Source organism: Amycolatopsis alba DSM 44262, assembly GCF_000384215.1.
GTDB classification, from domain to species: Bacteria; Actinomycetota; Actinomycetes; order Mycobacteriales; family Pseudonocardiaceae; genus Amycolatopsis; species Amycolatopsis alba.
In genome coordinates this window covers 690,527-802,696 of sequence record NZ_KB913032.1, presented here as the reverse complement: position 1 = coordinate 802,696, position 112,170 = coordinate 690,527, and the positions used below count along the sequence as shown (strand labels likewise).

Genomic DNA, 112,170 nt, shown 5'->3' with positions numbered 1-112,170 from the left:
GTTCACCGAACTCGACGCCCTGCCTTCGACGCGGAACGGGAAGATCGACCGGGCGAAGCTGCGGGCGATGTTCTGAAAGTCCGTGAAGGCCTCCTTCCCTACCCTGAGAGTAGGGAAGGAGGCCTTCACGGACTTCGGTCTACGCGGTGACGAGGGACAGGCCGTAGCGCTGCAGGATCTCGTTCACCGGCTGGAACCAGGTCTCGCCGCCGGAACCGCAGTTCCCCCAGCCGCCGGAGGTGACCCCCTGCGCCTGGTCACCGGTGATGAAGGAACCCCCGGAGTCGCCGGGTTCCGCGCAGACGTTGGTGCGGGTCATCTGGTGCACCGCGCCCTGCGAGTAGTTGATCGTCTCGTTCTGCCCCAGCACGGTGCCGCAGTGCCAGTGCGTCGTCGAACCGGACCGGCACACCGAGGTGCCGACGGGCGCGACCCACGATCCCCGGACCAGCGCGTCGCTCACCGTGCCCCAGCCGAGGACGACCGGCGCGGTCCACCAGCCGTTGCCGATCCGGATGAACGAGTAGTCGTTGTCGGGGAAGGAAGAACCGGCGAAGCTGCCCATGGCCGAGCCGTCCCAGCCGACGACGGAGCTGCCCGTGCCGCCGCAGTGCCCCGCGCTGACGAAGCCGCCCTGCACGGAGAACCCGATCGAACAGCGGGTGTTCCCGTTGATGTAGTACGGGTCGCCGCCGACGGTGCCCGCCGCGAACGGTTCGGCCTTCGGCGCGGTGACCACGGTGACCGGACCGGCTTTCCGTGCCGTGGCGAGGAAGGCGTCGACATCGGCGCCCTGGGCGCCGGGCCGCAAGGCGACCTCGACACTGCCGCTGCGCGGGTCGGCACGCCAGCCGCTGACGGCGGCGGGTGCGGGGTGGCGCTTGGCCGACAAGTCGATTTCGGCCTTCGCCGCGTCGAGCGCGGCGGAGCTGATCGTGGCCGAGGTGGGCTCGGCACCGGCCTGGCGGACGGCGGAAGCCGCGGCGGGATCGGTGACGCCGACGACGAGTTTGCCGCGCGCCGGATCGAACCAGGCACCGCCGAACGCCGCACCGGCGGCCTGCTGCGCCGCGGGCAGCACGCGAGAGGCGGTCATTTCCTGGGCGAGCCTGGTCGAGGCCTGTGCGGCGGTGAGCCCCAGGTCCCGCTGCAGGGCGGCGAGCAGTCCGGGGGAAGCCTGCGCGACCGGGGCGAGGGCGGCGGAAGCGAGACTCGCGGTCAGGACGGCGGCTCCGCCGAGTGCCAGGGCGATTCTTCGACGCATGGTGACTCCTCCAAGGCCGGGGGAAAGAAACACACTGCCCGTCGAGTGTGCGGCCAAAGGTTCGGAGATGGCGAGAATTGTCCGGTCTTCTGTCCGAAATTAACAAGAGTAAACGACTTCGAACGATGTGGCCGGGCGGGCAGGGCTCCGCTCTCACGGCCGCCGCTTCCGATCAGGGTGCCCGGCGACACCGACGGCGCCGGGCGCGGCCACACTCGATTCCTGGACCTGGTAATAACGGGATCGTGAAATCGTCTCCGAATGACAAGAAAAATGGGGGCAAGAACGCCTGAATCGATACGAGCGCGTTGGTGTGTTGTTGACCGGTTCCGGGCGTCGTAACGTTTTCCCGGATTTCGTCATTCTTTCTCCCCGAATTCCCGACCGGAGGATTTCCATGACGCGTTTCTCTTCCCTGAGACCCCTTGCCCGGATCGCGACCGCGCTCGTCCTCGCCGGAGCCGCCGTCACCCTGCCCTCGGGTGTCGCCTCCGCCGCCCCCGCCGCCGGGCCGGTGACCAAGAACCTGACTTTCACCTGCGAAATGCCGCTCATCGGCGCACGTCAGGTCACCGCCGCGGTGACCGCGACCTTTCCCGAGGCGGTGGCCGTCGGTACCCCGATCGACGTCACCGGCTTTTCCGTGGCCGTCTCCCTCGACGGGGACATCGTCTCCGCACTGAACCTGATCGGCGCCGCGACGATCGACGGGACCGCGTCGGCGAACGTCGGCGTCGATTACAACGGCACCGAACTCGGTGTCACGCTCAACGGCCTGGGTTTCCCGGTGACCGCCGTACCGCAGGACGGGCCGCTGGGGATCGTCATCACCGGTCCGATCCCAGGGCTCACCGTGAAGAAACCGGGGTCGATCGTGTTCACCGTTGGCGGCGGTTTCACCGGGAAGGTCACGCCGAAGCGGGCGGACGGGACGCCGACGGATCTCGGCACCTTCGACCTGCCGTGCGGCATGGACCCCGGCCAGGACGCTTCCCTCGCCACCGTCACCGTGAACTGACCCCTCCCTCCCGAGCGCAAGTCCGTGAAGGCCTCCTTGAGGGCGGCGGCGGGGGCATGGATGGACCTTCGAGGAGGCCTTCACGGACCCCCGAACGCACCGGCGGCCGAGCACGCTTCCCGGTCGGGCAAGCGCCCCGACGTTCCAGTAGGTTGCGGGACATGACCGCGTCGCCGGTGGATGTTCCGGAGCAGGTGCTGCGCACCTCGATCGTCGAGCGGTTGTTCGCTCGCGAGACCGACCAGCGACCGCTGTTCACGCATCAGGATCACAGCGCCGGGGTGGACGACACGGTCACCTGGGCGGACTTCGCCTCGAGGGTGCGGGTGGTCGCGGGAGCGCTGCGAGAGGTCACGCGACCGGGTGATCGTGCCGCCGTGCTCACCGGCCAGGACCTGAACTACCCCCTGGCGTTCTTCGGCGCGCTCGCCGCCGGGCTCGTGGCCGTGCCGTTGATGGCGCCGGGCAGCGCCGCCCAGCGAGCCAGGCTCACCGGAGTGCTGGCGGACTGCGGCGCGCGGGTCTGGCTGACCTCCTCGGCCGCCGCCGCGAAAGTCCGTGAAGCCGGGGCGCCCGAACACCTGATCCTGGTCGACGAACTCTCCGGGCCGGGCGCCGAGCCGCTCCCCGTCACCCCCGAGAGCCCCGCGTACCTCCAGTACACGTCCGGGTCGACGCGGGAGCCCGCCGGTGCGGTGATCCCGCACCGGGCGGTCGCCGCCGCCTGCTGGCAGGCGAGCCGGGCCTACGCCGTCGACGAGGGCACCACCTGTGCCGGCTGGATCCCGTTCTTCCACGACATGGGCCTGATCCAGCTTCTCTGCCTGCCGGTCCACGCCGGCGCGCGGTCGGTGTTCATGTCGCCCGCCGAGTTCGTCCGGCGGCCCGCGAGGTGGCTGCGTCAGCTCGCCGATCACCCGGCCGTGTTCACTGCCGCGCCGAACTTCGCGTTCGACCTGGCCGCGGACGCCGCCGACGAGGTGGGGGACGACCTCGATCTCTCCGACGTGCGGGTCGCGCTCAATGGCGCCGAACCGGTCCAGCCGCGCACGGTCGCGCGGTTCCATGAGGCTTTCGGCCCGCGCGGCTTCCGGCCCGAAGCCCACCGCCCGTCCTACGGCCTGGCCGAGGCCACCGTGTACGTCGCGAGCGCCGGGGAAGAAGGACCGCGAGGCGCGGTGTTCGACCGGGAAGCCCTCGCGCAGGGCCGCGCGATCGAAGTCCCCGATGGTCAGGGGCTCGTCTCGGTCGGCCGTCCCCTCGGGCAGCGGGTCCGGATCGTCCGCGACGGGGTCGCGCGACCCGACGGCCTGACCGGGGAGATCTGGATCCACGGACCGAACGTCGCCGACGGCTACTGGGGTCGCGGCGACGCCACCGCGTTCGAAGGAGAACTCGACGGTGTCGGCGGCTGGCTCCGCACCGGCGACCTCGGCGTGTTCCATCGCGGTGACCTTTACATCACCGGCAGGCTCAAGGATCTCATCGTCATCGACGGCCGCAACTTCCATCCGCAGGACATCGAGGCGGTGGCGGGCGAAGCGCATCCGGCGATCCGCCGCGATCGCGTCGCCGCATTCGGCGTGTCGGACGAAATGGGTGAAGGGGCGATGTTGGTAGCCGAATGGGCAAAGAATGCCGAAGCGGATGTCAAAGAAGTCACCAGAGTGGTATTGCGGGCGGTGTCACGTGAACATGATCTGACGTTGCGATCGGTCCGTCTGGTTCCCTCTGGTGACCTTCCGCGCACTTCCAGTGGCAAGGTGGCGCGAGCGGCCGCGAAGGCGCGTTATAGTCGGCCCCGTGGGTGATCACCGCGCGCAGGTCGTGAAGGTCGTCAGTGAGATTTTCCGGCTTGATCCCGCCGAAATCGAGTTCGACGCACCGCTCGAAGAGCTGGGCATCGACTCCAAAGGACGCATAAAACTCCTGTCGGCGCTGGAGATCTACCACGATGTGAGGATTGATCTGGACCAGCTGGACCGGTTCATCGACATCGGGTCGGTGGCGGAAGTGCTCGAAGAGGCACTCGACGGTAAGGCCGACGGATCCGACGAAAGGCGCTGAGAAGAATGAGCGGGGGCTTCACCGCGGCGACCGATGCGCTTTCATCGGCGTCGAAGGACATCGGAAAGCTGACGGAGCAGTTGCTCGAAGACAATCCCGATCTGTCGAGCACTCCCGTGAACGCTGCGGGCTTCGGCCAGGCGCACGGCGACCACTCGAAGAAATACACCGACGGTGTCGCCGCGTTGTGGGCCTCGGTCCAGGGGTACAGCACCACGCTCGGCTCGTTCGGCACGAACCTCGCCACCGCGGGTTCCGCCTACGGCGCCAATGAGAACGAGCAGAAGAACAAGATCACCAAGACGGGGATGCGCTAGTGGCCGACGAACTCACCTGGACCGACGTCAAGGCCCTCCTCGACAACCCGAGCGTGCCGCCCGCCAACAAGACCGCGCTCATCGGCTCGTGGATCAAGACCCATCCGGCGCCCCCTCCTTGGAGCGGGATCGACGAGCCGGAGGACATCAAAGCGAAGCGCAAGGAAGCCGCGAAGTACGCGGAGACCTACAACGCTCTTCCCTTCCTGCCCTACGGCGACGACACCAAGAAGATCTACGAGGGCGCGAAGAACGCCGGCGATCAGGCCAGCTTCACCCAGAAGGAAGAGACGAAGGCCGTCAACGACGGCGACAAGAAGCTGGACGGCACGAAGGAACCCACGCCGGAAGGCGGCGGGACCAAGACGTCGGACGAGATCTTCGACGCCGCCATGCCCGCGCTCAAGGTCTTCCAGACCTTCGGTTCGCTGCTGGCGAAGCTCCCGGAGGACTGCCGGGGGACCAGCCGCGCGCTCGACTTCGAGAAGGACATCAAGAAGCCGTTCGACGAGCAGCGCGGCATCAGCTTCAAGAACTTCGTCGACGACGCCGCGCACTTCAAGACGGGGTCGAAGACGGTCGAGAAGGCCATCGACGACACCGGGTCCCAGCTGAACACCCTTTACGGGACCTGGACCGGGCAAGCCGCGGACGCGTCGTCGACCAACTACAACGAGAAGATCCTTCCCAAGGCCAAGAAACTCTCCCAGACGCTGAACACCGCGAGCGAAGCGACGCTGCACACCACCACCGCGGTGTTCAAGCTCTGCAAGGAGAAGGCCGACCAGGTCGTCAAGGGGTACAAGGAGATCGTCGGCAAGGCCGACTATCCGATGGCGCAGAAGGTCGTCGCCATCGCCGCCGGTGAGAAGAGCGGCAAGGAGGACCTCGGCGCGATCGCGGGCTGGATGGACGCCAACTTCGGCTCCAACCTCGTCCAGCAGCTGAACAACGACGGCTGCTGCGACGACGACGAGTTCAAGAAGGCGGGCCAGAACCTCGCCAAGCAGTGGATCCAGCGGCAGTTCATCCCCGAGATGTGGACCGTCATCTACCTGGGCTTCGAGAAGAACTGCAAGGAAACCAAGGACTTCGTCAACCAGGCCTACGACGAGCTCGACAAGGTCATGGGCAAGGTCAAGAACGAGTTCCAGGGCGCGGGCGCGGGCGGAAACGGCGGGGCAGGCGGCACGGGCGGTGGACCCGGCGGCTCGGGTACCGGCGGTGGCCCCGGTGGCCAGGGGCCTGGCGGCCAAGGCACCGGCGGTCAGGGCACCGGCGGGCAAGGTGGCGGCCAGGGCGGCGGGTACGGCGGCGGCTCGGGTACCGGCGGCCCTGGTGGCGGTTCGGGTGATGGCACCGGTCCGTCGGGCCAGCAGAAGCCCCCGCCGGTCCCGGACGTGAACATTCCCGAGGGCGGCACGGGTGGCGGCTCGGGCGCTGGTGGCTCCGGTACGGGCGGCGGCTCCGGTACGGGGGGCTCCGGCTCCGGCGGTGGCACCGGTTCGTCGGGTGACTACAAGCCCGCGCCGGTCCCGGTCCCGGACGTGAAGATCCCCGAGGGCGGCTCCGGTGGCGGCCCGGACCCGAGCAAGGACCAGACCTCGCCTTCGGGCTCGGCTCCGCCGCCGTCGTCTTCCGGCGACGAGCAGAAGGCCGCGGCCGAAGAGGCGAAGAAGCAGGCCGCGGCGGCTGCCGAGAACGCGAAGAAGCAGGCGTCGGAAGCGCTGAACAAGATGGGTGACGTTCCCACCGGCGGCGATCTCGGTGGTGGCGGCTCGGGTGGTTCGGGTTCCGGTCCGGGCGGCGGAACCGGTGGCAGCACGGATGCCGCCGCCGAAGCCAAGGCAGCGGCCGAAAAGGCCGCTGAAGACGCGAAGAAGCAGGCGTCCGAAGCGCTGGACAAGATGGGCGACGCCCCCGGCGGTGGCACGGGCGACACCGATTCCAAGGACTCCGACTCCAAGGAAGCCGCGGAAGAGGCCAAGAAGAAGGCCTCGGAGGCACTGGACAAGCTCGACGACGAGCTGCCCGGTGAGGGCGGCGACAAGCTGACCGGTGACAAACCCGGTGAAGACGGTGACAAGGACAAGACCGAGGACGGCGAGCGCGAAACCCTCAAGGTCAAGCAGGGTGACAAGACCTTCGAGATGACCGAGCCGAACAAAGACGGCGAAATGGAGATCAAGGTCGGCGACGGTTCCGGGCCTGCCAAGGACTTCAAACTCGACTGGACCGACGACGAGTCCAAGATGGGCTCGATTCCCGGCGCGGACGACGGGAAACCGGGCGATGACGTCCACCGCCCCGGCCCGGACGGCAAGATCCACTTCCAGGACGGCGATACGAAGATCACCGCCGAACGTCCCGACGGCCCGTCCGGGCCGACGGTCGTCACCGTCGACGACGGCACCGGAAAGCCGACCACGTACACCCTCGGCGAGGACAAGGATCCCTCGGACACACACAAGCCCTTGCACGAGGCCAAGCCCGTCACCGGGACGACGCAGCCCGAACCCCGTCCGGCGTTCACCCCACATCACGGTGGCGGCGGAACCGTTCCCGACGGTCTCAGCGGAAGCCCCATCAGCGGCGGCGACATCAGCGGCGGTGACGTCGGCGGTGGCGGTGGCGGCGCCCACGGCGTCGGCGGTTCGGCGATTCCGGCCCCGTTCGAAACCGCGACCCCGTCGACGGGCCAGCCGCTGACCGAAGGCGTGCACACCGGCGGCGGGACACATCAGCCGCAGCCCGTGGCCGCGGGTGCCCCGTCCGCCCCGATGAGCGGATCGACCGGTCAGTCGTTCGGTGGCGGCGCGATGCCGCCGATGGGCGGCATGGGCGGCGGTGGCCAGGGCGGCGGCGGTGGTGACCAGGAACGGACCAACCGCGCGTACCGGATCGAGGGCGAGGTGTTCGACCAGATCAACGAACCCACCGGGCGTATCACCGGCTCGCTGCTGGACGATGAGGATCAGTCGTCCATCCGCAGGCGGTAATCCGAGGCAGGGGAGAAACAGATGAGCGCCGATGAAACCTCCGCGATGAAGGCGACCCTGGACGGTCTGGTCCGCGAGCAGTCGGAGCGCCGGGTCCTGCGGGACCAGAAGGCCGACGAAATCAAGGCAAGCTCGCAGGAGTTCATGACCAAGCAGGTCCAGACCGCCCAGCGCTATGTCGAGCATCGGCGTGAACTGGGGGAGCGGAAGACGAAGTCCGGCTGGAGCACCGACCGGTCGCACGCGCAGCCGGGGAACGCGTCGGCGTTCGACGACGCCCCCGCTTTCGAGGACCCGGCGGCTCCGTTCGCTTCGGAGCCGCCGGCCCGTGCGGGCCGGGACACCCCCCGGCGCGCTCCTCGCCGTCCGGTACCGGCGGACGACGAGGACGACGCCTTCCTCAACAACCGTTGGCGTGAGTGACTTCGCGGTCAGACGACGAGGCCGAGCAGCAGCACGATCGGGAGCGAGATCACCGAAGCCAGCGACATGGCGACGGTGTGGGTCTTGAACGTGCCCCGCGTGCTCAGCCCGAGCAGTGACTGGAACATCCAGAAGAAGTTGCTGCTGACGTGCGGGAGGAACAGCGCGCCCGAGCAGGCGGCGAGGGCGACCAGCACCACCGGGACACCGAGCGATCCCGCGATCGGCGCGAGGATGCCCGCCGCGGTGATCGCGGAGATCGAGATGGACCCCATCGCGATGTGCAGGACGGCGGCGATCAGCCAGACGAGCACCAGCGGCGGCAGGAAACCCGTGCCGAACGAGCTCGCCAGCACGTCGCGCAGTCCCGATCTGCCGATCACCTCGGCGACCGAGCCGGAAAGCCCGGACAGCACGAGAATGGGCCCGGCCAGCGCCAGTGCCTTGCCGACGGCCGCGTCGACCTCGTGCCGGGGCAGGACGCGCCGGGCCAGCAGATGCGCGAGCCCGGCGCCGATCGCCATGGCGATCGGCGGCTCGGTCGGCAGCGAGACCGGCCCCAGCGGGAAACGGAAGGCGACGGCGAGCGCGCCGAGGGCGATCAGCGCGAGCGTCAGCAGCACCGGGGAGATCGACAGCGACAGTGGCAGCCGCCGCGCGCCAGTTGCGGTGGAGACGGTCTCGGCGGCGCGTCCGGTCTCCAGTTCGTCGGTGGCCGGATCCCAGCGGAGCGTCCGCCGCAAGAGGACGGTGAAGACCAGCGTGGTCAGCACGGCGGTGGGGAGACCGACCGCGAGCCCGAACAGGAACATCTCGCCGAGCGGCACGCGAAGCAGGCCCGCGACGGCGAGAGCGGCCACCCCCGGCACGACGAACACCAGCCCGACCTCGATCCCCGCGGTCAGCGCGCCGCCCATTAGCGCGACACCCCGCGGGCCCAGCCGGACGCCGAGACGCCGGGCCAGCGGCGCGGTGAGCACCAGGACCACGTCCGAATAGATCGACGTGAACAAGGTGGACAGGGAGACCGCGAACACCATCGGCACGCGCTTCTCCCCGAAGACGCCCAGCAGCCGTTCCAGGACACGGTGCAGGGTGTCCGTGGCGGTGAGCAGCGAGCCGATGACGACGCCGAAGGTGATGAGCAGGCCGATCTCGGCCATCACGTCGCCGAATCCGGCGGCGAGCGCTTCGGTCGTGCCGCCCGCTCCGAGGCCGGTGGCCAGCCCCAGATAGGTGGCGCCGATCAGCAGGCCGAAGATCGGGGGCGTCTTGAGCCGGGTGATCAGCACGACGACGCCCACGATGGCGATACCGGTGTGGGCAAGGAGCCAGGCATCGGACACGGTGCCCTCCTCGGGCTCGCGGCGGGCCGGCGCCGCTGCCGTCCCTCGTAGCGACCCAGTAAGCCCTTCGGGCGGGTCGCCGGTCCAAGACCGGGTTGCTGGCAAGGTGATAGGCCCCGGCTATCGACCATGAGGAGGTGCGGTGTGGATGCTCGTCAGCTGAGGTACTTCCTGGCCGTCGTCGACGCCGGAAGCGTCCACAAGGCCGCGGAGCTGCTTTTCGTCGCCCAGCCGTCGGTCTCCCAGTCCTTGCGGGCGCTCGAGCGGGACCTGGGGAGCCTTCTGTTCCACCGGACCGGCCGCCGTCTGGTGCTGACGGCGGCCGGTCACGCTCTCGTGGCGCCCGCGCGGGAGGTCCTGCGCGGGCTGGACCTCGCCCGTGCGACGGTGGAGTCGGTCGACGGTCTCCTCGGCGGGGAGCTGGTCATCGCCTCGATGCCGTCGCAGTCGGTCAGCCCGCTCACGGACCTGATCGCCGCCTTCGCCGCCGCCAACCCGCTCGTGCGGATCTCCGTCCGCGCGGCGAGCACCCCCGCCGACGTGGGGAGGACGCTCACGACCGGTGACGCCGAGCTCGGCATCGTGGCGGCCTCCCCGACGGCCCCGCCGCTGCCCGGCTTGGACGCCCTGCACCTGGAGACGCAGCGTTTCGCCGTACTGGGCCGCGACGAGGCGGCGCTGCCCGCCGCGGATCCGGTGCGCCCCGCCGATCTCGCCGGTGCCGCGCTCATCGTCGGCCAGCAGGGCACGGGAATGCGTGCCGTGGCCGACGCCGTACTCGGTCAAGCACCCGGCAGCCGGTTCGCGGTCGAGGTCGAACATCGGGAAGCCGTCCTGCCACTCGTTCTCGCCGGGGTCGGTATCGCGGTGGTCAGCGACTCCTGGCGAGCACTGGCGAAAGCCGCGGGTGCCGCCGTGCGGGCGCTCGACTGTCCCGATTCCCTGGTGGTGTCCCTGGTGTCCAGGCCGGGACGGCTGAGCCCCGCCGCGGCGGCCTTCCGCGGTTTGGCGGAGCAGGACTGATTCAGGCGTCTCGTTTGCCGATGGCGGTGAGCCCGGCGTAGATCGCCGCGATCACCCAGACGGCCATCGCGATGAGCGCGCCGAGCGGGGACAGGACGATTTCGGTCGCCCCGCCGCCGAGCTGGCCTGCCAGTTCCGAGGGCAGCACCGAGGCGATCCGGCCGCCCCACGGTTCGGGCAGCAGCATCCGCGGGGCCATCGGGAGGGCGAACAGCAGGACCGCCATCGTGACCAGTGTCCCGGCGGTCGACTTGATCATCGTCGCGAGGCCCAGCGCGATCAGCGCGACGACCATCATGAGCAGGCCCTCGGCGAGGATCGCGGGAAGCCCGGTGTCCACAGTGGTCAGCGAGCCGATCGGCCGGTCGCCGATCAGCAGCCTGCTCACGGAAAACGTCGCCACGGCGATCGTTTCACCCGCGATCAGTGTGCTCGCCGCGACGAGGACGACCTTGCCCAGCAAGAGTTTCCGTCGGACGGGAACGGCGACGAGGCTGGTGCGGATCATCCCGGTGGAGTACTCGGCCGTCGCGGTGAGGATGCCGAACGTCATCAGGCACAGCCGCACGACGGTGAGGACGGACGTCCCGTCGCCGAGGCCGCCGAAATGGGAGCGTTCGTCCGGGGAAGTCCGACCAGGGGTTGATAGGCGCAGCCTTTCAGTGCGGCAAGAACTGGGTCTTGGACGTACCGGCCCGGCTCGACGTCCACTGGACCCATGACCAGCTACCGCATCGCGCTCATCCCCGGCGACGGCATCGGCACCGAGGTGCTGCCCCCGGCCCAGGCCGTGCTCGCCGCCGTCGGCAGGCGGCACGGGATCGCCTTCACCTACGACTCCTTCGACTGGTCCTGCGAGCGCTACCTCGCCGAGGGCGCGATGATGCCGTCCGACGGTCTCGACCGGATCCGGCGGCACGACGCCGTGCTGCTGGGCGCGGTCGGCTGGCCGGGCGTGCCGGACCACGTTTCGCTGTGGGGGCTGCTGATCCCGATCCGGCGCGGCTTCCGGCAGTACGTCAACCTGCGGCCGGTCAAAGTGCTCGACGGGGTGCCGAGCCCGCTGCGTGCCGCCGGGGACGTCGACCTCGTCGTGGTCCGGGAGAACGTCGAGGGCGAGTACTCCGAGATCGGCGGGCGGCTCGGCCGGGGCACCGAAGACGAACTGGCCGTGCAGGAGGCGGTGTTCACCCGCAAGGGAGTGAGCCGCGTCGTCGAGTACGCCTACACGCTGGCCGGGACCCGCGGCAAACACGTGACTTCGGCGACGAAGAGCAACGGTATCGTCCACACGATGCCGTTCTGGGACGAACTGGTGGAAGAGGTCGCGGCACGGCACCAGAACGTGCGCACCGACAAGGAGCACATCGACGCGCTCGCCGCCAAACTCGTCCTGGCGCCGGAACGGTTCGACGTGATCGTCGGCTCCAACCTCTTCGGCGACATTCTCAGCGACCTGGCCGCCGCGGTGGCCGGGAGCATCGGTGTCGCCCCGGCGGCGAACCTCAACCCCGAGCGCGAATTCCCCTCGATGTTCGAGCCGGTGCACGGCTCCGCCCCCGACATCGCCGGGCAGGGCAAGGCCAACCCGCTGGGCGCGCTGTGGTCCGCGGCCATGATGCTCGACCACTTGGGACATCCCGAGGCGAGCGAGGATCTGCTGGCCGCCGCTTTCGGCGCGCTGGCCGACGGCATCAGTACTGTCGATCTCGGCGGAACGGCCGACACCGCCCGGTACACGCACGCGGTGCTGGACCGGGTGGGCCGCTGACGCGACAGAAGGAGCACGACCGTGATCACCACCATCGCCCTGCTCAAGGCCCGCGAGGGGCTCAGCCGGGACGAGTTCGTCGACTACTACGAGAACCGGCACGTGCCGCTCATCCTCGGCCTCGCACCGTCGCCCGCGCTCTACACCCGCAACTATCTGCCGGAGATCGGGGCACGCGGTTTCCCGGCCGACTTCGACGTGATCACGCACATGAAGTTCGCCGACGAGGGCACCCGCGGCGCCTGGCTCGCGCTCGTGCTCGCCGAGGGTTCCGGGGTCGCCGAGGACGAAGCCCGGTTCCTCGACCGCTCCCGGACCCGGTCGTGGACGGTCGAGGAACACTCGGGCTCACGCTGATCACGAGCGGTGCCAAGCGATCCCGCGATAAGTGGAGCTGTCCTTGTCGAAGCCGTAGCCGATGATGACGGCGCCGCTCGCGGTGATGTGCTGGGCCATGATCGCGGTGAGACCGCGTGGCGACGGCAGCGGGAACGGCGTCGCGTCCGCGTCCCAGCGGACCGGCCGCACCGCTCCCCGGCTCACGGACTCGCCGACGACCGTCCCGGCTTCGTCGATGTCGTAACACGTACTGCCGATGTCCGAAGGCAGCGGCGGGAGCACGGTGTGCCGCCCGTCGCGATCCCAGCGGGCGCAGGTGCCGAGCCGGTCCGGGGTCACGCCCCAGCCGATCGTGACCCCGTGTTCGGTGATCCGGACGACCTGCCCGGCGGAGAACTCCTGGTCGCCGGTGAGCAGGACGGTGCCCCCGTCACGGTTCCACACGACCCCGTCGCCGAGGATGGCGCCGGAGTCGGTGATCCCGCAGGCCGTCGCGCGGCGGGGCGGGGGCAGTTTGCTGATCTTGCCCGACGGGCTCCAGCGCACCGCTGTCCGGCCACCCGTGCCGTTCTTGGCCGAGCCGACGACCTCGTCCAGTCCGTTCAGGTCGTGGCCCTGGGTCTCGCCGCCGGACAGGGCGCCGAGTTCCACCGCCTCGCCGCCGGGCTCCCAGCGCAGCGCCCGCCAGCGGTAACCCGGCCGCATCGCGTTCCCCAGCACCGAGCCACGTTCGTTCACCCGGCACGTCGTGCCCGAGATCATGCCGAGCGGGAGTTCGAGCGCGTGCACCCGGCCGTCGGGCCGCCAGCAGACGGGCCGGAGATGCTCGCCGGTGTAGAGCGCGCCCGCGATGACGCCGTCGGCGTTGGCGCTGACGGCGCGGCCGCCGGAACAGCCGTCGAGGACCGGCAAGGGAGCGGGACTCCCGTCGGGATCCCAGCGCACCGGCCGTGAACCCGACTCGCCGACGATCATCCCGGCGTCGTTCACGCAGTAGGCGCTGGTTCCCTCCCCGGCGGCGAGCGGTCGCAGGTCGACCGCCGTGAAACCGGGTCCCTCGGGCATCGGCGCCGCCTTCGGTCTGGACGGTTCAGGCACGAGTGGGCAGCCTAGTGCGCGGGCGCACGCAATGGGGGAAAGTGCACTGACCGGGTGACGCGACCTCCACAAAGGACCTGGCTACGGGGTCAGCACGATCCGGCCGAACACCTCGCCGTCGTCCATCTTCCGGTGCGCCGACACGGCTTTCTCCAACGGCAGCAGTTCGTGCACCACCGCACGCAGTTCGCCGTGTGCCGCCGCGTCGAATTGCGCCGCGGTCACTGCCCGCCGATCCGGTTCGGGGATCGAGTCCGCGCTGAAGGCCGCGACCGACAGCGATTCGCGGAACCTCGCCAGCAGCTTCGCGCCGAAGTCCGCCGGTGGCATGCCCGCGATCACGCCGACGGTCACCAGTCGGCCGTTCGGTGCGAGCCTGTCGAAGAAGGAGGGCATGTCCACACCGGACACGATGTCGATGATCACGTCATACCCGGCGGGACCGTCCCCTTCGCCGGAGCGGTCGAGGACGTGGGTCGCGCCCAGTCCGCGCAGGCGTTCGCCACGTTCGGCCGAGGACGTCGTGACCGCCACCGCGCTCGCGCCGCCTGCCGCCGCGAGCTGCACCGTCATGATCCCGATACTGCCCGCCGCTCCGCGCACGAGCACCGACTCGCCTGCCGCGAAACGGGCGCGGGCGAGCGCGAAATGGGCAACCATGCCGGAAGTCCCGAGCGCGACCGCCGCGTCGGCGGGCAGATTTTCGGGCAGGGGAACGACCTTATCGACCGGGAGGGCCGTCTGCTCGACGTAACCGCCGCCCTCACCGGTGAACGCCCAGACGCGCCGCCCGACCCAGGACGGATCGACGTCGTCACCGACCGCGGTGACGGTGCCCGCCACCTCGTTGCCGGGGATGAACCCTTCCTGGAAACCGAAGCCGGCGAGGACCCCGCTCCGGACCACGGTGTCGACACCGCCGACGCCGATCGCTTCCACGCCGATCAGCACCTCGCCCGCGGCGGGAACGGGGGAAGGGAGGTCGATGACGGCCAGGCCCTCGGGGGCCCCGAACTTCCGGATCTCGACTGCTCGCATGCTCTGTCTCCTCGGTCTTCGATCACTGGCAGGCGGACGCTAACGGACGCCCCCGTCCGTTTTGGCTAAAGTGAGAGTGGTGACCGACCGTTTGACTCGGATCCCGCGTTCCGACGCCCAGGACAACCGCGAGCGCATCCTCGAAGCGGCTCGCGCGCTGTTCGCCACCGAAGGCCTGAACGTGCCGCTGCGGGAAGTCGCGCGCCGCGCCGACGTCGGCCCCGCCACGCTGTACCGCCATTTCCCGACCAAGGAGATCCTGGCGACGGAGGCCTTCGCCGACCAGATGTGCCTGTGCCACGTCATCGTCGACGAGGGACTGGCCGACCCGGATCCGTGGCGTGGGTTCTGTTCCGTGATCGAGAAGATCTGCGAACTGCACTCGCACGACCGGGGCTTCACCGCGGCTTTCGTGTCGGCCTTCCCCAAAGCGGTCGACTTCACCACGGGCCGCGACCACGCGCTCAAGGCGATCGCGGAGCTCGCGGGCCGGGCGAAGGCCGCCGGGAAACTGCGTCCCGACTTCGTCCTCGAAGACCTGATCCTCATGCTCATGGCCAACAACGGGATCCAAGCCGCTTCGCCCGCCGCGGAGGTCGCGGCGTCCCGGCGGTTCGCCGCGCTCGTCATCCAGGCCTTCCAGGCCGTGCCGGAACAGGCATCGCTGCCGCCGGCGGCGCGGTTGGCCCTCGTGATGCCGGGAATGATCGTGTAAGGGCTGAACCCTGAGAAGGCCCCGCCACGGCTAGCACTGCGGGGGTAGGCGGTTTCCGCCTCGATGCCGATGCCGGTCGGGCCGATGCTTCGTAGTTTTGCCGGTATGAAACGAACTTCAGTGGTCATCGCCGCGGTGTGCGCGGCAACGCTCGTTTCCCCGGCCTTCGCGTCCGCGGCATCGCAGTCGCAGCGGACCTTGCAGCATGACGCCGACGTGCTCGTGGCGAACGGCTCACCGGGCGTGCTCGTGGAACTGAGCACGGCCCAGGGCAGCGTCAAGGTGCGCAGCGGTCACGGTGATCTGCGGACCAGGACCCCGATGCCGTGGAACGCGCATTTCCGGATCGCCAGTTTCAGCAAGACGTTCCTGTCCGCGACGATGCTCCAGCTCGTCGGCGAGGGCAGGCTTTCCCTGGAGGACACCGTGGACCGGTGGCTGCCAGGGGTGGTGAGCGGCAACGGCAACGACGGCCGCGCGATCACCGTCCGGCAGCTCTTGCAGCACACCAGCGGCCTGCACGACTACATGGCGGAACTCGACCTCTTCACCGAGAAAGGCTTTCTGCGTCACCGGTTCGACAGGCTCAGCGCGTCCGAGGCGGTGAAGCTCGCGGTCGGGAAGCCGCCGGAGTTCGCGCCGGGAACGAGCTGGCAATACTCCAACACCAACTACGTGCTCGCCGGGATGGTGACCGAGAAGGTGACCGGCCGGGACTGGCGGCAGGCGATCACCGACCGCATCGTCCGCCCGCTCGACCTGCGGGAAACGACCTTGCCCCACACCTCGCCGTTCCTCCCCGCCCCGCATGCCAGGGGCTACGACCGGTTCGTCGTCGAGGGCTCGAACCCGCCGCGGCTCGGACGGCAGGTGGACGTGACGCTGATGAATCCGTCGATGGGCGGCGGAGCGGACGGTTCGATCAACAGCACCACCGAGGACGGCAACAAGTTCCTGCGGGCGCTGCTGGGCGGCAAGGTGCTCAAGCCCGCGTTGCTGGCCGAGATGAAGAAGACCGTGCCCGCGCCGGGACTCGGGGAATACGGGCTGGGGCTCAAGAAGCTGACCAGCTCCTGCGGCGCCTTCTGGGGCCACGGCGGCTCGCTGCCCGGCAACTCGACGGGCAACGGCGTGACCGAGGACGGCAAGCGCAGCGTGATGGTGTCGCTGAACACCCTGACGCCCTTCAAACCCGATGCCGAACTGCCTTCGGGGAATCCCCTGGACCCGGTGATCGACCACGCGCTCTGCGGTCGTTGATCACCTTCGTGAGTGGCGTTTCGCGTTCTATTGAGGGGTAAGGCAAACGTGTCCTGGCGGGCGGCGAGTCCGTGAAGGCCTCCTTCACAGACTGCACGTGGACGGGGTGCGAGGGGTCACTGAAAGTGAGGGGTGTGTGGAAATAGGGACGTTCAACGTCCCTGTTTCCACACACCCCGTCATGACAGGACCTGTCACGCGGGACCGTGTGGATTTCTGCGCGTCCAACGCACCAAAATCCACACAGTCAGTGCCACAAAGTCCGGCGGCTCACAGACTCGCCGCACTTCGGGATGTCTCAAAGGGGGCCTTCAGGACGGTGAACGTCCCACAGGGGGCCTTCGAGACACGGCGCACACCCCAACGACACGACACGTTTGACTTACCCCTCAATAACCCGAATCGCCATTCACGACCAGCTGGACCGACCGGCCACCGGCGCTCCTGTCCGCTTGGAGGCCTTCACGAACCTTCCGCGCCCCAGGAGCGGGCCGCCTCGACCAGGGCCGCGACGCATTCGGCGACGGCGGGCCGCGTCTCACCCTGAGGCTGCACGGCATAGAGCTGCCGGTGCAGCGCGGGTTCGAGCGGGGCGCACACCACGGTCGGCGGCGCGATCGTGGTGGCCATGCTCGGCACCACCGTGACCGCGCCGAGCCCGGCGACGACGGCGAACTGGGTGCCGAACCCGCTGACCGTATGCCGCACCGTCGGTTCGATGCCGCGTTCGCGCAGGGTCTGGCGGATCCAGGCGTTCGCCAGGGTGGGGCGGGCCCAGGCGACCCAGATCTCGTCCGCCAGGTCCTCGGCGCGGATCGAGTCCGCGCCTGCCAGGCGGTGCCCTGCCGGGAGCACGATCGTCGCCGCGTCGTCGCGCAGGACGGTCCATCGGGTGTTCGGCGGCCGGGTGAGCGGCAGGTTCTCCCAGCTCTCGACGACCACGACGTCGAAGACGCCGTCGGCGAGCGCGGGAAGGGCGTCTTCCGGTTCGACCTCGTGCAGCCGCGCTTCGATACCGGGGTAGCGGACGGCGAGACCGGTGAGCGCGGGCGTGATGAACGTGTGCACCCCGGAGGGGATGGCGCCGATCTCGACGACTCCGGTGGTTTCCCCGGTGAGCGAGTCCAGGTCGGCGCGGGCGGCCCGGAGTTCGGTGAGGACCCGGTCCGAGCGCTGCGCGAGCAGCAGCCCCGCCGGGGTGAGCCGGACGCCGCGCCCGTGCCGGACGAGCAGCGCGGTGCCCGCCTCCCGTTCCAGTTTGGTCAGCTGCTGGGAGATCGCCGACGGCGTCACGTGCAGCAGTTCGGCCGCCGCGGCGAGCGAGCCCCGGCGCCACACCGCGTGCAGCATCCGCAGCCGCTCCACATTGGACAGATCGCCACTCATTAGCCGAGCTTAACCCTCGGGGTAAGAGGATCTCGCTGGTCCTCCCCTGCTTCGTGCGATCGAATCAAAACCATGGCCCACCAAAGAATTCTCGCCGATCCGCGGGCACAGGGAGTCCTCGGAGCCCTCGCGATCGCCCTGTCCGCCCCGCTCGTCGCGCTGTCCGGCGTGAGCTCGACGACGGCGACGTTTTTCCGCTGCCTGTTCGCGTTGCCGATCCTCGTGCTGCTGGCACGGACGCGGGAGCGCGGGCACCGTCCCACCCCGGCCGCGCGACGGCGGCACGTGCTGGCCGGCGTCCTGCTCGGGATCGACATGGTGCTGTGGAGCGAAGCGATCTTCGCCGTCGGCGCGGGCGTCGCCACGGCACTGGTCAACGTCCAGGTGGTCCTCGTCCCGCTGGCCGGGCTGCTGTGGTTCGGCGAACGGCCGTCGCGGCTGTTCTGGTTGTCGATCCCGGTCATGCTGGCGGGAACGGCACTCGCCGGCGGGCTGGCGGACGGCGGCGCCGCGGGCAGTGACCCCTGGTACGGCACCGTCATGGCGATGCTGGCAGGCATCGCCTACGCCGGCTACCTCATCCTGCTGCGCCGGGCCGGAACCGAAGGCGGCGGCCACACGACGATGCTCGCCACGGCGACCGCGGCCTCCGCGAGTGTCGGCGGCCTTTCGGGGCTGGTGGCGGGAAACCTCGACGTCACGCCGCCCGCCTCGGCGCTGCTGTGGCTGCTCGCGCTGGCCGTGACCGCGCAGGTGCTCGGCTGGCTCCTGATCGGGAATGCCCTGTCCGCGCTCCCGGCGAGCGGCGGGTCCGCCGTGCTCATGCTGCAACCCGCCGCCGCGATCCTGTTCGGCGCCATCCTGCTCGGTCAGTGGCCGACCTCGCTGCAACTCGCGGGCTGTGCGCTCGTCGTCGCCACGGTGGGAGCCGTCTCCCTGCTGGGCGGCCGTCGGTCAAGGAACGACGAGCACCGGCCAGTGCCCGGTCTTGATGAGCTTGGTCGCGACCGACCCCGCGAACCGGTGACCGGCCTTCTGTGAGGCGCCGACCACCACCGTGTCGACCTGGCTGCGGTCGGCGGTGTCGCGGAGCGCGGTGTACGGATCGCCGAAGATCTTCAGGAAACTGACCGGCACTTCCAGTTCTTCGGCCGCCTCGCGGATCTGATCGCGGAGTTCGGCGTAGAGCTGCAGTGTCGTGTCGTGCTCCACCGTCGCCGCGACAGCCGGTCCGAGGTTGGCCAGCGCCGTGCGGCAAGCGACGAAGGCGACGATCAGCCTGCCGCTTTCCCGCCGTGCCATGCCGAAGGCGAAGGCGGCCGCCCGCATCGCGGTGTCGGAGCCGTCGACCCCGGCCAGGATGGCCCGCCCCGACCGGTGCCGGGGCGGGCCGAAACGCTCCACAGTGGACTCGAAGGCCCCGGCGGCGTTCCCGTTCATCGCGCGCCTACCGCGCGACCGGGTCGGCAGCCTGGTCTTCCGTCTTCGTCTCCACGTCGAGGGTGGTGCGCAGGGTGAGCGGCTTGAGCAGCAGCGCCGCGATCACGCCCACGACGCCCACCGCCGCGGAGATCAGGAAGATGTGCGCGGTCGCGTCGCCGTACACGGTGTGCACGATCGTCTGGACCTCCGGCGGCAGCGCTTTGAGGTTCAGCGCGCTGACACTGCCCGTCGACGCCTGGCCCTCCGGAACGTGCAGCGCGGCGGACAGGTCGGCGGTGACCCGGTTCGCGAGCACCGCGCCCAGCACCGAGACCCCGATGGTGCCGCCCAGCGACCGGAAGAACGTGACCGACGCGCTCGCCGAGCCCAGGTCCCGCAGCGGCACGGTGTTCTGCACGGCGAGCACGAGGTTCTGCATCGTCATGCCGACACCGATGCCGACGACCGCCATCGCGATGCCGACCAGCCACAGCGGCGACGCGTGGTCGACCGTGCCCAGCCCGAGGAACCCGATCACCAGGGTGATCGTGCCCGCCACGATGTACGGTTTGATCCGGCCGGTCCGGCTGATCAGGCGACCGGAAACGGTCGAGGACACCAGCACGCCCGCCATCAGCGGGATGGTCAGCAGCCCGGCTTCGGTGGGGGAGTAGCCGCGGCCGACCTGGAAGTACTGGCCGAGGAACACCGCGCCGCCGAACATCGCCATGCCGACCGCGAGGCTCGCGATGATCGCCAGCGCCGGGGTGCGCTGGGTGATGATGTGCAACGGCACCACGGGTTCGCGGACCTTGCGTTCCACCATCAGCGCGAGCGCGAGGAGCACGACACCGCCGGCCACCATGACGGTCGTCTGCCACGAAAGCCAGTCGAAGCTGTTGCCGACGAACGAGACCCAGATCAGCAGGACACTCACGCCCGCGGCGATGAGACCCGCGCCGAGGTAGTCGACCTGGACGTTCTCCCGGCGCACCGTTTCCAGCTTCAGGGTCCGCTGCAGCACGATGAACGCCGCCACCGCGATCGGCACGCCGACGAAGAAGCACCAGCGCCAGCCCAGCCACGGCACGTCCACGATCAGGCCGCCGAGCAGCGGGCCGCCGACCGTGGCGACCGCCATGACGGCGCCGAGGTAGCCGTTGTACCGGCCGCGTTCACGCGGCGGGATGATCGCCGCGATCACGACCTGGACCAGCGCCTGCAGCCCGCCGACGCCGATGCCCTGGAACGCGCGCGCGGCGATCAGCTGCCCGGTGTTCTGGCTGAACCCGCTGATCATCGATCCGATCACGAAGATCACGATCGCGACCTGGACCAGGGTCTTCTTGTTGAACAGGTCGGCGAGTTTGCCCCAGATCGGGGTGGTGGCCGTCGCCGCCAGCAGGGTGGCCGTGACCACCCACGTGTACTGCGTCTGCGAGCCGTTCAGCGAGCCGATGATCAACGGCAGGGCGGTCGACACGACCGTCGAACTGATCATTGCCACGAGCAGCGCGAGCAGCAGCCCGGACAGCGATTCGAGCACCTGGCGGTGCCCCATCGCCTCGGACGGTGCCTCCGCCGTTCCTTCGGTCTTCATGGCGTCCTTTCGAGCGTTCGGGCAATTATTGCCCACTGTGCAAACTTGCACAGTGAGAACTTTATTCCCCTCGCTACGCTGTCCTGGTGGACACCCTCGACACGCTCCGCACCCGCAAGAAGGCGGCGACGCGGCAGTCACTGCACGAGGCCGCGCTTCGCCTGGCGATGGAGCACGGTCTCGACGGCGTGACCGTCGAGGACATCGCCGACACGGTGGGGGTGTCCCGGCGGACGTTCTCGAACTACTTCGCGAACAAAGAGGACGCGATCCTGTACGCCGACCGCGAGCGGACCGGGCTGCTGGTGACGCTGGTCGAGGGCAGGCCGCCCGGCGAGAAGCCGTGGCAGGCGCTGCGAGCGGCGTGCCAGGACCTGTACCGGGCGAACCCCGTCCCCGACCGCGAATGGGTGGCGCAGCTGAGGCTGCTGCGGCGGCATCCGTCGCTGCTCGCGCGGCAGGCCGGTGACCAGTTCGCCCTCGAACGCGACCTGATCGCGGTGCTGCTCGCCAGGGGGCACGGCCTCGACCAGGAGCTGGCCCGCCTCACCGCGGCGACTTTCCTCGCCGCTCTGCGGACCGGGAACATCCTGTGGCTGGAAGGCCCGGACGATCAGCCGCTTCCCGAGGTCGTGGACAGGGTGCTGGGCCGCGTTCAGCTCCGCTGAGTGAGGGCGAACGCGCTCGTCACCACCGTGGTGGCCGCTCTGACGAAGGCGGCGACGGCCGGTGAGCGGGAGTCCTGCGGCCACATCACGGCGAGGGTCGTGGGCTCCAGATCGTCGACGGCCAGGTACGCGATGCCCGCCCTGCGGTAGCGATCCGCCACTGAAACGGGCAGGAAACAGACGATGGTGCCCAGTTCGACCAGTTTGAGGATCTGCGTCAGGTCCGAGACGGGACCGTGGGGCGCCACGGCGGCTGGCTGCCCGGTCGAAGGGCCCTGTTCGGCGGGGGCGCCGTCGGGAAGGAGCCTGCCATCCAGATCCGACAGGGTCAGCCGTGACCTGGCCGCCAGCGGATCGTTCGCCGCCAGCGCCACCAGCCGGGGCTCGGTCAGCAGCGGCTCGAAGTCCAGGCGGCGCGCGTCGAAGGGGGAGGGGACGAGCGCCACGTCCGCCCGGCCGTCGCGGAGCTGCACCGGCTGCTCGCCTCGGCCGCCGAGGATCAGTTCGACGGGCAGGGCGCCTTCCTCGGCCTCGTAGGCCTCGATGATCTGCGGCAGGCATCCGGCGTCGTGGTCGGCCTTCAGCGCCAGCCGCAGCCGTCGATCGGGACGGCCCGCCTGCCTGACCCGCCGTTCCGCCGCGGCGATCGCTTCGAGCGCGGTCCTGGCGTCCCGCAGGAACACCTCGCCCGCTCTCGTGAGCGCGACCTGGCGGGTGGTGCGTTCGAGCAACTGGACGTCCAGGCGTCGTTCCAGGTCCTTGATCGCCCTGGACAGCGGCGGCTGCGCCATCGAAAGCCGCTCGGCCGCGCGTCCGAAGTGAAGCTCCTCCGCGACGGCCACGAAGTAGCGGAGCTGCCGCGTCTCCAGATCACTCATATCCCCAGGGTATCAATGGCGACCGAGCCGGTCCTTCAGCCCGGCGCCTCTCCTGACTTGACTGGGTGACGTCGAAAACCCCCTAGCACCACGGAGTCTTCATGATCGTCGTCACCGCGCCGACCGGACAGATCGGCAGCAGGCTGCTCGGCACCCTCCTCGAAAACGGCGAGCCGATCCGCGTGATCGCCCGTGATCCCGCCCGGCTGGCCGATCACGTCCGTGAGCGCGTCGAGGTCGTCAAGGGCTCGCACAGCGACGCCGGTGTCGTCGACGAAGCCTTCGCCGGCGCCGACACCGTGTTCTGGCTGGTCGCCGCGGACCACCGCGCCGAGAGCCTCGAAGCCGCCTACCTGGACTTCACCCGGCCCGCTTGCGAGGCCTTCGAGAAGCACGGCGTGACCAGGGTCGTCGGCGTCTCGGCACTGGGCCGCGGCGTCGGGGAGAACGCCGGATACCTGTCGGCGTCGTGGGCCATGGACGACCTGATCGCCGCCACGGGCGTGCACTACCGGGCGCTGACGATGCCCACGTTCATGGACAACCTGTTGTGGCAGGCCGGGTCCATCGGCAAGGACGGTGTCTTCTTCGCGCCGGTCTCTGCCGACCGCAAGGCGCCGACCTGCGCCACGCGCGACATCGCCGCGGTCGCCGCCGGGCTGCTGCTCGACGCGTCGTGGCACGGCGTGGCCGACGTCCCGGTGCTCGGTCCGGAAGACCTGTCCCAGAACGATCTCGCGGCGATCATGTCCGACGTCCTCGGGCGGCCGGTGCGCTACCAGCAGGTCTCCATGGACGCTTTTCGTGCGACGCAACGCGAACACGGCTGGTCCGAGGCGATGGCCCAGGGCATGGTCGACATGATGCTCGCCAAGGAAGCGGGCATCGACGTCGCCACGCCGCGGACGCCGGAGGCCACCACGCCGACGACCTTCCGCCAGTGGTGCGAAGAGGTGCTCAAGCCGGCCGTCTCTTCGGTGAGCTGACCTTCCGTTGTCCGTGAAGGCCTCCTTGAGGGACTCTGAGTCCCTCAAGGAGGCCTTCACGGACTTTAGGCTTTGGCCGTCTCCAGGAGTAGTTTCGCCGCCACCGCGGCTCCATCGGTTCGGATCGTGCCGGCCACGGCTTTCGCCCGCGCGCCGGTCTCGGGGGACAGGACCGTCGTGAGCGCGGCCGACAGGGACTCGACGGTAGGCGCCGGATCCTGGTGCGCCACACCGGTTCCCAGTTCGGCCACGCGCGACGCCCAATACGGCTGGTCCGCGATCCGCGGGACGACCACCTGGGGCGCGCCCGCCAGTGCGGCCGTCGTCGTGGTCCCCGCACCGCCGTGGTGCACGACGGCGGCCACCCGGCGGAAGAGCGCCTGCTGATTGACTTCGCCGACGACGAAACAGTCGTCGGCGTCGTCGATCGCGACCAGTCCGGCCCATCCGCGGGCGAGCAGGATCCGCCGCCCCAGCGCCCGCAGCGACTCGATGGCCACACGGGCGATGTCCTTCGGCGCGTACGCGGCCATGCTGCCGAAGCCCACGTACACCGGCGGCTCACCGGCGGCCAGGAACTGTTCGAGCTCGTCCGGGAGCGGGCGGTCGTCGGGCCGGATCCACGCTCCCGTTTGGACGATGTCGAGATCCGTCATCCCCTCCGACGGGCACAGGACCGCGTCGGCGGCCAGCCACGGACTGCCGGTGAAGACGTGGTCGCGGACGTTGTCCACCGGTGGCAGCCCGATCGCCACGCGGTGCTCGTTGAGCGCGCCGCCGTACAACGCGTTCACCCGTTGGGCGTCCTGCTGCCACAGCACCCGGTTGTCGGTCTCGCCTTCCGGGGACGGCGTGCCCGGCCGCAGCCCTGGGGCGAAATGCCGCGACGGCAGCCCGAAGATGTGGAAACACGCGTACACGTAGGGGATTCCCAGTTTCTCGGCCACGTCCCGCGCGCCGGCGGGCAGCAGTCCGGTCGCCAGGATCGCGTCGCATCCCTCGGCCGCCTTGGCGAGCGTCTCGAAGCGGGCGGCGACCAGCGCCGGGGCGAGCTTCAGCGCGTCTTCCCCCGTCGGCGGCTTCGGCCCGGCGACCACCGAGTGCACCGTCGGGCCGAGCGGCACCGACGGCACACCCGCCCGCTCCAGCAACGTCGCGAACTCTTCGTCCGGCGGCGCGCACACCACCGCTTCCGCGCCGAGTTCCCGCACTTCCCTCGCGAGTCCCACCAGGGGTTCGACATCCCCGCGAGATCCCCACGTCGTCAGCAAAACACGCACTTCGTGACTCCCCGTTTCCGCAGCTACCGGCCTTCGGCGGGCAATTCTGCGGGACGAGGGGGGTCTTGCCGCAAGCCCCGGTGTCGGCTATAAGTTGAAGGGGGCGAGGAAAAGCCCCTTTCTCTCGTCCACTCTGGACGGACCCCCTTCAGATCGACCCGGTGCGCAGGGCGAAGGCGACAGCGTGCGTGCGGTTGTGGAGGCCGTACCGCGACATCACCCGATGGAGGACGTTCTTCACCGTGCTCTCCGAATAGGCGAGTTTGGCCGCGATCTCCTCCGTGCCATGGCCGTCGGCGAGCAGGCGGAGGACCTCCCGTTCGCGGTCGGACAGGCCGGACAGCGCGAGCCCGTTGGGCACCAGCAGGTCTTCCTGGATCCGTTCGAGCTGCGAGAGCAGGCTGCCCTGCAGCCGCGGCGGCAGGGCGCCTGCGCCCTGGCTGACCGCGAGAATCGTCCGCACCAGGTGTTCGCTGTCGAGGTCGCGCCGCGGCAGCAACGCGGCCATCCCGCATTCGATCGCCGTCATCAGGACCTGGACCGGGAAGTGATCGGTGACGATCACGCATCTCGGTGGCGACGTGAGCGACGACGCGGCGCGTACTTGGCGCAGGAACGCGAAAACCCCGTCGCCGATGGAATCCCCGACCGTCACGATCACTTCGGCCGGCCCCAGGTCGGTGTCGGCGAGCACGTCCAGCCGTTCGTCGGCGCCGAGAATGCTCGTCGTGCCGAGCCCGGCCAGGAGGTCCGGGGCATGCACGGCGACTCTGACGCGATCGGTCCTCCTGGCGGTCTTCTCCCCTTGAATCAACATCGAAGTCCCTATCCGAAGCGCTCGGAAACCCGGAAACGGGTGGCGTGAATAGCTATCGCACTACTTAGAACCTATAACGTTACAACGTTGCATGTCAACCGCGCGAGCCTCGCCTCCCACGGATGGCGGCAACACAGGGCAAGACGCCCGAAGCACGGAAAAGGTTCAGTGCGAATGTGATCGGGCTTGGCAGACGCTGGTCAGCGCGTCGTGAGATCGTCCAGCTCGTCTGCGATCAACAGATCGGGGTCGAATTTCATTCCGGTGAAGTGGCCGGCGAGTTCGAGCGAGAGCACGCCGTGCAGGCGGGTCCAGAAGGCGAGCGCACGGTGCAGGGTCGCGGACGTGCCCGGATCGTCGCCCGCCCAGTCGCGGTGGCCGTCCAGATGCTTGTCGAACGCGGTTTCCGGGCTGTCCACGGTGATCGCGCGGCACGCGTCGAGCAGGACCGCCATGACCTCTCGCGAGATGGCGGTGGTGTCGTCGGGCGCGTGGTAGCCGGGGACGGGAGTGCCGTAGATCAGGAAGTAGCGCTGCGGGTCGCTCCTGGCCCAGTCCCGGATGGTGACGGCGAGCCCGCTCAGGTCGGCACCCGCTTCGAACGCGGCCCGGACGGTGTCAGCGAGGCTGCGGTAGGCGTCGCGGATGAGCGCGGTGATGAGGTCGTCGCGGCTGGCGAAGTACCGGTACAGGGCAGGACCGCTCATCCCCACCTGCTTGGCGATCGCGTTGAGCGACAGCGCGGGGACCCCGGCGGCGGCGATCTGCTCCCACGCGTGCTGCTTGATCTCCGCGCGCACCTGGTCGCGGTAGCGCTCCCGCGGGCTCTGCCCGTCCGCGTCCGTCATCGGCCCTCCCGCTCCGTCGGCCCGAAGCTTAGTTGGCGCTCCGGGTGCCGAGGTATCGAAGGGGCATGATCCGTTGCACGAACCGCCCTGATCGACGGGAATCACCGGAAGTCCCGTCGCGGGTGATCGACACTGGCCTCATGACTGGCGACGATTTCACCTGGCTGGACGCGACGGCCCAGGCGGAACTGGTCCGTACGGGACAGGTGTCACCGCTGGAGCTGCTCGACGCGGCGATCGCGCGGATCGAAAAGCTCGACGTCGCCCTCAACGCCGTCGTCAGCACCCGGTTCGACCAGGCCCGCCGGGAGGCCGTGACCGCGCGGGCACAGGGCCCGTTCCACGGTGTGCCGATGCTGCTGAAGGACTTCCTCTGCCACACCGCGGGCGATCCGGTGCACGGCGGCATGCGGGTCCTGCGCGACCGGGATTGGCGCGCCCCGTCGGACTCGTACCTTGCCGCGCGCCTGCGGGCCGCGGGGTTCCTGTTCTGCGGCCGGACGAACACGCCGGAACTGGCGACCAGCATCACCACCGAACCGCTCCTGTACGGCGCGACCCGGAATCCGTGGAACCCGGCGCGGTCGCCGGGCGGGTCGAGCGGCGGATCGGCCGCCGCGGTGGCCGCGGGCATGGTCCCGGTCGCGCACGGCAACGACATGGCGGGCTCGATCCGGATCCCGGCGGCCGCCTGCGGGCTGGTCGGGCTGAAGCCGAGCCGCGCGCGGACCAGCCTCGGGCCGGAGTTCGGCGAGTACTGGGGCCAGGTCACCCACGAACACGTCCTGACCAGGTCGGTCCGGGACACGGCGGCGGTACTCGACGTCACCGCGGGCGCCGCGCCGGGCGATCCCTACAGCGCACCGCCGCCGGACCGTCCTTATCGGACGGAGGTCGGCGCGGATCCCGGTTCCCTGCGGATCGGATTCCGGATCACCTCGCCCGGCACCTGCGAAACCGCGCACTTCGACAGCGTCGCCGCCGTCGAACGAACCGCCCGCCTGCTCGAATCGCTCGGCCACCGGGTCGAGCCCACCGCGGCGGCCGCGCTGGACGCGCCAGGGATGTTCGACACCATGCCCGCCCTGCTCGCGGCCGTGGTCACCTGGGAACTCGACGCCTGGTCCGAGCGGCTCGGGGAACGGCTGCCGTCGTCCGTCCTGGAGCCGATGAACGCGATGCTCGCCGAGGCAGGCCGATCGGTCACCGCCGTGCAGTGGCTCGCCGGGTCGCTCTTGTCGCAGCGGTGGGCCCGCGGTGTCGCGGCGCTCTGGGAGGACGAACTGGACGTCCTCCTCACCCCGACGTCACCCGCGCCGCCCGCCGCACTCGGCGACCTGGCCCCGGACGCGAAGTCCCCCGAGGAACTGGCCGCCGGGATCGCCACCGGCGCGGCGTTCACGGCGCCGTTCAACATCACCGGACAGCCCGCGATCTCCTTGCCGCTGCACTGGAACGCCGAGGGACTGCCGATCGGCGTCCAGCTCGTCGCCGCCCAGGACCGCGAGGACGTCCTCATCCGGCTCGCCGCCCAGCTCGAGGAGGCCGCGCCCTGGTCGGCGAGGCGCCCGACGTGAAGTCCGTGAAGGCCTCCTTGAGGGACTCTGACTCCCTCAAGGAGGCCCGGTATTTGTTCACCTGTGCCTGACCTGCGCGAGGGTGGTGGTTGCGTGGGTGTGTTCCGGTCACAGACCTTGATCAACGGAGGATTCGGGACGCTCAGCGTCCCCGATCTTCCGTTGATCAAGGTCGTGCCTGCCATGAACCTGACGGGGGAGGATTCCGGACGTTCAACGGCCGGAATTTTCCCCCGTCGACCACACCGCCGCCCAGCACAAGCCCCGCCCGGCACCAAGACGAAACAGAGCCCGCCTGTGAAGGATTGAGACGTTCACTATCCCAAATCCCTCATCAACGAGACCGAGCGTGGAAGATCCAGGACGTTGAACGTCCCAAATCCTCCACACCCGACCGCCAACCGCACCAACGGGTAAGCAAATACTGCTCCCTCAAGGAGGCCTTCACGGAGCTCAGGGTGACGGCAGCGATGCCAGCTCAGCCGACGCCTGTTCCCGCCAAGCGCTGAACGACGGCGAGGTCGAGAGTTCCACGGCCAGGGTGAAGCACTCCCTGGCCTCCTCGAAGGCACCGGCTTCCCGCCAGGCCCGTCCCTCGCGGATCGCGCTGATGACCTCCAGCCCGTCGAAACCGCCTTCCCACGCGAGCCACCTGCTGGCGCGGAAGTGGCCCGCCGCCTCCCGCCATTCGGCGAGACCGCCGAGCACGTCACCGATGGCGCGCAGGGTCAGGGTCTTCAACAGCTGATGGAAACCGGGGTAGGTGTCGCCGGCCAGTCGTTCGGCGTCGGACAGCACGGCCCGGTGCACGGCGAGCGCTTCGGTATGCCGCCCGGCGTTGAGCAGCGCTCGTCCGTACATGTTCCGCGCCGTGGTTTGCCCGTCCCAGAACGGCAATTCGCTCGCCAGGTCGTACCCGCGCTTCGCGAACTCGAACGCCTCGTCGCTCTCTCCGATCAACCGCAGCACCTGGCCGAGGTAGATGGATGCCCAGGTCTGCTCGACGCGGTCGCCGATCCGGACGGCGAGGTCGAGCGCGCGGCGGTGCGCCGCCACGGCGCCTTTGTCGTCGCCGAGACAGACACTGCTCGCCCAGCCGACGAAGTTGAGCAGTTTCGCCTCGTCACCGGTGTTGCCGAGTTCGCTCGCCGCGGCCGCGCCGAGCGAGAAGATCTCCCACCACGGCCGCTGGGCACTGCGTCCGTCGGAATACCAGTGCAGTGCGATGGCGAGACCGCTGACCTCCCGGTGCCAGCCCTTCCGTGCCGCCACCCGCTGCGCGGCGACCCAGTTGTCGCCCTCGACGTCCAGCCAGCGGGTGAGCTCGTCCCGTGAGCCGAATCGTCCGGACTCCGGCGCCTTGGGGTAGAACAACTTGGCCGCTTCGGCCGCCTTGTCGAGCAGGTGGGCGAGCACGGTGTCCCGCTCGGCGGGGTCCTCCTCCGCCTCGAACCGCTCCTCGGCGAACAGGCGGATCAGGTCGTGGAACTGGTGACGTTCCGGCTCGGCCGCGGTCTGCAGGAGGCTGGCGTCGACGAGTTCGTCGAGGTACTCGTGGACGTCGACGGGGGAGGCACCGGACACGACGCCCGCGAGTTCGAGGCCGAAGTCCGCGCCCGGCACGGTCGCGAGCCGCCGGAACAGCAGGCGCGCCCCGGCCGAGACCGCGCGATAGGACAGGTCGAACGCCGACCGCAGCTGAAGATCGCCCGCCGCGAGCGCGCGCAGCCGGGTGCCTTCGTCACGCAGCCGGTCGGCCAATTGGGCCAGTGACCACTGCGGCCGGGTGGCGAGCCGGTTGCCCGCGATCCGGACCGCGAGCGGCAGGTATCCGCACAGCTCGACGAGTTCCCGCGCGGCGGCGGGTTCCGCGCGCACCCGGTCGGCGCCGATGATCTTGGCGAGCAGGCCGGTCGCGCCGCCGTCCGAAAGCGGTTCGAGCGCCAGCCAGCGGGCACCCTCGAGCCCGGCGAGCGTGCGACGGCAGGTGATCAGGGTGAGGCAGCCGGGCCCGGTGGCCAGCAACGGCCGGACCTGCGCCTCGTCGGCGGCGTTGTCGAGCAGCAGCAGGACCTTCCGTCCTTCGAGCAGCATCCGCAGCAACGCCGACCGTTCGCCTTCGGAGGCGGGGACCTGCCCCGGCGCGACGTCCAGCGCGCGCAGCAGCCGGTCGAGCGCGGCCCTGGCACTCAACGGTTCCTCGTCCATTCCGCGCAGGTCCACCGCGTAACTGCCGTCCGGGAAATCCGGGCGCCACCGGTCCGCCGCCGTCACCGCGAGCGCGGTCTTCCCCACGCCTGCCTGCCCGACGATGGCGACCACGCCGCCGCCCTCGGCGACTTTCGCGGACAGCTGGTCCAGTTCGCTTTCCCGGCCGGACAGATCCGACGGCGGCGTGGGCAGCGCGCAGGTCGCCGCGACCTGGGCGGCGAGCGCCGGGTTCCGGCGCCGTCCCTGTTTGGCGACGGTCAGGAAGAACTCCCGGTCACCGCCGGTCAGGCCGAGCGCGTCCGCGAGCACTTCGGCGGAACGCTGCTGGGCGGCTCGCGCGCGGCCGCGTTCCAGCTCGCGCAGGGCGCGGACGCTGATGCCGGAGGCCTCGGCCAGCCGCCCCTGTGTCCAGCCCGCGGCCCGGCGGTGTTCGAGCAGGAGCTTTCCGAACACCGACCGCGTCTCGTTCGCATCCACCGGTTCCACCGCGGTCCATTCAACCGGCAGGCTTCCGGTGGCGAAAAGCTGCCCCCTGCTTCCGCTTGTCCCGCCTTCTCCGCGGCCGGTTACCTGGAAGGCATGTCGACGACCATGACGACACCCGTCCGGCCGGTCCTCCGGACCGAGGAACGCCGTGAGATCCGCGTCGCCGTGCACGCCGGTGATCCGCTCGTCCGGGCGGGCCTGCGCAGCGCGCTCGGCGACGGCCCCGGCATCACCCTGCGGGACGACCCGGAGAAGGCCGACGTCCTCGTCGCGGTCGCGGGGAACGAGCCGCACCGGATCCCGGCAGGCCCCGCCCGGCTGGTGCTGATCGCCGATCAGCCCAAGCAGGCGGAACTGTGGGCCGCGGTGGAACGCGGGCTCGCCGTCGTCGTCGCGCGCTCCGAAGCGACGCCGGGACGGCTGTTGCGCGCTGTCGCCGACGCCCACGCCGGCCGCGGCGATCTGCCCGCCGACCAGCTCGGCAGTCTGCTCCGGGGAATTTCGCGGCTGCACAAGGAAGTCCTCGAACCGCGCGAACTCACCCTCAGCGGTCTGTCGCCACGGGAGACCGAAGTGCTCCGGCTGCTCGCGGAGGGGTTCGACACCGGTGAGATCGCCCGGCGGGTGGCGTACTCCGACCGGACCGTGAAGAACATCCTGCACGGCCTGCTCAGCCGGTTCGGCTTACGCAACCGCACGCATGTCGTGGCCTACGCGCTTCGCGAAGGCCTCATCTGACGGGGCGCCTTTCAGATGACACCCTCCCGGATCGCGTAGGCCACCGCGTGCGACCGGTTCCGCAGCCGCAGCCGGTCGGTGACGGCGTAGATGATGTTCTTCACCGTTCGTTCCGAGTAGGAGAGTTCGGTGGCGATCTCCTGCGTGTCGAGCCCGTCGGCCATCAAGCGCAGGACGTCGATCTCCCGTGACGACAGCGCGGCCCCGGCGGGCCCGCTCGGCTCGAGCATCTCCCGGTGGAGCCGCTCGGCGTGTGCGGCCAGCCTGTCGAGCAGGTCGGACGGCGGGCCCGCCCCGCCCGCCGCGGCGACGCGGACGCTGTCGGCCACCCGTGAGTCGGTCGCCGCCGACCTCGGCAGGATGGCGACCACCCGGCACGCCACCGCGACCGCGAGCCCGCCTTCCTCGATCCGGTCGGTCACCAGCACGATCGGTTTGCCGAGTTCGACGGTGACTTCGCGCAGCGCGGTGACCGCGTCGGCCGAAAGCCGGTCGAAGGCGGCGACGACGACATCTGTTTCTTCCCGTGTGCGGCCGTCGACCACTCGCACGGACGCGCGTGTGTCGAGAAGATCGGCCATTCCGGCCTTCGTGATGGGGTCCAGGGCACAGACGCTCACCCGAACTGCTCGCATGTGTTCCCTGTCCACTGTGGATCATCGATTGTCAAGAGCCGCCAGTACAGAAAGCCTTGCCCGCGCGAGCGCGCGGACCTCTTGTACGGTGGAGACCGGGTGGCGACCCGCCTCGGTGACCCCCACACCTGACGGTGGGTCGCTCCCTTTTCCGCGCGGCTCGCGGCAATTCTTCCCGCTGGAAATAGCCGCGGCAATCCATTGCGCCGGATCTGCTTTCCGCGCCAGCGGAGAATGGCCGAATGGGCAGTCCCGATGTCTTTCGGGACAGAAACGATTGCCAGGACGCTCGCTTGTTCGGCACAAATGGTCACTCTCGGTGATTATAGCCCTCTGAGCTGCTGAAACGCCACTTTGGCGCACGATGGCGCCAACTGGCACTTGCGACGGCGCCATCGTGGTGCCATGATGGCATCATGGATTTGACGCCCTTTGTGGACAACGTTCGCCGGGAGCTCGCCGTCGCCGCCGAGGCGGGGGGAGCCGAGGCGAGCGCCCTTGCCGAACGCTTGACCGCGCCGCTCGCGTCGGCCATCCGTCTCGCGCTGCTGGACGCGTTGTCCGCCGCGTCGGACGAGATCACGCGGGACCTCGCGCCCGGTTCGGTCGAGGTCCGGCTTCGTGCCGGGGAAGCCAGCTTCGCCGTCACGCTTCCCGCGGTCGAGCAGGCCGCGCCCGCCGCCGTGGCGGCACCGGAACCCCCGATGCCGCCATTGCCCCCGATTCCGGACGAAGAGGGGGCCACGGCCCGGATCAACTTCCGGTTGCCGGAACAGCTCAAGGCACGCGTCGAGGAGGCCGCGGCGGCACAAGGCCGTTCGGTCAACGCGTGGCTGGTGCGGGCCGCTTCCGCCGCGCTGCGGCCGTCGGAACAGTCCGCCCCGCCCGCCTCGCCGAGCAGCGGTCCCCGTGCCGCGCAGCGCTACACCGGCTGGGTCAGCTAGACCCCGCCCGACCAGCACAAACACCGATCACACCACTTTTGAGGGGACAACCATGCCTTCTTTCGCCACCCCGGAACCCATCCTCGCCGACCTCGAGCCGGTCGTCGGCAACGTCCGCATCGTCGCCGGAGACCGCGCCGAAACGGTCGTCGAAGTGGCTCCGCTCGACGAGAACAACGACTCCGATGTCGACGCCGCGAAGCGGACCGTCGTCGAGTTCTCCGGCGGCACACTGACGGTCCGCGCGCCGAAAATGCGCCTGCTCGACTTCTCCAACCGGTCGAGGTCGATCGAAGTGACCATCGAACTGCCCGCCGGTTCCCGTGTGCAGGGGAGCACCGGCCTCGGCGACCTCACCGTGACCGGGCGGCTCGGCGCGTGCCGCTACAAGTCCGGGACCGGGCACATCCGGCTCGACCACGCCGGTGAGCTGAAGCTGCACTCCGCGTCCGGGAACATCGTCGTCGAGCACGTCGACGGCAACGCCGACATCAGCACCAGCTCCGGCCGCGTGCACGTCGGCGAGATCTCCGGTACCGGCGTGGTCAAGAACTCCAACGGCTCCACCACGATCGGGAAGGCCGGTGATTCGATCCGGCTCCGTTCGGCCAACGGCGACCTCACCGTCGACAAGGCCGAAGCCGGTGTCGAAGCCAAGACCGCCAACGGTTCGGTCCGCGTGCTCGACGCCGCCAGGGGCAGGCTCGATCTCGACACGTCGATGGGGGACATCGAGATCGGCGTCCGTGAGGGCAGCGCGGCGTGGCTCGACGTGAACACCGGCTTCGGCCGCGTCCTCAACGACATGGCCGCCGCCGGCGCGCCCACCGCCACGACCGACAAGGTCGAAATCCACGCCGGCACCTCGGTCGGCGACATCATCGTTCATCGCTCCTGACCCTGTCGGGTCCTTTACATACCAGGGGAATCCACATGAGACACTCGGCCATCTCCGCGACCGGCCTGCGCAAGGCATACGGTGACAAAGTCGTCTTGGACGGCGTCGACCTGCACGTCCCGACCGGCACCGTCTTCTCCTTGCTCGGCCCCAACGGCGCGGGCAAGACCACCACGGTCAACATCCTGTCCACTTTGGTCGGTCCGGACGCCGGAGGCGCGACCATTGCCGGAGCCGATCTGGCCACCGATCCGGACGGCGTCCGCGCCGCCATCGGCGTCACCGGCCAGTTCTCGGCGGTCGACAACCTGCTCACCGGTGAGGAAAACCTGTTCCTGATGGCGGATCTGCACCATCTGCCACGCCGCGCGGGGCGTAAGCGCGCCGCCGAACTGCTGGACCGGTTCGAACTGACCGACGCCGCGAAGAAGACACCGGCCACTTTCTCGGGCGGTATGCGCCGCAAACTCGATCTGGCGATGACCCTGATCGGTGATCCCGAGGTCATCTTCCTCGACGAACCGACCACCGGGCTCGACCCGCGCAGCCGCCGCACGATGTGGCAGATCATCCGCGACCTCGTCGACAGCGGCGTGACGATCTTCCTCACCACGCAGTACCTGGAGGAGGCCGACCAGCTCGCCGACCGCGTCGCCGTGCTCGACGGCGGCCGGATCGTCGCACTGGGCACGCCCGACGAACTGAAGCGGCGCGTCCCCGGCGGGCACATGCAACTGAAGTTCCCCGACACCGGCGCCTTGCGCGACGCGACCCGCGTGCTGCAATTGTCCACTTCGGACGAAGAGGCCCTGATGCTTCGCGTGCCGACCGACGGCACCGTCACCGCCCTCCGCGCGGTGCTGGACCGGCTCGACGCCGAGGCCGTCGCCGTCGACAGTCTCACCGTGCACACCCCGGACCTCGACGACGTGTTCCTCAGCCTCACCGGTCACCGGACCGAAGCGACCAAGGAGATGGCCCGATGACCACCCTGTCCCTGTCGATGCGTGACTCGGCGACCATGCTGCGCCGCAACATCCGGCATATGCAACGGTATCCGTCGCTCACCATCATGCTGATCGGCCAGCCGATCGTGTTCCTGCTGCTGTTCGTCTACGTTTTCGGCGGCACACTCGGGAACGGGCTCGGCGGAGGTGGCGGCAGAGCCGAGTACGTCGGTTACGTCACGCCCGCCATCCTGCTCGTGACCGTGTGCAGCGCCGCGCTCGGCACCGCGATCTCCGTGGCGACGGACATGACCGAAGGCATCATCGCCCGGTTCCGCACGATGGCGATCAGCAAGGCGTCGGTCCTGACCGGACACGTCATCGGCGCGTTCATCCAGACCGCGTTCGCCCTGGCCGTCGTCTTCGGGGTCACGCTGCTCATCGGCTTCTCGCCGACGGCGGGCGTCGGCGAGTGGTTCGCTGTCGTCGGCGTGCTGTTGCTGCTGACCGTCGCGCTGACCTGGCTTTCGGTCGCGCTGGGCCTGGCGGCCAAGAGCGTGGAGACGGCCAGCAACACACCCATGATCTTCATGCTGCTGCCCTTCCTCGGCAGCGGGTTCGTGCCCACCGATTCCATGCCCGCCTGGCTGCGCTGGTTCGCCGACTACCAGCCGTTCACCCCGGTCATCGAGACCATCCGGGGCCTGCTGCTCGGAACCCCGATCGGCAGCAGCGGCTGGCTCGCGGTCGGCTGGTGCGTCGTGCTCTCGACCGTGGGGTACGTGTGGTCGAAGTCCCTGTTCGCCAAGGAACGTGACCGCTGAGCCTGAGTGAAACCGGGGGTCGCCCCGTGCCGGACGCCATTGTGGTTCCGGTACGGGGCGTTGGCTCGTGAATGGCAGGTCGGTTCTGGTGAGAGGTGCGCCGAATGTGGCACACGGGATCGTTGACTTGTTGTCGTGTCTTGAAGGCCGCCTTGCCCGGTAGGGGCCGCGAAATTCCTCTCCGTCAGCCCGATACGTCATCCATGTCTGATCATTGAATGCGTATGACGGTGAGGCTTGGCTGCTCACCCGGCCGAGTCGCTGACCAGTAAGCCGTCCGGCATGTGGCGGATACGGCTCGCCGCCACAAAGCGAAATATCTTCAATTCCCTTTCGGGAAACCGTTTCACGTTCGCACACTTGTTCGATTGTTGGTATTATCGTGGGGTGTCCAGCCAACGGATCCTCGAACCGCCACACGAGCTGTGGCGTGCCGGTGCGCGGGAGCTCGCGCACGGTGTGGTCGAGCGCATGTCGTTGGCACGCCAGGCCTTGGCGGAGGTCGGGCAGTTCCTGGTGGAGATCGAGTCCCGTGGCCCGATGGAGCTGTTCGGGCATGGCTCGACGGCGGGCTGGTTCGCCGAAACCGCCCGCATCAGCCCGAAGGAAGCCCGCGACACTGTGGCGCGGGCGTTGGCGGTGAACGAGACCCGGAACCTGGACGGCACCCCCGCGCCCGCCTTCGCCCCCATCGCGGGGGCGGCCGCGGCCGAGGGCGACCTCGGCCCTCAGCAGCTGGACCCGCTGCTGGCGGTCTTGAAGAAAATCCCGGCCGACGTGTCCGCGGAAGACCGATCAGGGGCGGAACAGATCCTGGTCAACCTCGCCCGCCATGCTGGTCCGCAGCAGATCGTCAACGGCGGGGCTGAACTGCTGGGCCACCTCGACCCGGATGGCAACGAACCCAAGGACGACGACCTCACGCCACCGTCCCGCGAAGTGCACCTGCGGAAGCGTGATGACGGCTGGTGGCGGCTCAACGGCCTTCTCGACCCCGAATTCGGTGCAAGAGCGAACGCGTTGTTCGAGACCTGGGGACAGCGAAGACCCGTCGACGAGGACGGCAACCGCGACCCCCGCACCCCGGCGAACGCCACGGCGACGCACTCTTCGACGCCATCCACTACGCGATGACCAATGAGAAGGCGCCGACGTTGTCCGGAGACCGGACCACGATCGTAGTCACCATCCCCCTGGACACTCTGACGTCAGGCTTGGGGTGGGCGTGCGTGGACGAGGTCACCCAAATCACCGCACGCCACGCCCGCCTGCTCGCCTGCGACGCCAAAATCATCCCCGCCATCCTCGGGTCAGAGAGCGAACCACTCGACATCGGCCGCGCCGCCCGCACCGTCACCCCCGCACAACGCCGGGCCCTGAACCTCCGCGACCACGGCTGCGCCTTCCCCGGCTGTCACCGCAAACCCAAACACTGCGAAGCCCACCACCTTCTCCCATGGGGACATCTCGGCGACACCGACCTTGGCAATCTGTGCCTGCTGTGCCGCTATCACCACATGGTCATCCACGGGCAATCCGGCTGGAAAGTCCAACTGGCCACCGACGGACGGCCCGAATTCATCCCACCGCAATATTTGGACCCGCTACAAAAGCCTCGCCGTAACCACCGCTGAACCCGAGGAGTCCGCCACCATCACCGGCGACGGGCCCCTCGGCATGCCCAGGGCACGGAGACATCGGCAGGGTGATCGAATCGGGGGGCTCCGCCAGAGCGGTGATCCTGGCAGCGCCCCGTTTTCTTCGGGTGTCGAGTCCGTCGCACTTGCTGGTCTCAGAGGCGCCAGCAGCCACAGCGAAGCCGCACTCGCCGCAAGGCTGAATTCACAACCCAAAGCCCCCGCAGGGTCCCGTGACCACTCACGAGACCTGCCTGCCCGGCCTCAGGACTGCTTCGCCACCCAGGCCTCGATGCCGTCCAGGAAACGGTCCACTCCGAACCCGAGTTCCGCCGGCAGTGCCCCGGCACTGACCTCCTCGTGTCCTGAATGGACAGTCGTCTCCGTCGCGTGCACGACGGCCAGCGCGGGGTACTCGCCGGGGTCGACGAGCTCGGTCAATGCCCGCGCCAGTTCGGTTTCGGTGTGCGGGAGCCCGCCGTCGGTCTTGTACGCGCTGTTCATGTCCAGGCTGATCTGCGCCGTGCCGCGGACGACGGCGGTCAGGTGCAGGGCCGCGGCCCTCGCCTCGCCGGGGGCGAGCCCGGCCTTGAGCAGTGGGCGGAGCAGGCGGTCCAGCCAGGCGAGATGGTTGGGGCCGATCGGGGTGTGGTCGAGCGGGACGCGCAACAGCCAGGGATGCGTCCGGAAGCCCGCCCAGAGCGCGCCTGCCCAGCGCCGGACGGCGTCACGGACGTCCTCCGCGTCGTCGAGTTCGGGTGGTTTCGCGGCCGCGACGTCGGCCATGACCTCGAGGAGCAGGTCCTTGCCGGGAATGTGGTTGTAGATCGACATCGTCGAGTAGCCGAGTTCGGTGGCGACCCGCTGCATGGAGAGCGCGTCCAGGCCCTCGGCGTCCGCGACCTGGATCGCGGCCCGCGCGATGCCCTCCACGGTGAGCTGCGGCCGCGGCCCGCGCCTGCCAGGGGTGCGCCCGGCCCACAGCAGCGCGAGGCTGCGCTGGAGATCCGGGCCCTTGCCGTCACGTGTCGCCATCCGCCCATCCTAAAACTCTGTATGACGTACGTTTGCGTGTATGGTGTACATAGTTTCTGGCCGTCTTCTCCTGAACGGATCACCATGACCTTGTTGAACGCGCCCCGTTGGTGGCGGCGCCCCTGGATCGTGCCGTTGATGCTGGTGGCGGGCGCTTTCCTGGCCTTCTCTTTGCCGCCCTACCTGACCTTCGACCCGGCGGAATCGCGGCTCGAGCCGCCGCCGGGCAACGACTTCTACTACCCGCTGCTCGTAGCGCACGTCCTGTTCGGCACGGTCGCCATGGTGACCGCCTGCTTCCAGGTCTGGCCCGCGTTCCGGGCCCGGTACCGGCGCGGGCACCGGATCACCGGCCGGATCTACGTCTTCGCCGGAGCGCTCCCCGCCGGTTTCGTGGGGCTGTACATCGGCTGGCACACCGCCGCGGGCCCGTCCGTGCGGGTGGCCAACCTGGTCGGCTCGGTGCTGTGGATCACCGTCACGATCATCGGGTTGCGGATGGCGCGTCAGCGCCGGTTCGCCGATCACCGCAGGTGGATGTCCCGCAGCTTCGCGCTTTCGATGTCGATCGTGCTGAGCCGGGTGATCAACATCGTCGCCACGATCGTGCTGACGCCGCAGGTCGCCACCACCTTCGGCGGCAGTGAGGTGCTCATGAAGTACAGCGCCACGAGTATCGGGGCCTGGCTCGGCCCGTTGCTCCTGCTGGTGCTCGCGGACTTCGTGCTGGAGCGCCGCAAACCCCGAAAGAGCGCTCCGGCGGGGTAGACGCGTCCGACCGGGACGGTCTACCGGCGCGGTTCCCACCGGAACATCCGGGAAGCCAGGACGACGGCGACGACGACCCAGGCCAGCGTCGGGGCCAGCAGGAGCAGCGAATCGCCGACGGCGACGCCACCGTTCCAGGCGTCGACGGCGAGTTCGGTGGCCGAGCCACCCGGCAGCAGCCGCTTGAGCAGGGTCAGGTCATCGGTGCCGGAGATACCGACCCAGCTGGCCACGGCGATCACGCCGAGGCTGACCGGCAGGGTGGTGACCTGGGCGTGTTCGGGGGAGTTGGTGAGGCCGGCGGTGGCCAGGCCGAGGCCGATCATCATGGCGACGGTGGCGAGCACGGCCACCACCAGCAGGCCGACGTTGGCCGGTGTTTCGGCGATCACGCCCAGCACGGTCAGGATCACGGCCACCTGGACGAGCGCGATGGCGGTGACCGGCAGCACCAGTCCGACCAGGATGGAGGCGTCCCCGGCCGCGGTCGAGCGCAACCGCTTGAGGAACAGGTTCTGCCGTCGCGAGGCCAGTGTGGTCACCGAGCTGGTGTAGAGACCGAACGCGCAGACGGTGAACATCAGGATCGCCGCGACGTAACCCAGGCTGCCGATCTTCTCGAAGAGTTCGTGCTGGTAGACGAAGAACGCGCAGATCGCGAGGGGCATCACGAAACTGGTGATCAGGACGGAGCGGTTCCGGAAGATCTGGATCAGCTCGCTGCGGGCTATCGAAAGCATGACTGGAGTCCTTTGTGGAGTGAGTGGCTAGTCGTTGTCGATGGCGCGGAACACGTCGTCGAGCCGGGTCGGGCCCGCTTCGAGGTCCGGCAGCTCGATCGCGTTGTCCTGCGCCCACCGGAGCAGGGTGTGCAGGTCCTTCTGCAGGCCGAAGGTTTCGATGACGAACTTGCCGTCGTGTTCACGCCTGCCCTGCAACGGCAGCGCGGGAGCCGAGGGCGGAAGGGTGAACCGGATCACCGCGGGCAGTGTCCGCGTCAGTTCGGAGACCGTGCCCTCCTGGTGAAAGGTGCCCCGGTGCATCAGGCCGATGCGGTCGGCGCGCTGCTGTGCCTCCTCCAGGTAATGCGTGGTGAGCACGATCGTGGAGCCGTCCTCGCGCAATTTGTCGACCGCGTCCCACAGCGCGTCCCGCGACTGGATGTCCAGACCGGTCGTCGGCTCGTCCAGGAACACCAGCTCCGGCGAGCCGTACACCGCGGTCGCGAAGTCGAGCCGCCGCTTCTCGCCACCGGAAAGTTGTGACACCTTCGTGTTGGCCTTGCGGGTCAGGTCCACGACGCCGAGCACTCGTTCGAGCCGGTCCGTGCGCCGGGTCAGCGTCCCGATCAGGCGGATCGACTCCTTCACCGTCAGATCCGGTGAGAATCCGCTCTCCTGCAACATGATGCCCATCTTGGGCCGGACGGCGGCGCGGTCGCGCGGGCTCTTCCCGAGCACCCGCACCGTGCCCGACGTCGGGTTCCGGTGCCCTTCAAGGGTTTCCAGGGTCGAGGTCTTCCCCGCCCCGTTCGTGCCGAGCAGGGCGTAGAACTCGCCCCGTCCCACTTGGAAGGACAGCTCCTTCACGGCGTGGAAGTCGCCGTACTTCAGGTTCAGCCGGTCAACGTCGATCACTGGTGTCGAAGTCATGCCTTGATCTCAGCCGCTCCGGCCCGGCCCGGCCAGTGTGGCCACGTCATGATGAACCCATGACGCGGTGTCACTGTTGCCCGCCGTGGCCCAGCGCCGATACTGGGACCATGTCTGATGTGGACACCGAGCCGGCGCGGGGAAAGCTGCGCAAGCTCAACCTCACCATGTTCATCCCGCTGTTCACCGTCGCCGGGGTGATCGTGGTCGCGTCGGACGCGCGGACGTGGTGGCACGTGCTCGTCCTGAGCGCGAGCGCGCTGGCGGCCCTGGTCGCCTTCGTGCGGTGGACGTCGGGCGAGCTCCTGCGGGTCGCGATCCCGTGCCTGGCCGTCACGGCGGCAGTGTGGCCGGTTTCCGTGCTGGTGATCGGCGGCGGTTCGGCGTTCTTCGGGATCCTCCTCGTGGGTTCCTTCGTCGTGCCCCAGCTTCCCCGCCACCGGGCCGCGGCCGCGGTCGCGCTCGTCGCGTACATCGCGGCGGTGGGCGCCATGAGGCTGCTGGTCTCCCATGAGGACGTCTCCGGCGAGCTGATCCGGTTCGTCTTCGTCCCCGCCGCGGTCACGGCCATCGTGCTCGGCCTCATGTTCCCCAACAAGCGGTTCTACGACGTCGTCCACGAACTCGAAGAGTCGCGGGAGCGGGAAGCGGAGCTGGCGGTGATCCGCGAACGCGTCCGGTTCGCGAGCGACCTGCACGACATCCAGGGCCACACGCTGCACGTGGTCAAGCTGAAGACCGCGCTCGCCAGGAAACTGGTGGACATCGACGCCGAGCGGGCCAAACAGGAACTGGGGGAGATCCACGCGCTCGTCAGCGACACGATCACCCAGACGAAGGAACTCGCCTATGCTCAGCGCCGGCTCAACCTCTCCGCCGAACTGGAGAACGCGAGGAACCTTTTCGAGGCGGCGGGGATCCGCGTGCGCATCAACCGGGAAGCGGACGTCGACCCGGAAGCGGGGAGGCTGCTCGGCCAGGTCCTGCGCGAGACCACGACCAACATCCTGCGCCACGCGCAGGCGACCCGTGTGCGGATCACCCTGTCGGAATGGAGCATTGGCATCGTCAACGACGGCGCTCAGCGAGGACCGCTGCCGGAACTCCGGGGGCTGGCCGCGCTCGAACAACGCGTCGTCGCCGACGGCGGTGAACTGACGGTGGAACAGGAAGACGGAAGGTTCGTGACCGCCGCGTCCTTCCCCGGCAGGCGTCCCGAAGTACTGGAGAAGCGATGACCACGGTGGTGCTCGCCGACGACGAAGCCCTGCTCCGCAAGGCGATGGCCGCGCTGCTCCCGCTCGAGGGCGAGATCACCGTCCTGGCCGAAGCGGAGAACGGTGAAGAGGCCGTCGAGGCCACCCTGCGGCACGAGCCCGACGTGCTCGTCATCGACCTGGAGATGCCCGGCGTGGACGGGCTCGGCGCGGTCGCCGAGATCCGCCGCACCCGGCCGGACCAGGTCATCCTCATGCTGACCCGGCACGCGAAACCCGGCGTGCTCCGCAAGGCGCTCAAACTCGGTGTCCAGGGTTTCGTCAGCAAGGCGGCCGATCCCTCGCACATCACGTTCGTCATCGCCGCCCTGCACCAGGGCAAACGCTGGATCGACCCGGACGTGTCCGCGCTCGCCGTCGTCGACGACTGTCCGCTCACCGAACGGGAGCTGGAGGTGCTGCGGGTGACCGGTGAGGGGTATTCCGTCGCCGAGATCGCCGCCCAGCTCCACCTCGCGCAGGGCACGGTGCGGAACTACCTCTCGAACGCCATGCAGAAGACGCAGACCCAGACCCGGCACGAAGCCGCCAGGTACGCCCGCGAACACGATTGGCTCTAGCGCGCCCGGATGTGGGCGCGTTCGCCCTGCGGTCCGAACAGGACGAGGGTCTCCACGGCGTGCCCGTCGGCCGAACCGAGCCAGTGCGGCAGCGCGGTGTCGAACTCGGCGGCCTCGCCGGGCGGCAGGATCAGGTCACGGTCACCGACCACGAGCCTCAAGTGTCCATTGAGGACATACACCCATTCGTAGCCGCCGTGGGTCTGCGGGGTGGGCTCCGCCGGTTCGTCGCGGCCGGGAATGAACATCTTGAACGCCTGGACACCTCCGGCGCGCCGGGTGAGCGGCAGGAAAGTCATGCCGTGGCGGTGGATCGGCCGCAGGTGGATCCGCGGGTCGCCGGTGCGGGGAGCGCCGACGAGGTCGTCGAGCGGCACGCCGTGCACGCGCGCCAGCGGCAGCAGAAGTTCCAATGTGGGCTTGCGCCCGCCGCTTTCCAGCCGCGACAGGGTGCTTTCCGAGATCCCGGTCGCCGCCGACAACTCGGCAAGGGTCAGGCCACGGTGTTTGCGCAGGGCGCGTAACCGGGGGCCCACCGCGTCCAGCACCTCGTCCGTCTCGTCCATGCCGTCGATCTTGCCAGGTCGGCAAGTTTTCGTGCCAATTCGTGGTGCCCGGAGCGAAGGTGGTGCCCATGAACGCGACGGAATTCCGGGACAGGCTCTGGCGCTTCGGCGGGTGGAGCGATGAGCAGGAGACGTGACGCCGGGCCGCCGTCCGCCGGACCCGGTGAGAAGGACGTGCTCGCCGGGTTCCTCGACTACCTGCGCGCCGCTGTCATGGCGAAGGCCGACGGCGTGCCGGAAGACCTGGCCAGTACTCCCGGCGTGCCCTCCGGCACGAACCTGCTGGGCCTGGTCAAGCACCTGACCCAGGTGGAACGGCATTGGCTGCTCGGCCATGGCGTCACCGACTGGAAGGCGACCTTCCATCCGGCGCCGGATGAAACGACTGCGTCGATTCTCGCCGCCTACCGGGAAACCGCCGCCGCGGCGAACGACGAGATCGCGTCCTGGGACGACCTCGCCGCGAAGGGACCCCGCCGGGGATCGCGGCGCTGGACCCTGACCCACCTGATCGAAGAAACCGCGCGGCACGCGGGACACGCCGACATCCTGCGCGAACTGATCGACGGCGCCACCGGGCGCTGAAACGGAGATTCCCATGTTCCACCGAACCGCCGCGTTCGTCGCGGCCCTCGCCCTGCTGACGGCCTGCGCCGCACCGCCGTCCGCCCCGGCCTACGAGAACGTCACCCGTGGCGACACGGCTTTCTCTCAGCAGTTCCGGCACGAGTTCGCCGACGTGGACGGGGTGAAGATGCACTACGTCACCGGCGGCAAGGGAGCCCCGCTCGTCCTGCTGCACGGCTGGCCGCAGACCTGGTACGGCTGGCACCGCGTCATGCCCGCGCTGGCCGAGCACTTCACGGTGTACGCGCTCGATCTCCCCGGCCTCGGCGACAGCACCGGATCGCCGCCGGGCTACGACAAGGCGACCCTCGCCCGCTACGTGCACGGACTCGTCGCCGGGCGGCTGGGCCTGCACGACGCCCGGATCGCCGGGCACGACCTCGGTGCCGCCGTCGCGTTCCAGTACGCCGCGCAGTTTCCCGGCGATCTCACCAAACTCGCCTATCTCGACCTGCCGCTGCCGGGCCCCGCGCTCGACGCGGCGGCTTACCGGAACCTGAGCTGGCACATCGCCTTCCACTCGCAGAAGACGGTTCCCGAAGCCGTCGTCGGTGACGACGTCCGCGAATACCTCTCGCTGTTCTATCCCCAGGTCGCCTACTCGGGGACGGCCTTCGGCGGGCCCGGCGTGCCTTCCCCCTTCGACGATGCCGAGGTCGACGAGTACGCCCGCACCTACACCAGGCCGGAGGTCCTGCACGGCGGCTTCGAGCTCTACCGCACCCTCGGCCAGGACGCGGCGGCGAACATCGGCGCGAAGCCCATCACCACGCCCACCTTGCTGATGACCGCCGAAGGACTCCTCGAACCGCAGAAGGCCACACTGGCTCCCCGCGTCGCCAACCTCGCCCGCGCCGTCGACGTGCCCCGTGCCGGACATTGGCTGGCCGAGGAGAATCCGGAGTTCGTGAGCGCCGAGCTGGTCAGGTTCCTGAAGTAGGTTGCCCGAGATCGGCGATCTTTGCGATCCTTCGCGGGTGTCCTCACTACCCATGCCCACGATGGACGTCCTCAACGATCCCTTCCGCGAACAGATCGACGTGTTCCTCGACGAGCATCGCCTGCTCCTCGACGGAAGCTTGGAGGGGCTGACCGAGGAGCAGGCGCGCCGGTCGCTCGTTCCTTCCCGCACCACGCTGCTCGGTCTGGTGAAACACGTGACCTTCGTGGAGAAGGTGTGGTTCGACGAAGCCGTCACCTGCCGCTCGCGTGCCGAGATCGGAATCCCCGACACGCCCGACGAATCGTTCGTCCTCGACGACGAGGACACGATCGACGGCGTGCGGCAGGCGTATCGCGAAGCCTGCGAGGCGTCCCGTAAGGCGGCGTCGACCCTCGGACTGGACGACCTGCTGCACGGAAACCGGCGCGGCCCGCTTCCGCTGCGCTGGGTGTACCTGCACATGCTGCGTGAGCTCGCCCAGCACGGCGGCCACGCGGACATCCTGCGCGAGCAGATCCTGAGCGCCTGAATGCGCGATGGCGGGGAGCGGTCGCTCCCCGCCATCGCGCGGTTCTCCGTCAGGAACGGGTCAGCGTGACCCCGTAGTTGTTCGCCGCGTCCACGACGGGCTGGTAGTAGGAGTACGAGCCGGTGGCGTCGGAGCCCTGGTTCCAGCCGCAGTCGTGCCCGTCGGAGGGGCCGCCGGAGGTCATGCCCTGCGCGGTGTTGCCCGCGATGTAGGCGCCGCCGCTGTCCCCGCCTTCGGTGCAGACGGTCGACTTGGCCAGCCCCTTGGTGGCGACGCTTTCCCCGCTGTAGCGCACGGTCTGGTTGTAGGCGGTGATCTTGCCGCAGGTCCAGCCGGTGGTGTTGCCCGCCTTGCACAGCGTGGTGCCGACCGGTGCCTTCGAGCTGCCGGTGATCCGCACCGTGGTGCCCTTGCGGGTGTCCACGTAGCCGCGGCCGGTGTCCTCGTCGTCGATGTCCATCAGGCCCATGTCGACCGACGGGAACTCGGTGGCGACACCGCGTCCGATGTGGACGCCGTTCCGGTTCAGGATGTCCGGGTTGCCCTCGACGCAGTGCCCGGCGGTGAGCAGCACGTTGTCGCCGTCACCGGTGGTGCCGGGGAAGCCGAGCGAGCAGTTGGTGCCGGGGTCGAGATCCATGATCTGGCCGGGGATGACGTCGGCCTGCGTGGTGTTGCCGTTGGCGACCCCGGTCCGCACGGAGACGCCGGGCAGCGCCGAAAGCCGCCGGACGAGGGCGCCGTCGGCACCCGGCTGCACGGTGACGACGACCTGGTCGGCCGCGAGTTCCGGACCCCACGACTGCACCTGGCCGACGTCGCTGCCGATCACCTTGCCGACGGTGTCGGCCAGCGCGTTCAGCGCGTTTTCGCCGCGGGCGCCACTGCGCGGCGTCAGCCCGGCCGACCGGAGCGCCTGGGCGGATCCGGCGTCGGCGGAGTTCACCACGAGCGCGCCGGCGTCGTCGAAGTACGCGCCGTCGGTGTGGAGACCCCGCGTTCTGATGCTCTCCAGCGACGAGATCAGGCTTTTCTCGTGGTCCAGCCGCTGCGCGGCCTGGAGCGGGCTGACCTTGAGCTGGGCGGCGAGCGTCTCGAGCATCGTCTGGTCGTAGGCGGTGGACGGCGCGGCGGTCGCCGGGACGGCGAGCGCGCCTATTCCGGCGCAGACACTCAACAGGGTGAGCATGACGGGTCCGCGAATGCGCATGGCGAATTCCTTCGATAAGGAGGGAATGACGAACCGCCGGAATATGTTCGAAAAGGCAGGGACCGGGCGGTTCATCTCGACGTGACGCACAGTACGAGCGCTCGTCCATCCCGTCGTAGCGCCAAAAGTAGGTTCCGCGATCGCGGTCCTACTTTCGTATGCGGAAAACGTGAATTGCCTGCGTATTCAATTGCGCGGAAGCGTCATTGTCCCAAAAGTGCCAGCGGTCGCACCGCCGAGATAAGTGTCCAGTGCGGCGGCGCCGGAGAGCATCGCGCGGCCGCGGGCCGCGAGCCGGTCGTGCCAGTCGCGCAGCGTCGATTCGAGCGGCACCACACCGCCTGCCGAGCGGACCTGCTCGATCAGCGGCGCGATCCGCTCCAGGAGGTAACCGCCGCGCCTGAGCTGATGGGTCAGCTTGGCGTCGCGGACGTCGGCCGCGCTGTAGACGCGATAACCCGTCCGCGGATCGCGTCCGGGCCGGAGCAGGCCGGCGCGTTCCCATTCGCGCAGGGTGGCGGGCCGGACGCCGAGTTTCCGGGACAACGGGCCGACGAACACCTCGCCCCGCTCCTGCGGCACGGGCTCGAGTTCGCGGAGCGCGGCCGTGACGGCTTGGAGGGTGCGGCGGTCGTCGAGCAGTTCCGCGTGACTCTCGTCGACGAGCCGAAGCGCCTCTTCGACCGCGCCCCGGTTGACCGCCCCCATGATCGACGTCGCCGTCGCGTGGCCGTGCCCTGGTACGAGCGCCAGGAACGCGCGCAGGGCTTGCGCGTGGCGCGGCGTATAGGTGCGATAGCCGTGGGGGCCGCGTTCGGCGGCGGGAAGGATTCCGTCCGCCTCGTAGTTGCGGACCGCCTGTGTGGACAGACCGTGCTCACGCGCCAGGTCGACCGGCCTGAGCCGGTCACTGGTTCGAAGTTTCCGGCCCACTCGCCCCACGATACAAGTCGCGGGCTCCCCGCATTCAGTCCTCTAATCGTGCGAGGATTCCGCCCGGCGCTCGTAACGCGCCCGCGCCAGCCGGTATGCCGTGCCGAGCAGTTCGCGGGTGGCCGCTTCGGTCTCCGACGCCGGGTTCACCACCGCCAGCCAACCCGCGGTTCCGTACACGGGATGGGCGATCACGGTGTCTTCGATGCCGGGATCGACCTCGGTTCCGGCCGTGTCCCGAGGCGCCCGGCCGAGTCGCCGGGCGAACTCCTCCTTCCCGGCGTGGATGTTCACGCGGAACGTGTCCGGCCGGTCCAGGCGCGAACTCTCGTCACCGGGGTAGTTCTTCGTCACGATCGTCGCGAAGGGCTGGACGTTCGCCGGGACGACGCCGTCGGGGGAGTAGTAGAAGAACGCGTCGCCCCAGCTGAGCTCCGGCCACTCGTCGCCTGCCGACGGGGTGAGAGCCAGGACGCCGTCGAGGCCCGTCACGAGGCCGATGATCTCGTCGATGGTCATGTGCTCAAGCGTCACATTAAAGTGCTTGTGGAGGGTTCGAGGACGTTTTAGAGGGGATGACGGTGCCAAGTCTCAAAACTGCGGAGATCGCCCGGCGGGCAGGCTGCTCCGTCCAGCAGGTGCGCAACCTCGAACGCGACGGCGTGCTCCCGGCGGCGGCGCGGACGGCCTCGGGCTACCGGAACTACGGGGAGATCCACCTCCGGTCCGCGCTGGCGTACCGCGCGCTCGCCGCCGGGGTGGGTCCGGTCGAGGCCAAGAGGATCGTCCGGGCGCTGCACCGGGATCCGCTCACCGACGTGCTCGCGCTCCTCGACGCGGCCCACGCCGGGCTCGACGCCGAGCGCGCCGATCTCAGAGAGGCCAGGGAAGCCGTCCGGGTGATCTCGCGCGAACCGATGGAAGACGTGCGCGGCTCGGACTCGATGGGCGTTTCCGAACTCGCGTCGGCGCTCGGCGTGCGTCCGTCGACGTTGCGGCACTGGGACGCGGAACGGCTCGTCGTCCCTGATCGCGATCAGCGGGGCACGCGGCGGTACACGCCGTCCCAGGTCCGGGACGCGCGGATCGTGCACCAGCTGCGGCTGGCCGGTCACCGTGTCGAGCCCCTGCGGGCACTGATGCCGGAGTTGCGGCGATCGCGGCGGCTGGAGGACGTCGCGTCCGCTCTCGCCGTCCGGGAGGCAGGCATCACGGCGCGCTCGAAGGCGCTGTTCGAGGGGACGGCCGCGCTCTCGCGCGTCCTCGTGAGTGGTGAGGACGGTTAGAACGGACCAGCATTACCTACCCGCGCCTGACCTGAGCGAAGGTGGCGGTTTCGCGGCTGTCGGGCTTGACGGTGAAGGAATCAGGACGTTGAACGTCCTGATTCCTTCACCGTCGAGAGGATCGCCCGGTCTTGAATCTTGATCAACGGAAGATCCGGGACACTCACCGTCCCCAGTTCTCCGTCGATCAAGGTCGCACCGGTCACGACCGGTGGCAGATACGCGACGGGGGAAGCTTCCGGACGTGCGACGTCCCGAATCCCCCATCACCGAGACCGAGCGTGGAGGATTCAGGACGTTGAACGTCCCGAATCCTCCACACTCGACCGCCAGTCGCACCAGTGGGCAGGCAAATACGGGTCCGTCAGAACCAGCCTTGCCACTCGCGAGGAGCGGCTAGGAGGCGGGCGTCCGCTCGCGCAGGGCCGCGAGCGCCTTGTCGGCGTGGACGTCGAACTTCAGCTCACTCTTGATCACCGCGAGGACCTTGCGGTCGGTGTCGATCACGAAGGTGTGCCGTTTGGCGTGCAGCGGGCTGAACCGGCGCCAGACACCGAACTGCTTGGCGACTGTACCGTCCACATCGGACAGCAGCGGATAGTCGAAGCCGTGCAGGGCGGAGAATTCTCGCTGTTTGGTGACGCCGTCCGGGCTGATCCCGACGCGGTGGGCGCCGACTTCGCCGAATTCCGCGGCCAGGTCGCGGAAGTGGCAGCTCTCGGCGGTGCAGCCGCCGGTCATCGCGGCGGGATAGAAGAACAGCACGACCGGGCCGCTTGCCAGGAAGTCCGACAGCGTGCGGTCCCGGCCGGTGTCGTCGGGCAGGGTGAAGTCCGGGGCGAGGTCTCCTTGGTCCATGTCCGGTTTTCGGAGCCCGGCCGGGGCCGGATTGGTCTCAGCGTGTGCAGCGCCAGAAGACCGTCGCTTCATACGGTGAGGCCCGGTCCGCTATGACGACCACGCTAGTGCCGGAACAGTTCGCGATCAGCCCGCCGACCGGGTGCCCCGTCGTAGGTGGCTTCGCACGGAGCGCGAAACGGATATCGTCGCGGCATGTCTTCTCGCAAGGTCGGCACCCAGCGTGCCTTCGACGCGGCCGCCGCCGATTTCACCGCACTGGGCCGTCATCTGTGGGACCCGATCGGCGCGGCCACGGTGGCGGCCGCCGGGATCGGCGAAGGATCCCGTGTCCTCGACGCCTGCTGCGGCACGGGAGCGTCGGCGATTCCGGCTGCCCGTGCCGTCGGCACCGGCGGTGTGGTGGACGCGATCGACCTCTCGGGGCCGATGATCGGCGAGCTTCGCCGGATTTCGGCGGATCTGCCGCAACTGCGCGCCCACGAAGCCGACGCGACGGCCTGGGACACCGACGGCTACGACGCCGTGCTGTCCGCGCTCGGCATCTTCTTCTTCCCCGACATGACGGCCGGTACCGAACGGCTGATCAGCCGGGTCCGTCCCGGTGGGCGGGCAGTGTTCACCATCTGGCGCGGTGGTGCGATGGTGACGGCCGGACGTCACGTCGGGCGGGCGATGGCCGAGGTGACCGCTTCCGAGCCGCCGCCGGAACGCGAACCCGGTCTGATCGACCGGATCAACCAGGTCGGCACCTACGCCGACTGGCTTTCCGGGCGCGATCTGTCCGATGTGGACGTCGTGGTCAACGAGCTGCGGCTGACGATGACACCCGAAGTGGCGTGGCTGGTCGTCATCGGTTCCGGTTTCCGGGGGATTGTCGACGATCTCGAACCCGGTGTCCTCGAACAGGTGCGTGAGAGGTATCTCGATTCCTTGCGCGCCGAAGGGGTCACCGAGCTCGACGCCACCACGCTGGTGGGCTCCGGCACTGTCCGCTGACGATCCGGCGTGCCGGATCGGCTCCGCCGGACGGGTCGGGCATGCTGTGCGCGCACACGAAACGCGGGGGAGGCACGGCATGACCGAGGTACCGGAATTCGTTGTTCCGGATCGGGTGGACAGCCCGGTCCGGCAGGCGGCGCCGACGGGCAGGGTCGGCCGCTGGCTGATGGAGCACCGCGTCCAGCCGGTCGGGCCGGAAAGCCACGAGGAGCACACCACTCCGCAGTCGTGGTGGAAGGTCATGTGCCTCACCGGGGTCGACTACTTCTCCACGCTGTCGTACCTTCCCGGCATCGCGGCTCTGGCCGCCGGCGCCCTCTCGCCGCTGGCGACGTTGCTGATCGTCGCGCTCACCCTGCTCGGCATGCTGCCGATGTACCGGCGGGTGGCGAAGGAGAGCCCGCACGGCCAGGGATCGGTCGCGATGCTCGAAAACCTGCTGCCGTTCTGGCGCGGCAAGCTCTTCGTCCTGGTGCTGCTCGGTTTCGTCGCGACGTCGTGGATCATCACCATCACGCTGTCCTCGGCCGACGCCACGGTGCACGCGCTGGAGAATCCGCACGTGCCGTCGTTCCTGCACGGGCACGCGGTGCTGATCACGGTGATCCTGCTGCTGATCCTCGGCGGGGTGTTCCTGCTCGGGTTCAGCGAGGCGGTCGGGGTCGCGATCCCGCTGGTGGCGGTGTTCCTGCTGCTAAACGCCGTGGTGGTGGTCGCCGGGATCGGCGAGGTGATCGCCGAACCCGCCGCGTTCGGCCGCTGGACCGACGCGCTCACCTCCGGGGGAGGCGGGTTCGGCGGTGTCGTCGGCCCGGCGATCCTGGCGTTTCCGTTGCTGGTGCTCGGATTGTCCGGTTTCGAGACCGGCGTGAGCATGATGCCGCTCGTCGCGGCCAAGGGCGAGAACGCCGAGCGGAAATTGGCGAACCGGATCCGCAACACCCGCAAGCTGCTCACCGTCGCCGCGCTGATCATGTCCGTGTACCTGATCGCGACCAGTTTCGTCACCACGATCCTGATCCCGGCGGATCAGTTCAAACCGGGCGGCGAGGCGAACGGCCGGGCGCTGGCGTATCTCGCGCACGAACTGCTCGGCGAATGGGTCGGCACGGCGTATGACATCAGCAGCATCCTGATCCTGTGGTTCGCCGGGGCGTCGGCGATGGCCGGGCTGATCAACATCGTGCCGCGGTACCTGCCCGCGTACGGGATGGCTCCGGACTGGGCCCGCGCCGTGCGGCCGGTGGTGCTCGTCTACACCGCGATCTGCGTCCTGGTGACGATCGTCTTCAACGCCGACGTCAACGCCCAAGCCGGGGCGTACGCCACCGGGATCCTCGCGATGATGGTGTCCGCGTCGGTCGCGGTCGCCATCTCCGCGGCGAAGAAACGTCAGCGCAAGGCCGCGATCGCCTTCGCCGTGCTGACCCTGATCCTGATCTACGCCTTGGTGGAGAACGTCATCGAGAAGCCCGACGGGCTCACCATCTCCGCGTTCTTCATCCTCGGGATCATCGTCGTGTCGCTGGTCTCGCGGGTCAGCCGCACCACGGAACTGCGGGTGGAGCACATCGAGTTCGACGAGCCCGCCCGCCGGTTCGTCACCGAGTCGATCGCTTACGACGGCGCGCTGACCATCATCGCGAACCGCCGTCAGGCCGGGGACGCCGACGAGTACCGGGCGAAGGAGGCCGAACAGCGTGGCCTGAACCCGGTGCCGGGCGCCGCCGACGTCCTGTTCCTCGAGATCGACGTCATCGACCCGTCCGGCTTCAGCGACGTGCTGAAGGTCCGCGGTGTCGAGATCGAGGGTTTCCGGGTCCTGCGCGTGGAAAGCCCGGCCGCGCCGAACGCGATCGCGGCGGTCCTGCTCTCGTTGCGCGACACCACCGGCGTGCGTCCGCAGTGCCATTTCGAATGGAGCGAGGGCAATCCGCTCGGGCATCTGTTCCGCTATCTGATCCTCGGGCGCGGGGACACCGCTCCGGTGGTCCGGGAGATCATCCGCACCAGTGAGCGGGACCCGGCGCGGCGGCCGGGGATCCACGTCGGCTGAGCCCCGCGTTCGGTGTACAGTCGTTCACTCAAACCGGGTGAACGGCGGGGACGGGTGCGACCAGACAGGGACTCCTCACTTCGGGGCCGCGGGCAGGGGCCGTTCGGCTCGTGGCTGCTCGGTCCGCTCGATCAGGACGCGGCCGTGTTGCGCCGCCGCGTCCAGGGGCTGCTCACCGGCACGCTGATCGCGACCAACGTCATCGGCGCGCTGGTCGTGGTCGGGCTGGCGGCCCTGCTCATGCCCGCTCCCGGTATGTCCGGCGAACTCGTCCGGGTGACCGCGATCGCGGTCCCCGGCTACGTGGTCTCCGCCGTCGTCGTGGGCGCGCTGTGGGGCACCCGCGGCGCGCTGCGGACGTTGCGCTGGGCGGCCGAAGGCCGGACGCCGACCGACACGGAACGCGCCGCCAGCCTGCGGGTCCCGTTGCGCCTGACGCTGGTCCAGGCGGTGCTGTGGGGCGTCGCGACCGTCGTGTTCGGCGTGCTGGCCGCGCTGGTGCAGCCGCGGGTCGTGCTGACCGAACTGCTCGTCGTCGCGTTCGCGGGGGTGGTCGTCTGCGCGATCGCCTATCTCGCGGGTGAGTTCATCCTGCGGCCGTACGCGGCCCTGGCCTTGGCGGGCACTTCGCCGGCGCGGCCGCTCAGCGGCGGGGTCAATCTGCGGATGCTGCTGTTCTGGTGCCTCGGCACCGGGGTCCCGGTGGCCGGGCTGGTGGTCACGGCCGTCCTGGCGTGGGTGCGCGGCGACGTGTCGACCACGAAACTCGCCATCTCGGTGATCGTGCTGGGCCTGGTGGTGCTGTGCTTCGGGTTGCTGGTGACGGTGTTCACCGCCCGCGCCGTGGTGAACCCGATCCGGTCGGTGCAGCACGCGCTGGGCAGGGTGCGGGCCGGTGATTTCGCCGTGGAGATCCCGGTCTACGACGGCACCGAACTCGGTCTGCTGCAAGCGGGGTTCAACGGGATGGCCGTCGGTCTCGCCGAACGCGAACGGTTGCGGGACCTGTTCGGCAGGCACGTCGGCGAGGACGTCGCGAGCGAGGCGATGCGCACCACCACCGCCGAACTCGGCGGCACGGTGCGGACGGTGTCGGTGCTGTTCGTGGACCTGATCGGCTCGACGACGCTGGCCGCGAGCCGCCCGCCCGAAGAGGTCGTCGGCCTGCTCAACCGGTTCTTCGCGGTGGTGGTCGACGAGGTCGACCGCAACCACGGGCTGGTCAACAAGTTCGTCGGTGACGCCGCGCTCGCGATCTTCGGCGCGCCGGTGCTGTTGGCCGACCACGCGACCCTCGCGTTGTCCACGGGCAGGGCGATCGCGCGCAGGCTGGCCGCGGAGGTGCCGGAATGCCCGGCCGGGATCGGGGTGGCGACGGGTGAGGTGGTCGCCGGGAACGTCGGCGATCCGCGGCGGTTCGAGTACACGGTCATCGGCGACCCGGTCAACGAAGCGGCCCGGTTGACGGAACTGGCGAAGAACGTCGAAGCCCGGTTGCTCGCTTCGTGGACGGCGATCGAGTCGGCGGCCGAGCCCGAAGCCACGCGGTGGAAGGCGACGGAGGACGTCACCTTGCGGGGCCGTACCCGGCCCACCACCCTCGCGACACCGAGGTCCTGATCAGTGGTGGATTCACAGCCTTTGTGAAGGGGTCGTGAATCTTGCGCGGCGATCGTGTCCCGCCGCCGGTTCACCCGGTGTTTCCTGGCCCGCGAACGTGACCCCGAGCTGTGAACGATCACAGCGGTTCTCCCGCGCCCGGTGAGGGCGTTGTCCCCGTGGCCGGGGCGGCGCACGGTGATCTCCCCATCCCCGTGTCAAAGGAGACATCTGTGAAGAGCCTTTCGAGGGCCGTACTGGCCACCGGAGCCGCCGTCTTCGCGCTGAGCATGTTGCCCGCCACCGCCCTCGCGCAGCCCGGCGACGCCGGGGACCGGCCCACCGGCCTGATCAAGACCCAGACCCACACTCAAGTGCGCGAGATCGCGCCGGTCGCGGGGACCGCGTTCACGGTCGCCTCGACGGCCGCCTCCAAGCAGCTGAACTACACCCAGCAGGTGCAGCAGCAGAACCAGTGGTGCTGGGCCGCGGACGGTTCGAGCATCGAGCGGTCGCAGGGCGGCAGTGCCACCCAGGCCCAGTTCTGCGCCGCTGGCAAGGGTTCCTCGGCCGGGTACTGCCCGAACCAGGCGGCCCAGATCTCCGAGATCGTCCGCGGTTTCCGGGGCACCGGTTTCTCCGCGCAGGACGCGGGCGGGCCGATCGGCTTCAACTCGGTCGTCAGCCAGGTCGACGCCGGGATCCTGAACCTGACGGGGATCTACTGGACCTCCGGCGGTGGCCACGCGGAGGTGATCTACGGCTACGACTCGGCGAACCAGTCGATCATGGTCGGTGACCCGTGGCCGACGTATCAGCGCTACCAGACCTGGAACTACAACCAGTACCGCAGCAACGGCCAGTTCCGCTGGAACGACACCATCGTCAACATCCGGAAGGGCTGAGACGCGGTCATGAACACGATCTGCCGGAAGTTCTCCGGATGTCTCGCGGTCGCCGTCGCGACGCTGCTCCCCGCCACGCTGCCCGCCTCGGCGAGCGAGAACGTCGTCGCGCCCTCGTCCGGCGATCTCGCGGCCGCCGTGAGCGTCGCAGCGCAGCCCGACGCGATCGGACTCGCGAGATCGAACTTCCGGCAGGTCGACCACATCGAACCGCAACGGATCACGATGGGGGAGAAGGGTTTCCCGGTCTACACCCTCAATCCCGACTTCGTCAGGGGCATCGCCGGGGCGCCGGCGGGCGTGCTGCGATCCGTCGCCGTGACGGCCACCGCCGATTCCGGTCAGAAGGCCACGCTGCAGGCGATGCCGGAAGGCCAGGGAAAATGGGTCGCCGCGAGCGTGTTCTCCGGCAACGACGAAGAGACCCTGAGCGCGCGGCTGCGGCCCGGTTCGGTGCTGCTCAACGAGCCCCAGATCAACGGCTGGTACGAACTGCGTCCCGACGGTGTGGTGCTGCTGCAGGCGAGCCTGCCGCAGTCGCCGGTGGGGAAGCTCGTCCCGCTGCCCGACTATCAGCGGACTGTGCACGGCCGCTACGCCGACAAGCTCCCTGGATCGGACTACCAGCGTGATGGCGGGATCGGCTTCGCCCAGACCGTACCCCCTGCCGCCGACACCGGCCTGCCCGTCTCGATCGTGGCCGGGTTGATCGCCGCCGGGATCGCCGGGCTGGGGCTCGTGCTGGTCACGGTGTTGCGGAAACGCCGCCTCACTCCCAGATGAGGTCGATCCCCGCGATGCCGACGTCGAGTTCTTCGAAGTAGGCACTGACCGTCGCACCCGGTCCGGGGTGCAGCGGTTCGCTGACCACGGGAGCCAGATCCTCGCGCTCCCGCACGGTTTTGACACAGCGGGCGGGGATCGCGTCGGCGTCGAAACGCATGCGAAGCAGGTACGCCGACATGCGGGCTCGTACCGTCCGGTGGAAACAGGTGGACCGGACCGACGCGGCCAGGCGCAGGGTGAACGCGAAGGTGTATGTCTCGCCTTCGGCCAAGCTGCGGTCGAAGAGGAGCTCGAACACCATTCCCGGCGAGGAGGTGCTTCGCCGCACTCTGCCTCTTCGGCAGCCATCGGTGGCGAAGACCGTCGTGGCCTCCATGTCGGTGCCGTCTTCGTCTTGATGGGTCACCACGAAGCCGTCCGCGCCGGGCTCGCGCGCCCGCACGACCATGGTCGAGGTGATCTCCGAGGTCCGGCCTTGCCCGGTCAAGGTCAGCACGTCGACGACGGTCACCACGTCGAGCTTCGCGTTTCCCTCCGCACCGGGGGATTCGCTCAGTTCGTCCATCAGCGAGCAGGTTTCGGCCCAGCTTTGCCGTAGTTCCGCCACCGAGGGCCGGTGGTCGTCGCCGGGTGACCGCCGCTGCGGGCCGATCAGGACGACCAGGCTGTCCGGCGGCAGGCCCAGCACCGCTTCGAGCGCGCGGACGATTTCGAGCGAGCGCGGCGTCGACGGATGCCGGAGCCCGCGCTGCCAGTAGCTCAAGGTCGATTCCGCCACGGAAACACCGCGCGCCGCCAGATGCGCGCGGATACGGGACAGGGAAAGCCCGCGGTGATCCACCGCTTCGGAAAGCGCGCGATGGAATGGTCCGGACCGCACCGCGTCCGGCACCGCTCGCCGCGCGCTGGGCTCCTCGCGTTCCTGGTACATAGGCACCCCCACCGACGCCGGGTTGGCGCAAAGCATGCGCAGTCCGGCGCCGGTCGGCAACCGTCAAAGGTCGAGAACCGGACTTTCCGCCCCGTCACGCCTTGCCGCGCCACTCACGAGACTCAGCCGTCGAGGATCTCCGACGTCGTGGCGAAGCGGTACCCCAGCGCCTGCAGAGAACTCACCAGATCCCGCAGGCCACCTTCGCCGAGAAAAGGGTGGTAGAAGAAGCCGGCGACGTTGTCGCGGACGACGAGCGCGCTCTGGGCGTCGGCGAGCATGTCGACGGCGGTGCGGGAGGCGTGCTGGTTGAACGCCACGGGCGCCACGTTGCCGATGTTCTCGGGGACGACGTTCGCGCCGTAGACGTCGCGTACCGGGTACGGGAAGAACTGCCCGTACACCTGTTCCGACGTCGCCGTGGCCGTCGAGCCGCATCGGCCGCCGGGGCAGAAGCCCGCGTAGTAACTGCCGCGGTCGTAGCGGGCCTGGAAGAGTTCGGTGGTCCGCTGGTAGTCCACGGCGGAACCGCCGTAGTGCGGGAACTCGAACATCGTCGGTTCCGGGAGGCCCACTCGCCGGAACTCCCCGAGGCCGGTCGCGATCCGCTCGTCGAACCAGCGCGCCGAGTCCTCGGGCATCGGCCCGTCCATGCGCACGACGCCGTTGCCGTCGACACTGGACTTGTAGAACTCGAAGTCGCTCGCGCTCACCCCGTCGTACGGGTTCGGGCCGCTGTCACTCTGGTGGCTGTAGCCGTGCATGACCAGCGTCGCGCCCGCCTGGACGGCCTCCTTGAGCACGTCGACCAGTTCCGGCGAGTCCACCAGCCGCGCGGAGGTCGGCTTCCCGTCGTTGGCCCGGCCCTGCGGATCCGAGTAGTACGGGTAGACCGCGAGGGAGAACGGGACCTTCTGCCGGACGAGGAAGTCCGTGACCCTGCGGAGTTCTTCGGGTTTCGTCCGGGGACCGACGTCTTCGAGCCGGATCAGCGCGCGGTGCCGGTTCGGCGCCTGCGGCGAAAGGACACCCAGGAGGATGTCGGCCGCGGCGAGGTAGCGGTCTTGCGCTTCCGCGTAGGCGTAAGGAACTTCGGCCACATACGTCAACTGTCCTGAATGGACGGCCCAGGGTGACGGCGTGCCGCCGGGGGTGCTCGCCTCGGCCAGGATCTGGACCTTCGTCGTGTCACGGACGTCGATCGCGACGACCCCGGTGCCCGAACGCGGATCGCGGCGCAGGGGAGTGCCCTTGTAGGTGACGGTGGTGGGGTTGTCGTCGCGATAGCTCTTCGCGCGCCAGCCGGGGACGGCGGGCAATTGCCAGATGTTGGCGCCGATCCAGACCACGGGGACACGAGCAGCCGCGACGTCGCTGAGAAACGCTTTCGGCAACGCCGCGTCGGAGACCGAGCCGAGGTACACCACGGCCTGGAACGCGTCCGCCTGCCGCGGCCGGTAGTCGGCGGCGGGCCGCATTTCCCAAGCGGTGCCACGGGAAACGAGGTTCGCGGTGAACATCGCGTACGCCTCGGCCGTCTTGACCTCTTCGGGCGGGGAAACGGTCCCGTCCTTCTTGCGCCCGTCGTCGTAGAGCACGAGAGTCTTCCGGTTCGGGTCGCCGCCGGGGCCGGGCAGCCCCGCCTTGGCCGCCTCGGGAAGGCGGCCGGCGAGCGGCACCGGAGTGGCGGGCGGCGAAGCCGTCACCGGATCCGTCCCGGTGACCTGGACCAGGACGAACCCCGCGACGGTGAGGGCGACGACCGCGACGACCACGAGCCGGAACCAAGCGGGCAGGCGAAAACGCCGCGCGCCCTTGTCCTCCGTCATCGGGTCAGACCTCGACCGGTTCGTTCGCGGAGGACGGCCGGAACGGGGCGGGCAGATCCGGGGCCAGGCCCAGCAGATACGCGAGCGCCCGCTCGGTCCGTTCCGCCGCGGCGCCGTCGCCGAAGGGGTTGCCGCTGCTCATCATCCGCGTACGCGCCGCTGGGTCGTTCAGCAGTCGCTTCGCGGTCGAGACGATCATGTCGCGATCCGTACCGACAAGCAGCGCGCAGCCGGCGTTCACGGCCTCCATGCGCTCGGTGACGTCACGGAGCACCAGGACCGGGACACCGAAAGTCGGGGCCTCCTCCTGGATCCCGCCGGAATCGGAGAGCACGATCGTGCTGGCGGCGAGGGTCGCGGCCAGTTCGGGATAGGGCAGCGGGCCGGTGATCAGCGCGCCCGGCGAGCCCGCCAGCTCTTCGCGGACCAGGTCGCGCACTTCCGGGTTCGGATGCGCGGGAAGCACCACCCGCAGTTCCGGATCCGCGGCCATCAGGTCGGCCACCGCGCGCAGGACCCGGCGCATCGGCTCACCCCAGGATTCGCGGCGGTGGAGGGTGACCAGCATCAGCTTGACCGCGCCGCGGGTCGCGTTCTCGAGCAGTGTCGCCAGTTCCGGATTGTGCACCGTGGTGGATTTGTCCGTCACCGTGAGGATCGCGTCGACGACGGTGTTCCCCGCGACCAGCACGTTCTTCTCGGGCACCCCTTCGGCGCGCAGGTTCGCGGCGGCGTCGGGCGTGGGGGCGAGGTGGAGCGCGGCCGCCTGGGTCACCAGTTTCCGGTTGAGTTCCTCGGGGAACGGCGCGCCGAGGTCGAACGAGCGGAGGCCGGCTTCGAGGTGCACCACGGGGACGCGGCGCCAGAACGCGGCGAGCGCCCCGGCCAAGGTGGTCGTCGTGTCGCCCTGGACGACCACGGCGGCGGGCGGGCGCCGGTCGGCCACTTCTTCCAGACCGGTGAGGAGGCCGGAAAGGAGTTCCGGCTGGGAACCCGTTCGCCGGTTCAGCGTCAGGTTTTCATCCGTCGTCAAGCCGAACGTCGCCAAGGCCTGGCCGACCATTTCCGGATGCTGTCCCGTGGCGACGATCACGGGCCGCATCCGGCCTCCGGAAGCCAATGCCCTGGCCACCGGAGCCAGTTTCACGGCTTCCGGGCGGGTTCCCGCGACCAGCCAGATTTCGGGCATGACGTCGGTCTCGTTCTGTGCGTTACGCACCTGGTCCTTCTTCCGGGTTCGCGCTGAGGTACGGCGTGAATTCGTCGTTGAAGTCACGAAAGAGTGTTAGGTGAGGCGAGGATCACTACTTGATGGTCACCTTTACGGGGGATCGTCGCCCGCGAACGTTAACACAGACGGGGTACTGTACCCACCCGAAAGGCTGAATATCGCTTCCCTGGGTGACCCCGTACTCACGGTATGAAAACTGTGAGTAGATGTTTGTGGCGCCCCCTGTCCGAAGGAAAGACATGTCGATGGTGCCGGTGGGCCCGGTCAAGGTTTCCGCGCTCGGAATCGGCGCGACGATGGCGGGCGCGACGGTGAGCACCGTGCTCGCGGCGGTGATCGGGGCGGTCGCGTTGCTGCTCATGGCGCGTTCGCTGCACCTTCGCTTGAAGGACTGAACCACCCGCTCATGACGAACCCCGCCTTCGCCGCGACCATGATGCTGCTGCTCCTGTGGTGGCCGGCGCACAACATCCTGCTCGCCGCGTTCGCGTGGCGCACCGGGCGCCCGCGCCGGGCGGTTGCCTCGCGCGGCGAGGGCCTGGAGTTCTGGATCGTCATCCCGGCGCTCAACGAGGAGCGGGTGGTCGGCAACACCGTCCGCAACGCGCTTTCGCTTGGCACGGAACGGAACCCGGTCCGTGTTCTGGTCATCGACGACGGTTCGGACGACGGCACGCCGGACGTCCTCCGCGAGGTGACGGACCCGCGCCTGCACGTCCTGCGCCGTGAACTCCCGCACGCCAGACAGGGCAAGGGCGAGGCGTTGAACGCCGGGTACCGCTACATCCTCCGCCTGTGCGAAGCCGAGGGAAGCGTGCCGAAGACGATCGTCGGCATCATCGACGGGGACGGCCGGGGCAGCCAGGGGATGCTGCGCGAGGTGGCCGACGTGTTCGGCGACCGCGGCGTCGGCGCCGTGCAATGCCGGGTGCGTATTCACAACCGACGCAGCGTGCTCGCTTTGCTGCAGGATTTGGAGTTCGGCGCGGTCGCCGACGCTTCGCAAAGTTTGCGCGATTTGGCGGGCAGTGTCGGAATGGGCGGAAACGGGCAGTTTTCGAGACTGGGCGTATTACGCCGCTTCGACCCGGCCCCTTGGTCGGACTGCCTGGTCGAGGATCTCGAACTCGGGCTGAGGCTGCATGTCGCCGGTATCCGGATGCGTTATGTGAAATCGGCGTGGGTGACGCAACAGGGCCTCGTCGATCTGCGCAGGTTGTTGCGGCAACGCACCCGGTGGGCGCAGGGCAATTTGCAATGCGCAAGGCATTTGCGGAAACTGCTGGCGTCAAGGCATGTCGGCAGTATCGGTCTTTTGGACTTCCTCGCCTACCTCGTGACGCCTTGGCTGACGGTGCCGTTGTCCTTGGTGGTTTCGCTGTTGTTCGCGGGCACGCTCGTCGCTTCCTGGTCGGGTGTCACCCTGGGCGGGCTGATCGCGCCGCCGTCGGCGCTGCCGGGCGCGGCCCTGATCGGCGTGGCCGTGCTGCTGGTGCCCGGCGTGGTGTGGGCTGTCGTGCACCGGCTGCGTCTCGGTGAGGAACCGCTTCACCGCTGCCTGCTCGCGGGCCTTCTCTATCCGGGGTTCCTGGTGCTCGGCGTGATCGCGACCTGGCGCGCCCTGTTCCGCGTGCTGGCCCGGCGCAATTCCTGGACCAAGACCGAGCGGTTGAGCGAAGACGAGGGTGTCCCCGCCGGAGCCGCCTGAGAAAATGTCCGCATGACTGTCGACGCGATGATCGAAGACCTCAGGACACTCGTCGAGATCGAGTCGCCGTCGGGCGACATCGAGGCTTTGACGGCGTCGGCCGAGGCCCTCGCCGCCATCCTCGAGACCCGCCTCGGCGGAACGGCGGCACTCGTGGAGAGCGCGGCGGGGCCGCACGTCCGGTGGTCCGGCGGTGGTGAGCCGCGCGTGCTGATCCTGGGACATCACGACACCGTGTTCCCGATCGGCACACTGGCCCGCCGCCCGTTCGCGGTGGCCGACGGCAAGGTGACCGGGCCGGGGGTGTTCGACATGCTCGGCGGGCTGGTGCAGGCGATCCACGGCCTGGCGGCACTGGACGACCTGACCGGCGTCGAGATCCTGGTGACCGCCGACGAGGAAACGGGATCGCACGGGTCGCGGACGCTCATCGAGGACCGCGCCCGCGCGTGCGGCACGGTGCTCGTGTTCGAAGGAGCGGCCGACGGCGGCGGCCTGAAGATCGGCCGCAAGGGATGTGGCAGGTTCGAGGTCGTCATCACCGGCCGGGCTTCGCACGCAGGCCTCGAACCCGAGGCCGGGATCAACGCGCTGACCGAAGCCGCACATCAGGTGCTGGCCATCGCCGCGCTCGGCAGGCCCGAGGCCGGGACGAGCGTCACGCCGACCGTCGCTTCGGCGGGCACGGCGAGCAACGTCGTCCCCGCCTCCGCGACCGTCGTGGTCGACGTCCGGGTCGAGTCCGCCGCCGAGAAGGAGCGCGTCGAGGCGGGCTTCGCCGCGCTCACCCCGCGGCTCGACGGGGCGGAAATCGCGGTGCTCGGCGGGATCCACCGGCCTCCGATGCCCGAGTCTGCCGCCGCGGACCTCTTCGCCGTCGCGGAACGGCTGCTGCCCGGAGTCGCCGGGGTGGCCGTCGGGGGCGGGAGCGACGGGAACCTCACCGCCGCGATCGGCGTCCCGACCCTCGACGGATTGGGCGCCGTCGGGGGTGGTGCTCACGCGGACCACGAGTACCTGCTGGTCGAGTCGATGGTGGAACGAGCTGCCCTGGTCACCGGCCTGGTAGTGGCGATCCGATCCTGAAGTCACCAGTTCTTGCCCGATTTCGGGCAAGAACTGGTGTTTCGGTATCCTGATGTGCATGATGGGTCCAGTGGAGGACGCGGACATCGTCGAGCAGGTGGCCTCGTCGACAGGTCTGTCGACGGCCATCGCCGCCCGTGTCGTCGAGGACGTCCTGGCGTTCTACCGGCAGCCGGTCGAGCAGTACGTCCGGTCGCGGCACGCGCGGTTGCAGGCCGAAGGCAGGAAGAACCCCGAGATCTTCCCGCTCGTCGCCGGGGAGCTGAGCCGTCGCCTCGTCGCGCCTCCCGACCTGTCCGAGCGGCAACTGCGCCGCATCGTCTACGGCTGACGGAACACCATCCCCGTCCGTTTCTTTTTGTGAGGTTGACTCGTCATGTGCGGAATCGTCGGCTACATCGGCGGCCAGAACGCCGCCCCGATCCTGATCGAGGGGCTCACCCGGCTGGAGTACCGCGGCTACGACTCGGCCGGGATCTCCGTGCTGGGCGGCAAAGGCGCTCAGGTGCACCGGATCGTGGGGCGGGTGCGGAACCTGACGGCGGCCCTGCCCAAGCGGCTCGCGGGCAAGGTCGGCATCGGGCACACGAGGTGGGCGACGCACGGCCCGGCGACCGAGGCGAACGCCCATCCGCACGTCTCCGAGGACGGCCGGATCTCCGTGGTGCACAACGGGATCATCGACAACGCCGACGCGCTGCGCGAGCAGCTCGGCCAGGCCGGGGTGACCCTGACCTCCGAGACCGACACCGAGGTGCTCGCCCACCTCATCGCGAGGTCGGGCGCGAAGACCCTCGAAGACGCCGTCGTCGAAGCCGTTTCCCGCGTCACGGGGACGTACGCGATCGCGGTGACCGACACCGAGCACCCCGACCGTGTGGTGGTCGCGCGTAACGGTTCGCCGCTGATCATCGGCGTCGGCGACCGGGAGATGTTCGTGGCCAGCGACCTGTCCGCGCTGGTCCGGCACACCTCGCAGGTGGTGCACCTCGACGACGGCGAGTTTGCCAGCGTCTCCGCCACGGGTTACCGCACCTTCACCGTCGACGAGAGCGACACCGGCAAGGCCGCGACCGAGATCGACATCCAGGCCGACGACCTCGACCTCGGCGGTCACCGGCACTACATGTACAAGGAGATCCAGGAACAGCCCGAGTGCCTGGAGCGGATGATCCGGGGCCGCCTCGACGACCGGTTCGGTGTGTCCCGTTTGGACGGTCTGAACCTGACCGCCCGTGACCTGCGCGGTTTCGCGAGGGTGAAGATCCTCGGCTGCGGCTCGGCGTACTACGCGGGGCAGATCGGCGCGACCATGATCGAGGATCTGGCGCGGGTCCCGGCCGACGCGGAGGCCGCGTCCGAGTTCCGCTACCGCAACCCGATCATCGAAGCGGACACCCTCTACATCGCGGTCAGCCAGTCCGGCGAGACCGCGGACACCGCGTTCGCCGTCGAAGAGGTCAAGCGCAAGGGCGGCCGGGTGGTCGGCCTCGTCAACGTCGTCGGCTCGACGATCGCGCGGGCCTGCGACGGCGGCCTGTACCTGCACGCCGGTCCGGAGATCGCCGTCGCGTCGACCAAGGCGCTGACCAACATGGCCGTCGGCTTCGCGATGATCGCGCTGGCGCTCGGCCGGGTCCGCGATCTGTCCAATGCGGACGGACAGCGGATCGTCGCGGCGCTGCGGGCACTGCCCGCGCAGGTCGCCTCCATCGTCGAGGCGGAGTCCCAGATCGCCGAGCACGCCAAGATCTGCGCGGACGCGCGGAGCCTGTTCTTCATCGGCCGGGTCCGGGGCTTCCCGGTGGCGCGCGAGGGTGCGCAGAAGTTCAAGGAGATCTCGTACCGTCACGCGGAGGCCTACCAGACCTCGGAACTCAAGCACGGCCCGCTCGCGCTGATCGACGAGGAGCTGCCGACGGTCGCGATCGTGCCGTCCGACGACCTCGCCGACCGCAACCTCGCCGCGATGCAGCAGATCAAGGCGCGCAAGGGGCAGGTGCTGGCGATCACCCACGACGACGTCGACTTCGGCGACCTCGACGTGCCGCGGTTCGTGGTCCCGCGTTCGGAGCCGGAACTCGACCCGATCCTGCTCACGATCCCGCTGCAGCTGCTGGCCTACCACGCGGCGCTGATCCTCGGCCACGACATCGACAAGCCGCGGAACCTCGCGAAGTCCGTCACCGTGGAGTGACCCTGATCTTCGGAGACCGGGTATTTCCCTGATGTCCCCGCTGCCTCGCGCGGACATCATGTGTGACATGAAACTTCCAATTGTCACAGCAGTAGTAGTCGTCGCCGTCGCGGCGGCCCTCACCCCGGTGACGGCCGCCGCGGCGTCGGATCTCGGAAAGCCCGATCCGGCCGCGTTGTCGGCGGCGATCGCGGGCCTGCCCGACAAGGACACGAGGGGTGCGCTGGTCCGGGTCACCGGCGACTCGGGGTCCTGGTCCGGCACCTCCGGTGAGTCCGACGCCCGCACGCACGCCCCCGTCCGGCCGGACGGGTTCTTCCGGATCGGCAGTACCACCAAGGTCTACACCGCCGTCATGGTGCTGCAACTGGCGCAGGAACACCGGATCGACCTCGAACAGCCGGTCCAGCGGTATCTCCCCGGTCTGCTCCCGGCGGGCTATCCGCCGGTGCCGGTGCGCACCCTGCTCGACCACACGTCCGGGCTGCCGTCGGTGGACATCCCCGGTCTCTACGAGCCGGAGTGGATCCTCGCGCACCGCTACGAGCACTGGAGCCCGCGCCAGGTCGTGGACACCGCGCTGCGTCACCCGATCGACTTCCGGCCCGGCACGGCGCAGAAGTACACGAACACCGCGTACGTGACGGCCGGGATGCTCGTCGAGAAGGTGACGGGACAGTCCTACGCGCGCAACCTGCGCGATCGCATCACCGTCCCGCTCGGCCTCTGGCGCACCTACTATCCGGAGGACGACCCGCGACTGCCGAACCCGGCCGCGCGCGGATATCTGGACGTGGACGGGAAACTGGTCGACGTCACCGAGATGAACCAGTCCATCCCCGGCGCCGCGGGCGCGATCATCTCCACGGCGGAGGACCTCGGCAAGTTCATCACCGGCCTGTTCCAGGGACGGCTGCTCGGTCCCGCCGTGATGCCGCGGCTGTTCGCCGTTCCCCGTGTGCCGATGTCCGACGGCAGTGGCCCGGCCAGTTACAGCCAGGGCCTGATGAAGCTGAGCCTGAACGGGATCACCGTCTGGGGGAAGACCGGCAGCCGGTACGGCTACGCGAGCGGGATCTTCGCGACCCAGAACCTTTCCAGGGTCGTGGCGTACTCGGTCAACCCCACGGTGAAGTCGCCGGACGGGCAGCCGCTCATCGTGCAGAAGATCGCGGACGCGGCGAGCCGGAGCCTGTCGAAGAGCTAGTCCAGCAGGCGCCACAGGTGATCGGCGGTCCCGTTGTCGTCGAACTGGACCACGATCGCCGAATCCGCCGTGGACATCAGGTCCACGCCGAGGACCTTGCCGGAATTGAGGTTCTGGAGCCGGAACCAGCCGTCCCCGTTGTCCAGGAACCGCCACAGGTGGTCCGACGTGCCGTTGTCGTCGAACTGCACGACGCGTGCCGAGTTCGCGGTGGACATCCGGTCGACGCCGAGGACCTTGCCGGAGTTGCGGTTCTTGACACGGAACCAGCCGTCGCCGTTGTCCAGCAGCCGCCACAGATGGTCCGCGGTCCCGTTGTCGTGGAACTGGACGACCTGTGCGGAGTCCGCGGTGGACATCCGGTCGACCCCGAGGAGTTTGCCGGAGTTGCGGTTCTCGATCCTGCTCCACCCGGAGCGCCACGGCCGGGAACCGCCGGTCCTCGGGAACGACGTCACCCGCAGCCGCGCGGCGCCCATCGGGATCAGGGTCACGCGCTGGACCGGGGTGTCGACGGCGACCGGGCTGTCGGCCAGTTCGTCGATCACGTTCTGCTCATTCGCCTGCCACGCGTCGACGCGTTGGGCGTCGGTGGTGAGCCGGACCGGGCTGTTCGCCGGGGTGAACGGGTCGAGCGGGTTCCCGCCGGTCGTGACGACGGTGAACGCGGCCTGCGGCACCAGACCGTAGTTCCACGCCGATCCGGGCCGGACCTCGTGGACCGGCCATTGCTCGTCGCCCGCGACCCGGCTCCAGTTCTCCTGGATCGCGAGGGAATAGGTCAGCGGCCCGCGGTCGACCGAGACGGAGCCGTGGTTGCGGGCCCAGATCCGCGTGCGGGTGGTCATCGGGAGCCGCAGGGTGACGCGGTCGCCGGTACGCCACATCCGGCGGACGGTTTCGTAGCGCGGGCCGCTGCTCACGGCGACCGGTCCGCCGTTGACCGACAGCGACGGCGCCGCGCACCAGCCGGGAATCCTGACCTGGAAAGGGAATTCCGTCGGTTTCGGCAGCGAGAAGGTGAACGTGATCGTGTCCGAGAACGGGTAGGCGGTCGCTTGGCCGACGGTCACCGAAGTACCGCCGGCCACCTTCGCCGTCACCGTGGAAGCGCCGTACAGCATCGCGCAGAGACCGCCGCCCGCCGTGGCCTGCCACATCTCTTCGACGTAGTACGGCCAGCCCATCCCATAGTTGTGCGGGCAGCAACGGTAGTTGTCGATACCCGGCTCGTACGCCTGCATGGCGAAGTCGTTGTCGAACTGGCTCAACGTCTTCGGCTGCCTGTCGAGCTGGATCCCGTTCGCCGACGTCACGTAGTGGACGCTTCGCCCGGCCGGGTCCAGCGCGGCCGGGAGCAGGTTGAACGCGAGTTCCTCGACGCGGTCGGCCCAGACGGGGTCGCCGGTGGTCCTGGCGAGGATCTCGTGGCTCATCATGTATTCGACGATCCCGCAGGTCTCGAAGCCCTGCCTCGGATCGTCGTAACCGGGACGGACGTTCTCGTCCCCGGCGAAGCCGCCGCCGGGGAACTGGCCGTAGCGGCCCTGGATCCGGTCGTAGTTCGCGTAGGCGCTCGCGCGATGCGCGGGATCGCCGGACAGGACCCAGAACTGGCCCGGTTCGCGGAAACCCTGGGTGATGTTGACGTTGTGCCCGGTCGGCAGGTTGTCCGTCCAGTTCGCCGAATACCGGTGGATGGTGCGGACCAGGTCGAGCAGGAACGCCTCACCGGTGCGGTTGTAGAGCCAGTAGACGACGTCGATCGTGTCGGCCCAGCGGGTGTGACCCCAGCCGTCGGTGTACACGGACGTCGGTTGCGCCGCCATGAACCGGAAGTACCGGCTGAGGAACGGGACGACACGACTGTCCTTTGTGTACTCCTCGTACGAGCGCAGCGCGTGCAGCATCGGCATGTGCGGCCACAGGTCCGCGTGGCCGGATTGCCGGGTGCGCAGTTCGGACGGTCCGAAGAAGCCGTCCGCGGCCTGGGTGGCGAGGACGGCGTCGATCCAGCGGCGGGTGTCGGCCAGCACGCGGGCGTCGCCGGTGACGTAGCCGAGGTCGCCGTACCCGCGCAGCCAGTACGGCACCTCCTCCCAGCCGCCCAGCTCGGGCCGTGTCCAACCGGTGTTTCCGAACGCGAGGTAGTGCGAAATCTCCTGGTAGCGGCCGTTGAGCCCGTCGAGCTGCTTGCGGAGCTGGGTGGCCAGCCAGCCGTCGGCCCGCGCCGAGCCGGGCGGGAGCCGCAGCAGGGGAGCGGGCAGCAGCGGCGCGCGGTTGGCGACGTAGGGCGAGGCGATCGCGGTTTCGGCATGGGCTTCGGCCTGGGTGCCGATGCCGACGGCCAGACCTGTCGCGACGGTGGCTTTGAGGAAGTTGCGGCGGGCGACTGACATGGGGTTTCCCCTTTCCTGACCCGGTCAGCCCAGATTTACATCGTTGGTACAACGTTGTAAATCCGCCGTTCGCCGGACTTCCGCCCGCCTGGGCTGCCCCGTCATGAACACTGCGCCATCGGGCAGCCTCGCCGTCGGTTCGGGCAACGCCGGGCGAAAGTCCACCCGGCGCTGTGTCCTCAATGGACAGAGCGCCGGTGAGGCGGGTCCGGTTTCCCCAGGGTTCCGTTGTCGGACCGGCGAGAAACCAACTATTGTCGCCATGACCGCTCATCCGCCAGGGCAGGAGGTGACCGTTGTACGCCGAGGAGCGGCAGCGTGCCATTCTCAAGCAGGCCCGGCAGAACGGCCGTGTCGACGTGGCGACGCTGGCGGCCGCCTTCGAGATCACCAGCGAGACCGTCCGCCGTGACCTGACGGCGCTGGAGCGCGGTGGCATGGTGCGGCGGGTGCACGGCGGCGCGATCCCGGTGGAACGGCTGGGCGCCGAGCCGGGACTCGACGCCCGCGACGCGGTGATGACCGCGGAAAAGGACCGGATAGCCGTCGCCGCGCTGGCGCAGGTCCCCGCCGAGGGTGCGATCCTGCTGGACGCGGGCACCACGGTGGGACGGCTGGCGAATCTCATCCCCGCAGACCGCGAACTGACCGTGGTCACCCCTTCGCTGCCGAACGCGCTCGTGCTCGCCAACCGGCCCGGCATCACGGTGATGCTGGTCGGCGGACGGCTTCGCGGGCACACGCTGGCGTCGGTCGACAGCTGGGCGCTCAACGCACTCAAGGACACCTACGTCGACCTGGCGTTCATCGGCACCAATGGGCTTTCCGTCGAGCGGGGGCTCACTACACCGGACACCGCCGAGGCGATGGTGAAACGCGCGGCCATCTCCTCCGCGCGGAGGACGGTGGTGCTGGCCGATCACACCAAGATCTGCAACGACCACTTCGCGCGCTTCGGCGAGCTCGAAGACGTCGACACCCTGATCACCGACACCGGCGTCGATCCGCAGACGGCCGACGAGATCACCCGGACCGGCGTCAAGGTGATCGCCGTTTGAGGCGAAGAGGCGAGCGGCTCGCCGGATACCTGATGACAGCGCCGTTCTACGTTCTGTTCGGCGTTTTCGGTCTCTTCCCGCTGCTCTACACCGCGTGGGTGGCCCTGCACCATTGGCATCTGGTCAACGGTGACACCGGGTTCGCCGGGCTCGGCAACTTCGCCGTCCTGCTCCAGGACCCGCATTTCTACAACGCGCTCTTCAACACGGTCAGCATTTTCGTCCTTTCGACCGTGCCCCAGCTGCTGGTCGCGCTCGGGCTCGCCGCGCTGCTCGACCGTCCGCTGCGAGGGCGGACCTTGTGGCGGGCCAGTGTGCTGTTGCCCAACGTCGTCTCGGTGGTCGCGGTGGCGCTGGTGTTCAGCCAGCTCTTCGCCGAGGACTACGGCGTCGTCAACTGGGCGCTGGGCCTGGTGGGGCTCGACCCGGTGGACTGGCGGTCGGACCGGTTCGCCTCCCACGTCGCGGTGAGCGCGATGGTGATGTGGCGCTGGACCGGCTACAACGCGCTGCTCTACCTCGCGGCCATGCAGTCCGTGCCGCAGGAACGCTACGACGCCGCGATGCTCGACGGCGCCTCCCGCTGGCGGACCTTCCGGTCGATCACCGTGCCCGCGATCCGGCCGACCATCGCCTTCACCGTCGTCGTCTCGACCATCGGCGGGCTGCAACTGTTCGCCGAGCCGCAGCTGTTCGACGACTCCGGCACCGCCGGCACCGGGGGCGCCGACCGGCAGTTCCAGACGCTGGCCATGTACCTGTACGAGAAGGGGTTCGGCGAGTTCGACGCCGGATACGCGGCGGCCATCGCGTGGCTGCTCTTCCTGCTCTCGGCCGGATTCGCGCTGGTCAACTTCTCGCTCGTGCGCCGGATCCGGGGCGGTGAGTGAGGCGTGGCGGGCAGGGAACGGGCCGGATTCGTCGTCTACGGGCTGCTGCTCGCCGTCGGCATCGCGTCGATCTTCCCGTTGTACTGGTCGTTCGTGGTGTCCTCCAAGGACAATTCCGCGCTCGGTGAGACCACCCCGCCGCTGTTGCCCGGCGGCAACCTGGCCGAGAACGTGGGCAGGGTCTTCGACACCGTCGACTTCTGGCTGGCGATGCAGAACTCGCTGATCGTCGCCGGCACGGTGACCGTGTCGAACGTGCTGCTCTCCAGCATGGCCGGATTCGCCTTCGCGCGCCTGCGTTTCCCCGGCCGGGACTCGCTGTTCCTGGTCGTCATCGGCACCGCCATGGTGCCCGCCCAGCTCGGGGTCATCCCGCTCTACCTGGTGGTCGGCGAACTCGGCTGGTACGGACGGCTGGAGGCGGTGATCGTGCCGGGACTGGTCGGCGCGTTCAGCGTGTTCTGGATGCGGCAGGCGTGCGAGGAGGCGATCCCCGGCGAACTGCTCGACGCCGGGCGTGTCGACGGCTGCTCGCCCGCCCGGCTGTTCTGGAACATCGCCCTGCCCGCCATCCGCCCCCAGGCCGCCGTGCTCGCGATGCTGACGTTCATGACCGCGTGGAACGACTTCTTCTGGCCGTTGATCGTGCTCGACCCCAACGCGCACCCGACCGTCCAGGTGGCACTGTCACGGCTGGCCAGCGGCTACTTCACCGACTACTCGCTGATGCTCACCGCGGCCACGATCGGGGTGCTGCCGGTCATCGTGCTGTTCATCCTGCTGGCCAGGAAGGTGGTCGACGGCGTCATGCGCGGCGCGCTACGGGGCTGACGGCCGTGTTCGCGGTGAGGTGACGGGACATGGCGGCACCGCGAGTGGACGTAGCCGTTTTTCGGCGGTGACTCGTCGAAGGATGGTTGCGTGGCGCGTAATGCGGGATTTCGGCCGGTGCTGCCCATGATCGGCTTTGTCGCCGGTCGCCGGTCGCCGGTCGCCGGTTTCCGGCGACGGTCAGAAGGGTGGCTCGGTTCGAGGTTCGTGCAGCGGCGGTGGTGTGCTGTCGTAGCTCTTGCCGGTGGGTGTGGTGATGGTGAGGGTTCCGTCGGACGCCAGCCGGTAGTTCCAGCCGGGTTCGTCTTTCAGGCGGTGGTCGCGGCGGCAGAGGTCGACCAGTTCGGTGTCGGCGGTGTGGCCGCCGTGCTGCCATGGCACGGAATGGTCGAGGTCGCAGGCCTGGGCGATGCGGTGGCAGCCGGGTCTTCGGCATTCGCGGTCTCGCACCCGGACGAACTCGTCCAGACCGGCGGTCGGCCGGTAGCGGTCTCGGCCGAGGTCCAGGACTTGCCCGGAGAGCGGGTCGGTGATGATCCGTCGCAGCACGGTGTCCGGCCCGCCGGCGATGTGCCGGGCCAGCGACGCCGGGATGTGCCCGTGTCCGGCCAGTTCCGCGGGATGGTCGTTCAACCCGAGATAGGTGTTGAGGTCCATGTAGAGGAAGACCTCGGTACGTTCGCTTTTCCCGCCCTGTCCGCTGAGGAGGAGGTCGAAGGCGACATCGGCGCGGAGCTGGTCGAGGGTGCGGGTCTCCTCGCCGGTTTTGAGCGCGCGTGCTTCGCGGTCGATGCGGGTGTAGGCGGCGGCGACTTTCTCGGCGGGTCCGTCTTCGACTTCGATCGAGGCCACTCCGGTCTCGCCTTGCCGGATCGACAGCCGGCGTCCGGCGCGATGCCGCTCCACGCGTTTCCCGGCGCCGTCGCGGTCGGCCATCATCGCCGCGTGGTTCGCCGCTTTCCGGATCTGTTCGGAGTTCCTGCCCGGTAACCGGTCTTCCAGCACCTCGTCCACCGTCCGGGCGTCGTCGTCGGTGAGCCAGGCGGTGGCGGTGGCGACTTTCATCGCCCCGTATCCACCCACCTGACCCTGGTCCAGCAACCCCAAAGTTCGTGGCAGCCGAGTGGTGAGAGCCTGGGCGGTGGAGACCAATCCGGCCGCGTGACCATCCACAACGGACAGTTCGAACGCGACTTCCTGCGCCACACTGGCGGCACCGTCGCGATGACGGCTCAGCTGTGCCAGGGCACGGAACCGGACTGCTTCCAGCCTGGCGATTCCTTCCGTCGCTGCCGCGGCGGCAGCCAAGGCATCCTTGTCTCCCAAGGTGTCCAGCGAAGCGTTGACCTCCTTCAAGGCATCGGATGCGGTGATTTCCTTCAAGAGCGCCACAGTGGCGTCGAGTGTGTCCACGCCCAGAACGTACAACCGGCCACCGACAGTTTTCGCCGCCGGATTCCGGTGAAGCCGTATCCGTTCTGCCGGAGCCGGGAAGGATCGATGCGTTTTTGGTTACGGTTCTTGGGTTTTGAGGGTGGGGTGGGGTGGGTGAGGCTGAAGGTGTCGTCGTTTTCTGGCGATGGTCGGGTCGGCCGGGACCGCTGGGGCTCGTTGTGTGCCTCCACGTCGCTGTGGGGCTGGGTGCTGTTTTTGAGCGTCTGCTTGGGTTCCGAAGGTGGCGTGGGTGAGGCTGAAGGGTGTCGCCGTTTTCCGGCGACGGCCAGATCGGCAGGAACCGCTAAAGCCCGTTTCGCGCCACCACGTCCGCGTAGAACCGGGCGCTGTCCTTGAGTACCCGTTCCTGGGTTTCGAAATCGACGTGCACGAGACCGAACCGCTGCGTGTACCCCATCGCCCACTCGAAATTGTCCAGCAGCGACCAGGCCATGTAGCCGCGGATGTCGGCACCGCGTTCGATCGCGGCGTGCACGGCGGCGAGATGCTCGGCGAAGTACCGCACGCGTTTCGCGTCGCGCACCCGGCCGTCGACGACCTCGTCCTCGAAGGCGGCGCCGTTCTCGGCGATCACGAGCGGCAGGCCGGGGCAGTGCCCGTGCAGCCACAGCAGCAGATCGGTGAACGACTCCGGCCGCTGCTCCCAGCCGAGCGAGGTCAGGTCACCGCGCGGCGGCGTGACGTCCATCCCGCGCAGGCCGGGCAGCGGGCAGTTGCTGTCCGCTTCGGGGTCGTCGAGCGGGATGGCGCGGGCGGGCGCGTAGTAGTTGACGCCCAGGACGTCCAGCGGCTGCGCGACGATCTCCAGGTCGCCGTCGGCGATCGCCGCTTCCAGCGTGCCGAGATGCGCCAGATCCGCCAGCAGCTCGGGCGGATAGCCGCGGCCGAGCAGTGGGTCGAGGAAGAACCTGTTGTGCAGGAAGTCGAATTTGCGCGCGGCCTCGCGATGCGCGGCGTCGTCGACATCGGTCAGCACCGGGGCGAAGTTGAGCACGATGGACACTTCCTGCTCACCGCCGCCCGCGCGCAGCGCCTGCGCGGCCTTGCCGTGCGCGAGCAGGAGGTTGTGCCCGGCGACCAGCGCCGCGCCCTCGTCACGGAGGCCCGGCGCGTGATCGCCGTTGCCGTAACCGATGAAGGCGGCGCAGAACGGTTCGTTGATCGTCGTCCATTGCCGGACCCGGTCGCCGAGTGCTTTGTGGACGGTCAGCGTGTAGTCGGCGAACAGGTCCGCGAGATCGCGGCTGGGCCAGCCGCCCTCCGCCTGCAGCGCCTCCGGCAGATCCCAGTGGTAGAGCGTGACCATCGGGGTGATCCCGTGCTCCAGCAACGTGTCGACAAGGCGATCGTAGAAGGCGAGCCCGCGTGGTTCGATCGTGCGGCCGTCGGGCATGACCCGCGACCACGCGACGGAGAAACGGTAGTACGGCACGCCGAGTCCGCTCAGCAGCGCGACGTCCTCGCGATAACGGCGGTAGTGGTCACAGGCCGGGTCGCCGGTGGCGCCGTCGAGCACCTGGCCCGGTCGCGCGGTGAAGGTGTCCCAAATGGACGGTCCGCGCCCGTCTGCCGTCGTCGAACCCTCGATCTGGTACGCCGCCGTGGCCGTGCCCCAGCGGAACCCGGCCGGAAAACTGCGTGTCACGCCGTCTCCACTCAGTTGGCGGCCGCGGCGCGGCCTTCGGTCGCGGCCTGGCTCCAGGCCTGGTCGAGCGATTGCTTTCCTTCTTCGACACGGCCGAGCGCGTGCCCGTACACGGGCCGCACCTCGCCGTCACGCAGCCCGCGGTAGTTCGGCCGCAGGGCCTCGGCGGACGCGGCGAAGATCTTGCCGACCGGCGCGCCGCTGAAGTAGTCGCTGGTGTGGGAAAGCACGGCGGGATCCTGGTAGGCGCCCAGCGCGCTCGGCAGCAGGCCGCTTTCCAGGAAGATCCGTTTCTGCTGTTCGGGCGCGGTCAGCCAGACGGCGAGGTCGTAGGCCGCCTTGCGGTGCGCGCCCTGTTTCGGCACGGTCAGGAACGAGCCGCCCCAGTTGCCCGCCCCGCCCGGCACCGAGGTGACGTCCCATTTGCCCGCCAGTTCCGGCCCGCCCGCCTCCTGGATCTGGGTCAGCATCCAAGCGGGGCAGGTGATGGCGGCGAACCGGCTCTGCTTGATCGCCACCGTCCAAGGCTGGGTGAAGGTGGTGACGGCCGCCGTCTCCTTCTTCAGCGCCATCCCGCCCGCGAGGTCGAAAGCCTTGCGCACGTTCGGGTTCCGGTCCGCGATGAACGTGTCGTCCTTGGCGAAGTAGTTCTCCTGCGCCTGGTTGAGCATCGCCGTGTAGACGGTGCCCGCGGAGTCGGCGAACTTGACCTCCGGCGACCGCGAGCTGAACTTCTCCCCGGTCTCGGCGAACTTGTCCCAGGTCGGCCACAGCGCGGCGACCTGGTCGCGGTCGGTCGGCAGGCCGGCGTTCGCGAACAGGTCGCGGCGGTAGCAGAGGGCGAGGCTGCCCATGTCGGTCCCGAGGCCCATCACGAACTTGCCGTCGTCCGCGGTGCCCTGGTCCCATTTCCAGCCCGGCCAGTTCTCCTTCAGACCCTGGGCGCCGAACTCGGACAGATCGCTGAACTTGTCCGTGGACTGGCGGAACTTGGGGAGGTACTGCTCCTCGATCGCGACCACGTCCGCGCCGCCGCGTCCGGCGCCGAGGCCGGTGGCGAGCTGCCGGTGGTGCGTCTCGAAGTCGGCGACCCGGCCTTCGACGGTGATCCCCGGATGCGCCTTCTCGTAGTCGTCGAAGAGTTTCTCGTAGCCGAACTCGCCGAAGGTCGCGACGGTGAGCTTGATCGGCCCGCCCGCTTCCGGCTCGCTCGAACAGCCGGTGAGCAGCAGCGCGAGAGCTGTCAGTCCGGCCAGCATGCGGGTCATGGTCCTCCTCGGTCGGGCGATGATGAACGCGGTCACGCGAGCCGTCTCGGCAGCTGATCGCCGACGGTCAGCCGGGAATCGGCGTGCAGTTTGGTCAGCACCCGTGACACCAGCGACTGCACCGTCCTCCTCGGCAGGCTCAGCTCCGCGGCGATCTCCGGGTTCGACAGTTTCGCCGCCACCAGCCTCGCGACCCGCAGTTCCAGCGGCGACAACGCCCCGGCGTGCCGGGGACCCCGCGCGGCACGGCTCAGCACGCCATGGCGGCGCAGCCTGCTTTCCGCCCGCCGGATGCTCCAGGTGGCGCCGACCGGACCGAGCACTTCGCACGCCTCGGTGAGCGACCGGGTGGCCTCTTCGAGGTAACCGGCGCGGCCGAGCAGTTCGGCGGCGTCCTCCAGCGCGGCGGCGAGTTCGATCGGGCGGCGGACCTCGCGGTAGTGATCGGCCGCGGCCAGCACGCCTTCGGGATCGCCGTCGATCAGCGCCCGGCACCGGGCGGCGGCCGCGGTGGCCCTGGCGGGCACGGTTTCCTGGCTCGCCTCCTCGACGCAGACGGCGAGCGCTTCCTGCGCGACGGCGTCGTTCCCCGCCGCGAGCGCGACGCGGACGACGTCGGGAAGCCATTGGTGGCGCAGCATCATCCGGGCGTAGTCGGGGCGCAGCACCGGAGCGACCAGCCGCAGCGCTTCGTCGAGCTCGCCGCGCTGTTCCGCGGCCATCGCCAGGGCCGCCAGGTAGAAGTCGCAGCTCTCGCGTTCGGACGAGTTCGACGGCGAATGCGCCTCGGCCGCCTCCAGATGCGCCCGGACGGAGACGCGTTCGTCCCGGTGGCCCGCGATGAGCGCGGCGACCCCGTGCAGCAGCAGGGCGGCGGCGCCGGGCTCGCGGACGCCGTAGAAGGTGATCGCCGGACCGTCCTCGGTGACCGAGTCCAGTTCGGCCAGCGCCTCGTCCCAGCGGCCGGTCCAGTAGTAGTGCACCGCCGCCGAGACCTGCGGACCGGTCGGCAGGCCGTGCCGCGCGGCCGTCTCGTACCCGGCGTGCAGCGTGGCGTCGGCCTCGTCGAGCCGGTCGAGGTTCTGCAGCGTGAAGAGGCGGTTGTCGAGCAGGTCGAAGCGGAGCGTCGCGAGGTCGGGCTCGTCGCCGGTGGTCTCGAGCGCGGCGTCGACCGCGGTCAGCGCCCGGTCGTGCTCGCGGCGGATCGAGTGCACGAGCCACAGCGTCTGCTGCGCGTGCGCGGCGGGATAGCGCTCGCCCGTCTCGACGGCTTCGGCGTGCAGCTCGCGGGCGATCCGTTCGGTCTCGTCGAGGTCGTCCAGGGTGCCGCGCCGGAAGTTGGCGAGCAGGGTCCGGGTGCTGGTGCGCCACAGTTCCGGCATCGACGGATCGTCCGCGGTGTCGGCGAGCGCCGCGATCGCGCCGGGCGTGTCGCCCCGCCGGTAGCGCAGGGCGGCGAGGACATGCCGCATCTGCGCCAGCCCCGCCTTGTCGCCGACCGTCTTCACCGCCTGTTCGGCCTCGGCCTCGGGATCCTGTTCGAGCCGGAACAGGACGCGCACCAGCGCGGCGATCAGGGTCTCCCGCTGCTCGTGGGTGGGCACGGTGCCCTCGAGCGCGCCGCGCAGGAGGTCGGCCGCGATATGCGGGGCGCGGTTGGACACCGCGATGTGGTTGGCGGTGAGCCACTCGACCAGCCACGGGTCGAACGGCACCGGTCCGGCCGCCAGTTGCTCGGCGACCCGTTTGATCGGCGCGCCGGTGCGCGCGAGCGCCTCGGCGGCGCGCCGGTGCAGCGCGGCGCGGACCGGTTCGGCGATGCCGCCGTACAGCGCCTGCCGCTGGAACGGGTGGTGGAAGGCGAGTTTGTCGCCGGCGTATTCGATCACGCCCGCGGTGGTGGCCTGCTCCAGTTCCTGCAGGACTTCCAGCGGGCTCTTGCCCGCGATCGCGGCGAGGTCCTCGACGGCGAACTCCGCGCCCAGCAGCGACGCGGTGCGCAGGATCTCGGTCGTGGCCGGGTCGAGGGTCTCCAAGGTGCGGCCCACCGCCGCCAGCAGCGATCGCGGCGCGTTCTCGGTGCCGTCCAGTGTCACCTCGGCCACGCCCGCCTTGATCCGCAGCGAGCCGGTCCGGACCAGGTCGTGTGCGATTTCCCTGGCGTAGAGCGGGTTTCCGGCCGCCCGCCGGACCAGCGGGCGCAGGCTCGGCCCCAGTTTCGCGGCGAGGATCACCTCGAACACGGCGGCGACGTCGTCGTCGGTCAGCACCTCGACCGGCATGATCTCGCCGTCCCGCGCCTCGACCCCGCGCCGAAGCTGGGCCAGGTCACGGCGGCCGTGCCCGGTGCGGGTGGCGGCGACCAGCAGCAGCGGCAGCTGGCGGGTGGCGGCGGCGAGGCGCTGCCACAGCAGCACACTGGCCTCGTCGGCCCAGTGGAGGTCGTCGATCACCAGTACCAGCGGGCCCGCCGCGCAGGTCTCGTCGACCAGCGCCAGCAGTTTGTCCACAGTGGACAGGATCGGGTCGGCGGGGCCCCAGTCGCCGTGCGCGGGCTCGGCGTGCAGCTCGCCCGCCAGCTTCGCCTTGGCCGGATCCGCCGCGCCGTGGTGCACCCCGAGGCATTCCATGATCACCTGAAGCGGGAATCGTTGCTGGAGCTCGTCGGCGGCGGTCCAGGCGAGCTGGCAGCCCCGCGCGGCGGCGCCTGCCAGTCCGGCGATCAGCAGTTCCGATTTGCCGATACCCGGTTCGCCTTCGAGCCAGACCGGGCGGCCGCGGCCGGCGAGCACGTCGGTGACGAAGCCGTTCAGCCGTTCGACCTGCCGGGTCCGGCCGGGCAGGTTCCCCTGGCCGCCGCGTTCGATCGCCTTGGCCACCGGCGGCGGCACGATCCGCACCGGTACCGGTTTCGATCCGGTGACAGGTTTTTCGGTGCCGTCCAGGATGCGCTGGTGCAGATCCCGCAGCGGGGCGCCGGGTTCGACGCCGAGTTCGTCCCGGAGCACCCGCCTGGCGTCGCGGTAGGCGGTCAGTGCCTCGGTCTGGCGCCCGCTGGCGTGGAGGGCGCGCATGAGCGTCTCGTGCAGGGACTCCCGCAAAGGGTGTTGCTGCACCAGCGCGGTCAGCTCGGCCACCAGTTCCCGATGGTCACCGAGGCCGAGCAGCGCGGTCGCCCGCAGTTCGGTGGCGGTCAGCTGGAGTTCGGCGAGCCGGACGCGTTCGGCTTCGGCGAACGGGCCGGGGACGCCTGAGTACGCTTCGCCGCTCCAGAGGCCGAGCGCGGCGGTGAGCCGGGCGGCCGCGCCACGCTGATCCTTGCGAGCGAGCAGCCGCCGGGCCGCGAGGGCGTCCTGTTCGAACCGGCGGACGTCGAGGGCGTCGCGGTCCAGGCGCAGCACGTAACTCGATCCGGACGAATGCAGCACCTCGTGCGCGTCCCCGCCCGCCTTGCGGATCGCCCCGCGCAGGCCGGAGACGTAGGTGTGGACACTGCCGGTGGCGCTGGCGGGCGCCGATCCGCCCCAGACGTCGGCGATCAGTTCGCCGAGCGAGATGGCCTGGCCGCAGCGTGCCGCCAGGGTCGCGAAGACCGCGCGCTGACGGGCGGGCCCGAGCTTCAGCTCGACGTCCTCGAGCCAGGCACGAGGCGGCCCGAGCAGCTCGACGCGCAGCCCGTTGGTCACACCGGCTCCATTTCTGTCCTCACCGAAAGTGGCCGGATCACTACCGTGCCCCGCAGTTTAGGACGTGCCCGGAACAGTTCGGTTGCGTACCCGTGAGTAGGTCAGCTCGCGCCGCGTTGAGGCGGCACGGCGGGGCGGGCGAGCGCGTGCAGCGGGGCGCACCACGGCTGCGCGGTCCCCGCGGCGCGGGTGGCGGGCCAAGAGGCAGCCGTGCCCGCTTCGGGCAGCAGCAGCGCGGCGAGTTCGCCGGTCAGGTCCTGATGCTGTTCTTCGGTGAGATTCCGTTGGTGCGAAAGCAGATGGAGCAGTTCGACCGCGGGCCCGGTGGACAGCACACGGACGTTGTCGAGCAGCCACTGCGGGATCCAGCGCGCCGTCAGTTCGTCGCCGACCTGGAGCAGCTGCTCGGCGACGCGGTCCGCGGGCGCGCCGGAGCCCGCCATGGTCGCGGCGATCTCCTGGTGCAGTACGGCGCGGATGGCGGGCGGCGTGCTCGCGGCGAACACCGAACGCACCAGGGGGACACGGAACCGCAGACGGTCCCCTTCGGTCTCCAGCACACGGGCGGCGAGCGCCTCCTCGACCGCTTCGATCAGCGTCCGCAGCTCGCGGCCGGTGACACCCGCCAGGTCGGCGACCGTGAACGACGAGCCGAGCAACGCGGCCGAAGTCAGCGTTCGCTTGCACTGCACGGAAAGCGTGGCGAGATGGTCCTCCACCACGGTGGCTATCCGGCTGTGCGGGGCGGTGCTCGGCTCGCGGCCGTCGGCGAACTCGGCGAACACTTCGCCCAGGTATCCGGCGTTGCCTGCGGTGTACTCGGCGGCGAACCCGAGGAACTCCTCGCCGGGATCCCTGGCCAGCGTCTCCTCGGCGAGCGCGGCGACGGCGGGACCGTCGAACGGCGGCAGCGGGACGATCTCGCCGTCGAGCCGCGAGCGGAGGACGTCGAGCGTGCGGCGGCGGGGGAGCGGCCGCGCCGAGCCGATCAGCAGCAGCGGCAGATGCTCGGTGAACCGGTGAAGCCGCTGCCAGGCGAGCAGGCTCTCCTCGTCGGCCCAGTGCAGATCCTCGAAGACGAGCACCCGCGGTCCGTCTTCGCACAGCTCGGTGACCGCTTTGGCGAGATCGTCCAGTGCGTCGCCGCCGAGGCTGTCGGCGATGAGGCTCAGCGGGACCGCACTGGTCAGTTCGTCGGCTTCGACCCAGCGTGTCCGGCTTCTCGCCGGGGCGAGGGCCTCCGCCAGGAGCGCGCTCTTGCCGCTGCCCGCCTCGCCGTCCAGCCACACCGTCCCGCCGCGACCGTCGTCGGTCAGGGCCGACAGGTGACGGCGTACCCGGCCCAGTTCGAACTCGCGGCCGACGAAGACCGGCGGCCGTTCGGGCATGGCCTGCGTCGGCCGATGACGTTCGGGCTGGTCCTGGTGGTGCAGCGTCGGGTCGCCGTCCAGGACCCGCTGCCGCAGGGCCAGCAGTTCCGGCCCTGGTTCGAGGCCGGACTGCTCGATGATCGTCTCGCGGGCGCGGTCGAAGGCGGCCAGCGCCTCGGCCTGCCTGCCGGACCGGAACAACGCGGTGACCAGCATGCGGTGCAGGCCTTCCCGCAACGGATGGCGCTCGACCAGCACGGCCAGTTCGCCCACGAGTTCGCGGTACCCGCCGAGGTGCAGCGCGACCTCGGCCTGGCGTTCGAGCGCGCTCATGCGCAGTTCGTTCAGCCGGGTGCGCTGGGTCTCGGCGAACGGACCGGGGATCCCGTTCAGCGCGGAACCCCGCCACTGCCCGAGCGCGGCGCGCAGCGACTCCAGTTCCCGCTGGTGCGCGCCGGCCAGCCGGTGCGCGCGGGCCTGTTCCAGCTCGGCTTCGAAGACGTGGACGTCGACCTGCTGTCTCGGCAGGTCGAGGCTGTACCCGGCGCGGGTCGCGACGAGCGGCTCGCCCGCCGGCTCCAGCGCGCGGCGCAGCGCGGAGACGTAGGTGTAGACGATGCCGGTGGCGCTGTCCGGGGGCCGCTCGCCCCAGACGGCGTCGATGAGCTCCTTGCGGGAGACGAACTGGCCGGCGTGCAGGGCGAGGGCGGCGAAGACCGCTTGCCGCTGGGCGGGACCCAGGGCGATCTCGCCGTCACCGTGGCGGGCGGGCGCACCGCCCAGGAGCCGCACCGTCAGCGAGGGAACCTCGTCCATGACCTGCCGCCTGTGCGTCCGACTTCCGAAGAGCGTCCTGCTCGGCGAAAATCCTAGCGGCGCCGATGTGGGTTTCGCAATCAATCGGGCACTCGGCGTGTGGGTTTCGTCCGTCTGTTATGAGACATTCTCGGGTTTTGCCAGGCCACTTCGGTTCCGCCGGTTTCACGTCCGTGAACAGGGGTGAGGTTTGGTGCCCGTTCATGTGGTTTTCAGGATGTGGACAGGTGAGGGGCGACCGGGCAAAGCCACCCGTTCGCAGGGGCAAAGTGTCGGCTGACGCTGGTCGTGGCATAGGTGGCTCTGCACACTGTGACAGTGAGCCAGGATCATGAACAGTTGGCCGGTGACGTCCTGCTCAGCCTCGCCCATGACGGCAGGCTGGTGCTCGACGCCGACGAGGCCGAAGCACGCGTCGCCGAGCTTCGGCGGACGCTGGCCTACGGCTACGCCCTCCTCGCCGACCCGGACTACACCGGACCCGAGGACAGGCTCCGGGAGATCCTGGACGAGCTCCCCAAGTACGTGGAGGCGTTTCAGCAGGCCACGAAGTCCTTCACGCCTCGTTGAGAACTCGTGGAGAGTTCGTGAAGAGCTCCTTCGCAGACTGTGTCCCATCCGACTGGGGCCGCGGATCAAGCGGAGGGGACAGAGGTGGACACGGAAACCCGACAGATCACCGTGGCGGTACACGCGCCCGATCCGATCACCACGGCGGGCCTGGCCAGCCAGCTGGGCACGCAGCAGGGGATCGACATCCGGGACTGGGATCAACGCGCCGAGACCGACGTACTGGTGTTCGCCGCCGAATGGCTGACACCCGAGACCGTGCTCTGGCTGCGACGGCTGGCCGCCGAGGACGGCAAGCCGGTGGTGCTCGTGGTGAGCCAGATCAGCGAGGCGGAACTGGTGCCCGCGATCGAATGCCGGGTGGTCGCGGTCCTGCCGCGCTCGGCGACGACCGGTGAACGCCTGGCGCACGCGGTCCGCGCGGCGGCCACCGGCGGCGGCGTGCTCCCGCCGAGCCTTCTCGGTGAGCTGCTGAAACACGTCGAACGGCTGCAGCGCGAGGTGCTCGACCCGATGGGCGTCAACACCGCCGGGCTCACCACGCGGGAGATCGACGTGCTGCGGCTGATGGCCGAGGGCAAGGACACCGTCGAGATCGCCGGCGAGCTCAGCTACTCGGAACGCAGCGTGAAGCACATCATCCAGGGCATCACCGGACGGCTGAAGCTGAAGAACCGGCCGCACGCGGTCGCCTACGCCGTACGGGCAGGGGTCATCTGACGGACCCGTATTTGCGTGGCCGCTGGTGGTCGAGTGTGGAGGATTTGGGACGTTGAACGTCCTGATTCCTTCACCGTCGACTCGTGCGACCGTCGCCCTCGTGCAGGTCAGGCGTGGGTAGGCAAATACGGGTCGTCAGATCAGGCCGGACCGGATGGCTTCGGCGACCGCCTGTGCCCGGTTCCGCAGCGCCAGCCGCCGCTGCGCCTGGTGCAGGATGTTCTTGATGGTCCGCTGGGAGTAGCCCATCGCCTCGCCGATCTCCGCGGTGTCCTTGCCCTCCGCGATCAGCCGCAGCACGCGGAGCTCGCGTTCACGGAACCGCGAGGCCCCGCACGGGCCGCCCACCAGCGCGTCGTAGCCGGCGGCCAGCCGCCCGGCGGAGGTCTTGACCGCCGACCGCGCGGCCACGACCTCCGCGATCAGCCGGTCCGGCCGGACCGCCCGGTGCGGCAGCAGGCTGCGCACCCCGGCGGTCGCGGCCGAGCGGTGGCCGGACGGCGGAAGCGGTCCGGCGATCAGGACACCGGGCAGGGCGCCCTGTTCGGACACCGCCCGCCGGAGTACCGGGAGTTCGTGGTCGACCGGGTCTTCGGCGGCCACCAGCACGTCCGCGCCCCGGCCGCCGGACGGCACCACTTCGAGTCCGGTGGTCTGCGCCAGCATGCCGATCAGCCCGGCTCGGGTCAGGGGGTCGGCCGTGTAGAGGGCCACCCGGAGGTCCGGCGCGTTCACGAGGCGTATCGGCCGTTCAGCAGCGCGGTGGCCAGTTCGATGCGGGAGCGGTAGCCGGTCCGCGTGAACAGCAGGCTCAGCCGCCCCTCCACGTTCTTCCGGCTCGTTTGCAGTGCCCGCGCCAGTTGCTCGTCCGTCAGCCCTTCGCCTGCCAGCAGCGCCAGCAGATGCTCGTTCTCGGCGACCGTCTCCTGCCGTCCGCCGGGGATCTCGATCCCGTTCTTCCGCATCAGGCTCCGCAGCCGGGCCCGGTGCAGCAGCGCGTCGAGCGAGCCGAGCACCTCGTACACCTCGGTGAGCACCTTGGGATCCGTCGCGCCGTGCCGGACAAGGCGTTCGGCCGCGACCGCCAGTTCGTGCGGCTGCTCGCGTTCGCGGGCCAGCCAGAGACATTCGGCGCCCGGTTCGCGGCCGAGGGAGGCCCGGACCAGATGGCGGTGCAGCAGCACCCGTCCGGTCGGCATCGCGGAAGCGAGATCCTCCAGCGCGTCGAGCGCCTTCTTCGCCTCCGCCCGGTCGTTCTTCCGCAGCGCCAGTTCGGCGAGATCCGCCCACGCGATGTCCGTGCCGACGGCCAGCCCGCAGGTGGCCGCGTGCAGCCGCCGGGCGGCCCGGTCGGTCTCGCCCAGCGCCATGTCGACCCTGGCCTCGGCGATGTCGAGCAGATGCGCCAGCATCGGTGCCGTGGCGCGGGCCGCGGTCAGCAGTTCCCGTGCCGCGCTGAACCGCCCTTGCGACAGCAGGACCGAAACGGTCGACAGGTGCATCGCGGCCGAGCCGGTGTCGTAGCCGCGCCGCGAACGGTCGGCGACGCTGCGGTGGGCGAAGTCGACGGCGCGCGAGGGTTCGCCGCGCATGGCCGCGAGCATCGACCGTTCGCTGTCGCGCAGGCCGGTCTCGGGGAAGTCCTCGTCGGAGAGCAGCTTTTCCGCGCGTGCCCGTTCGCCCAGCACCAGCAACGCGGTGGCGTACGAGGTGATCTGGTCGTTCCGGTGCCGCCTCGCCGTCCTCAACGGCCACCGCTCGCGTTCGGTCAGATTCGCGCCGAACCGCGCGGAACGACCGGCCCAGAGCTCGGCCAGACCGCCGAAGAGTTCGCCCAGCATCGCGGAAACCGTCGACTCGGTCCGCCAGGAATCGTTCTCCGTGAGCAGTTCGGCCGCTTCCGCCCACCGGTCGAGCAGGCTCAGCGCGATCGCGCTCGACGCCACCGACCAGTCCGGCGGATTCGTCGCGATCCTCGCCAGTTCGGCCGTGTTGCCGGAGTTGTGCAGCGCGCAGACGGCGATCGACTGCGCTTCCTGTGCGGCGTCGGCGGAAAGGCGGTCGGGGAACTCCTCCAGCAGCCGCCGCGTCCCCGCGAGACTCTGTTCGTGGTCGCCGTTGAGATGGCACCACATGGTGTGGAGCAGGGTCACCCTCGCCCGCTGCGGCCGGTCCTCGGTCAGCTCGACGGCGGCGCGCAGCCATCGCGCGCCGCGGGTGGTCTGATCGTCGGGCAGGAAGGCCGCGTTGTCGAGCAGTTCGGTGAGGGCGCGCCGCGGGTCGATCAGCTTGCCTGCCTCGGCGATCCGGTCGGCGAGGTAGTACGGCGCGGAGGTGTGCGCGGTCCCGTTCCACAACGCGGTGACGGCGGCCGCGGAGAACCGCCTGCGCTCGAAGGGGCCGAGTTCGGCGATCAGCGCGTAGGCCACCACCGGCACGGTGAACCGCCAGCCGCGGCCGCGGTGCAGCACCCCGTCGGCCCGCAGGATCTCCAGTATCGCGAGGGTTTCCGCGGGATCCTGCGCCAGCAGCCCGCTGATCAGCGACGGCATCGCCTCGCCGAGCGGATGCAGTACGGCGGCCGCCTTCGCGACCGCGAGCCGCTCGGGGCTCAGCTGCGCGGACCGCAGCGGCACCACGGTGCCGGGGACGAGATACGCGCGCCGGTCGACGATCCGGATCGCACCCTGCGCGCGCAGCAGGTCCAGCGCCTGGTGCAGCGCGGCGGGCACCCCGCGGCTGAGTTCGTGGAGCCGGTCCCGCAGCAGGGTGCTCGGAACGGCACCGAGCGCCTCGACGACCGGTCCGGTGATCTCCCCGGCCTTCAACGGCAGCAGCCGCACCGGTTCCACCAGGCCCTCGGCCCGCAGCCGCCGTACGGAGGCGAGTCTTTCGGCCGCGTCCCGGACCGGAGTGCGGGTGGCGCAGACCACACGGGAGGACGTTCCGGCCAGGCGGCGGACCAGCGCCTCCAGGTCGGCGAGGGCGTCGCGGCCCATCCACTGGGTGTCGTCGAGCAGCAGGACACGCCCGTCGTCCGTCTCCGGAGAAGGCCAGGGATCACTGACGGGGGCGAGGCCACCGTCCTGGGTGAAGCGTACGGTCGAAACCTCTTGTCCGGCAGCGGAAAGCCGTTCGGACAGCCGGGCGAGCAGGGTGGTCCGGCCGACACCCGCCGGCCCGGTCACCCAGACGCAGGGGGCGCCCGCGCCGGTGACAAGCTCCAGGATCCGCTCGGTCACCTCGTCCACGTCAGCCATCTTGAGCCGACCTGGCCGCCGCGACCTGGTGCGTGCGGGGGTCTGGCCCGTATGGACGCCGGGTCCGCCCGAAAGCCGCGTCAGGCGGCGAGCGGACCGAAGACGAGGGTCCCCGGCGCTTCCGCGTCGTCACCTGCCCAGAACTCCAGCCACAGCGCGGCGAACTCGTCCCGTGACAGCATCCCGTCGCCGTCGGAGTCGAGCAGCGGGAAGATGGCGTCGGTGTCGGTGGGGCGCCCGTTCCAGACCTCGATCAGCTGACGGTACTCCGCCGCGGAGATCAGGCCGTCGCCGTTCTGGTCGATCGCTTCGAACATCGCGTCGGCGGTCGCGGTCACCGCCTCGGGGGTACCCGGCAGTTTGTCCACCACCAGCAGGACTTCGTCGAGGGTGACCCGGCCGTCGCGATTGACGTCCGACACTTCGAGCAGCGTCGTCCACCAGCTCAGCATGATCCCGGTCAGCTGCTTTTCGTCGCCCGGCCCCCGCTGCCGTGCCCATCGCGCGGCCAAGGCCTGAAAGTCTTGCTCCTGAAGGAAACCGTCACCGTCGACGTCCATCGCGGCGAAAACTCCCGAGATCTTGCGCCGCTGCAAGTCGCTTGCCATGCGTCCGAACGATAGAACCGGACGAAGGGGCGGCATAGCGGCCATTCAGGGCGGTGGCTGTCCACGATCGGGGGACGGCCGCTCACTCGCCGGGCTCGGTCATTTCCCGGTGAGGGCTTCGAGGACCTTGCCCAGCGCGGACTGCGCCACCGCGGAGGTGTACGGGCCGACGGCGACCAGTGACGCGATGAGCGCGGACGCTTCACCCGGCGTCAGCGAGATCGGCGGCAGCACGGGCCGCGCGTCGATGCCGTAGCCGCCGCGAGGGCCGCGGTGGATGGTGATGGGAACACCCGCTTCACGCAGGCGGGTGATGTCGCGTTCCACGGTCCGCAGGCTCACCCCGGTCGCTTCCGCGAGGCTCGCGCCCGTCACCCGGCGCGGCGCGCGCACCCGCAGCAGTTCGATGAGCGCGTGCTGCCGCTCGATCAGGGGCGCCGCCTGGTGCAACTGGGTCATTCCCGCGATTCCGGTGGAACCGACCAGCCGCTGGGGCATTTCCCGCTCTCCTCGAAGTTCGAATAACCGACCCGGCCCTGACGTCTATCGGATCTTAGGCTCGTTTTCCCTTCTCGTGATCGGAATTCGATGCCTTCACCTTTCGCTTTCCCCGGCGACTTCCGGCGCCTGTGGATCGGCCAGACGATCAGCGCTTTCGGCGACAAGGTTTCGCGGATCGCGTTGCCGACGGTCGCCTTGCTCGGGCTCGGCGGGACCGCCTGGGACGTCGGACTGCTGGCCGCGCTGAGATTCCTGCCGTTCGTGCTCCTCGGTTCCGTGGCGGGCGTCTGGGTCGATCGGCTCTCCTGCCGCCGGACGATGATCCACGCCGACGTCGGCAGGCTGGTGGCGATGGGATCGATCCCGGTCGCGTATCTGTGCGGCGTGCTCACCCTCGTCCAGCTGTTCGTCGTCGCCGGGGTGGTCGGCGTGCTGACGGTCTTCTTCGAAGTCGCCGCCCAGTCGTACCTGCCGATACTCGCGGGACCGGACGGGATCGTGGCAGGCAACGAGCGGCTGCAGACCTCCCGCGCGGTCGCCGAGGTCGGCGGCGCGGCCGCGGCGGGCGGGCTGATGCAGCTCCTCGGCACCGCGCTGGCCATCGTGGCCGACGCTCTCTCCTTTCTCGTTTCCCTGGTGACACTGGTGCGGATGCGCCATCGTGAGCCGCCCGCGGTCAGGAGCGGGGAGCGGCGGTCGGCGCTGAAGGAGGCTCGGGAAGGCCTGGCGGTGCTTCTGTCCGACGTCCGGCTGCGCGCGCTGATGTTCGCGAGCACGACGGTGAATCTCGGTGTGGCGACGGCGAACGCGCTCGTGCTGGTCTTCGCCTACGACGAGGGGAAGTTGAGCACGGGCGCGGTCGGTCTCGCTTTCGCCATCGGGACGGCGGGCCTCATCCTGGGGGCGGTGTCGTCCGGCGCGATCGCCCGCAGGTTCACCCTCGGCGGGACGCTGGCGAGCTCGATCCTGTTGACCGGATCGGGGTTCCTGCTGCTGCCGGTCGGCGGGCAGGGCGCCGCGCTGATCACCTTGATCGCAGGCCAGTTCCTGATCGGATTCGCCGACTCGGTGTTCAACATCCACGTGCTCAGCCTGGTCCAGCGCGTCACACCGCCGGAGATGATGGGCCGCGTCAACGGGACCGCGCTTTCGGTGGTCTTCGGCACCGGGACGCTCGGCGGTCTCGCCGCCGGCTTCGTCGGCACGGTCTTCGGCACCCTGCCGGGGCTGGTGATCTCGGCCGGGATCATCTGCTGTGGCGCGGTGTTCGTCCTCGTCAGCCCTTTGCGGACGATTCGGGCCGCAGAGGACGTGGCGGCGGCGCGGTGACCGGAGCGGCCGCGCGCCACCAAGGGTAGGGAACGCCGAACAGTTTGTTGACCAGCACGGCCAGCAGCGCGATGAGGACGACACCCGCCAGGACCGCGACGATCTGCGGAGTGGTGTGCAGCAGGCCGAGCGCGATGATCAGGGTGGTGGCCCCGGCCGGGGGATGGGGGATCTCCAGCGCGGCCATCGCGGCGCAGGTGAGACCCAGCGCGATCGCGGCCGCCCCGATCCTCGGCCAGGAAGGATGTGTCAGGTCCGGGGCGGCAGTGAGCAGCCCGGTGACGGCGAGGCCGGTGAGGCCCGCGAGAACACCGGCCAGATGCCCGAGCACCGTGTTGCGCGGGCTCGCGCCGGGCGCCTGCGGGCTCGCGAAGACCAGGAACGCGGTGGGCCCGAGCGAAGGGAACAGCAGGGGCGCGCCGGACAGGATCGCGCAGAGGCCGATGAACACGATGCAGCCGAACGAACTCAGCGCGACGTAGGCGGCCCGGCGGAGGCGCGTCATTCCCAGCCGCGGCGCGGGTCTCGGGTGCCGACGCTGCCGGGAGCGCGGCGACGGTAGACCACGTACGGGCGGAGCAGGTACCGCACCGGCGCGCTGAAAGCGTGCACCAGGCGGGAAAACGGCCACAGCGCGAACAAGACCATGGCCAGCGCGGTGTGCAGCCGGTAGTCCAGTGGTGCCGACGCCATCAGGTCCGGCTGGGGATCGAGGAGCAGGATGCCGCGGAACCACGGCGAGACCGTCTCGCGGTAGTCGTATCCGCCCCGGAGCCCGTTGTCGACCAGCGTGTTCGCCAGTCCGGCGAGCATCACCAGCACGAGCACCACGTACATGTACTTGTCGCTGACCGAGGTGGCGCCGCGCACCGCGGGCACCCGGATCCTCCGCCACAGCAGGAGTCCGAGCCCGCCGATCGCGACCAGCCCGGCCAGACTGCCCATCCCGAGCGAGATCAGGTGGTAGCCGTGTTCGTCGAGCCCGGCGAATTCGGTGACGCCCTTGGGCACGAAGAGGCCGAGCACGTGCCCGCCGATCACCATCAGCAGTCCGATGTGGAACACCGGGCTGGCCACCCGCAGGAGCCGGGATTCGTGGAGCTGGCTGGACCGGGTCGTCCAGCCGAACTTGTCGTGGCGATACCGCCAGATCGTGCCGAAGACCAGCAGCGCGATCGACGCGTAGGGCGCGGCGCCCCACAGCAGCAGGTCCAGTCCGGAACTCATCGGCCACCTCCGGCGCCGGTGGGGAACGGGTCGAGGCCGACCAGTTCGGCAGGGGGTTCAGCGGGGATCGGTGCCGGGGTGGCGGGCAGCGTCGCCAGCACCGCTGTGACGGCGCCGCGATACGGCGTGTCCATAGTGGACAGATTGCGGTGCAGGAGATCCAGTGCGGGATGGAAACGGGCGAGCACCTGTTCCGCCGCGTCGGAGCCCGCCGCGGCGGCGAACTCCAGGATCGCCGGGAGGAAATCCGGCAGCTCGTTCTCGGCGGGGGCGAATCCGTGGGTGCGGTAGAACCGGCGCAGGGCGGCCAGTGTCTCACCACGACGGCGGGTGTCGCCGTCGAGGAACCAGCTCAGATGCAGTGTCCGGCGGGGTTTGCGGTCGAAGACCTCGATGTAGTGCGAAGCCAGCTCGCCGGGATCGCCCTGTTCGAGATGAGCGACTGTGCGGGAGAGCTCGTCGTGGCCGGGGCCGGTGGTCTCGTCGAGACAGGCGCGCAGCAGGCCGAGTTTGCCGAGGACGGCTTCGTCGGGATACTGCAGGCACCATCCGGCGATCTGGCGCAGCGCCGCGTGATCTCTCCCGTGCCGGGGACGGAGGAGTTTCACCGGCTCTTCTCCCGCAAGGTCGGGAACAGCGAGTCCGGGCGGGCGCCGTCGTCCCAGCTGACCAGGTCCACCGTGGACTCCTTGCCGCCCATGCCCGGACCGCCGTCGACGTCGAGGCTGCAGCGGGTGGCGATGCCCTCCAGGTCGTGAGCCTGCCCGACACCGGCGGTGGGGATGACGTAGCGTTCGTCGTACTTGGCCAGCGCCAGCAGCCGGTGCATGGCGAAGATCTGCTCGCCGGTGAGACCGACGGACGCGGGGATGTCCTCGTCGGTCTCCTGCCCGAGGTTCACCGCCCGCATGTAGGACCGCATCGCCGCCAGCCGCCGCAGGGAATGCCGGACCGGCTCGGTGTCCCCGGCGGTGAACAGTTCGGCCAGGTACTCGATCGGGATCCGCAGGGCGTCGATGGCGCCGAACAGGTTGTCACGATGTTCACCGTCGTGACCGCTGCCGCTGACCGCGTCGACCACCGGCGACAGTGGCGGGATGTACCAGACCATCGGCATCGTGCGGTATTCCGGATGCAGCGGCAGCGCCAGCCGGTAGTCGTGGATCAGCTGGTACACCGGAGACCGTTGCGCCGCGGTGAGCCAGTCGTGCGGGACACCGGCCGCCTCGGCCGCCCGGATCACGGCGGGATCGTGTGGATCGAGCAGCAGATCGAGTTGCGCGGGGTAGAGGTCGTGCTCGTCGGCGACGGACGCGGCCTCGGTGACCTTGTCGGCGTCGTAGAGCAGGACGCCGATGTAGCGCAGCCGTCCGACGCAGGTCTCCGCGCACACCGTCGGCTGCCCGGCTTCCACCCGCGGGTAGCAGAAGGTGCACTTCTCGGCCTTGCCGGTCTTGTGGTTGAAGTAGACCTTCTTGTACGGGCAGCCGGTGACGCACATCCGCCAGCCTCGGCACTGGTCCTGGTCGACCAGCACGATCCCGTCCTCTTCGCGTTTGTACATCGCGCCGGACGGGCAACTGGCCACACAGGACGGATTGAGACAGTGTTCGCAGATCCGCGGCAGGTAGAACATGAAGCTCTGCTCGAACTCGAACTTGATCTTGACCCCGAGTTCGTCACGCAGCTTCTCGGCGATCGGGTCCTTGACGCCGTGCTCGGTGGACCCGCCGAGGTCGTCGTCCCAGTTCGGTCCCCAGGAAGGCTGGGTGGGTTCGCCGGTGATGGCCGACCGGGGCGCGGCGGTGGGCACGTCGTCGCCGAGCGGCGCCTCGATCAGGGTGGCGTAGTCGTAGGTCCACGGCTCGTAGTAGTCGGCGATCTCCGGCAGTTCCGGGTTGGCGAACAGCTTCGTGAGCTTGGTCAGCCGCCCTCCCGCCCGTAGCCGCAGCCTGCCCTTCGCCGTCCATTCCCAGCCACCCTTCCAGCGTTCCTGATCCTCGTAGCGGCGCGGATATCCCTGCCCCGGCCGGGTTTCCACGTTGTTGAACCAGGCGTACTCGGTGCCGGTGCGGTTGGTCCATGCCTGTTTGCAGGTCACCGAACAGGTGTGGCAGCCGATGCACTTGTCGAGGTTCATCACCATGGCCAGCTGTGCCATGACCCGCATCAGTAACGCACCTCCTGGGAACGGCGGCGGATCACGGTGACCTCGTCGCGCTGGTTGCCGGTGGGGCCCAGGTAGTTGAAACCGAAGGAGAGCTGGGCGTAGCCGCCGATGAGATGGGTGGGCTTGAGCAGCAGCCGGGTCAGCGAGTTGTGCGTGCCGCCGCGTTTGCCGGTGGCTTCGCTGCGCGGCACGTTCACCGCCCGATCCTGGGCGTGGTAAAGGAAAACAGTGCCCGTCGGCATCCGGTGGGAGACGATCGCGCGGGCCACCACGACCCCGTTGCGGTTGACCGCCTCGATCCAGTCGTTGTCCTTGGCTCCGATGGCCTCGGCGTCGGCCGGGCTCATCCAGATCCCCTGCCCGCCGCGGGACAGCGTGAGCATGTGCAGATTGTCCTGGTACGTCGAATGGATCGACCATTTGCTGTGCGGGGTCAGATAGCGCACGGTGACCTCGGCGGCGTCTCCCGATCCGCCGGTGAGGTGCTGCGAACCCAGTGGCGGGCGGTAGACCGGCAAGGCCTCACCGAGTTCGTGCATCCAGTCGTGGTCGAGGAAGAAATGCTGACGGCCGGTGAGGGTGTGCCAGGGTTTGGCGTGCTCGACGTTGATCACGAACGCCGAATAGCGCCGTCCGCCGCTCTCGCTGCCGGACCATTCCGGGCTGGTGATCACCGACGCCGGCCGGGACCGGGTGTCGGCGAAGGTGATCTTCTTCCCTTCGTGCTCGGCGGAAAGATGCGCCAGTTCGGTGCCGACCCGCTTCTCGAGCTCGCGGAAGCCCTGGGTGGCCAGCCGCCCGTTGGTGGTGCCGGACAGGGCGAGCACGGCGTCCGCGGCCTTGATGTCGGTGTCGATCAGCGCCTGGCCCTGGGCGGCTCCGGTCGTCGCGACACCGTTCTTCGCGCGCAGCCAGTTCACTTCCTCGCCGACGTCGTAGGTCAGGCCCTTGCTGGTGGCGCCCAGCTTCTCCAGCAGCGGGCCGAGCGTGGCCAGTTTCGCCGCCACCGCGGGATAATCGCGTTCGACGACGGTCAGCTTCGGCATGGTCACGCCGGGGATCGGCTCGACGTCGCCGTCGCGCCAGTCGCGGACGACCCCGCCCGGCTGAGCTGTTTCGCCGGGCGTGTCGTGCGTCATCGGAGTGGCGACGAGATCCTTGCGCACCCCGAGATGCCGCTCGGCGAGTTCGCTGAACCGCTTCGCGATCGTGTGGAACGCCTCGAAATCGGTGCGGGTCTGCCACGGCGGATCGACGGCGGCGTTGAAGGAATGCACGAAGGGATGCATGTCCGTCGACGAGAGATCGTGCTTCTCGTACCAGGTCGCGGCGGGGAGTACGAGATCCGCGAACAAGGTGGTGCTGGTCATGCGGTAATCGATTGCCAGCATAAGATCCAATTTGCCGACCGGGGCGGCGTCCCGCCATTTCACGGATTTCGGCCGGGCGTCCGGCGGCGCCTCCTCACCGCGCAGGTTCGCGTCGGTGCCGAGCAGGTGACGCAGGAAGTACTCGTGGCCCTTGGCCGAGGAGCCGAGCAGGTTGGACCGCCACACCGTGAGCACCCGCGGCCAGTTCTCGGGCGCGTCCGGATCCTCGGCGGCGAATCCCAGCTTGCCTTCACGCAGTTGCGCGGTGGCGTGGCGGACGGGGTCGAGCCCGGCTTCCTCGGCCTCGTCGACCAGGTCGAGCGGATTGCGGTCGAAAGTGGGGAACGAGGGCATCCAGCCCAGCCGCGCCGACTGCGCGAGCGCGTCCGCCGCGCTGGTCCCGGCGAGCTTCCCCGGTGCCAGCGGCGAGGTCAGTTCGTCGTTGCGCAGCGCGTCGTAGCGCCATTGGCCGGTGTGCAGGTACCAGTAGGCGGTCCCGATCATCTGCCGGGCGGGCCGCATCCAGTCCATCGCGCCTGCCAGGGTCTGATGTCCGGTCAGCGGCCGTACCTTCTCCTGGCCGACGTAATGCGCCCAGCCGCCGCCGTTGCGGCCCTGACAGCCGGTCATCGTCAGCAGCGCCAGGAAGGACCGGTAGATGGTGTCGGAGTGGAACCAGTGGTTGGTGCCCGCGCCCATCAGGATCATGCACCGGCCGCGGGAGGCCTCCGCGGTCTCGGCGAACTCCCTGGCGATCCTGGCGACCCGCTCGGCCGGGACCGAGGTGATCTCCTGCTGCCAGGCCGGGGTGCACGGTTCCGCCGGATCGTCGTAGCCGGACGGCCACCGGCCGGGCAGGTCGCCGCGTCGCACCCCGTACTGCGCCATCAGCAGGTCGAACACGGTGGTGACCAGCCGGCCGCCGTGCTCCACGGCGGGTACCCCGCGCCGCAGGACGCCGTCCGCGTCGAACCGGGGGAGCAGTACCTCGACACCCTCGTGACCGGGGTCGGTGAGCAGGCTCAGCCGCGGCACGACGTCGCCGAGGTCGAGGTTCCAGCGGCCCTGGTCGTGTTCGTTCCAGCGGAAACCGACGGAACCGTTGGGCACGACCGGTTCCCCGGTGCGGTCGTCGACGAGGACGGTCTTCCAGTCCGGCTCCGCCCCGGTGTCCCCGAGGTCCGCGGCGGTGAGGAACTTCGACGGGACGTACGCGCCGTCGCGTTCGGTCAGCGTGACCAGGAAGGGGAGGTCGGTGAAGCGGCGGACGTAGTCGGTGAAGTACGGCACCTGCCGTTCGGCGAAGAACTCGGTGAGGATGACGTGCCCCATGGCCATCGCCAGCGCGGCGTCGGTGCCGGGATGCGGGGCGAGCCACTCGTCGGCGAACTTGGTGTTGTCGGCGTAGTCGGGGGAGACCACGACGACCTTCTGGCCCCGGTAACGCGCCTCGGCCATCCAGTGCGCGTCCGGCGTCCGGGTCACCGGGACGTTCGAGCCCCACATCATCAGGTACGCGGCGTCCCACCAGTCCGCGGATTCCGGGACGTCGGTCTGGTCGCCGAACACCTGTGGCGAGGCCACCGGCAGGTCGGCGTACCAGTCGTAGAAGGAGAGCATCGGAGCGCCGATCAGCGCCATGAACCGGGACCCGATCGCATGCGAGACCATGGACATCGCCGGAATCGGGGAAAAGCCCGCGACCCGGTCCGGGCCGTACCGGGAAATGGCGTGCACATGCGCGGCGGCGGCGATTTCGGCAGCCTCGTCCCAGCCGACCCGGACCAGCCCGCCTTTTCCGCGGGCACGCTGATAGGCCAGCCTCTTCATCGGGTCGTCCATCACCGAAGCCCAGGCGACGACCGGATCACCGTGCTGTTTCAGAGCCTCCCGGTACATTTCGATCAATACGCCCCTGGCGTACGGAAAACGTACCCGCGTCGGGGAATAGGAATACCAGGAAAAGGAGGCGCCGCGCGGGCACCCCCGCGGCTCGTACTCCGGCTTGTCGGGGCCGACGGACGGATAATCCGGATCTTGGCTCTCCCAGGTGATGATCCCGTCCGAGACGTACACGTTCCAGCGGCAGGAACCCGTGCAGTTCACGCCGTGCGTCGACGGGACCACCTTGTCGTGGCTCCAGCGATCACGGTAGAACGCGTCGCCTTCCCGGCCACCGGTCAGATGGACCGAATGCAGATCCGGCGAACTCTCCGCGCGGGTCAGATAACGGCCGAGGCGAAGCAGGGCGGTGGTCGCCGCGCCTTCGTTGTGGTGGTTTTCCGAGCCGTTTCCGTTGGCTTTTCGTGGCGAGCGCACGCTCGCGACCTCCCGACTAAAGTCGTGAATGAGGCAGACAGCGCGAACAGGGCGTGCCTGGTCTGTCCGGGAACAATCGCAATGCTAGCGGCACCGCGTGCCCACTGTCTTTACCCAAAGGTGATCATGACTGTCGATCACTCGAAAAGAGCAGTAAGTAAATGTACTGGTAATAGCGAAGTAATTGGCATGAGAAACTCGATTAATCCATTCTGTCGGCCGATCGAAATATGCGCCGTTGCGAATTCCCGGAACCGGAGCCCTCATGAAGCGCGGAATCGGGTCCGGGCAAACCGGAGAACGCGGAACAAGTACCGTCGTATGCTGAACAGGGTCGAAAAGATGTATAACGACCTGTACCCGGAGGCGAAGGATGACAGCCGAAATCGAGCGGTCGGCGCACGCCTACTGTCCCGCCTGCAACCCGGACCCCGGCATGGGTGAACCGGTCACCGCGCTCTGCGGGGCCACCCATCCCTTCTGGGGCCGTCGTGAGCGGCCGGTGAACAATTGCCCGGCGTGCGAGGCCGTCGTCACGGAATCGGTCTACCCCTGTGGTCACACGGGTGGCGAACGGTGACGGGTTGATCGTCAAGGTTCGCGGCGTTCGGGGCACTGGATCCACGCGAGCCCGTGACGGCCGCCGAGCACATGGAGGTCCCCGTGCCCACCGATCAGGTCACGCCCGTCGGAATCCTGGCGCTGGACGTGGGAGACGACCTGGGCGAACTGGCCCGCGTCCGCGCCTGGGCACGTGCGGAACTGCGTGACCTCCCCGAAGCGGTCCTCATGGACACGATCCTGATGCTGGACGAACTGCTGTCCAACGCCCTGCGGTACGGGACGCCGCCGCGGCAGGTGCGCTTGCTGCGGCGGCGTGGCCGCCTGCGCGTCGAGGTCGACGACTCCGGCACGGCGCCCGCCACCCCGCGTCCGCCTTCGGAGACCGGCGGCCGGGGGCTCGCCCTCATCGCCGCCTGCGCGACGGCGTGGGGCCAGGAGCATCACGACGATGGCAAGACCGTGTGGGCGGAACTCGACGTTTCCGGTTCAAACGTGTCAGGTGCCACAGCGGATACGGCGTTTTCGGGGCGCGGCACCGGGTAACCGGAGGCGACGGACAAAGAACGGAGGCCCCGATGAACGACAAAGCCGAGAACAAGATCGACGAGCTCAAGGGCAAGGCCAAGGAAGCAGTCGGGAACGCCACGGACAATGAGCAGTGGCAGGCCGAAGGCAAGGCCGAGCAAGGCAAGGCCAACGTCAAGCAGGCAGGCGAGAAGATCAAGGACGCCGTGAAGGGCGTCCGGGACTGACCTCGCCGCGAGCCCCGGAGTCGACGGTGGAGGATTTGGGACGTTCAACGTCCGAAATCCTCCACCGTCACACCTCCATCCAGCACGAAGACGCCGACACGAGACCCCCTGCGGTAGCGTCCGGCCCATGGAGTTCCGGGATTTCGACGGCATCAAGGTGCGGCGCCCCTTGGTCGAGCGAGAAGACCTCGACGCCGAACCGGCCGTGCTCGATGGCGATTTCGATTTCGACTCCGTCCATCTCGACGGCGGTGATCAGGACGGCGTCCGCGGCGGCGGGGAGATCGCGCGTTCCCTGGTCTCGGACGTGAGTCTGGCGAACGCCCGGCTCGACAGGCTGACGCTGTCCGATGTGGTCCTCGAAGGCGTCGACCTGTCCAACGCGGCCATCCGCGAACTCTCGGCACGACGCGTCGAGATTCTCCGCTGCCGGGCGATCGGGCTGGGCGTGTCGATCGCGTCCGCCTCCGATCTGTACGTCGAGAACGCGCGGTTCGACTACGCGTCGGTGGCGGTCGAGCGGGTGAAGGGTTCGGCCGTGTTCTCCGGATGTTCCTTCCGGGAGACGGTGTTCTCCGGCGACCTTTCCCGTCTGACCTTTGTGGACTGTGACTTCGCGGACGCGGAATTCGTGGCGACCGCCGCGGTCGACTGCGATCTGCGCGGCTCGCGGCTGTCCGGTGTCCGGGGCCTGCTCACCTTGCGCGGCGCGAAGATCACCAGTGAGCAGGCCGTCTCCGTCGCGGGAATCCTCGCGGCCGAGAGCGGACTGTCGGTCGTCGGCTGACCCGGCGTCAGCCTTCGGGATAGAAGACGAACAAGGTGCATCCGGTCGCCGACGCGGGCACGTGCCACGAACCGGCCGGGGCGTGCAGGAACGTTCCGGCCGGATAGTCCCGCGCACCGTCGTTGAACGTGCCGGAGACGACGTACACCTCCTCGGAGCCCGGTTCGTGGACGTCGCGGTGCGGCCACGAGGTGCCGGGATCCATCTCCAGGACGTTGGCGTGCGCGCCGTCCGCGCCTGTCCACAGTGGACGAAGCCGGATTCCGGGGAACAGCTCGCGAACGGGGGATTCCTTGACTGACACGGAAGTGTAGCCCTCTTGGCTGAGGATCTCGGGGTGCATGACCTCATGGTGCCGCGATCGTCGCGCCGTCGGACAGTGTCCAGGAAGACATCATGGGGTACTTTCCTGCCATGCATCGCGTGATGGCCTTGGTGCGGCCGGTCCAGTCGACGTTCGAGCTCGGGATCGCCGCCGAGGTCTTCGGCACGGTGCGGGCGGGAGTGCCGCGGCACTACGAATTCGACGTCTGCACGGAGAAACCCGGCCAGGTCCCGACCACGGCCGGGTACGCGATGTCCGTGACACGGGGCCTGTCCGCGCTGGCGGACGCGGACACCGTGCTCATCCCCGGCTGGTCCCCGGTGGAAGCCGCCTTGTCGGCACCCGTGCGCCGGGCGCTCCTCCGCGCGCACGCCAGGGGAGCGAGACTCGCCACGATCTGTTCCGGCGTCTTCGCGCTGGCCCGCACCGGGCTGCTCGACGGAAGGTCGGCGACGACGCACTGGGCGCGGGCCGCTCGGCTGCGAGCGGAATTCCCCCGGATCACCGTGGAACCGGACCTGCTCTACGTGGATCACGGCGACGTCGCCACGAGCGCCGGGGCCGGCGCGGGGATCGACCTCTGCCTGCACCTGGTCCGGCGCGATCACGGAGCCGCGTACGCCGCTCTCGTCGCCCGGCACATGGTGATGCCGCCGCACCGCGACGGCGGTCAGGCGCAGTTCGTGCCGGCGCCTCCGCCCGAGGACGAGCTGGACGGGCTCCTCGAATGGGCGGGCGAACGCCTCGGGACGCCGCTTTCGGTGGGCGATCTGGCCTCGCACCTCAACGTCTCGCCCCGCACGCTGGCCCGGCGCTTCGCCGATCGGCTCGGCACGACGCCGGGGACGTGGCTGCTGACCCGCCGGGTGACCGAGGCGCGCACCCTCCTGGAGGAGACCCGGCTGCCGGTGGAGGTGATCGCGACCCGCGTCGGCCTCAGGTCGGCCGTCAACCTCCGTCGCCGCTTCCGCGATCAGGTCGGTACGACACCGGGCGCGTACCGACGCGCGTTCCGGGGCTCGGTTTCGCCTTGAGCGGAACGGCGCACGCGGATCCCGGCCCGCTGTCACGATGATCGTATGGCGGACATCCTTCCTTTCCAGCAGAAGCGCGCTTCCACCCCGGACAGCGGGCCCGAGCCGCTGTGGCGTGACGTGCTGGGCCAGAGCCTGCGCGCGGCGAGGGAGGAACAAGGTGGCCGTCTCGTCGACGTCGCGGAGCGCGCCGGGATCTCGCCGCAGTACCTTTCGGAGATCGAACGCGGCCGCAAGGAGCCGTCCAGCGAGATGATCGCCGCGGTCACCGGCGCGCTCGGGATCGACCTGGCGGATCTCCTGTTCGGCATCGCGGGCACGGTCCGGCGGGGCGGCAGCACGGGCTTCGCGGTCGGCCGCCGCCCGGCGGGCCCCTTGGTGATGGCCGCCTAGCCCCGGCTGTCGAGCACGCGGTCCGCGAGCCCGTACGCGACGGCGCCCGCCGCGTCGAACACGCGGTCCCGGTCGGTGTCGTGCCGCAGATCCGAGACGGCGCGGCCGGTGTGCGAAGACAGGATCTCTTCCAGTTGCGTCCGCACTCGCACGACCTCGTCGGCCTGGAGGATGAGGTCCGGGATGGTGCCGCGGCCCTGCGCCGCGGGCTGGTGCAGCACCACGCGGGTGTGGGGCAGCACGAACCGGTGCCCGGCTTCGCCCGCGGCCAGCAGGATCGCGCCCGCCGCGACGGCCTGGCCGACGCAGGTCGTCGCGACCGGTGCCTTGATGAAGCGCATGGTGTCGTACAGCGCGAGCATCGCCGACGGGTCGCCGCCCTCGGTGTTGATGTAGAGGTTGATCTCCTGCTCCGGGTTGTCCGCTTCCAGGTAGAGCAGCTGGGTGATCAGCGCGTTCGCCACGCCGGAGTCGATCGCGGTCCCGAGGTAGATGATCCGCTCCGACAGCAGATGCGAGTAGACGTCCATGATCCGCTCGCCGGCGGGACTGCGGGAGATGACGTTGGGGATGGTGTAGGTGCTCATGCGCCGGCACCCCTTTCCGAGCCGAGGCCGAGTTTGTGGGTGCGGACGGGGACGACCTGGTCGAGGCTTTCGACGATGTGGTCGATGAAGCCGTATTCACGCGCCTGCCCGGTGGTGAACCAGCGGTCGTGGAGGGAATCGGCGAAGATCCGGTCGATCGGCTGCCCGGTGTCGTCGGAGATGAGGCCGAGCACCGTGTCCCGCGTGTAGCGCAGATCGTCCGCCTGCACCTCCACCTCGACGGCCGAGCCGCCGATGCCCGCCGAACCCTGGTGCATCAGGATCCGCGCGTGCGGCAGCGCGAACCGTTTGCCCGGTGTGCCCGCGGACAGCAGGAACTGCCCGGCGCTGCACGCCAGCCCCAGCGCGAGTGTGGCGACGTCGCACGGCACGAGCCGCATCACGTCGCGGATGGCCAGCATCGACGGGACCGAGCCGCCCGGCGAGTGGATCCACAACGCGATGTCCTTGCGGGGATCCTCGCTCGCCAGTGACAGCAGCTGAGTGGTGAGCACCGTGCCGTTGTCGTCGTCGAGCGCGCCGTCGAGGACCAGCACGCGCTGGCTGAAGAACCGTTCCCTGAGCCGTTGGTCGAAGAGTGGCTGCTTCTCGTAGTCGGTCATGCCCCGACCATGCCGCCGGGGCTCCGCCGTCCGCCTGTTTCTCTGCTGTGAGCGGATCAGCCCACAGCAGGACGTCCGGCCGGGACCCCGCCACGGCGAATGGCCGTTCATCCATAAAGGACGCATCCGGCTGGATATATTCACAGTCATGCTGACCTTGACGGCGCTGGTCGCGGATCCGGATCTCGAACTGCGGGTGGTCGTCCCCGGCCGCGACGGGGCGCTGGACGGCCCGGTGCTGTGGGTGCACAACACCGAGCTGCCCGATCCAGGGCCGTACGTGCGCGAGCACGAGGTCGTGCTGACCAACGGCCTGTGGCTGGACCGCACCGATCCGGCGGACTTCGTCACGCGAGTGGTCCGCGCGGGAGCGGCCGGGATCATCTTCGGGCTGCGCGTGGAACAACGGGACACACCTGGAGCGCTCGCCGAGGCATGCCGGGAAGCCGGGTTGCCGCTACTGGAGATCTCGATCGCGGTGCCGTTCACGGCGGTCACCCGCGCGGCGGCGGCGATCCAGGCCGCGGACCGGCAGAACGCCCTGATGTCCTTGGTGCGCCGAGGGGACGAGCTGACTTCGGCGCTGTCGAGGGGCGCGGGCGCTTCCGGCGTGCTGGAGATCCTCCGCCGCGAGCACGAGCTGCCGCTGGCGGTCGTCGACCGGATGGGCCGGGAGCTGGCCTCCGCCGGTGCCGGACTGGACGCCGGGCAGGCGCGCGCCGCGGCGGAGGCCCTGGCCGGGCATCCACCGCCGCTGGAAGCGGATCTCGGCGCGGGGACGCGGGCGGCGCTGTTCCCGGTCGGCGCGCTCGGTGACGCGGACGCCGCGCTGCTCTGCCTGCGTCCCGTGGCCGGGCTGACGCGGGAGGAACGGGACGCCCTGGAGCAGACCGCCCGGTATCTCAGCCTGGAAGTCGCCCGGCATCAGGCGGTGCAGGCCATCGAGATGCGGTTCGCCGTCGAACTGCTGGACATGGTGCTCTCCGGCGCGCAGCGCGTCGCGGAGGTACCCGGCAGGCTGCGCGCCTTCGGGGTCGACCCGGACGGGCCCCTGTCCGTGATCGCGCTCGCGTTCGCGGGCGAAGACGCCACCGCGACCCCGCCGGGAATGGCGGAGGCCGTGACGGATTTCCTGCTGGCGGACGGGCTGCCCGCGGTCGTGGCGGCGGGCAGCCGGGACGTCGTGGCGGTGCTGCCGTTCCGGTCCGGAAGGCAGTCGCCCGCCGCGTTCGCGCCCCGGCTGGCGGCGGCCGTCTCACACCGGCTGTCCGGCGGGCGGGTGGTCGTCGGGCTGGCCGATCCCGTATCCGGCGCGGCAGGCTTGCGCGAGCCGTTGTCGCGCAGCCGCGAAGCCTGCCGAGTGCTCCGCGGCAGGCGTGGCGGACCGGTGGCGGCGAGTTTCGCCGAACTCGGCAGCTACCGGCTCTTGCTGGAGTCGCACGACGAGCAGTGGCGGCACACGTTCGCCGACGCCCTGCTCGGCCCGCTGCGCGAGCACGACCGCGTCCGCGACGGTGACCTGGAGACGACCCTGCGGGCGTTCCTCGACCACGACGGCCAGTGGGCGGCCACCGCCGCGGCGCTGTTCGTGCACGTCAACACGCTGCGCAACCGGCTGGCCAAGGTCACCGAGCTGACCGGCCGCGACGTCGGGCGGACCGCGGACCGGGTCGACCTCTTCCTGGCGCTCGAAGCCGCTCAGTCCGGATAGACCGCCGGATCGGCTTCGAGGCGCCGCAAGGGTTCCGCGGGCAAGGCCGGGTCGGCCAGCGCCGCGGCGGCCACGTCCCGGCACCGGGCGAAGCGGACGTCACCGAGGCCGAGCCCGAACTCGATGAGCGCGCGCACCGCCTCCAGCCGTCCCGGCCTGCCCGACAGGAACGGGTGCAGGCACAGGTTGAACAGGCAGCGATACCGGCGCATCGCGTCCAGTTCCGCGCGCCACATCTCCAGCACCCGGACCGGCGAGGTGATCACCGAACCGATCTGCGGCGACGGAAGGAACGCGTACTGCTCCCAGTCGTCGAGCGACCAGTGCACCGGCAGCTCGGCGATCCGGCCCGCCCCGGTCTCGATCAGGTACGGCCGGTCGTCGGCCATCAGCGACGAGTCGTAGCTCAGCCCGTGTCCGGCCACCAGCGCCGGAGTGTCCCAAGTGGACTCCCAGCCCGCCGCGCGATGCCCGCTGATCTCGATGCCCTGACTCGCGAAGACCGCCATGCCCCGTTCGAAATCGGCTCGCTGTTCGGCGGCGGTCATCGTGGTCGGCGGCCGGTGGCTGTAGGAGTGGTGGGCCACCTCGTGCCCCCGTTCCACGATCGTGGCGGCCAGGCCGGGCCGCTGTTCGGCGACCCAGCCCGGTACGAAGAACGTCGCGGGCACGGCCAGTTCGTCGAGCAGGCCGAGGATGCGCGGCACCCCGACCTTCGGGCCGTACGCCTGATGGGACATGGTCGACAGGTGGTCCGCGTACCCCCTGCCGTGCGCGAGGATCGGGGACTCCGCGTCCACGTCGAAGGTCAGGGTCGCCACCGCGGCCGCGCCGCCGTGCCAGCTTGTTTCGGTCACGCTTGCCGACTCTCCCGCCAGCGGCGCGCGTTCGCCACCGTGACCGTCGGGGAGACCATCGCCCGGTCGAACTCTTGCAGGGGTTCCGACGCGGCGACACGGGCGGGGAGATCGGGATTGGCCAGCGCGCCGTGCCCGATCGAAAGCACGTCGGCGTGCCCGCCGGTGAGGACCTCGTGTGCCTGGGCGAGGTCGTGCATCCCGCCGTTGGCGATCACCGGCAGCCCGGTGACCTTCCGGGCGAGGGCGGTGATGGTTTCGCCGTCGGACAGCTTCGCCGTTTCGAGCCAGTTCCGGCCCTCGCTGGCGATGTGGAGGTAGCCCGCGCCCGCCTCGGCGACCGCCGCGAAGATCACTTCGGCGTCGTCACGGCCGCCGGGCCAGCGATAGGTGAAGTCGTTGACTTTCGTCTGCGACAGCCGCACACCGGTCACCAGATCCGGCACGGCTTCGGCGACGGCGGTCACGACGCGGGCGGTCAGCCTGATCCGGCCGTCGACCGATCCGCCGTAGGAGTCGGTGCGCCGGTTGGTGTAGTCGGTGAGGAACTGGTCGAGCAGGTACCCGTTGGCCGCGTGCACCTCGACACCGTCGAAGCCGGCCTGCCGGGCACGCCGGGCCGCCGCCGCGAAACCCTCGACGACGTCGTCGATCTCGGCGGTGGTCAGCGCACGGGGTTCGGCCCACGGCCCGGAACCGCCGTACGCGGGCATCTTCTCCCCGCGCGGCTGGACGGCCGAAGGCCCGACGGTGTGGTCCCGGTGCGGATTCCCCTGGGAGATCGCCCCGGCGTGCATGAGCTGGGCGATCATCCGCCCGCCCGCCGCGCGTACTCCGGCGGTGACGACGCGCCAGCCCGCGACGTGCTCGTCCCGTGCGAGACCCGGCTGGTTGAAGTAGCCCTGGCTGGCCGCGGTGTCGGGATAGATGCCCTCGCTGAGCACGAGCCCGAAGCCGCCGCGGGCGTATTCGGTGTAGTAGTCGGCCATCTCGCCGGTCGGCGTGCCGTCGGGCGCGGCCGAGACGCGGGTCATGGGGGCGACGGCGTAGCGGTTGCGCAGCGCGAGACCGCCGAGGGTGGTCGGGGCCAGCGCGGGGTGTTCGACGGTGGTGGTCATGATCGTGTTCCTCCGTTGCGGACGGTTTCGATGGCGAGCGGGGAGAGTCCGGCGTCGCTGATGGGCACGAGATCCTGCGGGCAGGCGGAGACCACGACGACGCAGTCCTGTTCGGCCCGCAGGGTCACCGCGTCGCCGGGCCGTGAGGACGCGGTCAGCCAGCTGAACCGGCCGCCCGCTCCGATCGGGACGCGCATGAAGACGTTGATCGGCTGCGGGGTCGGACCCGTGAAGGTCAGGCCGGCTTCGTCCAGCGCCTCGCGCAGGTTCGCGGCGCAGGACCGGTGACCCGGCGCCCCCAGCGCGGCGTACCGGGCCGGGTCGCAGGCCGGGATGAGCATGTCGTGCTCGCCGGGGGAGGTGTCGCCGACCAGGGTCAGGATCGGGCGGCGCCGGTCGGTCACGAAGGACTCGCCGACAGCGGGGAACAGCTTGTCGACGCCGGCGCGGGTGTGCGCCGCGCTGTGGTGCTCGGCCAGTTCGGTCCCGCCGTCGGTGAACGCGAACACGTCGCCGACCTGGCCGCCTTCGACGTCGACCACCCGGACCAGATCGCCTGCCGCCACTCGCACGGCCTTCGCCGTGCCTGGTGGTACTTCCGTTCTGCTCATGCCTTCAGCAAACCGGTTCGGGGGCCCGGAGTGCCATGGAGGAAGGTCCAAGATCGTGCGGTTTGGATGGAGGAATCTCCAGCTTGGGGAAATATTGAGGGGTAAGTCAAACGTGTCCTGGCGGGCGGCGGGTCTGTGAAGGCATCCTTTGCGTCAAGCCCTGCCGGGTTCTGGTGCCCTCGGCCGCGCTTCGGTATGTCTCAAAGGGGGCCTTCAGGACGGTGAACGTCCCAAAGGGGGCCTTCAAGACACGGCGCCCGAGTCGCCCGATCCCAGGTTGCGCCTACTGTGGCATTGGGGACACTCAACGTCCCCAATGCCACATTCGGCGCACACCCCAACGACACGACACGTCTGCCTTACCCCTCAATAGTTTCGACTTTGACCATTTTCGAGACGTCGGGTTAGTGTTCGGCGATGGAAGACGTGGACGCGGCGGGGCTGGACTTCTGGTCGTTCGTGGCGCTGGCGAACCGGCGGCTCGCGCAGGAGTACGGCTTCCGGCATCAGTTGGCGACCGAGGTGCTGCTGACCCTCAACCGTGCCTCGGACCTGGTGACCTACGACCTCGAAGCCGCGGTGCACCGGCCGCGCGGCCGTTCGTGGTCGGCGTTCCGGCTGCTGTTCGTGGTCTGGCTCGCCGGACCGCTCGAACCGACGAGCGCGGCCCGGCTGACCGGGATGAGCCGGGCGGCGGTGTCGAACCTGGTCAAGACGCTGGTCGCGGAGGGGATGCTCCACCGGGTCCCGGACGAGCGGGACGGCCGTTCGGTGCAGCTGTCGCTGACCGAGGCCGGGCACGAGGAGATGGTCTCGGTCTTCCGCGAGCACAACGAACGCGAATTCGGCTGGACGAACGCACTGACCGAGACCGAACAGCGGATCCTCGTGATGCTGCTGGGCAAACTGATCACGAGCCGGGCCGAGTTCGGTCCCCGAAGCCGCAAGTAGGCCTTCCCGTCACCCGGAAGACCGGACTACGCTGCCCGATAGGTAGTAAAAGTATGAACTAAATCGGCGAGGAGGAGACCATGGTGGACGTCGGACGGATTCCCGCGCTCTTCGCCGGGTTGTGCGACGACGCCGCGGTGTTCCCGCCGGGGCTGGCCCCGCTGCCGGACGCCGTCGCGGCGCACGACGAGCACGTCTCCGCCTGGTACGCCGCCCTCGTCGGGCCGCTCGTGGTCGCCGCCACCGCGCTCGGCGAACTCGCCGGAGTGCTGGGCGACCGCGAGACCCCGCTGCCGATCGCGGTGACCCTGCCCGGTGGTCCCGCCCAGCTCGATGGCGTGCTCGCGGCCGTCGCCGGGCTGCCGGTGGAACTCGACGCGCTCGAGATCGCCGTCCCGGACGGGACGGTGCCGGACGAGCTGCGCGCCGCGATTTCCGCCGCCACCGCGCCGGTCTACGTCGAGATCCCGCGTGACGACCGGCGCCTCCCGTTGCTGACCGCCCTTTCCGGCACCGGCCACCACGCGAAGTTCCGCACCGGCGGCGTCCGGGCCGAGCTGTACCCGGACGAAGCCGAACTCGCGGCCGCGGTCCGGGCGGCCGTCGAGGCGGGCGTTCCGTTCAAGGCCACCGCCGGGCTGCATCACGCGGTCCGCAACACCGATCCGGCCACCGGCTTCGAACAGCACGGGTTCCTGAACCTGATGCTCGCCACCGACGCCGCCCTCGCCGGTGGTGACGCCGAAGCCGTTCTCGCCGAACGAGACGGCGCCGTCCTCGCCGGGCGGCTGCGGGCACTGGAGCCGGATCGCGCCGCCGCGGTCCGCGCGGGTTTCACGTCGTTCGGCACCTGCAGCATCACCGACCCCCTGACCGAACTGGCCGGACTCGGCCTGCTCGAGGCGCCCCGAGGAGAGGCATGACCACGATCGACATCCCCGCAGGCTCCCTGTTCGGGATCGACAACCTGCCGTACGGCGTGTTCTCCGTCGACGGCGATTCCCCGCGCGTCGGCGTGCGCGTCGGGGACTCCGTCCTGGACCTGGCCGCGGCGCTCGGCGACGACGTCTTCGCCGCGCCGTCGCTGAATCCGTTCATGGCGCAGGGATACGACCGCTGGGTGGCGGTCCGGGCGCGGATCCGTGACCTGGTCTCCGGTGAGCTGCCCGACGGCGCGGTCCATCCCGTCGCGCGGGCGACCCTGCACCTGCCGATCGAGGTCGCGGACTACGTCGACTTCTACGCCTCCGAGCACCACGCCTCGAACGTCGGCAGGCTGTTCCGCCCGGACGCGGAACCGTTGCTGCCCAACTGGAAGCACCTCCCGGTCGGCTACCACGGACGCTCCGGCACGGTCCTGGTCTCCGGTACGGACATCGTGCGCCCGAGCGGCCAGCGCAAGACCCCGGCCGACGCCTCGCCGGTGTACGGGCCGAGCACACGGCTGGACATCGAAGCGGAGATGGGTTTCGTCGTCGGCACCGGAACGCCGCTGAACACCCCGATCTCCCCGGATTCCTTCTCCCGGCACGTTTTCGGCGCGGTCCTGCTCAACGATTGGTCGGCCCGCGACATCCAGGCGTGGGAATACGTTCCGCTGGGCCCGCATCTCGGCAAGAGCTTCGCGACCTCGATCTCCCCTTGGGTGGTACCGATCCTGGCACTGGAGGCCGCGCGGATCCCGCTGCCCGGCCAGCTGGATCCGGTGCCGCTGCCGTATCTGCGGGAGAGCGAACCGTGGGGTCTCGACATCGACCTGGTCATCGAATGGAACGGTGACGAGGTCAGCCGCCCGCCCTTCCGCGAGATGTACTGGTCGCCCGCCCAGATGCTCGCGCACCTGACGGTCAACGGCGCCTCGTCACGCACGGGAGACCTGTACGGCTCCGGGACGATCTCCGGACCGGAGAAGCACCAGCGCGGCGCGTTCCTCGAATTGTCCTGGGGCGGCAAGGAACCGCTCACGGTCAAAGGGGAGGAGCGCACCTTCCTGCTGGACGGCGACGAGGTCGTGATCACCGGAACCGCGCCCGGCGCGAACGGCTCGCGGATCGGATTTGGCGAGGTCCGCGGCCGCGTGCTGCCCGCGAAGTGACCGGGACGGGCTACTTCTCGCCGGAGAATCGCTCCCAGGCCGATTGACGGGTGATGCCGAGGGCGTCCCCGATCCGGGTCCAGCTGGCGCCCAGTTCCCTGGCGCGCCGAACCCAGCCGGCGAGGCTTTCCTCCACCTGGTCCGACGTCCTGGCGACTCGAGGCAGAGCCGCCAGGACGTCTTCGAGGTCATGCGCCTGCTCCCACGGGGCGAGCTGGGGAACCGCGGCCGTCCTGGTCTCGATGACCTGCTGGCACAGCACCACGCAAGCCGAGCAGATGAACACCCCCGGTCCCGCGACCAGGGCACTGACCTCCGTGTTGGGCTTGAGGCAGAACGAGCACGCGGCGATGACCGACTGGTCCGCAGTGGAGGGCATGGCACACCTTTCCCGACGTTTTGTCAGGCGCATCCTGACAGGGCGTCAGGTTAGCCCTGACAAGATGCCGGGTGCAAGAGCCGCGGCCGAGTGAGGGCCTCCGGGAATACCCGGTGGCCCTCAGGAGTCGTGCTGATCATGGACTTCGGTATCGCGACGTCAGTGACCGACGAGGGAATCCGGCCGCACGTACTGGGAGCGGCGTTGGAGGAGAAGGGTTTCGACTCCCTCTACCTCCCCGAACATTCCCACATCCCGGTCAGCAGGGAGAGCCCGTACCCCGGTGGTGAGCTGCCGCGGGGCGCCCTCCGCAATCTCGACCCGTTCGTGGCGCTGGCCGCCGCCGCGACGGTCACCTCGAAACTCCGGCTGGGCACCGCGGTCGCCCTGATGATCCAGCGCGACCTGTTCTACACGGCCAAGGAAATCTCCAGCCTCGACCTGCTTTCCGGCGGCCGGGTGGTCTTCGGGGTCGGGGCGGGCTGGAACATCGAGGAGATGCGCAACCACGGCGTCGACCCGCGGACGCGGGGCGCGCTGCTGACCGAACAGCTCCAGGCGCTCAAGGAGATCTGGACCAAGGACGAGGCGGAGTTCCACGGCAAGCACGTCGACTTCGATCCGGTCTACTCCTGGCCGAAGCCGGTGCGGAAACCGCATCCGCCGATCTACGTCGCCGGTCAGGGCCCGGCCGGGCTCAAACGGCTCGCCGAACACGCCGACGGCTGGCTGCCGCATTCCGTGACCCCGCCTGAGGAATTGCGGCGCGTCCGGTCGTGGCTCGCCGACCAGGGCCGTGAAGACGTCCGGATCAGCGTGTTCGGCGCTCCGGCCGATCTCGACCTGCTGCGCGGCCTCGCCGATGCCGGGGTCGACGAGGTCTCCCTCATCCTGCCGACGCTGCCCGAGGCCGAGACGCTGGAGCGCCTCGACAAGCTTGTGCAGGTCGTCGAGCCGCTCCGCGCCTGAAGAACCGTGGGTGGCGTCACGGGCTCGCGCCGGTCCTGTTCCGGGGCAGACGACGTGACGGTGGAGGATTCAGGACGTTCAACGTCCCAAATCCTCCACACTCGACCACCAGCCAAGCAACTACGAGTCCACCAGAACCGGCCTCACCACTCACCGGCCGCTTACGGGCAGGCGAGCACCGGAGCCTGCGGACGGCCGCCGCCGTGCAGGTCACTCAGCGGAACCCTGGCCAGGCCGAGGATCGCCTGCGCGGTCGCGCGCGGGGCGGTCGACGGGTTCAGGCCGGTGGCGTCGTAGGCGATCGCGCCGCGGTCCGCCTCGGCGCCGGTGCAGCCGGTCTGCAGCGACCGCAGGAATTCCCGCGCCTTGACCGCGGCGGCGGGACGGTGCCCGGCCAGCGCTTCGGCGGCGAGGCCGGTGCTGTTGGCGTTCGGCGCGTTCGTGCCGACACCGAAGCCGCCGTTCGCGTGCTGCTTGGTGACCAGCCAGGTGGTGCCTTCGCGGGCGTTCACCGCGTCACCGGTGGCGCGCAGGGCCTGCACGACCATCGCGGTCGAGTCGACGTCGCTCGTGCAGGTCGCTTCGCCGAAGTTCAGCGGGAAGCCGCCGTCCGCGCACTGGCTGCCCGCCAGGAAGGTCACCGCCGACGCGGGCGCCCCGGCGGGGGTGCGATCCAGCGCCAGCAGGGCGAGCGACTGCGAGAAGGCGTTGGAGTAGTCGCCGAATTCGGAGCGGTCGGAGAACCGGCCGGACGGCGTGAGCAGCGAGAGCAGTCCCGTTTTCAGATCGACACCGCCGAACGACGCCGGGTTCTTGCCCCGGATCTGCGCGGCGAGCAGAAGTTTGGCGTGCGCGCCCGCGTACGCCTCGGCGCCGCTGCCGACGTAGCCGGTGGTGATCTCCGGCTTCGCCAGCCAGGCGATCGCCTTGCCCGCGTTCGTGTCGGACACCCCGGCGGCGGCGAACGCGAAGATCGCGTCGATCGTCAAGCCCTGGTCGGGGAACTTCTGGCCGCCGAAGTCGGCCTCGAACCTTTCCCCGTCGGTCAGCTGCCTGGCGAGCCAGCCCGCGGCGGCGTCCGCCTTGACCGGGGTGGCCGCGGTCGCCGCCGGTGCGGCGACCAGTCCGATGCCGCACAGCAAGGCGACAGCGAGGACCAAACGTCTCATGAGAACCCTTTCCCGCATTTCCACGACAGGAGTCGGTGGTGACACCGCGCGATGTGGGTGACCGGGCTCGCCTGGAGGGCATACCGTTGCGGGACAGCGCCGGACTCTCACCGGACTTCCCCCACGACCGCGCTGAATCGGACGAACCGAAGAATCTCATCCCGGTCAAGCGCCGGGGTACCGCCGGGCGCGAGCGGTGATGTGATCCTGGCAACCGACCTGGTCAGCGGTGCCTGCCGCAGGTAATCGAGTGTTAACCTCGGCGGGCTCGACAACTGAACACCGCTGCCCGTGACGGGGAAGCCGGTCGAAATCCGGCGCTGTCGCGCAACCGTGGGCCCTTCACCAGGGCGAGCCGGGGTACCGCACGGGCGGATGAACCAACCAGAAGTCCGAACCACTGTCGCGATAAACAGGGGTGACTGCGGCGTCCCGCGCCTGTCCTCCGTCATGCCGCAAGGAGGAGTCATGCGCCGCGGGTACCAGGCCGCACTGGCCTTCGCCGTCAGCGTCGGCGTGGTCGCCGCACTGCTCACCGGAACGGCGACGGCCGCCGGTGACCGTGACGCGGCGCAGGCGAATTCCCGCTGGCTCGCGACGAAACTGAAGCCGGACGGCACGCTCGAGAACCCCGCCGGCGGTCAGCTGCCCGACCACGGCCTGATGCTCGACGTGCTCTTCGCGATGTACGCCGCGGGCGAAGGTCAGCGTGCCGAGCCGATCGCGAAGTTCCTCGACGAACAAGGCCACGCCACCGACTACTTCACCTGGGACGGGTTCATCCCCGGCGCGGGGTTCGACAACGTCATCGTCGGCGGCGCCACGGCCAAGACCCTGGTCGCCGCGGAGGTCTCCGGCCGGAACCCCCGGAGCTTCGACGGCTACGACCTGGTCGCCGAGACCAAGGCCGCGATCATGCGCAACGGCCCCGACAAGGGCCGGGTAAGCGACTACACGAAGAATCCCGACATCACTGGCACGGTGAGCAACAACGCCAACATGTTCGGCCAGGCGCTCGGCGTGATCGGGCTCGCCGCGGTGGGCGAGAACGACCAGCTCGCCATCGACAAGCTGCTGACCCAGCAGTGTTCCGAGGGCTACTTCCGCATCTTCTTCCCCTACATCCCGACGAAAGAGACCGGCGACCACGTCACCCCGGACGGTCACAAGGTCTCGACCTGCGACGAGGGCAAGCCGCTCGACCTGTCCCCGTCCGACGGCGACGCCACCGGCATCGCGCTTTCGGCGATGGTGGCCGCGCGGAAGGCGGGCGCGACCGGGCTCGACGCCCCGATCGCCAAGACCGTCTCGTGGCTGCTCGGCAACCAGAGCGCCGGTGGCGGCTGGGGTGGCGGCGTCGGCACCGAGGCCCCGAACACCAACAGCACCGGGATGATCGTCCAGGGGCTCGCCGACGCGGGCGGCGCGGCCGCGGCGGTGGACAAGGGCGTGCGGTTCCTCAAATCCGCGCAGGCCAACGCCGCGGCCGACGCAGGCAACCGGCTCGCGGGC

General features: G+C 69.5%; 105 protein-coding genes, 1 pseudogene and 2 riboswitches (2 of these 108 only partly in view). Of the genes and pseudogenes, 58 read left to right on the top strand and 48 right to left on the bottom strand.

Features of this window, described 5'->3' with window-relative positions:
- On the top strand, positions 1–76 hold the end of the coding sequence (locus tag AMYAL_RS0103580) for an AMP-binding protein (protein WP_020629936.1). 1,409 nt of this gene lie to the left of the window's left edge; only the last 76 of its 1,485 coding nucleotides appear in the window; the start codon falls outside the window, past its left edge; it ends in the stop codon at positions 74–76.
- A 63-nt stretch (positions 77–139) separates the two neighbouring features.
- Here the strand turns inward: AMYAL_RS0103580 and AMYAL_RS0103575 are convergent, their stop codons facing one another.
- Positions 140–1,264 (bottom strand): S1 family peptidase, encoded by a 1,125-nt coding sequence (locus tag AMYAL_RS0103575; RefSeq protein WP_020629935.1) that lies wholly within the window; start codon positions 1,262–1,264, stop codon positions 140–142.
- 397 nt (positions 1,265–1,661) lie between these two features.
- On the opposite strand from AMYAL_RS0103575, the gene AMYAL_RS0103570 reads away from it, so the two are divergent.
- From AMYAL_RS0103570 to AMYAL_RS0103545, 6 genes are all read left to right on the top strand, one after another.
- Positions 1,662–2,282 (top strand): DUF6801 domain-containing protein, encoded by a 621-nt coding sequence (locus tag AMYAL_RS0103570; RefSeq protein ID WP_020629934.1) that lies wholly within the window; start codon positions 1,662–1,664, stop codon positions 2,280–2,282.
- A gap of 161 nt (positions 2,283–2,443) precedes the next feature.
- Positions 2,444–4,093, top strand: a complete 1,650-nt coding sequence (locus AMYAL_RS0103565) for a fatty acyl-AMP ligase (protein ID WP_020629933.1) — start codon at positions 2,444–2,446, stop codon at positions 4,091–4,093.
- Entirely contained in the window at positions 4,086–4,349 is a 264-nt protein-coding gene (locus AMYAL_RS0103560; protein WP_020629932.1) for an acyl carrier protein, read from the top strand. Before AMYAL_RS0103565 ends, AMYAL_RS0103560 begins: the two co-directional genes overlap by 8 nt.
- Positions 4,350–4,354: 5 nt before the next feature.
- Entirely contained in the window at positions 4,355–4,666 is a 312-nt protein-coding gene (locus tag AMYAL_RS0103555; protein ID WP_020629931.1) for a hypothetical protein, read from the top strand.
- The gene (locus AMYAL_RS50775) at positions 4,666–7,665 is read left to right on the top strand and encodes a WXG100 family type VII secretion target (protein ID WP_020629930.1); all 3,000 of its coding nucleotides are present in this window, start codon (positions 4,666–4,668) and stop codon (positions 7,663–7,665) included. Before AMYAL_RS0103555 ends, AMYAL_RS50775 begins: the two co-directional genes overlap by 1 nt.
- A gap of 21 nt (positions 7,666–7,686) precedes the next feature.
- Positions 7,687–8,088, top strand: coding sequence for a hypothetical protein (locus tag AMYAL_RS0103545; RefSeq protein ID WP_020629929.1), 402 nt, complete (start codon positions 7,687–7,689; stop codon positions 8,086–8,088).
- An 8-nt stretch (positions 8,089–8,096) separates the two neighbouring features.
- On the opposite strand, the gene AMYAL_RS0103540 is transcribed toward AMYAL_RS0103545, so the two are convergent.
- Complete coding sequence (locus AMYAL_RS0103540; protein WP_020629928.1) at positions 8,097–9,434, bottom strand: GntP family permease; 1,338 nt, start codon at positions 9,432–9,434, stop codon at positions 8,097–8,099.
- A gap of 144 nt (positions 9,435–9,578) precedes the next feature.
- Here AMYAL_RS0103540 and AMYAL_RS0103535 point away from each other — a divergent pair, with 144 nt between their 5' ends.
- Positions 9,579–10,457: a LysR family transcriptional regulator gene (locus AMYAL_RS0103535; RefSeq protein WP_020629927.1), complete on the top strand. Its 879-nt coding sequence runs from the start codon at positions 9,579–9,581 to the stop codon at positions 10,455–10,457.
- A gap of 1 nt (position 10,458) precedes the next feature.
- On the opposite strand, the gene AMYAL_RS0103530 is transcribed toward AMYAL_RS0103535, so the two are convergent.
- Positions 10,459–11,010 (bottom strand): ABC transporter permease, encoded by a 552-nt coding sequence (locus tag AMYAL_RS0103530; protein ID WP_245192778.1) that lies wholly within the window; start codon positions 11,008–11,010, stop codon positions 10,459–10,461.
- Between the two features lie 165 nt (positions 11,011–11,175).
- Between AMYAL_RS0103530 and AMYAL_RS0103525 the strand changes: the two genes are divergently transcribed.
- Together AMYAL_RS0103525 and AMYAL_RS0103520 are read left to right on the top strand one after the other, a co-directional pair.
- Positions 11,176–12,228, top strand: a complete 1,053-nt coding sequence (locus AMYAL_RS0103525) for a tartrate dehydrogenase (protein WP_020629925.1) — start codon at positions 11,176–11,178, stop codon at positions 12,226–12,228.
- A gap of 21 nt (positions 12,229–12,249) precedes the next feature.
- On the top strand, positions 12,250–12,585 hold the full coding sequence (locus AMYAL_RS0103520) for an EthD domain-containing protein (protein WP_020629924.1): 336 nt from the start codon (positions 12,250–12,252) through the stop codon (positions 12,583–12,585).
- Here the strand turns inward: AMYAL_RS0103520 and AMYAL_RS0103515 are convergent, their stop codons facing one another.
- A complete protein-coding gene (locus tag AMYAL_RS0103515) occupies positions 12,586–13,632 on the bottom strand; it encodes a hypothetical protein (protein ID WP_020629923.1) in 1,047 nt (348 codons plus the stop codon). It lies immediately after the preceding gene.
- Between the two features lie 114 nt (positions 13,633–13,746).
- Positions 13,747–14,703: a zinc-binding dehydrogenase gene (locus AMYAL_RS0103510; protein ID WP_020629922.1), complete on the bottom strand. Its 957-nt coding sequence runs from the start codon at positions 14,701–14,703 to the stop codon at positions 13,747–13,749.
- A 79-nt stretch (positions 14,704–14,782) separates the two neighbouring features.
- Between AMYAL_RS0103510 and AMYAL_RS0103505 the strand changes: the two genes are divergently transcribed.
- Positions 14,783–15,418 carry a TetR/AcrR family transcriptional regulator gene (locus AMYAL_RS0103505; RefSeq protein ID WP_020629921.1) on the top strand — a complete coding sequence of 212 codons (636 nt, stop codon included), beginning with the start codon at positions 14,783–14,785 and terminating at the stop codon, positions 15,416–15,418.
- Positions 15,419–15,523: 105 nt separating this feature from the next.
- Positions 15,524–16,678, top strand: a complete 1,155-nt coding sequence (locus AMYAL_RS0103500) for a serine hydrolase domain-containing protein (RefSeq protein ID WP_245192776.1) — start codon at positions 15,524–15,526, stop codon at positions 16,676–16,678.
- Between the two features lie 462 nt (positions 16,679–17,140).
- Here AMYAL_RS0103500 and AMYAL_RS0103495 read toward each other — a convergent pair whose 3' ends face one another.
- A complete protein-coding gene (locus AMYAL_RS0103495; RefSeq protein ID WP_020629919.1) occupies positions 17,141–18,064 on the bottom strand; it encodes a LysR family transcriptional regulator in 924 nt (307 codons plus the stop codon).
- A gap of 72 nt (positions 18,065–18,136) precedes the next feature.
- Here AMYAL_RS0103495 and AMYAL_RS0103490 point away from each other — a divergent pair, with 72 nt between their 5' ends.
- Complete coding sequence (locus AMYAL_RS0103490) at positions 18,137–19,105, top strand: DMT family transporter (RefSeq protein ID WP_020629918.1); 969 nt, start codon at positions 18,137–18,139, stop codon at positions 19,103–19,105.
- Here the strand turns inward: AMYAL_RS0103490 and AMYAL_RS0103485 are convergent.
- Positions 19,019–19,504 carry a universal stress protein gene (locus tag AMYAL_RS0103485; protein ID WP_020629917.1) on the bottom strand — a complete coding sequence of 162 codons (486 nt, stop codon included), beginning with the start codon at positions 19,502–19,504 and terminating at the stop codon, positions 19,019–19,021. The genes AMYAL_RS0103490 and AMYAL_RS0103485 overlap by 87 nt on opposite strands.
- Before the next feature lie 7 nt (positions 19,505–19,511).
- Positions 19,512–21,086 carry an MDR family MFS transporter gene (locus tag AMYAL_RS0103480; protein WP_020629916.1) on the bottom strand — a complete coding sequence of 525 codons (1,575 nt, stop codon included), beginning with the start codon at positions 21,084–21,086 and terminating at the stop codon, positions 19,512–19,514.
- A gap of 86 nt (positions 21,087–21,172) precedes the next feature.
- On the opposite strand from AMYAL_RS0103480, the gene AMYAL_RS0103475 reads away from it, so the two are divergent.
- A complete protein-coding gene (locus tag AMYAL_RS0103475; protein WP_020629915.1) occupies positions 21,173–21,754 on the top strand; it encodes a TetR/AcrR family transcriptional regulator in 582 nt (193 codons plus the stop codon).
- Here the strand turns inward: AMYAL_RS0103475 and AMYAL_RS0103470 are convergent.
- Positions 21,742–22,632, bottom strand: a complete 891-nt coding sequence (locus tag AMYAL_RS0103470; protein ID WP_020629914.1) for a LysR family transcriptional regulator — start codon at positions 22,630–22,632, stop codon at positions 21,742–21,744. The two genes, AMYAL_RS0103475 and AMYAL_RS0103470, sit on opposite strands and share 13 nt — an antisense overlap.
- Positions 22,633–22,733: 101 nt before the next feature.
- Here AMYAL_RS0103470 and AMYAL_RS0103465 point away from each other — a divergent pair, with 101 nt between their 5' ends.
- Positions 22,734–23,618, top strand: coding sequence for an NAD(P)H-binding protein (locus tag AMYAL_RS0103465; RefSeq protein ID WP_020629913.1), 885 nt, complete (start codon positions 22,734–22,736; stop codon positions 23,616–23,618).
- Positions 23,619–23,683: 65 nt separating this feature from the next.
- Here the strand turns inward: AMYAL_RS0103465 and AMYAL_RS0103460 are convergent, their stop codons facing one another.
- From AMYAL_RS0103460 to AMYAL_RS0103450, 3 genes are all read right to left on the bottom strand, one after another.
- Positions 23,684–24,898, bottom strand: coding sequence for a glycosyltransferase (locus AMYAL_RS0103460; RefSeq protein WP_026466708.1), 1,215 nt, complete (start codon positions 24,896–24,898; stop codon positions 23,684–23,686).
- Between the two features lie 148 nt (positions 24,899–25,046).
- The gene (locus AMYAL_RS0103455; RefSeq protein WP_051137499.1) at positions 25,047–25,715 is read right to left on the bottom strand and encodes a helix-turn-helix transcriptional regulator; all 669 of its coding nucleotides are present in this window, start codon (positions 25,713–25,715) and stop codon (positions 25,047–25,049) included.
- Between the two features lie 200 nt (positions 25,716–25,915).
- Positions 25,916–26,563 (bottom strand): TetR/AcrR family transcriptional regulator, encoded by a 648-nt coding sequence (locus tag AMYAL_RS0103450; protein WP_020629910.1) that lies wholly within the window; start codon positions 26,561–26,563, stop codon positions 25,916–25,918.
- Between the two features lie 140 nt (positions 26,564–26,703).
- Between AMYAL_RS0103450 and AMYAL_RS0103445 the strand changes: the two genes are divergently transcribed.
- Positions 26,704–28,140 carry an amidase gene (locus AMYAL_RS0103445; protein ID WP_026466707.1) on the top strand — a complete coding sequence of 479 codons (1,437 nt, stop codon included), beginning with the start codon at positions 26,704–26,706 and terminating at the stop codon, positions 28,138–28,140.
- A gap of 453 nt (positions 28,141–28,593) precedes the next feature.
- On the opposite strand, the gene AMYAL_RS0103440 is transcribed toward AMYAL_RS0103445, so the two are convergent.
- On the bottom strand, positions 28,594–30,837 hold the full coding sequence (locus AMYAL_RS0103440; RefSeq protein ID WP_020629908.1) for an ATP-binding protein: 2,244 nt from the start codon (positions 30,835–30,837) through the stop codon (positions 28,594–28,596).
- Between the two features lie 93 nt (positions 30,838–30,930).
- On the opposite strand from AMYAL_RS0103440, the gene AMYAL_RS0103435 reads away from it, so the two are divergent.
- Positions 30,931–31,575, top strand: coding sequence for a helix-turn-helix transcriptional regulator (locus tag AMYAL_RS0103435; protein ID WP_020629907.1), 645 nt, complete (start codon positions 30,931–30,933; stop codon positions 31,573–31,575).
- Between the two features lie 11 nt (positions 31,576–31,586).
- Here the strand turns inward: AMYAL_RS0103435 and AMYAL_RS0103430 are convergent, their stop codons facing one another.
- Positions 31,587–32,156, bottom strand: a complete 570-nt coding sequence (locus tag AMYAL_RS0103430; protein WP_020629906.1) for a helix-turn-helix transcriptional regulator — start codon at positions 32,154–32,156, stop codon at positions 31,587–31,589.
- A gap of 470 nt (positions 32,157–32,626) precedes the next feature.
- On the opposite strand from AMYAL_RS0103430, the gene AMYAL_RS0103425 reads away from it, so the two are divergent.
- The 5 genes and pseudogenes from AMYAL_RS0103425 to AMYAL_RS45565 all read left to right on the top strand — a co-directional run bounded on the left by AMYAL_RS0103425 (position 32,627) and on the right by AMYAL_RS45565 (position 37,457).
- Positions 32,627–33,154, top strand: a complete 528-nt coding sequence (locus AMYAL_RS0103425) for a toxin-antitoxin system HicB family antitoxin (RefSeq protein WP_026466705.1) — start codon at positions 32,627–32,629, stop codon at positions 33,152–33,154.
- Positions 33,155–33,206: 52 nt separating this feature from the next.
- On the top strand, positions 33,207–34,052 hold the full coding sequence (locus tag AMYAL_RS0103420; RefSeq protein ID WP_020629904.1) for a DUF4097 family beta strand repeat-containing protein: 846 nt from the start codon (positions 33,207–33,209) through the stop codon (positions 34,050–34,052).
- A 35-nt stretch (positions 34,053–34,087) separates the two neighbouring features.
- Positions 34,088–35,038: a daunorubicin resistance protein DrrA family ABC transporter ATP-binding protein gene (locus AMYAL_RS0103415; RefSeq protein ID WP_020629903.1), complete on the top strand. Its 951-nt coding sequence runs from the start codon at positions 34,088–34,090 to the stop codon at positions 35,036–35,038.
- Positions 35,035–35,823 carry an ABC transporter permease gene (locus tag AMYAL_RS0103410; RefSeq protein ID WP_020629902.1) on the top strand — a complete coding sequence of 263 codons (789 nt, stop codon included), beginning with the start codon at positions 35,035–35,037 and terminating at the stop codon, positions 35,821–35,823. The genes AMYAL_RS0103415 and AMYAL_RS0103410 overlap by 4 nt, the downstream gene beginning before the upstream one ends.
- A 387-nt stretch (positions 35,824–36,210) precedes the next feature.
- Positions 36,211–37,457: pseudogene (locus AMYAL_RS45565) on the top strand (HNH endonuclease signature motif containing protein).
- Between the two features lie 267 nt (positions 37,458–37,724).
- Here AMYAL_RS45565 and AMYAL_RS0103400 read toward each other — a convergent pair.
- Complete coding sequence (locus tag AMYAL_RS0103400; protein ID WP_020629898.1) at positions 37,725–38,495, bottom strand: TetR/AcrR family transcriptional regulator; 771 nt, start codon at positions 38,493–38,495, stop codon at positions 37,725–37,727.
- An 84-nt stretch (positions 38,496–38,579) separates the two neighbouring features.
- Between AMYAL_RS0103400 and AMYAL_RS0103395 the strand changes: the two genes are divergently transcribed.
- On the top strand, positions 38,580–39,263 hold the full coding sequence (locus tag AMYAL_RS0103395) for a DUF2306 domain-containing protein (RefSeq protein WP_020629897.1): 684 nt from the start codon (positions 38,580–38,582) through the stop codon (positions 39,261–39,263).
- A 20-nt stretch (positions 39,264–39,283) separates the two neighbouring features.
- Here the strand turns inward: AMYAL_RS0103395 and AMYAL_RS0103390 are convergent, their stop codons facing one another.
- Both AMYAL_RS0103390 and AMYAL_RS0103385 read right to left on the bottom strand, forming a co-directional pair.
- Positions 39,284–40,003 (bottom strand): ABC transporter permease, encoded by a 720-nt coding sequence (locus tag AMYAL_RS0103390; RefSeq protein ID WP_020629896.1) that lies wholly within the window; start codon positions 40,001–40,003, stop codon positions 39,284–39,286.
- Between the two features lie 27 nt (positions 40,004–40,030).
- Positions 40,031–40,915, bottom strand: a complete 885-nt coding sequence (locus AMYAL_RS0103385; protein WP_026466704.1) for an ABC transporter ATP-binding protein — start codon at positions 40,913–40,915, stop codon at positions 40,031–40,033.
- A gap of 119 nt (positions 40,916–41,034) precedes the next feature.
- Here AMYAL_RS0103385 and AMYAL_RS0103380 point away from each other — a divergent pair, with 119 nt between their 5' ends.
- Positions 41,035–42,153 carry a sensor histidine kinase gene (locus AMYAL_RS0103380; protein ID WP_020629894.1) on the top strand — a complete coding sequence of 373 codons (1,119 nt, stop codon included), beginning with the start codon at positions 41,035–41,037 and terminating at the stop codon, positions 42,151–42,153.
- On the top strand, positions 42,150–42,752 hold the full coding sequence (locus tag AMYAL_RS0103375) for a response regulator transcription factor (RefSeq protein WP_020629893.1): 603 nt from the start codon (positions 42,150–42,152) through the stop codon (positions 42,750–42,752). Before AMYAL_RS0103380 ends, AMYAL_RS0103375 begins: the two co-directional genes overlap by 4 nt.
- Here the strand turns inward: AMYAL_RS0103375 and AMYAL_RS0103370 are convergent.
- Positions 42,749–43,318 carry a helix-turn-helix domain-containing protein gene (locus AMYAL_RS0103370; protein WP_020629892.1) on the bottom strand — a complete coding sequence of 190 codons (570 nt, stop codon included), beginning with the start codon at positions 43,316–43,318 and terminating at the stop codon, positions 42,749–42,751. The two genes, AMYAL_RS0103375 and AMYAL_RS0103370, sit on opposite strands and share 4 nt — an antisense overlap.
- 120 nt (positions 43,319–43,438) lie before the next feature.
- Between AMYAL_RS0103370 and AMYAL_RS0103365 the strand changes: the two genes are divergently transcribed.
- The 3 genes from AMYAL_RS0103365 to AMYAL_RS0103355 are packed head-to-tail and all read left to right on the top strand — an operon-like array spanning position 43,439 to position 45,417.
- Complete coding sequence (locus tag AMYAL_RS0103365; protein ID WP_020629891.1) at positions 43,439–43,903, top strand: DinB family protein; 465 nt, start codon at positions 43,439–43,441, stop codon at positions 43,901–43,903.
- 13 nt (positions 43,904–43,916) lie between these two features.
- Positions 43,917–44,885 carry an alpha/beta fold hydrolase gene (locus AMYAL_RS0103360; RefSeq protein ID WP_020629890.1) on the top strand — a complete coding sequence of 323 codons (969 nt, stop codon included), beginning with the start codon at positions 43,917–43,919 and terminating at the stop codon, positions 44,883–44,885.
- A gap of 52 nt (positions 44,886–44,937) precedes the next feature.
- Complete coding sequence (locus tag AMYAL_RS0103355; RefSeq protein ID WP_020629889.1) at positions 44,938–45,417, top strand: DinB family protein; 480 nt, start codon at positions 44,938–44,940, stop codon at positions 45,415–45,417.
- A gap of 49 nt (positions 45,418–45,466) precedes the next feature.
- Here the strand turns inward: AMYAL_RS0103355 and AMYAL_RS0103350 are convergent, their stop codons facing one another.
- The 3 genes from AMYAL_RS0103350 to AMYAL_RS0103340 form a co-directional block, all read right to left on the bottom strand.
- Positions 45,467–46,627, bottom strand: coding sequence for a S1 family peptidase (locus AMYAL_RS0103350; RefSeq protein WP_026466703.1), 1,161 nt, complete (start codon positions 46,625–46,627; stop codon positions 45,467–45,469).
- A 186-nt stretch (positions 46,628–46,813) separates the two neighbouring features.
- Entirely contained in the window at positions 46,814–47,560 is a 747-nt protein-coding gene (locus tag AMYAL_RS0103345; RefSeq protein WP_020629887.1) for a TioE family transcriptional regulator, read from the bottom strand.
- Between the two features lie 42 nt (positions 47,561–47,602).
- Complete coding sequence (locus AMYAL_RS0103340; protein WP_020629886.1) at positions 47,603–48,079, bottom strand: DUF6194 family protein; 477 nt, start codon at positions 48,077–48,079, stop codon at positions 47,603–47,605.
- Between the two features lie 56 nt (positions 48,080–48,135).
- Between AMYAL_RS0103340 and AMYAL_RS0103335 the strand changes: the two genes are divergently transcribed.
- Positions 48,136–48,846, top strand: a complete 711-nt coding sequence (locus AMYAL_RS0103335) for a MerR family transcriptional regulator (RefSeq protein ID WP_026466702.1) — start codon at positions 48,136–48,138, stop codon at positions 48,844–48,846.
- 396 nt (positions 48,847–49,242) lie between these two features.
- Here the strand turns inward: AMYAL_RS0103335 and AMYAL_RS0103325 are convergent, their stop codons facing one another.
- The gene (locus AMYAL_RS0103325) at positions 49,243–49,704 is read right to left on the bottom strand and encodes a peroxiredoxin (protein ID WP_020629883.1); all 462 of its coding nucleotides are present in this window, start codon (positions 49,702–49,704) and stop codon (positions 49,243–49,245) included.
- A gap of 195 nt (positions 49,705–49,899) precedes the next feature.
- Between AMYAL_RS0103325 and AMYAL_RS0103320 the strand changes: the two genes are divergently transcribed.
- The 5 genes from AMYAL_RS0103320 (at position 49,900) to AMYAL_RS0103300 (ending at position 56,049) form a co-directional block, all read left to right on the top strand.
- Positions 49,900–50,703 carry a class I SAM-dependent methyltransferase gene (locus AMYAL_RS0103320; RefSeq protein ID WP_020629882.1) on the top strand — a complete coding sequence of 268 codons (804 nt, stop codon included), beginning with the start codon at positions 49,900–49,902 and terminating at the stop codon, positions 50,701–50,703.
- Positions 50,704–50,782: 79 nt separating this feature from the next.
- On the top strand, positions 50,783–52,762 hold the full coding sequence (locus AMYAL_RS0103315) for an APC family permease (protein WP_020629881.1): 1,980 nt from the start codon (positions 50,783–50,785) through the stop codon (positions 52,760–52,762).
- Positions 52,763–52,816: 54 nt separating this feature from the next.
- A complete protein-coding gene (locus tag AMYAL_RS0103310) occupies positions 52,817–54,382 on the top strand; it encodes an adenylate/guanylate cyclase domain-containing protein (protein ID WP_020629880.1) in 1,566 nt (521 codons plus the stop codon).
- 212 nt (positions 54,383–54,594) lie between these two features.
- On the top strand, positions 54,595–55,266 hold the full coding sequence (locus AMYAL_RS0103305) for a papain-like cysteine protease family protein (RefSeq protein WP_020629879.1): 672 nt from the start codon (positions 54,595–54,597) through the stop codon (positions 55,264–55,266).
- Positions 55,267–55,275: 9 nt separating this feature from the next.
- Positions 55,276–56,049, top strand: a complete 774-nt coding sequence (locus AMYAL_RS0103300) for a hypothetical protein (RefSeq protein WP_020629878.1) — start codon at positions 55,276–55,278, stop codon at positions 56,047–56,049.
- Here AMYAL_RS0103300 and AMYAL_RS0103295 read toward each other — a convergent pair.
- The 3 genes from AMYAL_RS0103295 to wecB all read right to left on the bottom strand — a co-directional run bounded on the left by AMYAL_RS0103295 (position 56,036) and on the right by wecB (position 60,031).
- Entirely contained in the window at positions 56,036–56,983 is a 948-nt protein-coding gene (locus tag AMYAL_RS0103295) for a helix-turn-helix domain-containing protein (protein WP_020629877.1), read from the bottom strand. The two genes, AMYAL_RS0103300 and AMYAL_RS0103295, sit on opposite strands and share 14 nt — an antisense overlap.
- A 122-nt stretch (positions 56,984–57,105) precedes the next feature.
- Entirely contained in the window at positions 57,106–58,812 is a 1,707-nt protein-coding gene (locus AMYAL_RS0103290; protein WP_020629876.1) for a DUF2334 domain-containing protein, read from the bottom strand.
- Between the two features lie 4 nt (positions 58,813–58,816).
- The gene (gene wecB, locus AMYAL_RS0103285) at positions 58,817–60,031 is read right to left on the bottom strand and encodes a non-hydrolyzing UDP-N-acetylglucosamine 2-epimerase (protein WP_020629875.1); all 1,215 of its coding nucleotides are present in this window, start codon (positions 60,029–60,031) and stop codon (positions 58,817–58,819) included.
- A 251-nt stretch (positions 60,032–60,282) separates the two neighbouring features.
- On the opposite strand from wecB, the gene AMYAL_RS49810 reads away from it, so the two are divergent.
- The 6 genes from AMYAL_RS49810 (at position 60,283) to AMYAL_RS0103255 (ending at position 66,241) form a co-directional block, all read left to right on the top strand.
- Complete coding sequence (locus tag AMYAL_RS49810; RefSeq protein WP_020629874.1) at positions 60,283–60,438, top strand: hypothetical protein; 156 nt, start codon at positions 60,283–60,285, stop codon at positions 60,436–60,438.
- A gap of 11 nt (positions 60,439–60,449) precedes the next feature.
- Positions 60,450–61,751: a glycosyltransferase family 2 protein gene (locus tag AMYAL_RS0103275; protein WP_020629873.1), complete on the top strand. Its 1,302-nt coding sequence runs from the start codon at positions 60,450–60,452 to the stop codon at positions 61,749–61,751.
- A 12-nt stretch (positions 61,752–61,763) separates the two neighbouring features.
- Entirely contained in the window at positions 61,764–62,837 is a 1,074-nt protein-coding gene (locus AMYAL_RS0103270; protein ID WP_020629872.1) for a M20 family metallopeptidase, read from the top strand.
- A gap of 58 nt (positions 62,838–62,895) precedes the next feature.
- Positions 62,896–63,168, top strand: coding sequence for a hypothetical protein (locus tag AMYAL_RS0103265; protein WP_026466700.1), 273 nt, complete (start codon positions 62,896–62,898; stop codon positions 63,166–63,168).
- A gap of 45 nt (positions 63,169–63,213) precedes the next feature.
- Positions 63,214–65,034, top strand: a complete 1,821-nt coding sequence (glmS, locus tag AMYAL_RS0103260) for a glutamine--fructose-6-phosphate transaminase (isomerizing) (RefSeq protein WP_020629870.1) — start codon at positions 63,214–63,216, stop codon at positions 65,032–65,034.
- A gap of 67 nt (positions 65,035–65,101) precedes the next feature.
- Positions 65,102–66,241: a serine hydrolase domain-containing protein gene (locus AMYAL_RS0103255; protein ID WP_026466699.1), complete on the top strand. Its 1,140-nt coding sequence runs from the start codon at positions 65,102–65,104 to the stop codon at positions 66,239–66,241.
- On the opposite strand, the gene AMYAL_RS0103250 is transcribed toward AMYAL_RS0103255, so the two are convergent.
- Positions 66,238–68,640: a beta-L-arabinofuranosidase domain-containing protein gene (locus AMYAL_RS0103250; RefSeq protein ID WP_020629868.1), complete on the bottom strand. Its 2,403-nt coding sequence runs from the start codon at positions 68,638–68,640 to the stop codon at positions 66,238–66,240. The two genes, AMYAL_RS0103255 and AMYAL_RS0103250, sit on opposite strands and share 4 nt — an antisense overlap.
- 296 nt (positions 68,641–68,936) lie before the next feature.
- On the opposite strand from AMYAL_RS0103250, the gene AMYAL_RS0103245 reads away from it, so the two are divergent.
- The 3 genes from AMYAL_RS0103245 to AMYAL_RS0103235 are packed head-to-tail and all read left to right on the top strand — an operon-like array spanning position 68,937 to position 71,419.
- Positions 68,937–69,698 (top strand): DeoR/GlpR family DNA-binding transcription regulator, encoded by a 762-nt coding sequence (locus tag AMYAL_RS0103245; RefSeq protein WP_020629867.1) that lies wholly within the window; start codon positions 68,937–68,939, stop codon positions 69,696–69,698.
- Positions 69,695–70,588, top strand: a complete 894-nt coding sequence (locus tag AMYAL_RS0103240; protein WP_026466698.1) for a carbohydrate ABC transporter permease — start codon at positions 69,695–69,697, stop codon at positions 70,586–70,588. Before AMYAL_RS0103245 ends, AMYAL_RS0103240 begins: the two co-directional genes overlap by 4 nt.
- A gap of 3 nt (positions 70,589–70,591) precedes the next feature.
- Positions 70,592–71,419, top strand: coding sequence for a carbohydrate ABC transporter permease (locus tag AMYAL_RS0103235; RefSeq protein ID WP_020629865.1), 828 nt, complete (start codon positions 70,592–70,594; stop codon positions 71,417–71,419).
- Positions 71,420–71,599: 180 nt separating this feature from the next.
- On the opposite strand, the gene AMYAL_RS0103230 is transcribed toward AMYAL_RS0103235, so the two are convergent.
- From AMYAL_RS0103230 to AMYAL_RS0103210, 5 genes are all read right to left on the bottom strand, one after another.
- Positions 71,600–72,811 carry an HNH endonuclease signature motif containing protein gene (locus tag AMYAL_RS0103230; RefSeq protein ID WP_039795199.1) on the bottom strand — a complete coding sequence of 404 codons (1,212 nt, stop codon included), beginning with the start codon at positions 72,809–72,811 and terminating at the stop codon, positions 71,600–71,602.
- Between the two features lie 346 nt (positions 72,812–73,157).
- A complete protein-coding gene (locus AMYAL_RS0103225) occupies positions 73,158–74,519 on the bottom strand; it encodes a GH1 family beta-glucosidase (RefSeq protein ID WP_020629863.1) in 1,362 nt (453 codons plus the stop codon).
- Between the two features lie 11 nt (positions 74,520–74,530).
- Positions 74,531–75,787 carry an ABC transporter substrate-binding protein gene (locus AMYAL_RS0103220; RefSeq protein WP_026466697.1) on the bottom strand — a complete coding sequence of 419 codons (1,257 nt, stop codon included), beginning with the start codon at positions 75,785–75,787 and terminating at the stop codon, positions 74,531–74,533.
- Positions 75,788–75,819: 32 nt separating this feature from the next.
- Positions 75,820–79,473, bottom strand: a complete 3,654-nt coding sequence (locus AMYAL_RS0103215; RefSeq protein WP_020629861.1) for an ATP-binding protein — start codon at positions 79,471–79,473, stop codon at positions 75,820–75,822.
- Positions 79,474–79,574: 101 nt separating this feature from the next.
- Positions 79,575–81,659 (bottom strand): ATP-binding protein, encoded by a 2,085-nt coding sequence (locus AMYAL_RS0103210; RefSeq protein WP_020629860.1) that lies wholly within the window; start codon positions 81,657–81,659, stop codon positions 79,575–79,577.
- A gap of 318 nt (positions 81,660–81,977) precedes the next feature.
- Between AMYAL_RS0103210 and AMYAL_RS0103205 the strand changes: the two genes are divergently transcribed.
- Both AMYAL_RS0103205 and AMYAL_RS0103200 read left to right on the top strand, forming a co-directional pair.
- Positions 81,978–82,229: a hypothetical protein gene (locus AMYAL_RS0103205; RefSeq protein WP_020629859.1), complete on the top strand. Its 252-nt coding sequence runs from the start codon at positions 81,978–81,980 to the stop codon at positions 82,227–82,229.
- A gap of 84 nt (positions 82,230–82,313) precedes the next feature.
- Entirely contained in the window at positions 82,314–82,949 is a 636-nt protein-coding gene (locus tag AMYAL_RS0103200) for a helix-turn-helix transcriptional regulator (RefSeq protein WP_005164996.1), read from the top strand.
- 135 nt (positions 82,950–83,084) lie between these two features.
- On the opposite strand, the gene AMYAL_RS0103195 is transcribed toward AMYAL_RS0103200, so the two are convergent.
- The 4 genes from AMYAL_RS0103195 to AMYAL_RS0103180 form a co-directional block, all read right to left on the bottom strand.
- On the bottom strand, positions 83,085–83,684 hold the full coding sequence (locus tag AMYAL_RS0103195) for a helix-turn-helix transcriptional regulator (RefSeq protein WP_020629858.1): 600 nt from the start codon (positions 83,682–83,684) through the stop codon (positions 83,085–83,087).
- Entirely contained in the window at positions 83,681–86,209 is a 2,529-nt protein-coding gene (locus tag AMYAL_RS0103190; protein WP_020629857.1) for a hypothetical protein, read from the bottom strand. The genes AMYAL_RS0103195 and AMYAL_RS0103190 overlap by 4 nt, the downstream gene beginning before the upstream one ends.
- Before the next feature lie 80 nt (positions 86,210–86,289).
- Positions 86,290–86,817, bottom strand: coding sequence for an EF-hand domain-containing protein (locus AMYAL_RS0103185; RefSeq protein WP_020629856.1), 528 nt, complete (start codon positions 86,815–86,817; stop codon positions 86,290–86,292).
- 99 nt (positions 86,818–86,916) lie between these two features.
- Entirely contained in the window at positions 86,917–87,315 is a 399-nt protein-coding gene (locus AMYAL_RS0103180; protein WP_020629855.1) for a helix-turn-helix transcriptional regulator, read from the bottom strand.
- A 90-nt stretch (positions 87,316–87,405) separates the two neighbouring features.
- Between AMYAL_RS0103180 and AMYAL_RS0103175 the strand changes: the two genes are divergently transcribed.
- The gene (locus tag AMYAL_RS0103175) at positions 87,406–88,647 is read left to right on the top strand and encodes an MFS transporter (RefSeq protein WP_020629854.1); all 1,242 of its coding nucleotides are present in this window, start codon (positions 87,406–87,408) and stop codon (positions 88,645–88,647) included.
- Here the strand turns inward: AMYAL_RS0103175 and AMYAL_RS45560 are convergent.
- The 5 genes from AMYAL_RS45560 to AMYAL_RS0103150 are packed head-to-tail and all read right to left on the bottom strand — an operon-like array spanning position 88,595 to position 95,733.
- Positions 88,595–89,152, bottom strand: a complete 558-nt coding sequence (locus AMYAL_RS45560; RefSeq protein ID WP_020629853.1) for an HPP family protein — start codon at positions 89,150–89,152, stop codon at positions 88,595–88,597. The two genes, AMYAL_RS0103175 and AMYAL_RS45560, sit on opposite strands and share 53 nt — an antisense overlap.
- Entirely contained in the window at positions 89,149–89,874 is a 726-nt protein-coding gene (gene narI / locus AMYAL_RS0103165; RefSeq protein WP_020629852.1) for a respiratory nitrate reductase subunit gamma, read from the bottom strand. The genes AMYAL_RS45560 and narI overlap by 4 nt, the downstream gene beginning before the upstream one ends.
- Positions 89,871–90,482, bottom strand: a complete 612-nt coding sequence (narJ, locus tag AMYAL_RS0103160) for a nitrate reductase molybdenum cofactor assembly chaperone (protein ID WP_020629851.1) — start codon at positions 90,480–90,482, stop codon at positions 89,871–89,873. Before narJ ends, narI begins: the two co-directional genes overlap by 4 nt.
- Positions 90,479–92,044 carry a nitrate reductase subunit beta gene (gene narH / locus AMYAL_RS0103155; protein WP_020629850.1) on the bottom strand — a complete coding sequence of 522 codons (1,566 nt, stop codon included), beginning with the start codon at positions 92,042–92,044 and terminating at the stop codon, positions 90,479–90,481. Before narH ends, narJ begins: the two co-directional genes overlap by 4 nt.
- Complete coding sequence (locus tag AMYAL_RS0103150; protein WP_020629849.1) at positions 92,044–95,733, bottom strand: nitrate reductase subunit alpha; 3,690 nt, start codon at positions 95,731–95,733, stop codon at positions 92,044–92,046. The genes narH and AMYAL_RS0103150 overlap by 1 nt, the downstream gene beginning before the upstream one ends.
- 373 nt (positions 95,734–96,106) lie before the next feature.
- On the opposite strand from AMYAL_RS0103150, the gene AMYAL_RS0103145 reads away from it, so the two are divergent.
- The 4 genes from AMYAL_RS0103145 to AMYAL_RS0103130 all read left to right on the top strand — a co-directional run bounded on the left by AMYAL_RS0103145 (position 96,107) and on the right by AMYAL_RS0103130 (position 97,836).
- Positions 96,107–96,313, top strand: coding sequence for a hypothetical protein (locus tag AMYAL_RS0103145; protein ID WP_020629848.1), 207 nt, complete (start codon positions 96,107–96,109; stop codon positions 96,311–96,313).
- A gap of 83 nt (positions 96,314–96,396) precedes the next feature.
- Positions 96,397–96,840, top strand: a complete 444-nt coding sequence (locus tag AMYAL_RS0103140) for an ATP-binding protein (protein WP_039795195.1) — start codon at positions 96,397–96,399, stop codon at positions 96,838–96,840.
- A gap of 32 nt (positions 96,841–96,872) precedes the next feature.
- Positions 96,873–97,049 carry a CsbD family protein gene (locus tag AMYAL_RS45555; protein WP_020629846.1) on the top strand — a complete coding sequence of 59 codons (177 nt, stop codon included), beginning with the start codon at positions 96,873–96,875 and terminating at the stop codon, positions 97,047–97,049.
- Between the two features lie 127 nt (positions 97,050–97,176).
- A complete protein-coding gene (locus AMYAL_RS0103130) occupies positions 97,177–97,836 on the top strand; it encodes a pentapeptide repeat-containing protein (protein ID WP_020629845.1) in 660 nt (219 codons plus the stop codon).
- A 7-nt stretch (positions 97,837–97,843) separates the two neighbouring features.
- Here AMYAL_RS0103130 and AMYAL_RS0103125 read toward each other — a convergent pair whose 3' ends face one another.
- Entirely contained in the window at positions 97,844–98,179 is a 336-nt protein-coding gene (locus tag AMYAL_RS0103125) for a cupin domain-containing protein (RefSeq protein WP_020629844.1), read from the bottom strand.
- Positions 98,180–98,250: 71 nt separating this feature from the next.
- Here AMYAL_RS0103125 and AMYAL_RS0103120 point away from each other — a divergent pair, with 71 nt between their 5' ends.
- Complete coding sequence (locus AMYAL_RS0103120) at positions 98,251–99,195, top strand: GlxA family transcriptional regulator (protein WP_020629843.1); 945 nt, start codon at positions 98,251–98,253, stop codon at positions 99,193–99,195.
- Between the two features lie 45 nt (positions 99,196–99,240).
- A complete protein-coding gene (locus AMYAL_RS0103115) occupies positions 99,241–99,588 on the top strand; it encodes a helix-turn-helix domain-containing protein (protein ID WP_020629842.1) in 348 nt (115 codons plus the stop codon).
- Here the strand turns inward: AMYAL_RS0103115 and AMYAL_RS0103110 are convergent.
- A complete protein-coding gene (locus AMYAL_RS0103110) occupies positions 99,585–100,175 on the bottom strand; it encodes a ClpP family protease (protein WP_020629841.1) in 591 nt (196 codons plus the stop codon). The genes AMYAL_RS0103115 and AMYAL_RS0103110 overlap by 4 nt on opposite strands.
- Complete coding sequence (locus AMYAL_RS0103105; RefSeq protein ID WP_020629840.1) at positions 100,172–100,798, bottom strand: ClpP family protease; 627 nt, start codon at positions 100,796–100,798, stop codon at positions 100,172–100,174. Before AMYAL_RS0103105 ends, AMYAL_RS0103110 begins: the two co-directional genes overlap by 4 nt.
- 148 nt (positions 100,799–100,946) lie before the next feature.
- On the opposite strand from AMYAL_RS0103105, the gene AMYAL_RS0103100 reads away from it, so the two are divergent.
- Positions 100,947–102,509 carry a PucR family transcriptional regulator gene (locus AMYAL_RS0103100; protein WP_020629839.1) on the top strand — a complete coding sequence of 521 codons (1,563 nt, stop codon included), beginning with the start codon at positions 100,947–100,949 and terminating at the stop codon, positions 102,507–102,509.
- Here the strand turns inward: AMYAL_RS0103100 and AMYAL_RS0103095 are convergent.
- Genes AMYAL_RS0103095 through AMYAL_RS0103085 form a run of 3 tightly spaced genes read right to left on the bottom strand, consistent with a single transcriptional unit; the run spans position 102,497 to position 105,095 of the window.
- Positions 102,497–103,366 (bottom strand): polysaccharide deacetylase family protein, encoded by an 870-nt coding sequence (locus tag AMYAL_RS0103095; protein ID WP_020629838.1) that lies wholly within the window; start codon positions 103,364–103,366, stop codon positions 102,497–102,499. The two genes, AMYAL_RS0103100 and AMYAL_RS0103095, sit on opposite strands and share 13 nt — an antisense overlap.
- A complete protein-coding gene (locus AMYAL_RS0103090; protein WP_020629837.1) occupies positions 103,363–104,484 on the bottom strand; it encodes an oxidoreductase in 1,122 nt (373 codons plus the stop codon). Before AMYAL_RS0103090 ends, AMYAL_RS0103095 begins: the two co-directional genes overlap by 4 nt.
- The gene (locus AMYAL_RS0103085) at positions 104,481–105,095 is read right to left on the bottom strand and encodes a DUF1989 domain-containing protein (protein WP_026466695.1); all 615 of its coding nucleotides are present in this window, start codon (positions 105,093–105,095) and stop codon (positions 104,481–104,483) included. Before AMYAL_RS0103085 ends, AMYAL_RS0103090 begins: the two co-directional genes overlap by 4 nt.
- Positions 105,096–105,512: 417 nt before the next feature.
- On the opposite strand from AMYAL_RS0103085, the gene AMYAL_RS0103080 reads away from it, so the two are divergent.
- The 3 genes from AMYAL_RS0103080 to fahA all read left to right on the top strand — a co-directional run bounded on the left by AMYAL_RS0103080 (position 105,513) and on the right by fahA (position 108,141).
- On the top strand, positions 105,513–106,046 hold the full coding sequence (locus AMYAL_RS0103080; RefSeq protein ID WP_020629835.1) for a MarR family winged helix-turn-helix transcriptional regulator: 534 nt from the start codon (positions 105,513–105,515) through the stop codon (positions 106,044–106,046).
- Between the two features lie 80 nt (positions 106,047–106,126).
- On the top strand, positions 106,127–106,969 hold the full coding sequence (locus tag AMYAL_RS0103075; protein WP_020629834.1) for a hypothetical protein: 843 nt from the start codon (positions 106,127–106,129) through the stop codon (positions 106,967–106,969).
- Positions 106,966–108,141 (top strand): fumarylacetoacetase, encoded by a 1,176-nt coding sequence (gene fahA, locus AMYAL_RS0103070; protein ID WP_020629833.1) that lies wholly within the window; start codon positions 106,966–106,968, stop codon positions 108,139–108,141. The genes AMYAL_RS0103075 and fahA overlap by 4 nt, the downstream gene beginning before the upstream one ends.
- A gap of 10 nt (positions 108,142–108,151) precedes the next feature.
- Here the strand turns inward: fahA and AMYAL_RS0103065 are convergent, their stop codons facing one another.
- A complete protein-coding gene (locus tag AMYAL_RS0103065; protein WP_020629832.1) occupies positions 108,152–108,520 on the bottom strand; it encodes a ClpX C4-type zinc finger protein in 369 nt (122 codons plus the stop codon).
- 138 nt (positions 108,521–108,658) lie between these two features.
- On the opposite strand from AMYAL_RS0103065, the gene AMYAL_RS0103060 reads away from it, so the two are divergent.
- Positions 108,659–109,489 carry an LLM class F420-dependent oxidoreductase gene (locus AMYAL_RS0103060; RefSeq protein ID WP_026466694.1) on the top strand — a complete coding sequence of 277 codons (831 nt, stop codon included), beginning with the start codon at positions 108,659–108,661 and terminating at the stop codon, positions 109,487–109,489.
- 161 nt (positions 109,490–109,650) lie between these two features.
- On the opposite strand, the gene AMYAL_RS0103055 is transcribed toward AMYAL_RS0103060, so the two are convergent.
- Positions 109,651–110,658 carry a prenyltransferase/squalene oxidase repeat-containing protein gene (locus tag AMYAL_RS0103055; protein WP_039793774.1) on the bottom strand — a complete coding sequence of 336 codons (1,008 nt, stop codon included), beginning with the start codon at positions 110,656–110,658 and terminating at the stop codon, positions 109,651–109,653.
- 35 nt (positions 110,659–110,693) lie between these two features.
- A riboswitch (cobalamin riboswitch) is annotated at positions 110,694–110,818 on the bottom strand.
- An 83-nt stretch (positions 110,819–110,901) separates the two neighbouring features.
- Positions 110,902–111,043, top strand: a riboswitch (cobalamin riboswitch).
- Positions 111,044–111,126: 83 nt separating this feature from the next.
- Here AMYAL_RS0103055 and AMYAL_RS50120 point away from each other — a divergent pair.
- A protein-coding gene (locus AMYAL_RS50120; RefSeq protein ID WP_020629829.1) for a hypothetical protein crosses the window boundary here: on the top strand, positions 111,127–112,170 show its 5' end (the start). Its footprint extends 1,680 nt past the window's final position; the window shows 1,044 of its 2,724 coding nt (coding positions 1–1,044); it begins with the start codon at positions 111,127–111,129; its stop codon lies beyond the right edge, outside the window.

Coding starts and splice junctions, on each gene's coding strand:
- AMYAL_RS0103500 (WP_245192776.1), top strand. CDS start 15,524: ATGAAACGAACTTCAGTGGTCATCGCCGCGGTGTGCGCGGCAACGCTC.
- AMYAL_RS0103275 (WP_020629873.1), top strand. CDS start 60,450: ATGACGAACCCCGCCTTCGCCGCGACCATGATGCTGCTGCTCCTGTGG.
- AMYAL_RS0103390 (WP_020629896.1), bottom strand. CDS start 40,003: ATGCTTTCGATAGCCCGCAGCGAGCTGATCCAGATCTTCCGGAACCGC.
- AMYAL_RS0103320 (WP_020629882.1), top strand. CDS start 49,900: ATGTCTTCTCGCAAGGTCGGCACCCAGCGTGCCTTCGACGCGGCCGCC.
- narI (WP_020629852.1), bottom strand. CDS start 89,874: ATGAGTTCCGGACTGGACCTGCTGCTGTGGGGCGCCGCGCCCTACGCG.
- AMYAL_RS0103270 (WP_020629872.1), top strand. CDS start 61,764: ATGACTGTCGACGCGATGATCGAAGACCTCAGGACACTCGTCGAGATC.
- AMYAL_RS0103090 (WP_020629837.1), bottom strand. CDS start 104,484: ATGACCACCACCGTCGAACACCCCGCGCTGGCCCCGACCACCCTCGGC.
- AMYAL_RS0103255 (WP_026466699.1), top strand. CDS start 65,102: ATGAAACTTCCAATTGTCACAGCAGTAGTAGTCGTCGCCGTCGCGGCG.
- AMYAL_RS0103445 (WP_026466707.1), top strand. CDS start 26,704: ATGACTGGCGACGATTTCACCTGGCTGGACGCGACGGCCCAGGCGGAA.
- AMYAL_RS0103495 (WP_020629919.1), bottom strand. CDS start 18,064: ATGAGTGGCGATCTGTCCAATGTGGAGCGGCTGCGGATGCTGCACGCG.
- AMYAL_RS0103335 (WP_026466702.1), top strand. CDS start 48,136: ATGACGGTGCCAAGTCTCAAAACTGCGGAGATCGCCCGGCGGGCAGGC.
- AMYAL_RS0103355 (WP_020629889.1), top strand. CDS start 44,938: ATGCCCACGATGGACGTCCTCAACGATCCCTTCCGCGAACAGATCGAC.
- AMYAL_RS0103420 (WP_020629904.1), top strand. CDS start 33,207: ATGCCTTCTTTCGCCACCCCGGAACCCATCCTCGCCGACCTCGAGCCG.
- AMYAL_RS0103265 (WP_026466700.1), top strand. CDS start 62,896: ATGATGGGTCCAGTGGAGGACGCGGACATCGTCGAGCAGGTGGCCTCG.
- AMYAL_RS0103365 (WP_020629891.1), top strand. CDS start 43,439: ATGAGCAGGAGACGTGACGCCGGGCCGCCGTCCGCCGGACCCGGTGAG.
- AMYAL_RS0103210 (WP_020629860.1), bottom strand. CDS start 81,659: ATGGACGAGGTTCCCTCGCTGACGGTGCGGCTCCTGGGCGGTGCGCCC.
- AMYAL_RS0103075 (WP_020629834.1), top strand. CDS start 106,127: ATGGTGGACGTCGGACGGATTCCCGCGCTCTTCGCCGGGTTGTGCGAC.
- AMYAL_RS0103530 (WP_245192778.1), bottom strand. CDS start 11,010: ATGACGTTCGGCATCCTCACCGCGACGGCCGAGTACTCCACCGGGATG.
- AMYAL_RS0103110 (WP_020629841.1), bottom strand. CDS start 100,175: ATGAGCACCTACACCATCCCCAACGTCATCTCCCGCAGTCCCGCCGGC.
- AMYAL_RS0103300 (WP_020629878.1), top strand. CDS start 55,276: ATGAACACGATCTGCCGGAAGTTCTCCGGATGTCTCGCGGTCGCCGTC.
- AMYAL_RS0103185 (WP_020629856.1), bottom strand. CDS start 86,817: ATGGCAAGCGACTTGCAGCGGCGCAAGATCTCGGGAGTTTTCGCCGCG.
- AMYAL_RS0103190 (WP_020629857.1), bottom strand. CDS start 86,209: ATGGCTGACGTGGACGAGGTGACCGAGCGGATCCTGGAGCTTGTCACC.
- AMYAL_RS0103220 (WP_026466697.1), bottom strand. CDS start 75,787: ATGACCCGCATGCTGGCCGGACTGACAGCTCTCGCGCTGCTGCTCACC.
- AMYAL_RS0103430 (WP_020629906.1), bottom strand. CDS start 32,156: ATGGCCGATCTTCTCGACACACGCGCGTCCGTGCGAGTGGTCGACGGC.
- narH (WP_020629850.1), bottom strand. CDS start 92,044: ATGCGGGTCATGGCACAGCTGGCCATGGTGATGAACCTCGACAAGTGC.
- AMYAL_RS0103175 (WP_020629854.1), top strand. CDS start 87,406: ATGCCTTCACCTTTCGCTTTCCCCGGCGACTTCCGGCGCCTGTGGATC.
- AMYAL_RS0103145 (WP_020629848.1), top strand. CDS start 96,107: ATGACAGCCGAAATCGAGCGGTCGGCGCACGCCTACTGTCCCGCCTGC.
- AMYAL_RS0103435 (WP_020629907.1), top strand. CDS start 30,931: ATGTCGACGACCATGACGACACCCGTCCGGCCGGTCCTCCGGACCGAG.
- AMYAL_RS0103105 (WP_020629840.1), bottom strand. CDS start 100,798: ATGACCGACTACGAGAAGCAGCCACTCTTCGACCAACGGCTCAGGGAA.
- AMYAL_RS0103375 (WP_020629893.1), top strand. CDS start 42,150: ATGACCACGGTGGTGCTCGCCGACGACGAAGCCCTGCTCCGCAAGGCG.
- AMYAL_RS0103295 (WP_020629877.1), bottom strand. CDS start 56,983: ATGTACCAGGAACGCGAGGAGCCCAGCGCGCGGCGAGCGGTGCCGGAC.
- AMYAL_RS0103315 (WP_020629881.1), top strand. CDS start 50,783: ATGACCGAGGTACCGGAATTCGTTGTTCCGGATCGGGTGGACAGCCCG.
- AMYAL_RS0103545 (WP_020629929.1), top strand. CDS start 7,687: ATGAGCGCCGATGAAACCTCCGCGATGAAGGCGACCCTGGACGGTCTG.
- AMYAL_RS0103410 (WP_020629902.1), top strand. CDS start 35,035: ATGACCACCCTGTCCCTGTCGATGCGTGACTCGGCGACCATGCTGCGC.
- AMYAL_RS0103525 (WP_020629925.1), top strand. CDS start 11,176: ATGACCAGCTACCGCATCGCGCTCATCCCCGGCGACGGCATCGGCACC.
- AMYAL_RS0103125 (WP_020629844.1), bottom strand. CDS start 98,179: ATGCACCCCGAGATCCTCAGCCAAGAGGGCTACACTTCCGTGTCAGTC.
- AMYAL_RS0103570 (WP_020629934.1), top strand. CDS start 1,662: ATGACGCGTTTCTCTTCCCTGAGACCCCTTGCCCGGATCGCGACCGCG.
- AMYAL_RS0103575 (WP_020629935.1), bottom strand. CDS start 1,264: ATGCGTCGAAGAATCGCCCTGGCACTCGGCGGAGCCGCCGTCCTGACC.
- AMYAL_RS0103250 (WP_020629868.1), bottom strand. CDS start 68,640: ATGTCAGTCGCCCGCCGCAACTTCCTCAAAGCCACCGTCGCGACAGGT.
- glmS (WP_020629870.1), top strand. CDS start 63,214: ATGTGCGGAATCGTCGGCTACATCGGCGGCCAGAACGCCGCCCCGATC.
- AMYAL_RS0103455 (WP_051137499.1), bottom strand. CDS start 25,715: ATGTTGATTCAAGGGGAGAAGACCGCCAGGAGGACCGATCGCGTCAGA.
- AMYAL_RS45555 (WP_020629846.1), top strand. CDS start 96,873: ATGAACGACAAAGCCGAGAACAAGATCGACGAGCTCAAGGGCAAGGCC.
- AMYAL_RS0103180 (WP_020629855.1), bottom strand. CDS start 87,315: ATGCCCCAGCGGCTGGTCGGTTCCACCGGAATCGCGGGAATGACCCAG.
- AMYAL_RS0103130 (WP_020629845.1), top strand. CDS start 97,177: ATGGAGTTCCGGGATTTCGACGGCATCAAGGTGCGGCGCCCCTTGGTC.
- AMYAL_RS0103085 (WP_026466695.1), bottom strand. CDS start 105,095: ATGAGCAGAACGGAAGTACCACCAGGCACGGCGAAGGCCGTGCGAGTG.
- AMYAL_RS0103340 (WP_020629886.1), bottom strand. CDS start 48,079: ATGACCATCGACGAGATCATCGGCCTCGTGACGGGCCTCGACGGCGTC.
- AMYAL_RS0103065 (WP_020629832.1), bottom strand. CDS start 108,520: ATGCCCTCCACTGCGGACCAGTCGGTCATCGCCGCGTGCTCGTTCTGC.
- AMYAL_RS0103465 (WP_020629913.1), top strand. CDS start 22,734: ATGATCGTCGTCACCGCGCCGACCGGACAGATCGGCAGCAGGCTGCTC.
- AMYAL_RS49810 (WP_020629874.1), top strand. CDS start 60,283: ATGTCGATGGTGCCGGTGGGCCCGGTCAAGGTTTCCGCGCTCGGAATC.
- AMYAL_RS0103060 (WP_026466694.1), top strand. CDS start 108,659: ATGGACTTCGGTATCGCGACGTCAGTGACCGACGAGGGAATCCGGCCG.
- AMYAL_RS0103450 (WP_020629910.1), bottom strand. CDS start 26,563: ATGACGGACGCGGACGGGCAGAGCCCGCGGGAGCGCTACCGCGACCAG.
- AMYAL_RS0103565 (WP_020629933.1), top strand. CDS start 2,444: ATGACCGCGTCGCCGGTGGATGTTCCGGAGCAGGTGCTGCGCACCTCG.
- AMYAL_RS45560 (WP_020629853.1), bottom strand. CDS start 89,152: ATGACGCGCCTCCGCCGGGCCGCCTACGTCGCGCTGAGTTCGTTCGGC.
- AMYAL_RS0103395 (WP_020629897.1), top strand. CDS start 38,580: ATGACCTTGTTGAACGCGCCCCGTTGGTGGCGGCGCCCCTGGATCGTG.
- AMYAL_RS0103425 (WP_026466705.1), top strand. CDS start 32,627: ATGGATTTGACGCCCTTTGTGGACAACGTTCGCCGGGAGCTCGCCGTC.
- AMYAL_RS0103485 (WP_020629917.1), bottom strand. CDS start 19,504: ATGAACGGGAACGCCGCCGGGGCCTTCGAGTCCACTGTGGAGCGTTTC.
- AMYAL_RS0103490 (WP_020629918.1), top strand. CDS start 18,137: ATGGCCCACCAAAGAATTCTCGCCGATCCGCGGGCACAGGGAGTCCTC.
- AMYAL_RS0103415 (WP_020629903.1), top strand. CDS start 34,088: ATGAGACACTCGGCCATCTCCGCGACCGGCCTGCGCAAGGCATACGGT.
- AMYAL_RS0103510 (WP_020629922.1), bottom strand. CDS start 14,703: ATGCGAGCAGTCGAGATCCGGAAGTTCGGGGCCCCCGAGGGCCTGGCC.
- fahA (WP_020629833.1), top strand. CDS start 106,966: ATGACCACGATCGACATCCCCGCAGGCTCCCTGTTCGGGATCGACAAC.
- AMYAL_RS0103360 (WP_020629890.1), top strand. CDS start 43,917: ATGTTCCACCGAACCGCCGCGTTCGTCGCGGCCCTCGCCCTGCTGACG.
- AMYAL_RS0103055 (WP_039793774.1), bottom strand. CDS start 110,658: ATGAGACGTTTGGTCCTCGCTGTCGCCTTGCTGTGCGGCATCGGACTG.
- AMYAL_RS0103115 (WP_020629842.1), top strand. CDS start 99,241: ATGGCGGACATCCTTCCTTTCCAGCAGAAGCGCGCTTCCACCCCGGAC.
- AMYAL_RS0103290 (WP_020629876.1), bottom strand. CDS start 58,812: ATGACGGAGGACAAGGGCGCGCGGCGTTTTCGCCTGCCCGCTTGGTTC.
- AMYAL_RS0103325 (WP_020629883.1), bottom strand. CDS start 49,704: ATGGACCAAGGAGACCTCGCCCCGGACTTCACCCTGCCCGACGACACC.
- AMYAL_RS0103385 (WP_026466704.1), bottom strand. CDS start 40,915: ATGACTTCGACACCAGTGATCGACGTTGACCGGCTGAACCTGAAGTAC.
- AMYAL_RS0103555 (WP_020629931.1), top strand. CDS start 4,355: ATGAGCGGGGGCTTCACCGCGGCGACCGATGCGCTTTCATCGGCGTCG.
- AMYAL_RS0103480 (WP_020629916.1), bottom strand. CDS start 21,086: ATGAAGACCGAAGGAACGGCGGAGGCACCGTCCGAGGCGATGGGGCAC.
- AMYAL_RS0103515 (WP_020629923.1), bottom strand. CDS start 13,632: ATGCCCGAGGGACCCGGTTTCACGGCGGTCGACCTGCGACCGCTCGCC.
- AMYAL_RS0103120 (WP_020629843.1), top strand. CDS start 98,251: ATGCATCGCGTGATGGCCTTGGTGCGGCCGGTCCAGTCGACGTTCGAG.
- AMYAL_RS0103400 (WP_020629898.1), bottom strand. CDS start 38,495: ATGGCGACACGTGACGGCAAGGGCCCGGATCTCCAGCGCAGCCTCGCG.
- AMYAL_RS0103100 (WP_020629839.1), top strand. CDS start 100,947: ATGCTGACCTTGACGGCGCTGGTCGCGGATCCGGATCTCGAACTGCGG.
- AMYAL_RS0103470 (WP_020629914.1), bottom strand. CDS start 22,632: ATGAGTGATCTGGAGACGCGGCAGCTCCGCTACTTCGTGGCCGTCGCG.
- AMYAL_RS0103370 (WP_020629892.1), bottom strand. CDS start 43,318: ATGGACGAGACGGACGAGGTGCTGGACGCGGTGGGCCCCCGGTTACGC.
- AMYAL_RS0103080 (WP_020629835.1), top strand. CDS start 105,513: ATGGAAGACGTGGACGCGGCGGGGCTGGACTTCTGGTCGTTCGTGGCG.
- AMYAL_RS0103350 (WP_026466703.1), bottom strand. CDS start 46,627: ATGCGCATTCGCGGACCCGTCATGCTCACCCTGTTGAGTGTCTGCGCC.